The sequence below is a fragment of the Mesorhizobium montanum genome (genome assembly GCF_033977145.1).
Classification (GTDB): domain Bacteria; phylum Pseudomonadota; class Alphaproteobacteria; order Rhizobiales; family Rhizobiaceae; genus Mesorhizobium; species Mesorhizobium montanum.
In genome coordinates this window covers 55,861-171,203 of record NZ_JAVIJF010000002.1, presented here as the reverse complement: position 1 = coordinate 171,203, position 115,343 = coordinate 55,861, and the positions used below count along the sequence as shown (strand labels likewise).

99 protein-coding genes, 1 other RNA gene and 1 pseudogene (1 of these 101 running past the window's edge) are annotated in these 115,343 nt (G+C 63.4%); 63 read left to right on the top strand and 38 right to left on the bottom strand.

The annotated features are described in order from the left end of the window. Positions 1-42 precede the first annotated feature (42 nt). Positions 43-492, bottom strand: a complete 450-nt coding sequence (locus tag RFM68_RS03170) for an RrF2 family transcriptional regulator (RefSeq protein WP_027167615.1) — start codon at positions 490-492, stop codon at positions 43-45. 251 nt (positions 493-743) lie between these two features. Further along, positions 744-1,730: a sulfate ABC transporter substrate-binding protein gene (locus RFM68_RS03165; RefSeq protein WP_320231201.1), complete on the bottom strand. Its 987-nt coding sequence runs from the start codon at positions 1,728-1,730 to the stop codon at positions 744-746. Between the two features lie 230 nt (positions 1,731-1,960). Between RFM68_RS03165 and RFM68_RS03160 the strand changes: the two genes are divergently transcribed. Continuing rightward, positions 1,961-2,233, top strand: a complete 273-nt coding sequence (locus RFM68_RS03160) for an antitoxin (protein WP_320231200.1) — start codon at positions 1,961-1,963, stop codon at positions 2,231-2,233. Beyond that, entirely contained in the window at positions 2,233-2,631 is a 399-nt protein-coding gene (locus tag RFM68_RS03155) for a type II toxin-antitoxin system VapC family toxin (protein ID WP_320231199.1), read from the top strand. Before RFM68_RS03160 ends, RFM68_RS03155 begins: the two co-directional genes overlap by 1 nt. Positions 2,632-2,682: 51 nt before the next feature. Here the strand turns inward: RFM68_RS03155 and RFM68_RS03150 are convergent, their stop codons facing one another. The 7 genes from RFM68_RS03150 to RFM68_RS03120 all read right to left on the bottom strand — a co-directional run bounded on the left by RFM68_RS03150 (position 2,683) and on the right by RFM68_RS03120 (position 15,586). Continuing rightward, complete coding sequence (locus tag RFM68_RS03150) at positions 2,683-3,723, bottom strand: sulfate/molybdate ABC transporter ATP-binding protein (protein ID WP_320231198.1); 1,041 nt, start codon at positions 3,721-3,723, stop codon at positions 2,683-2,685. A gap of 71 nt (positions 3,724-3,794) precedes the next feature. Continuing rightward, a complete protein-coding gene (gene cysW, locus RFM68_RS03145) occupies positions 3,795-4,679 on the bottom strand; it encodes a sulfate ABC transporter permease subunit CysW (protein WP_320231197.1) in 885 nt (294 codons plus the stop codon). Next, positions 4,672-5,523, bottom strand: coding sequence for a sulfate ABC transporter permease subunit CysT (cysT, locus tag RFM68_RS03140; protein ID WP_320231196.1), 852 nt, complete (start codon positions 5,521-5,523; stop codon positions 4,672-4,674). The genes cysW and cysT overlap by 8 nt, the downstream gene beginning before the upstream one ends. A gap of 64 nt (positions 5,524-5,587) precedes the next feature. Next, the gene (locus tag RFM68_RS03135; RefSeq protein ID WP_320231195.1) at positions 5,588-6,616 is read right to left on the bottom strand and encodes a sulfate ABC transporter substrate-binding protein; all 1,029 of its coding nucleotides are present in this window, start codon (positions 6,614-6,616) and stop codon (positions 5,588-5,590) included. Positions 6,617-6,818: 202 nt separating this feature from the next. Then, positions 6,819-7,616, bottom strand: coding sequence for a M15 family metallopeptidase (locus tag RFM68_RS03130; RefSeq protein ID WP_320231194.1), 798 nt, complete (start codon positions 7,614-7,616; stop codon positions 6,819-6,821). Positions 7,617-7,803: 187 nt separating this feature from the next. Then, on the bottom strand, positions 7,804-9,894 hold the full coding sequence (pbpC, locus tag RFM68_RS03125; RefSeq protein ID WP_320231193.1) for a penicillin-binding protein 1C: 2,091 nt from the start codon (positions 9,892-9,894) through the stop codon (positions 7,804-7,806). A 211-nt stretch (positions 9,895-10,105) separates the two neighbouring features. Further along, positions 10,106-15,586 carry an alpha-2-macroglobulin family protein gene (locus RFM68_RS03120; RefSeq protein WP_320231192.1) on the bottom strand — a complete coding sequence of 1,827 codons (5,481 nt, stop codon included), beginning with the start codon at positions 15,584-15,586 and terminating at the stop codon, positions 10,106-10,108. A gap of 277 nt (positions 15,587-15,863) precedes the next feature. Between RFM68_RS03120 and RFM68_RS03115 the strand changes: the two genes are divergently transcribed. The 6 genes from RFM68_RS03115 (at position 15,864) to RFM68_RS03090 (ending at position 30,530) form a co-directional block, all read left to right on the top strand. Continuing rightward, a complete protein-coding gene (locus RFM68_RS03115) occupies positions 15,864-17,792 on the top strand; it encodes an autotransporter assembly complex protein TamA (RefSeq protein WP_320231191.1) in 1,929 nt (642 codons plus the stop codon). A gap of 2 nt (positions 17,793-17,794) precedes the next feature. Then, positions 17,795-23,845 (top strand): translocation/assembly module TamB domain-containing protein, encoded by a 6,051-nt coding sequence (locus RFM68_RS03110; RefSeq protein WP_320231190.1) that lies wholly within the window; start codon positions 17,795-17,797, stop codon positions 23,843-23,845. A gap of 277 nt (positions 23,846-24,122) precedes the next feature. After that, on the top strand, positions 24,123-25,781 hold the full coding sequence (locus RFM68_RS03105) for an ABC transporter substrate-binding protein (protein ID WP_320231189.1): 1,659 nt from the start codon (positions 24,123-24,125) through the stop codon (positions 25,779-25,781). A gap of 149 nt (positions 25,782-25,930) precedes the next feature. After that, positions 25,931-26,965 carry an ABC transporter permease gene (locus RFM68_RS03100; protein WP_320231188.1) on the top strand — a complete coding sequence of 345 codons (1,035 nt, stop codon included), beginning with the start codon at positions 25,931-25,933 and terminating at the stop codon, positions 26,963-26,965. Between the two features lie 10 nt (positions 26,966-26,975). Next, positions 26,976-28,133: an ABC transporter permease gene (locus RFM68_RS03095; protein ID WP_320231187.1), complete on the top strand. Its 1,158-nt coding sequence runs from the start codon at positions 26,976-26,978 to the stop codon at positions 28,131-28,133. Positions 28,134-28,184: 51 nt separating this feature from the next. Continuing rightward, positions 28,185-30,530, top strand: a complete 2,346-nt coding sequence (locus tag RFM68_RS03090; protein WP_320231186.1) for a dipeptide ABC transporter ATP-binding protein — start codon at positions 28,185-28,187, stop codon at positions 30,528-30,530. A 13-nt stretch (positions 30,531-30,543) separates the two neighbouring features. Here the strand turns inward: RFM68_RS03090 and RFM68_RS03085 are convergent, their stop codons facing one another. Beyond that, a complete protein-coding gene (locus RFM68_RS03085) occupies positions 30,544-31,134 on the bottom strand; it encodes a transglycosylase SLT domain-containing protein (protein ID WP_320231185.1) in 591 nt (196 codons plus the stop codon). A 211-nt stretch (positions 31,135-31,345) separates the two neighbouring features. On the opposite strand from RFM68_RS03085, the gene RFM68_RS03080 reads away from it, so the two are divergent. Then, complete coding sequence (locus tag RFM68_RS03080) at positions 31,346-32,884, top strand: trimethylamine methyltransferase family protein (RefSeq protein WP_320231184.1); 1,539 nt, start codon at positions 31,346-31,348, stop codon at positions 32,882-32,884. A gap of 240 nt (positions 32,885-33,124) precedes the next feature. Continuing rightward, positions 33,125-35,551, top strand: coding sequence for a GcvT family protein (locus RFM68_RS03075; RefSeq protein ID WP_320231183.1), 2,427 nt, complete (start codon positions 33,125-33,127; stop codon positions 35,549-35,551). Positions 35,552-35,658: 107 nt separating this feature from the next. On the opposite strand, the gene RFM68_RS03070 is transcribed toward RFM68_RS03075, so the two are convergent. After that, on the bottom strand, positions 35,659-36,048 hold the full coding sequence (locus RFM68_RS03070; RefSeq protein ID WP_320231182.1) for a DoxX family protein: 390 nt from the start codon (positions 36,046-36,048) through the stop codon (positions 35,659-35,661). 194 nt (positions 36,049-36,242) lie between these two features. On the opposite strand from RFM68_RS03070, the gene RFM68_RS03065 reads away from it, so the two are divergent. Continuing rightward, a complete protein-coding gene (locus tag RFM68_RS03065) occupies positions 36,243-36,731 on the top strand; it encodes a hypothetical protein (protein WP_320231181.1) in 489 nt (162 codons plus the stop codon). A gap of 27 nt (positions 36,732-36,758) precedes the next feature. Here the strand turns inward: RFM68_RS03065 and RFM68_RS03060 are convergent, their stop codons facing one another. After that, complete coding sequence (locus RFM68_RS03060; RefSeq protein ID WP_320231180.1) at positions 36,759-37,535, bottom strand: VOC family protein; 777 nt, start codon at positions 37,533-37,535, stop codon at positions 36,759-36,761. 170 nt (positions 37,536-37,705) lie between these two features. Here RFM68_RS03060 and RFM68_RS03055 point away from each other — a divergent pair, with 170 nt between their 5' ends. The 6 genes from RFM68_RS03055 (at position 37,706) to RFM68_RS03030 (ending at position 43,016) form a co-directional block, all read left to right on the top strand. Beyond that, positions 37,706-38,437: a gamma-glutamylcyclotransferase gene (locus tag RFM68_RS03055; RefSeq protein ID WP_320231179.1), complete on the top strand. Its 732-nt coding sequence runs from the start codon at positions 37,706-37,708 to the stop codon at positions 38,435-38,437. Between the two features lie 114 nt (positions 38,438-38,551). Continuing rightward, complete coding sequence (locus RFM68_RS03050; protein WP_320231178.1) at positions 38,552-39,916, top strand: NAD(P)-dependent oxidoreductase; 1,365 nt, start codon at positions 38,552-38,554, stop codon at positions 39,914-39,916. A gap of 2 nt (positions 39,917-39,918) precedes the next feature. After that, positions 39,919-41,232: an NAD-dependent dihydropyrimidine dehydrogenase subunit PreA gene (preA, locus tag RFM68_RS03045; protein ID WP_320231177.1), complete on the top strand. Its 1,314-nt coding sequence runs from the start codon at positions 39,919-39,921 to the stop codon at positions 41,230-41,232. A gap of 114 nt (positions 41,233-41,346) precedes the next feature. Further along, positions 41,347-41,877 (top strand): RrF2 family transcriptional regulator, encoded by a 531-nt coding sequence (locus RFM68_RS03040; protein WP_320231176.1) that lies wholly within the window; start codon positions 41,347-41,349, stop codon positions 41,875-41,877. Positions 41,878-41,888: 11 nt separating this feature from the next. Continuing rightward, positions 41,889-42,347: a carboxymuconolactone decarboxylase family protein gene (locus RFM68_RS03035; RefSeq protein WP_320231175.1), complete on the top strand. Its 459-nt coding sequence runs from the start codon at positions 41,889-41,891 to the stop codon at positions 42,345-42,347. A gap of 174 nt (positions 42,348-42,521) precedes the next feature. Next, the gene (locus tag RFM68_RS03030) at positions 42,522-43,016 is read left to right on the top strand and encodes a DUF3592 domain-containing protein (protein WP_320231174.1); all 495 of its coding nucleotides are present in this window, start codon (positions 42,522-42,524) and stop codon (positions 43,014-43,016) included. A 12-nt stretch (positions 43,017-43,028) separates the two neighbouring features. Here RFM68_RS03030 and RFM68_RS03025 read toward each other — a convergent pair whose 3' ends face one another. After that, on the bottom strand, positions 43,029-43,751 hold the full coding sequence (locus RFM68_RS03025; protein ID WP_320231173.1) for an SDR family oxidoreductase: 723 nt from the start codon (positions 43,749-43,751) through the stop codon (positions 43,029-43,031). Continuing rightward, a complete protein-coding gene (locus tag RFM68_RS03020; RefSeq protein WP_320231172.1) occupies positions 43,748-44,593 on the bottom strand; it encodes an SDR family oxidoreductase in 846 nt (281 codons plus the stop codon). The genes RFM68_RS03025 and RFM68_RS03020 overlap by 4 nt, the downstream gene beginning before the upstream one ends. A 103-nt stretch (positions 44,594-44,696) precedes the next feature. Here RFM68_RS03020 and RFM68_RS03015 point away from each other — a divergent pair, with 103 nt between their 5' ends. Next, positions 44,697-45,569 (top strand): helix-turn-helix transcriptional regulator, encoded by an 873-nt coding sequence (locus RFM68_RS03015; RefSeq protein ID WP_320231171.1) that lies wholly within the window; start codon positions 44,697-44,699, stop codon positions 45,567-45,569. A gap of 97 nt (positions 45,570-45,666) precedes the next feature. Here RFM68_RS03015 and RFM68_RS03010 read toward each other — a convergent pair whose 3' ends face one another. Next, positions 45,667-46,296: a TetR family transcriptional regulator C-terminal domain-containing protein gene (locus RFM68_RS03010; protein WP_320231461.1), complete on the bottom strand. Its 630-nt coding sequence runs from the start codon at positions 46,294-46,296 to the stop codon at positions 45,667-45,669. A 238-nt stretch (positions 46,297-46,534) separates the two neighbouring features. Between RFM68_RS03010 and aptA the strand changes: the two genes are divergently transcribed. Next, entirely contained in the window at positions 46,535-47,863 is a 1,329-nt protein-coding gene (gene aptA, locus RFM68_RS03005; protein WP_320231170.1) for an omega-aminotransferase AptA, read from the top strand. Positions 47,864-47,955: 92 nt separating this feature from the next. Here the strand turns inward: aptA and RFM68_RS03000 are convergent, their stop codons facing one another. Then, on the bottom strand, positions 47,956-48,801 hold the full coding sequence (locus RFM68_RS03000) for a TetR/AcrR family transcriptional regulator (protein ID WP_320231169.1): 846 nt from the start codon (positions 48,799-48,801) through the stop codon (positions 47,956-47,958). On the opposite strand from RFM68_RS03000, the gene RFM68_RS02995 reads away from it, so the two are divergent. The 4 genes from RFM68_RS02995 to RFM68_RS02980 all read left to right on the top strand — a co-directional run bounded on the left by RFM68_RS02995 (position 48,716) and on the right by RFM68_RS02980 (position 52,506). Further along, on the top strand, positions 48,716-49,966 hold the full coding sequence (locus RFM68_RS02995; RefSeq protein ID WP_320231168.1) for a Zn-dependent hydrolase: 1,251 nt from the start codon (positions 48,716-48,718) through the stop codon (positions 49,964-49,966). The two genes, RFM68_RS03000 and RFM68_RS02995, sit on opposite strands and share 86 nt — an antisense overlap. A 260-nt stretch (positions 49,967-50,226) precedes the next feature. Further along, the gene (locus RFM68_RS02990; protein ID WP_320231167.1) at positions 50,227-50,592 is read left to right on the top strand and encodes an endonuclease domain-containing protein; all 366 of its coding nucleotides are present in this window, start codon (positions 50,227-50,229) and stop codon (positions 50,590-50,592) included. 82 nt (positions 50,593-50,674) lie between these two features. Beyond that, positions 50,675-52,126, top strand: a complete 1,452-nt coding sequence (hydA, locus tag RFM68_RS02985; RefSeq protein WP_320231166.1) for a dihydropyrimidinase — start codon at positions 50,675-50,677, stop codon at positions 52,124-52,126. A 2-nt stretch (positions 52,127-52,128) separates the two neighbouring features. Beyond that, positions 52,129-52,506, top strand: coding sequence for a hypothetical protein (locus tag RFM68_RS02980; RefSeq protein WP_320231165.1), 378 nt, complete (start codon positions 52,129-52,131; stop codon positions 52,504-52,506). Positions 52,507-52,574: 68 nt separating this feature from the next. On the opposite strand, the gene RFM68_RS02975 is transcribed toward RFM68_RS02980, so the two are convergent. Then, on the bottom strand, positions 52,575-52,979 hold the full coding sequence (locus tag RFM68_RS02975) for a cupin domain-containing protein (protein WP_430694813.1): 405 nt from the start codon (positions 52,977-52,979) through the stop codon (positions 52,575-52,577). Between the two features lie 119 nt (positions 52,980-53,098). Between RFM68_RS02975 and RFM68_RS02970 the strand changes: the two genes are divergently transcribed. The 5 genes from RFM68_RS02970 (at position 53,099) to RFM68_RS02950 (ending at position 57,806) form a co-directional block, all read left to right on the top strand. Next, positions 53,099-53,890, top strand: a complete 792-nt coding sequence (locus tag RFM68_RS02970) for an ABC transporter ATP-binding protein (RefSeq protein WP_320231163.1) — start codon at positions 53,099-53,101, stop codon at positions 53,888-53,890. 262 nt (positions 53,891-54,152) lie between these two features. After that, a complete protein-coding gene (locus RFM68_RS02965) occupies positions 54,153-55,031 on the top strand; it encodes an ABC transporter permease (protein WP_320231162.1) in 879 nt (292 codons plus the stop codon). Then, positions 55,028-56,182 carry an ABC transporter permease gene (locus RFM68_RS02960; protein WP_320231161.1) on the top strand — a complete coding sequence of 385 codons (1,155 nt, stop codon included), beginning with the start codon at positions 55,028-55,030 and terminating at the stop codon, positions 56,180-56,182. The genes RFM68_RS02965 and RFM68_RS02960 overlap by 4 nt, the downstream gene beginning before the upstream one ends. Before the next feature lie 40 nt (positions 56,183-56,222). Then, entirely contained in the window at positions 56,223-57,194 is a 972-nt protein-coding gene (locus RFM68_RS02955) for an ABC transporter substrate-binding protein (protein WP_320231160.1), read from the top strand. A 165-nt stretch (positions 57,195-57,359) separates the two neighbouring features. Continuing rightward, positions 57,360-57,806 carry a CHRD domain-containing protein gene (locus tag RFM68_RS02950; RefSeq protein WP_320231159.1) on the top strand — a complete coding sequence of 149 codons (447 nt, stop codon included), beginning with the start codon at positions 57,360-57,362 and terminating at the stop codon, positions 57,804-57,806. Positions 57,807-57,982: 176 nt separating this feature from the next. Here the strand turns inward: RFM68_RS02950 and RFM68_RS02945 are convergent, their stop codons facing one another. From RFM68_RS02945 to RFM68_RS02935, 3 genes are all read right to left on the bottom strand, one after another. Next, positions 57,983-59,632: a thiamine pyrophosphate-binding protein gene (locus RFM68_RS02945; RefSeq protein ID WP_320231158.1), complete on the bottom strand. Its 1,650-nt coding sequence runs from the start codon at positions 59,630-59,632 to the stop codon at positions 57,983-57,985. After that, entirely contained in the window at positions 59,629-60,801 is a 1,173-nt protein-coding gene (locus RFM68_RS02940; RefSeq protein WP_320231157.1) for a CaiB/BaiF CoA transferase family protein, read from the bottom strand. Before RFM68_RS02940 ends, RFM68_RS02945 begins: the two co-directional genes overlap by 4 nt. An 81-nt stretch (positions 60,802-60,882) precedes the next feature. Continuing rightward, positions 60,883-61,815: an alpha/beta fold hydrolase gene (locus RFM68_RS02935; RefSeq protein WP_320231156.1), complete on the bottom strand. Its 933-nt coding sequence runs from the start codon at positions 61,813-61,815 to the stop codon at positions 60,883-60,885. A 249-nt stretch (positions 61,816-62,064) separates the two neighbouring features. Between RFM68_RS02935 and RFM68_RS02930 the strand changes: the two genes are divergently transcribed. Together RFM68_RS02930 and ettA are read left to right on the top strand one after the other, a co-directional pair. Beyond that, positions 62,065-63,075, top strand: coding sequence for a ribonuclease T2 family protein (locus RFM68_RS02930; protein WP_320231155.1), 1,011 nt, complete (start codon positions 62,065-62,067; stop codon positions 63,073-63,075). 171 nt (positions 63,076-63,246) lie between these two features. Beyond that, positions 63,247-64,896: an energy-dependent translational throttle protein EttA gene (ettA, locus tag RFM68_RS02925; protein ID WP_320231154.1), complete on the top strand. Its 1,650-nt coding sequence runs from the start codon at positions 63,247-63,249 to the stop codon at positions 64,894-64,896. 5 nt (positions 64,897-64,901) lie between these two features. Here the strand turns inward: ettA and RFM68_RS02920 are convergent, their stop codons facing one another. Together RFM68_RS02920 and RFM68_RS02915 are read right to left on the bottom strand one after the other, a co-directional pair. After that, positions 64,902-65,183, bottom strand: a complete 282-nt coding sequence (locus RFM68_RS02920) for a hypothetical protein (protein WP_320231153.1) — start codon at positions 65,181-65,183, stop codon at positions 64,902-64,904. A 25-nt stretch (positions 65,184-65,208) separates the two neighbouring features. Next, the gene (locus RFM68_RS02915; protein ID WP_320231152.1) at positions 65,209-65,985 is read right to left on the bottom strand and encodes a DpnI domain-containing protein; all 777 of its coding nucleotides are present in this window, start codon (positions 65,983-65,985) and stop codon (positions 65,209-65,211) included. A gap of 170 nt (positions 65,986-66,155) precedes the next feature. On the opposite strand from RFM68_RS02915, the pseudogene tam reads away from it, so the two are divergent. From tam to RFM68_RS02900, 3 genes and pseudogenes are all read left to right on the top strand, one after another. Then, positions 66,156-66,926 (top strand): annotated as a pseudogene (tam, locus tag RFM68_RS02910) (trans-aconitate 2-methyltransferase); the annotation flags it as partial. Positions 66,927-67,057: 131 nt separating this feature from the next. Beyond that, positions 67,058-67,354, top strand: a complete 297-nt coding sequence (locus RFM68_RS02905) for a hypothetical protein (protein ID WP_320231151.1) — start codon at positions 67,058-67,060, stop codon at positions 67,352-67,354. Positions 67,355-67,468: 114 nt separating this feature from the next. After that, a complete protein-coding gene (locus RFM68_RS02900) occupies positions 67,469-68,590 on the top strand; it encodes a beta-ketoacyl-ACP synthase III (RefSeq protein WP_320231150.1) in 1,122 nt (373 codons plus the stop codon). Positions 68,591-68,612: 22 nt separating this feature from the next. Here RFM68_RS02900 and RFM68_RS02895 read toward each other — a convergent pair whose 3' ends face one another. The 3 genes from RFM68_RS02895 to RFM68_RS02885 form a co-directional block, all read right to left on the bottom strand. Continuing rightward, positions 68,613-69,179 (bottom strand): methyltransferase family protein, encoded by a 567-nt coding sequence (locus RFM68_RS02895; RefSeq protein WP_320231149.1) that lies wholly within the window; start codon positions 69,177-69,179, stop codon positions 68,613-68,615. Positions 69,180-69,280: 101 nt separating this feature from the next. Further along, positions 69,281-69,679, bottom strand: a complete 399-nt coding sequence (locus RFM68_RS02890) for a VOC family protein (protein WP_320231460.1) — start codon at positions 69,677-69,679, stop codon at positions 69,281-69,283. A gap of 29 nt (positions 69,680-69,708) precedes the next feature. Continuing rightward, entirely contained in the window at positions 69,709-70,128 is a 420-nt protein-coding gene (locus tag RFM68_RS02885; protein WP_320231148.1) for a tautomerase family protein, read from the bottom strand. Positions 70,129-70,322: 194 nt separating this feature from the next. On the opposite strand from RFM68_RS02885, the gene RFM68_RS02880 reads away from it, so the two are divergent. Both RFM68_RS02880 and RFM68_RS02875 read left to right on the top strand, forming a co-directional pair. After that, positions 70,323-70,880, top strand: coding sequence for a TetR/AcrR family transcriptional regulator (locus RFM68_RS02880; protein ID WP_320231147.1), 558 nt, complete (start codon positions 70,323-70,325; stop codon positions 70,878-70,880). Positions 70,881-70,893: 13 nt separating this feature from the next. Then, positions 70,894-71,508 (top strand): MOSC domain-containing protein, encoded by a 615-nt coding sequence (locus tag RFM68_RS02875; RefSeq protein WP_320231146.1) that lies wholly within the window; start codon positions 70,894-70,896, stop codon positions 71,506-71,508. Positions 71,509-71,551: 43 nt separating this feature from the next. On the opposite strand, the gene RFM68_RS02870 is transcribed toward RFM68_RS02875, so the two are convergent. The 4 genes from RFM68_RS02870 to tsaA form a co-directional block, all read right to left on the bottom strand. Then, positions 71,552-72,391, bottom strand: a complete 840-nt coding sequence (locus tag RFM68_RS02870) for an SDR family oxidoreductase (protein WP_320231145.1) — start codon at positions 72,389-72,391, stop codon at positions 71,552-71,554. A 196-nt stretch (positions 72,392-72,587) separates the two neighbouring features. Further along, entirely contained in the window at positions 72,588-73,547 is a 960-nt protein-coding gene (locus RFM68_RS02865) for a D-amino acid aminotransferase (protein ID WP_320231144.1), read from the bottom strand. Positions 73,548-73,631: 84 nt separating this feature from the next. After that, positions 73,632-73,946, bottom strand: a complete 315-nt coding sequence (locus RFM68_RS02860; protein ID WP_320231143.1) for a DUF2293 domain-containing protein — start codon at positions 73,944-73,946, stop codon at positions 73,632-73,634. Beyond that, entirely contained in the window at positions 73,943-74,449 is a 507-nt protein-coding gene (gene tsaA, locus RFM68_RS02855) for a tRNA (N6-threonylcarbamoyladenosine(37)-N6)-methyltransferase TrmO (protein WP_320231142.1), read from the bottom strand. Before tsaA ends, RFM68_RS02860 begins: the two co-directional genes overlap by 4 nt. Before the next feature lie 140 nt (positions 74,450-74,589). Here tsaA and RFM68_RS02850 point away from each other — a divergent pair, with 140 nt between their 5' ends. Beyond that, a complete protein-coding gene (locus RFM68_RS02850; RefSeq protein ID WP_320231141.1) occupies positions 74,590-75,597 on the top strand; it encodes an ArsR/SmtB family transcription factor in 1,008 nt (335 codons plus the stop codon). Next, positions 75,597-76,514, top strand: coding sequence for a methylenetetrahydrofolate reductase [NAD(P)H] (metF, locus tag RFM68_RS02845; RefSeq protein WP_320231140.1), 918 nt, complete (start codon positions 75,597-75,599; stop codon positions 76,512-76,514). Before RFM68_RS02850 ends, metF begins: the two co-directional genes overlap by 1 nt. A gap of 382 nt (positions 76,515-76,896) precedes the next feature. Here the strand turns inward: metF and RFM68_RS02840 are convergent, their stop codons facing one another. Then, positions 76,897-77,817 carry a DMT family transporter gene (locus RFM68_RS02840; protein ID WP_320231139.1) on the bottom strand — a complete coding sequence of 307 codons (921 nt, stop codon included), beginning with the start codon at positions 77,815-77,817 and terminating at the stop codon, positions 76,897-76,899. A gap of 214 nt (positions 77,818-78,031) precedes the next feature. On the opposite strand from RFM68_RS02840, the gene RFM68_RS02835 reads away from it, so the two are divergent. Continuing rightward, a complete protein-coding gene (locus RFM68_RS02835) occupies positions 78,032-79,252 on the top strand; it encodes an alanine racemase (protein ID WP_320231138.1) in 1,221 nt (406 codons plus the stop codon). A 79-nt stretch (positions 79,253-79,331) separates the two neighbouring features. On the opposite strand, the gene RFM68_RS02830 is transcribed toward RFM68_RS02835, so the two are convergent. Together RFM68_RS02830 and RFM68_RS02825 are read right to left on the bottom strand one after the other, a co-directional pair. Further along, positions 79,332-80,510, bottom strand: a complete 1,179-nt coding sequence (locus RFM68_RS02830; RefSeq protein ID WP_320231137.1) for a lytic murein transglycosylase — start codon at positions 80,508-80,510, stop codon at positions 79,332-79,334. Between the two features lie 184 nt (positions 80,511-80,694). Continuing rightward, a complete protein-coding gene (locus RFM68_RS02825) occupies positions 80,695-81,486 on the bottom strand; it encodes a glycoside hydrolase family 25 protein (protein WP_320231136.1) in 792 nt (263 codons plus the stop codon). 289 nt (positions 81,487-81,775) lie between these two features. On the opposite strand from RFM68_RS02825, the gene RFM68_RS02820 reads away from it, so the two are divergent. Next, positions 81,776-83,155, top strand: coding sequence for a serine hydrolase domain-containing protein (locus RFM68_RS02820; protein ID WP_320231135.1), 1,380 nt, complete (start codon positions 81,776-81,778; stop codon positions 83,153-83,155). A gap of 26 nt (positions 83,156-83,181) precedes the next feature. Here the strand turns inward: RFM68_RS02820 and RFM68_RS02815 are convergent, their stop codons facing one another. The 5 genes from RFM68_RS02815 to RFM68_RS02795 all read right to left on the bottom strand — a co-directional run bounded on the left by RFM68_RS02815 (position 83,182) and on the right by RFM68_RS02795 (position 89,617). Further along, positions 83,182-83,490, bottom strand: a complete 309-nt coding sequence (locus RFM68_RS02815; protein ID WP_320231134.1) for a HigA family addiction module antitoxin — start codon at positions 83,488-83,490, stop codon at positions 83,182-83,184. A gap of 8 nt (positions 83,491-83,498) precedes the next feature. After that, positions 83,499-83,795 (bottom strand): type II toxin-antitoxin system RelE/ParE family toxin, encoded by a 297-nt coding sequence (locus tag RFM68_RS02810; protein WP_320231133.1) that lies wholly within the window; start codon positions 83,793-83,795, stop codon positions 83,499-83,501. A 92-nt stretch (positions 83,796-83,887) separates the two neighbouring features. Further along, positions 83,888-84,565: a class I SAM-dependent methyltransferase gene (locus RFM68_RS02805; protein WP_320231132.1), complete on the bottom strand. Its 678-nt coding sequence runs from the start codon at positions 84,563-84,565 to the stop codon at positions 83,888-83,890. Next, positions 84,562-85,860, bottom strand: a complete 1,299-nt coding sequence (locus RFM68_RS02800) for a BtaA family protein (RefSeq protein ID WP_320231131.1) — start codon at positions 85,858-85,860, stop codon at positions 84,562-84,564. The genes RFM68_RS02805 and RFM68_RS02800 overlap by 4 nt, the downstream gene beginning before the upstream one ends. Positions 85,861-85,984: 124 nt before the next feature. Further along, positions 85,985-89,617: a hydantoinase B/oxoprolinase family protein gene (locus tag RFM68_RS02795; protein ID WP_320231130.1), complete on the bottom strand. Its 3,633-nt coding sequence runs from the start codon at positions 89,615-89,617 to the stop codon at positions 85,985-85,987. A 177-nt stretch (positions 89,618-89,794) separates the two neighbouring features. On the opposite strand from RFM68_RS02795, the gene RFM68_RS02790 reads away from it, so the two are divergent. The 7 genes from RFM68_RS02790 (at position 89,795) to RFM68_RS02760 (ending at position 93,796) form a co-directional block, all read left to right on the top strand. Continuing rightward, positions 89,795-90,001, top strand: coding sequence for a hypothetical protein (locus RFM68_RS02790; protein ID WP_320231129.1), 207 nt, complete (start codon positions 89,795-89,797; stop codon positions 89,999-90,001). Between the two features lie 132 nt (positions 90,002-90,133). Continuing rightward, a complete protein-coding gene (locus tag RFM68_RS02785; protein ID WP_320231128.1) occupies positions 90,134-90,853 on the top strand; it encodes a TerB family tellurite resistance protein in 720 nt (239 codons plus the stop codon). After that, positions 90,850-91,617 carry a peptidoglycan recognition protein family protein gene (locus RFM68_RS02780; RefSeq protein WP_320231127.1) on the top strand — a complete coding sequence of 256 codons (768 nt, stop codon included), beginning with the start codon at positions 90,850-90,852 and terminating at the stop codon, positions 91,615-91,617. The genes RFM68_RS02785 and RFM68_RS02780 overlap by 4 nt, the downstream gene beginning before the upstream one ends. A 186-nt stretch (positions 91,618-91,803) precedes the next feature. Beyond that, positions 91,804-92,508 (top strand): lytic transglycosylase domain-containing protein, encoded by a 705-nt coding sequence (locus tag RFM68_RS02775; protein WP_320231126.1) that lies wholly within the window; start codon positions 91,804-91,806, stop codon positions 92,506-92,508. A 156-nt stretch (positions 92,509-92,664) separates the two neighbouring features. Then, positions 92,665-93,061, top strand: an RNA gene (gene rnpB / locus RFM68_RS02770) — RNase P RNA component class A. A 162-nt stretch (positions 93,062-93,223) separates the two neighbouring features. After that, entirely contained in the window at positions 93,224-93,508 is a 285-nt protein-coding gene (locus tag RFM68_RS02765; protein WP_320231125.1) for a type II toxin-antitoxin system ParD family antitoxin, read from the top strand. Positions 93,509-93,616: 108 nt separating this feature from the next. Then, positions 93,617-93,796, top strand: a complete 180-nt coding sequence (locus RFM68_RS02760; protein ID WP_320231124.1) for a type II toxin-antitoxin system RelE/ParE family toxin — start codon at positions 93,617-93,619, stop codon at positions 93,794-93,796. Positions 93,797-93,800: 4 nt separating this feature from the next. Here the strand turns inward: RFM68_RS02760 and RFM68_RS02755 are convergent, their stop codons facing one another. Then, on the bottom strand, positions 93,801-94,916 hold the full coding sequence (locus RFM68_RS02755; protein ID WP_320231123.1) for a cystathionine gamma-lyase: 1,116 nt from the start codon (positions 94,914-94,916) through the stop codon (positions 93,801-93,803). 396 nt (positions 94,917-95,312) lie between these two features. On the opposite strand from RFM68_RS02755, the gene mraZ reads away from it, so the two are divergent. The 17 genes from mraZ to lpxC form a co-directional block, all read left to right on the top strand. Continuing rightward, positions 95,313-95,771 (top strand): division/cell wall cluster transcriptional repressor MraZ, encoded by a 459-nt coding sequence (gene mraZ / locus RFM68_RS02750; protein WP_320231122.1) that lies wholly within the window; start codon positions 95,313-95,315, stop codon positions 95,769-95,771. Continuing rightward, positions 95,768-96,784 carry a 16S rRNA (cytosine(1402)-N(4))-methyltransferase RsmH gene (gene rsmH, locus RFM68_RS02745; protein WP_320231121.1) on the top strand — a complete coding sequence of 339 codons (1,017 nt, stop codon included), beginning with the start codon at positions 95,768-95,770 and terminating at the stop codon, positions 96,782-96,784. Before mraZ ends, rsmH begins: the two co-directional genes overlap by 4 nt. A 4-nt stretch (positions 96,785-96,788) precedes the next feature. After that, on the top strand, positions 96,789-97,184 hold the full coding sequence (gene ftsL, locus RFM68_RS02740; protein WP_320231120.1) for a cell division protein FtsL: 396 nt from the start codon (positions 96,789-96,791) through the stop codon (positions 97,182-97,184). Next, on the top strand, positions 97,181-98,908 hold the full coding sequence (locus tag RFM68_RS02735) for a peptidoglycan D,D-transpeptidase FtsI family protein (protein ID WP_320231119.1): 1,728 nt from the start codon (positions 97,181-97,183) through the stop codon (positions 98,906-98,908). The genes ftsL and RFM68_RS02735 overlap by 4 nt, the downstream gene beginning before the upstream one ends. A gap of 54 nt (positions 98,909-98,962) precedes the next feature. Further along, a complete protein-coding gene (locus RFM68_RS02730) occupies positions 98,963-100,417 on the top strand; it encodes a UDP-N-acetylmuramoyl-L-alanyl-D-glutamate--2,6-diaminopimelate ligase (protein ID WP_320231118.1) in 1,455 nt (484 codons plus the stop codon). Then, a complete protein-coding gene (locus RFM68_RS02725; RefSeq protein ID WP_320231117.1) occupies positions 100,414-101,847 on the top strand; it encodes a UDP-N-acetylmuramoylalanyl-D-glutamyl-2,6-diaminopimelate--D-alanyl-D-alanine ligase in 1,434 nt (477 codons plus the stop codon). The genes RFM68_RS02730 and RFM68_RS02725 overlap by 4 nt, the downstream gene beginning before the upstream one ends. A 25-nt stretch (positions 101,848-101,872) precedes the next feature. Continuing rightward, positions 101,873-102,955 (top strand): phospho-N-acetylmuramoyl-pentapeptide-transferase, encoded by a 1,083-nt coding sequence (gene mraY / locus RFM68_RS02720; protein WP_320231116.1) that lies wholly within the window; start codon positions 101,873-101,875, stop codon positions 102,953-102,955. Between the two features lie 9 nt (positions 102,956-102,964). Beyond that, positions 102,965-104,368: a UDP-N-acetylmuramoyl-L-alanine--D-glutamate ligase gene (gene murD, locus RFM68_RS02715; protein ID WP_320231115.1), complete on the top strand. Its 1,404-nt coding sequence runs from the start codon at positions 102,965-102,967 to the stop codon at positions 104,366-104,368. Continuing rightward, positions 104,368-105,519 carry a putative lipid II flippase FtsW gene (gene ftsW, locus RFM68_RS02710; protein WP_320231114.1) on the top strand — a complete coding sequence of 384 codons (1,152 nt, stop codon included), beginning with the start codon at positions 104,368-104,370 and terminating at the stop codon, positions 105,517-105,519. The genes murD and ftsW overlap by 1 nt, the downstream gene beginning before the upstream one ends. 6 nt (positions 105,520-105,525) lie before the next feature. Beyond that, on the top strand, positions 105,526-106,650 hold the full coding sequence (gene murG / locus RFM68_RS02705; protein ID WP_320231113.1) for an undecaprenyldiphospho-muramoylpentapeptide beta-N-acetylglucosaminyltransferase: 1,125 nt from the start codon (positions 105,526-105,528) through the stop codon (positions 106,648-106,650). Continuing rightward, positions 106,647-108,053, top strand: coding sequence for a UDP-N-acetylmuramate--L-alanine ligase (gene murC / locus RFM68_RS02700; RefSeq protein WP_320231112.1), 1,407 nt, complete (start codon positions 106,647-106,649; stop codon positions 108,051-108,053). Before murG ends, murC begins: the two co-directional genes overlap by 4 nt. Continuing rightward, positions 108,050-109,015, top strand: a complete 966-nt coding sequence (gene murB, locus RFM68_RS02695; protein ID WP_320231111.1) for a UDP-N-acetylmuramate dehydrogenase — start codon at positions 108,050-108,052, stop codon at positions 109,013-109,015. The genes murC and murB overlap by 4 nt, the downstream gene beginning before the upstream one ends. Positions 109,016-109,327: 312 nt before the next feature. Next, complete coding sequence (locus RFM68_RS02690; protein WP_320231110.1) at positions 109,328-110,254, top strand: D-alanine--D-alanine ligase; 927 nt, start codon at positions 109,328-109,330, stop codon at positions 110,252-110,254. Continuing rightward, on the top strand, positions 110,242-111,186 hold the full coding sequence (locus RFM68_RS02685) for a cell division protein FtsQ/DivIB (protein ID WP_320231109.1): 945 nt from the start codon (positions 110,242-110,244) through the stop codon (positions 111,184-111,186). The genes RFM68_RS02690 and RFM68_RS02685 overlap by 13 nt, the downstream gene beginning before the upstream one ends. Next, on the top strand, positions 111,183-112,490 hold the full coding sequence (gene ftsA, locus RFM68_RS02680; protein WP_320231108.1) for a cell division protein FtsA: 1,308 nt from the start codon (positions 111,183-111,185) through the stop codon (positions 112,488-112,490). Before RFM68_RS02685 ends, ftsA begins: the two co-directional genes overlap by 4 nt. 67 nt (positions 112,491-112,557) lie before the next feature. Continuing rightward, positions 112,558-114,216, top strand: a complete 1,659-nt coding sequence (gene ftsZ / locus RFM68_RS02675) for a cell division protein FtsZ (protein WP_320231107.1) — start codon at positions 112,558-112,560, stop codon at positions 114,214-114,216. Between the two features lie 401 nt (positions 114,217-114,617). Continuing rightward, a protein-coding gene (lpxC, locus tag RFM68_RS02670) for a UDP-3-O-acyl-N-acetylglucosamine deacetylase (RefSeq protein ID WP_320231106.1) crosses the window boundary here: on the top strand, positions 114,618-115,343 show its 5' portion. It continues 222 nt past the right edge of the window; only the first 726 of its 948 coding nucleotides appear in the window; it begins with the start codon at positions 114,618-114,620; the stop codon falls past the right edge of the window.

Below are 115,343 nucleotides of genomic sequence, written 5' to 3'. Positions count from 1 at the left end.
CGAGCCCAAGCACACTTGTCCTGCTTTAGATCTGGTCCTGCTTTAAATCTGGGACGTGAGCTCTGCCGGGAAATCATCGTTGTCGGCGTCGCGCATGGCGGCGAGGCTGCGATTGTCGAGCACCTCGGCGATTGCCTGGCGCACTTCCAGCATCATGTGGCGGACCTGGCAGGTGGCCTCGTCGCAGTCCTCGCAGCGCTGGTACTGCGTGCGGCTGGCGCAAGGGATCGGCGCCAGCGGCCCATCAAGCACCCGCACGACATGGCCGATCTTGATCTCGGAAGCAGGCCGGGCGAGGCGATAACCGCCTTCCTTGCCCTTACGGCTCTGGACGAAACCGGCATTGCGCAGCTCGCCCAGGATCGCATCAAGGAATTTCTTCGGGATGTTGTTGGCGACCGCGATGTCGTTGACGAATGCAAGCTGGCCAGCCGGCAGGCTGGAAAGATGCACGAGGGCCTTGAGGCCGTATTTGCCTTTTTTGGTCAGCATGCCCGATTCAGTTCATCAAACCCCAATGCGCCTGCATCTGGCGGTTGTTTGTGTGCAAATCATGACAGTTCGACCGCCGAACGCCCCCTGGACCAACAATTTGCCGGTGCAACTTAGCCACAAACGCGTTGATTCTTCGTAACGTTTTTCACGTTGGGGCTGTGATTTCCCTTGCGAGCTCATGCAGCCCCGCTTGCATGAAGAAAGCCGGCAAAGCCGGCTTCCTTGCTCTTCCTGATTGTGGAGTCTTTTCAGCGGCTGCCATAGGCCTGATCGAGCAGCCCGCCGGCGGCGAAATGCTCTTCCTGCACCTTGTCCCAACCGCCGAACACCTCTTCTACCGTCAGCAGGCGGACGTCGGGAAAGTCGGCTTTGTGCCTGGCGGCGACCGTCGCGTCGCGAACCCGCAGGCCGTTCTCGGCGGCAATGTCCTGGCCGTCGGGCGTGTAGAGGAAATCGAGATAGGACTTGGCGAGATCGCGGCTGCCATGCTCGTCGGCGACCTTGTCGACGATCGCCACCGGGAACTCGGCCAGCAGGCTGACCGAGGGCGTGACCTGCTCGAATTTGTCGTCGCCATATTCCTTGCGGATGCCGCGCGTCTCGGACTCGAAGGTGATCAGCACGTCGCCGATTTCACGCTGGACGAAAGTGGTGGTGGCGGCGCGGCCGCCGGTGTCGAAGATCGGCACGTTGTTGAAGAGCTTGGTGATGAACTCCCTCACCTTAGCGTCGTCGCCCTTGAAGGCTTCCTCGGCGTAAGCGGTGGCGGCGAGATAGGTGTAGCGCGCATTGCCCGATGTCTTCGGGTTGGGGAAGATCACCTGGACATCGTCGCGCACCAGGTCATTCCAATCCTTGATGTGCTTGGGATTGCCGGCGCGCACCAGGAAGGACGGCAGCGAATAGAAGGGCGAGGCGTTGTTTGGAAAATCCTTCTGCCAGTCGGCTGTGACGAGACCCTTCTTGACCAGGAAGTCGACGTCGGTGACCTGGTTGAAGGTGACGACATCGGCGCCAAGACCTTCGGCGATGGCGCGCGCCTGCGCCGAGGTGCCGGCATGCGACTGATCGATGGTGATGCCGGGATGCCCTGTGGCGAAGGCCTTGTTGATGTCGACGAACAACTCGCGGCCGACGTCATAGGATGCATTCAAAAGCTTGTCGGCCGACCAGGCTTGGGAGGATGCGAGGACGAGACCGGCAAAAGCTGCGAAGCCGAGCAATAGACGCTTCATGAAAACAGGCTCCGACAAAATATGCTAACTAACTGATGATAACCGTGACCCTGATGCGCGGCGAGACATGCGCGCCAGCCCGACGGCGTAGCGGCGAGAAAAGACATCGCCGGGACAGTCAGTTGTTAGGATTTCGTTCCAGGAAGAGTCCCTGTTTGCGCCGATGTCAGAAGCAAAGGTTACATTTCAACGCATTGGCATATACATAAGGCATATACAGGGATGTCGCGATGACCCGGCGCCGCCATGCAACGACACCGCCAAAGGAGGCAAAGCTGTTCCGCAACAACCGCAGCCAGGCGGTGCGGATCCCCGTCGAGTTCGAGTTCCCCGGGGACAAGGTCCTGATTAACCGCGAAGGCGACCGCCTTGTCATCGAGCCGGTTCGTAAATCGGGTCTCACGGCGCTGCTCGCCCAATGGGCGAAGGAACCCCCGCTCGATACTGAAGATGACTTCCCCGAGATCAGCGATAGTCCCGTCAAATCCGAGGACATTTTCTGATGCGGTTCATGCTCGACACCAACATCATAAGCGACATGATCCGAAACCCGGCCGGCAAGGCCGCCGGCGCAGTGGCGCGCGAGGGGGATGCTGCCGTATGCACCAGCATCGTAGTGGCTTCGGAACTCCGGTATGGCAGTGCCAAGAAGGGATCGGCCAAGTTGATCAAGAAGGTCGAGGAACTGCTGGCTGAGATTCCCGTCCTACCGCTTGATGTGCCGGTGGCCGCCGAGTACGGCGCACTCCGTGCCGAACTGGAGGGCAGGGGCGAGTCCATCGGCCACAACGACCTCTTTATCGCTGCTCACGCCTGCGTGTCGGGCATCACGCTGGTTACGGCCAACACGGCCGAGTTCACCCGCATCAGGAAGTTGAAGGTCGAGAACTGGCTGGGGTAGCGCTCGACGCGCGACCACTCTAGCCGCTTCACACTTTCCTGGAACGCTCTATCAAGCCACCGGGAAAAGCTTCCAGCGCCGCGGCCTGAAAGCTACTCGGCTCTTCTGCGCCGCGGGATGGTCGACCGGCAGCTCGATCTCGACGCGCTGGCGCTCGCCGCCGACCTCGAGCTCGACCCTACGGGTGCCGGCAACGCGGCGGCTCGCGGCAACGGTGCCGGCGATACAGCCGCTGCAGCCGTCGAGCAGGTCGACATCGTGCGGGCGGAAGTGGAGAACTGCCTCGCCGGACGGCGCATGCGGAGCCTGCAGGCCGATCGGCCGGTCGGCGATCCAGACCTCGCCATTTTCGACCTTGACCGGCAGCGAGCTCGACTCGCCGATGAAGGAGTAGACGAAGGGCGAGTTCGGCGTGTCGTAGATATCGTCGGCGGTGCCGACCTGTTCGATGCGGCCCTGGCTCATGACCACGACGCGATCGGCGAGCTCCAGCGCCTCTTCCTGGTCATGCGTGACGAACACGGTTGTGTGGCCGGTGCGGTCATGGATCTCGCGCAGCCAGCGGCGCAGTTCGCGGCGAACCTGCGCGTCGAGCGCGCCGAACGGTTCGTCGAGCAAGAGCACCCTGGGCTCGATTGCCATGGCGCGGGCCAAGGCCACGCGCTGGCGCTGACCGCCGGAGAGCTGCGCCGGATAGCGCTTTTCCAGCCCCGACAGCTGGACGAGATCGAGCAGTTCCAGTGCCCGGCGGTGGATTTCGTGGGCCGACGGCCGCGCGGCGCCATGCCGGACCTTCAGGCCGAAGCCGATATTGTCGGCCACCGTCATGTGGCGGAACAGGGCGTAGTGCTGGAAGACAAAGCCGACATTGCGTTCCTGGATCGACTTTTGCGAAGCGTCCTCGTCGCCGAAGAAGATCGCGCCCCTGGTCGGCCGCTCCAGGCCGGCGATCAGGCGAAGCAGCGTCGTCTTGCCGGAGCCCGACGGCCCGAGCAGCGCGATGAGCTCGCCGGACCTGATGTCGAGCGACACGTCGTGGAGCGCCGGAAACCGCTCAAACTCCTTGCGCACGTTGACGACGCGAACTTCCATGCAAATTCCTCAGTTCGTTGATGCCGTCGTTGTCCCAAAACCGCCAGGTACTTTTGGGCGACAGCTGTTCTTCAGTGCCCGCGCGTCGCGGCAAGCTCGGCGCCGTAGCGCATCTCGAGAAGCGTTTTCAAGACCAGCGTCACCAGCGCCAGGCCGGCGAGCAGCGAAGCGACCGCAAAGGCGCCGACGGCGTTGTATTCATTGTAGAGGATCTCGACATGCAGCGGCATGGTGTTGGTGAGGCCGCGTATGTGACCGGACACCACCGAGACCGCACCGAACTCGCCCATGGCGCGCGCATTGCAGAGCAGCACGCCGTAGAGCAGCCCCCATTTGATGTTGGGCAGCGTCACATACCAGAAGGCCTGCCAGCCGCTGGCGCCAAGCGAGAGCGCTGCCTCCTCGTCGCCATTGCCCTGTTCCTGCATCAGCGGAATGAGCTCGCGCGCGACGAAGGGGAAGGTGACGAACACCGTTGCCAGAACGATGCCGGGCACTGCGAACAGGATCTGGATGCCATGCGCCTTCAGCCATGCGCCGAGCAAGCCCTGCGCGCCGAAGAGCAGCACATAGACCAGGCCGGAGATGACAGGCGAGACCGAAAAGGGCAGGTCGATGAGGGTCGTGAGGAACGCCTTGCCCCTGAACTCGAACTTGGCGATGGCCCATGCGGCGGAAAGGCCGAAGACGAGATTGAGCGGCACCGAGATCGCCGCCACCAAGAGCGTCAGGCGGATCGCCGAGCGCGTGTCGGCATCGCTTAGCGACGCCAGGTAAGCGCTGACGCCCTTGGCGAAGGCCTCCTTGAACACGATGATCAGCGGCAACAGCAGGAAGACGCCGAGAAAGACGAGCGTGACGATCGTCAGCGTGATGCGGACGGGACGGCTTTCGGTGACCGCGGCCGACCGGCTCTCGTGCAGCGGCTCATAGGATTTGATCTCGGGGTCAGCCATGGCGCTTGCGGCTCCATGTCTGCACCAGGTTGATGACGAGCAGCATCGCGAAGGACAGCGCCAGCATGATCGCGGCAATCGCGGTTGCGGCGGGATAGTTGTACTCCTCCAGCCGGATGACGATCAAAAGCGGCGCGATCTCGGATTTGTAGGGCAGATTGCCGGCGATGAAGATGACCGAGCCGTATTCGCCGACCCCGCGCGCGAAGGCGAGCGAGAAGCCGGTGATGATGGCGGGCGCCAGGCCGGGCAGGAGAACGCGGCTGATGATCTGGAAGCGGCTGGCGCCGAGCGTGGCGGCGGCTTCCTCGACCTCCTTGTCGATCTCTTCCATGATCGGCTGGACGGTGCGCACGACGAAGGGCAGGCCGATGAAAATCAGCGCCACGACGATGCCGAGCGGCGTGTAGGCGACCTTGAGGCCGAGCGCCATCAGCAATTTACCGATCCAGCCGTTCGGGGCATAAAGGGTGGTGAGCGCGATGCCGGCGACCGCGGTGGGCAGCGCGAAAGGCAGGTCGACCATGGCATCGACGACGCGGCGGCCGGGAAAACGGTAGCGGACCAGCACCCAGGCGACGAGTGAGCCGAACACGACGTTGACCACGGCGGCGATGAAGGCCGTGCCAAAGCTGATCTCGAGAGCCCTGAGCGTGCGCTGGTCGGTGGCTAAAGCCCAGAAATCGGTCCAGCCAAGTGCCGCCGAGCGCCAGATGAGCCCCGAGAGCGGGATGAGGATGATGAGCGTGAGGTAGGCAAGCGAGAAGCCGAGCGTCAATCCGAAACCCGGAATGACGCTCGGCTGTCTGAACCGCCACCCGGCTTTAGCGGGCGCTGTTGTCATGCTGTTCTGGATCGTCCCTTCTTAACTCAACCCGATTGCACTCGGCATTTCGAAGGCGCGGCCTTCACTGGGCCGGTTTGTAGATCTGATCGAATATGCCGCCGTCGCCGAAATGGTAAGGTTGCGCCTTCTTCCAGCCGCCGAATTGCGGGTCGTCGATGGTAACCAGCTTGATCTGCGGCAGCTTGGCGAGATCCTCGGCCGAAACCAGTTCGGGCTTGGCCGGACGATAATGGTTCTTGGCGATGATGGCCTGGCCTTCCTTCGAATAGAGATAGGAAAGATAGGCTTCAGCCACCTTGCGCGTGCCCCTGGCGTCGACATTGGCGTCGACGACGGCGACCGGCGGCTCGGCCAGGATCGAGGTCGGCGGGTAGACGATGTCGAAATTGTCGGCGCCGAATTCGTCGAGCGCCAGATAGGCGTCGTTCTCCCAGCCGATCAGGACGTCGCCCAGGCCCTTCTGCGCGAAGGTGACGGTCGAGCCGCGGGCGCCGCTGTCGAGCACCGGCGCGTTGGCATAGAGCTTGCCGACGAATTCCTTGGTCTTGGCCTCGTCATTACCGTCATGGGCGTTGGCATAGGCCCAAGCCGCGAGATAGTTCCAGCGCGCGCCGCCGGAGGTTTTCGGGTTCGGCGTGATCACCTGCACGCCGTCCTTGACCAGATCGCTCCAGTCGTGAATGCCCTTGGGATTGCCCTTGCGCACCAGGAAGATGATGGTCGAGGTGTAAGGCGCTGAATTGTTTTCGAATTTCTTGCGCCAGTCGGGATTGATCTTCTTCGACTTCGACACAATGGCATTGATGTCGCCTTCGAGCGCCAGCGTCACCACGTCGGCGTCGAGGCCGTCTATGACGGCACGGGCCTGGGCGCCCGATCCGCCATGCGATTGCTGGACGGTGACCGTCTCGCCGGTCTCGGCTTTCCAGTGCGCGGCGAAAGCCTCGTCATAGGCCTTATAGAGCTCACGTGTCGGGTCGTAGGACACGTTCAGGATGGTCGTGTCGGCAAAAGCGAAACCGAGCGTGCCGAACTGGACACATGTGGCGACCAGCGCGCCGAGCAGTTTCGTGAAATGAGGTTTGGTCATTTCCGCCTCCGTTGAACTGCCGCGAACTCTACCGAGTTTATAGAAATTGGATGCATTGAATGTTGCCCTTTTTCGCCTGCTTGAAGCAATTTTTCGCCGGATGGGGTCAATCCAGGAAATGATTTCCCCTGGTGGCGCCGACGGGCTCCGCGTCAGCCGGCCTAATTAGGAGCGGTCGGAGTCAGGACAAGCCCCGGGCGCGTTAATCGGCGGTGACCGGAAAATCGAAACGCTGTTTTGGAAAAGGCTCTTTGACCAGGGTGAAGTGCCACCATTCGCGCGCATAGTTGCGGAAGCCGGCGGCACGCATGGCGGCAAGCAGCAACTTGCGGTTCGCGGCCGCTTCGACCGGAAGAGGACGGTGCGCCGTCTCGCTCATCGGGTCGAAACAGTCGAAACCGGTGCCGAAATCAAGCATGGCGGCATCGGGCGCACCGCAGGTTGGATGCGTCACGCTTTTCCTGTCCACCTCGGCGATCGCAAGGTCGACGGTCGAACCGCGCGAATGGCTGGACAACGCTCCGATATAGCCCTTGGCGATGAGATCGCCGCGCTCGACCTTCGGATACCATTGCGGATCGGACGGGCCACCCTGGCTTGTCCATCTGCCCATGTCGGCAACCGCGCGTGCGGGCCGGTAGCAGTCGAAGACGACAAGCGTCAGGCCTTTGGCTGTCATTGCTTTCTGGACGCTCGACAACGCCTTCGCCGCCTGCGCGGTGAGGATGCAGACCGGCGCGTCGTAGCCATCGGCTCTACGGTGCAGGAAGTTCTCGATGCCGGCGTAGCGGATATCCTGGCGGATGGTCGGGTCGATATCGGCGAGCCTGACGAAGCCGGCGGGGAGGGGATCAGAGTGGGCTGAGGAGGGGATTGCGGGTAGGAGAGCTAGTAGCGTTGCGATGAACGCTACTAACGAAGGTCGGCGCGCGGCGCCCCCCTCTGCCCTGCCCGTCCTCCGCAGCAGCTGCGCTGCAGCTACGGAGGGTGGACCGGGCATCTCCCCCTCAAGGGGGGAGATTGGCGGCTTCGGCGCCGGCTCTCCCTTTCTGAAGTTGAAGATAGGCGGAGGCAGCGAAGCGAATAATCTCCCTCCTTGAGGGGGAGATGGCCGGCAGGCCAGAGGGGGGTGCCTCGCGCCTAACATAAAGGAAAGAAGCGCAATCCCCTGAATCGCTTGCCGCATTCTACTCAACGAAAACCTTCACGCTGGCAGCGCGCCCGGCCGCGTCGATCACCGTCAGCGTCGAATAGCCGGTGCCGTCGGGTTGCCAGGTTGCGGTGCGGCGGCGGTCGATGCCGGCGAGCGGCTTGCCGTTGACGAGCCAGCGGAACGGTGCCCGGCCACCCTGCATTTTCAGCACCAGCGGCGTGGCATCGGCCGAATTGGTGCCGAGATCGACGCGTGCGCCATTGGGCGGGAAGATGATGGTCGGCGCCGGCTCGGTGGCGGTGGCCTGCACCAGCCCGTCCGATCCGGCGCCGAAGCGGGCAAGCGTTACCGGCAATTCTTCGCGCTTGGGATTGAAGACGCCCGGCGGCCGGCTGGGCAGCGGCACGCTGGCAAGGCCGGAACGGACGAAGCCTTCGAACAGGATCGGCGCGGCCGAGACATAGCCCGACAGACCGGGGACAGGGCTGGCATCGGCGCGGCCGACCCATACACCCAGAACGTAGCGGCCATCGAAGCCGACGGACCAGGCATCGCGATAGCCGTAGGAGGTGCCGGTCTTGTAGGCAATGCCGCGCTGCATGGCGCCTTTCGGCGGTTTCACGCCGGACAGGATGTCGTCGATCTGCCAGGCCGCCTGGTCGTCAAGGATGGTGGCGGTGATGCGCTCGGCATCGGCCGGCTCGGTGCCGTCATGCAGCGTATGCATCTTGCCGCCATTGGCGAGCCCCGTATAAAGCTGCACCAGGTCGCGCAAAGTCACGCCGACGCCGCCAAGCCCGATTGCCAGGCCCGGCGCCTCGTTGACCGGCAGGATCGGGTTGACGGCGGCCTGGCGAAACCGCGCCGTCAGCCGTGCCGGACCGACCGCGTCGAGCACCCGGATCGCCGGCACATTGAGCGACAATTGCAGCGCCTGGCGGATGCTGACATCGCCCTGGTAGCCCATGTCGAAATTCTTCGGACGATAGCCGCCAAAATCGGCCGGGCTGTCCTCGATGATCATCTGCTGCGCCACCAGCCCCTGCTCGAAGGCAAGTCCGTAGATGAAGGGTTTCAGCGTCGAGCCGGGAGAGCGCACCACCTTGGTCATGTCGATCCAGCCGGAGCGGCTGGCGTCGAAGAAATTGGCGGAGCCGACTTCGCCGAGAATGTCGCCGGTGCGCGCATCGGCCATCACCATGGCGACGGAAAGCTTTGGGCCGAGCTTCCCGGCGGCATCACTTGCGACCTGCTCCAGTCCTTGCTGCACGCTTTTGCGGATGGTGAGCTGCAGCGGCTTGCCGGGCACAGCCTTGGGCAGCATGGCATAGGAGGCGTGCGCCGCCAGCGCCGGCAGTTTTATGCGCAGGCCGGAAACATCGTCGAGCGCGGCGCGCGCGGCTTCACGGTCGCCGAGCAGGCCGGCCGAGACCATGCGGTTGAGCACCCGGTCGCGCGCGGCATGGGCGATGTCGAGGTTGCGGTCGGGCCGGCGCTTTTCCGGCAATTGCGGCAACGCGACAAGGAGTGCGGCTTCCGAAACGGTGAGCCGTTTCGGCTCCTTGCCGAAATAGGCAAGCGAGGCGGCGCGAACCCCCTCAAGATTGCCGCCATAAGGCGCCAGCGTCAAATAGCGTTCGAGGATTTCGCGCTTGGACAGCCGCCGCTCTATCTGCATGGCGCGCAGCATCTGCTTGATCTTGGAGCCGAGACTGCGGCTGTCGCGCGGCTCGATCAGCCGGGCAAGCTGCATCGACAAGGTCGAGCCGCCCGAGACGATATGGCCGCTGGTGACGAGCTGGCCGGCCGCGCGGCAAAGCGCCAGGACGTCGACACCCCGGTGATCCCAGAAGCGCTTGTCCTCATAGGCGACCAGCATGTCGATGAATTGCCTGTCGACCTGATCGAGGCGGGTTTCGAGCCGCCAGTAACCGTCCGGCGTGGCGAAGGCGCGCAGAAGCTGGCCATCACGGTCCTGGACTTCGGTGGAGACGGTCAGCTTTGCCGGTAGTGGCGGCGGGAAGGCGCGGTCGAGTTCCCAGAGGGTAGCGAGAGAAAGCAACGCCAAGCCGGCCAGAGAAATCCCGGCGATGGCCGTTCGACGCAGGAATTTCCCGGAGAACATGGTGCCGCCCCTCATTGCCCTGCCGGGCATTTCTGCCCGTATAGTGACGGGGAGAAAGGGGTCCGCGCCGAAGATTTCGCTACTCTCCAGCGCTGCGGAACGGGTGCCGGGAATCGCGACAGTCTCCTTCTCCCCGCCACTATGCGGGGAGAAGGAGCCGGCAGGCGGATGAGGGGCAGCGCCATCGTCCTGTCCATATTTCCTCAGCGCCTTATTCCGCCTTCACCTCCATCACGCCGGTGGCGGTGCGGGCCGAGTATTGCGGCCGGTACATGTCCTCGACCGTTGCCGCCGGATGGGCGTAGGTGCCCGGCGTCACGGCGCGCACGACATAGGCCAGCGTGATGTTGCGGTTGCGGTCGCCTTCATTCGGGTTGAAGGCGGCGACGAAGCGGTCGTCGCGGAACTCCAGATGCGCGGCGTCGGTCTGCGCCAGCCAGGAGAAGTTCGACAATTGCGCGCTTGAAACCAGGCTCGGATTGTCGATCTCGAAGCCGGCCGGCAACAGGTCGGTGATCAAGAGCCGCGACGGCCATTTGTTCTGCTCATAGATCTTGAGCACGACCACGTAGCGCTCGTTCTGCTTGGCCTCGGTGACGTTGGCCTCAGTGCCGTCGAGCTTGTAGTAGGTGCGCTGAATGGTGAAGCCGTCGCCGCCGGCCGGCAGCGGCTCGACCGGTACGGCCACCGCGGTCACCACGGCCTGCAGCGGCGTCGTGCCGGTGTTGGCGATGGTAAGCGGGCTGTCGATAAGGTCGCTGCCGGCGACCTGGTCGGAGTAGCCGCCCGAATGCGGCGTGCCGTTGACGGAAAGCCTGATTGAATCATTGCCTTCCCGCAGCGCCCGCGCGGCAAGCAGCATCCAGGATTCATCCTGCGTGCTTGTCCAGCGGACATCGGCGCGTGCCACTCCCACCAGCTTGATCAACTGCGGCATGATGCTGGGCGCCGGCTTCGATTCCGCCGCCAGCGCCAGCATCGCCGCGCCATCACGCAGCCGCGAGCCGTAGTCCGAGCGGTAGTAGTCATAGTCGGATTCCGACTGCGCCAGCCGCAGCGCCGTCTGGAAGGTTGCTTCCGAACGCTGCGTGTCGCCATAGAGCGCGAGGCTTGCAGCCAATTGCGCGACCGCCATCGGGCTGGAGAAGGCTTCGAGTTGCGTGTCGGCATAGTAGCGCAGATCGCCGATCGAGGCTTTCTTGTTGCGGGCGAGCACATAGAGCGCATAGGCGATCTCGCTGCCGCGATCCTGGACGTCCTGGTCGTAGCCAAGCGAGTTCTGCAGGTTGTTCAGCGCCTGGTTCATGGCAAGCGCGGGCACATCGTATTTCTGCTCGCGCGCCCGGGTCAGGAACTCGGTGACATAGGCATCGAGCCACAGATCGCCGGAGCCCGGACCCCAAAGGCCGAAGCTGCCGCTTGCCGCCTGGTAGGACAGGACCTTGTAGATAGCGTCCTGGATGCGGCCATGCAGATCCGGATCGCTTTCCATGCCGATGCTTTTGGCCATGTCGTTGACGTAGAGAAGCGGCATGGCGCGGCTGGTGGTCTGCTCGGCGCAGCCATAGGGGTAGCGGTCGAGCGACATCAGCAGCGACGGCACGTCGAGGGCCGATGACTGCGAAACGCCGACGCTGACGGAAGCGCCGTCGAGCACGCTTGCGGCTAGTAGCTCCTTGTTGACACGCAATGAGCCGCCATTGGGCTTCAGGTCGACAACCATGCGGTTGGTGATTGGAAGCTGTGCCGGACGCACCGGAAGATAGAGCGTCTGCTCGACCTCGGTGCCGTCGGCATGCGCGAGCTTGACGGTGACCGAGGCGTCGCCGGCGGTCTTGGCGACCAGCGGGAAGGTGAGCGACTGCCGCTTGCCCTGGGCGAGCGGCAGCTTCCCGGGCAACGGCTTGTCGCCTGTCGAAAGATCGCCGGTCGTGGTGACCGAGAGCGCATAATCGCCGGCCGGGCCATCGGTGTCGGCGATGTCGAGGCGCATGGTCGCGGCATCGCCCGGCGCCAGGAAGCGCGGCAGGCCGGCGGTGATCACCACCGGATCGCGCACGATGACGTCGGTCTGAGCATGGCCGACCGCATCCTTGGTCCAGGCGACCGCCATGACGCGCACGGTGCCGTTGAACTGCGGGATGTCGAAGTCGACCCGCGCCTTGCCGTTGGCATCGAGTTCGACCGGGCCGGAGAAGAAAGCGACCAGCTTTTCGGTCGGCGGGCTGCCTTGCGCCTGCATGTTGGCGCCGTCGCCGCCGGTCCGCAATTTGCCGGTGGTGCCGAGCGAACCGTCGATCAGGCGGCCGTAGAGATCGCGGATATCCAGCCCCAGCATGCGCTGGCCAAAGAACCAGTCCTCCGGATCGGGCGCCTTGTAGTTGGTGAGGTTGAGGATGCCGACATCGACGGCCGCCACCATCACATAGGCGTTGCTGCCGGCCTGGGCGCCGTCGACGGCGATCGGGATCGACAGCTGCTGGTGCGGCAAGGTTTTTTCCGGTGGCGTCAACGTGACCGCCAGTTTCCTGGAGCCCGGATCGACCGAAAGCCATTTGACGCCGATGGCGCGGGCCGGCATGCGCGATTCCTGCGCGTCGCCGGGGCGGAACAACGTCGCCGTGACATAGGCGCCGGCGCCCCAGTCCTCGCCGACGGGGATATCGACGGTGCTGCCGCCGGCCGGCACCGAGGCGGTGACGGTCTTCAGCAGCTTTTCGGCGCCGATGGTGACCAGAAGTTCGCCGGCAAAATGCGGCGAGACCTTCAGCTTGGCGACTTCGCCGGCGGCATAGCTATCCTTGTCGAGCGCGATTTCCAGGCCATCGGGCGTCTCGGTGGTGGTCGAGGCGACGTACCAGCCGGCGTCGAATTCATAGCTGGACGCCGGACCATCCGGATCGGCGGTCTCGACCTCGAGCCGGTAACGACCCCAGTCGACGGGTAGCGACACCGTCGCCTCGCCGTCGGCCTTCAGGTCGACCGCGCCGTTGGCGACGGCCTTGGTGAGGTTCACCGCCTCGTAGTTCCAGGAATTGTTGGAATGGTACCATTGATAATTGCGCTCGACTTTGACCAGCGACCACTGGGCGCCCTTCAGGTCTTCGCGCTTGCCATTCGGATCGACGGCGATGATGGTGAACTTGGCGGTTCCGCCTTGCGGCACCTCATCGCCCTCGAAATCCGGGCGAACGCCGATGACATCGCGCTGCGGGCGAACGCCGATATCGAGCGAGCGCTCGACGGCGCGGCCGCCGGCTTCGCGCATGCGCACTGTGACCTTGGCATTGACCAGCTTGGTGGTCGACGGCAACTGGTCGATCGTGACCGGGAAGGTCGCCTTGCCGTCGTCGCCGACCACGGGAAGGTTGGTGAAAGGCGTCACGGTCGGCTCGCTCGACTGTTCGTCGGCCAGACCGAAGCTGAAATCCTTGAAGCTGTCCCAGCTGTTTGTGGTCGAGAGCGTCGTCTCGCCTTCGAGAGCGAGGCCCGCGGCCGGCGCGCCGTAGAGGAAGCGGCCGTCGATGGTGGCGTTGGCGGTCTCGCCCTGAGAGACCTCCTTCTTGTCGGCGGTCAGATCGAATTCGATGCGATCCGGCACAAAATCTTCGACCAGGAACATCTGGCCGGCGACAGCCGCCTGCTTGGGATCGGTGTAGATCGACACCGTCCAGGTGCCGCGCATGGCATTGGCCTCGAGCGGCAGGTCGACGGCATGGCCGCCGGCGGACTCACCATTGCTGACGATGCGGCGGTTCTCGACGCCGTCGGGACGCGTGAAGATGAAGGTCAGCGGCAGGTTCTCGACCGCCTTGGCGGCGCCGTCGCGGGCAAGGGCGGCGACATGCACGTCCTCACCGGCGCGGTAGATGCCGCGCTCCGTCCAGGCATAGACGTCGAGCGCGCCCGGCGAGGCACGTCCCTCAACGCCACGATCCGACAGATCGAAGCCGGCCTTGCCCATGTCGAGGAAGACGAAGTCGTTGTCGCCCTGCTTGGCCATCAGCACGGCCGGCACCATGCCGTTTTCGCCGCGCGTCAGGCCCGGATTAAAGACGGCGTGGCCTTCGGCGTCGGTGGTCGCCGTGCCCAGAATTTCGTTGTTCTTGGCAAGCAGCGTCAAATCGGTGCCGGAAATCGGCTTGGCCGAGCCCAGCGAACGGGCAAAGACGTTGAGACCATCCTGGCCGGTGTAGGTGAAAAGGCCGATGTCGGAGACGACGAACCATTGCGTGGCGCGCGAACCATAGTCGTCGCCCTTGTCGTCGACCGGCTGCGCGGTCAGCACGTAAACGCCGGGCTTGCGCTGTGGGATCGCCTCATCGACCGGAAATGAAGTGGTCACTTCCTTGTTGAGATCATTGGCAATTTCGAGCGTGCCGGACCAGACGGGCGAGCCCATCTGGTCCGAGATGGTGGAAATGTCATAGCCGTCGAGCTGATGCAGGAACTGATAGCCGGACAGAAGCTGCGCCAGCGAACGATCGCCGACGCGGTAGAGCGTCATCTTGGCGGCGTTCATGTTGACGGTGACGACCGGAATGCCGCGGCGGGCGCCAGCCGGCAGCACGAAGCTGTCGCCGGTGAAGCGGGTGGACGGGGCGCGATCCTGGACGTAGATCGACAGCACGACGGGCGCGGCGATCGTCTCGCCGATCGCGGCCGGCAGGCCGGTGCGGAAGGTCACGTCATAGTGCTGGCCGTGTTCCAGGCCCTCGACGCAGATCTGCTTGTCCTTGGCCTCGACAGCCTTGGGCGCGGCGTTGTCGACGGTCACGAACCGCGAATAGTCGACGCCGGTCTTGACCAGTTCCTCGGAAAACTGGGCGCAAATGCGTGGCGAAGAGGAATCGGCATCGACGGTATGCTCGATGATGCGGAAACCTTTGCGCGCCTTGAGGTCGGCGTAGTCGGCCTGGACGGCCGGCGAGTTTACCAGCGCCAGGCTCGCTTCATAGGCCTGCAGCGACGGGCGGAACAGGTCGCGCTTGTCGAGACCGGCACCAAGCAGCGCCAGCGCCTCGGCGCGGGTCTTTGCGGTGCGCACCAGCCTATAGGCGTTGAAGGCCGCTGATGTGACGTTTGTGGGGAAAGTCGAGGGCTCGGTGGTGTTTGACGCCGGCTGTACGGCAAGCGTCTCGCGCGCCAGCGCCAGCCACAGCGCGCCGTCGTCGGGCAGCACCGACACCGCGGCCTGGTATTTCTGCATGGCAAGGCGATGGTCGCCGGTCAGTGCCGCCTGCTCGGCGGCGGCCTGCAGGGCGGAAAGCCCTTCCGCCGGCTTGTCATAGGCCGGATCCGTCAGCTTGTTGCGGAACTGCTGGGCCTGGTCGGCCATCCAGTTCGGGAAGAAGGCCAGCGCCGGCGGGGCGCCGATATCGGGGTCGCCATCGACATTGGCGACCTTGCCGGCGACGGCGCCGGTGAAGGATTTCAGCTGGTTATAGTCGGATTTGAGAAAACACCACTTCGCCTTGGTGTTGTAGGTGAAGGCACGGCAGGCAGGGTCGCCGAGACAGGTGGTCTTGCACTGGTCGAGGCTGACATTCTGCTCAGACCGAAGATCGAAACCGAAATAATCGGAATTGTCGATCGTCACGATTCGCCGGGCTTCGGCCGCAAATGCCGTGCCGCTGAAGATGAAAAAGATAAGGAGAAGGAAAGAGAGACCACGAGCCGCGCGCATTGCCACATCACCCTCCAGACATTGCCAGCGTCCAGGCATGATCAAGCTTCGCTCAGGCTTGTCAACGCCGGAACGCTGCAGGTTTATCACCCGCAAACGGTTTCCATGCCGGCCAAAGGCCGGTATTTCGACAGAACCTCTGTGAGAAGGATCACACTTTCTTGCGAAAATGCAAAAGGTGTGAATTCCAAGCCCGGTCTATTTCAGACAATTGGATTGTGGCCCCTTTACGAACGTTTCGGAACTTCATTCCAATTTTAGTTTTGTCGACTAGGTTGTCTTAATGCCGGCGCATGAAACGCAGATGTCAGGAGGGTTCGCGCCAGGGCGTGGGCTTCCGCGCGCCCTGCTTTTGGCGCTCGTTTGCTCGGCCATGCTTTACGGTGCGGTGCGCCCGGCGGGCGCTTTCGAGATTTTCGGCATCAAGCTTTGGGGCTCGTCCAAGGACGAGGATGCTGATATCGTCGACCCGCTGCGCTACTCGGTGAGGATCGATGCGCCGGACGCCGACAAGGATCTTGTCAAGAAGCTCGAAAACGCCTCGGCGCTGAAAAACGACGAGGACCATCCAGTGTCCGGATCGCTAGGGCTGATGGCCAAGGCGCGCGGCGACCGGGAACAACTCGTCGCCGCGCTTTACGCCGATGCCCGCTACGAGGGCGTGGTCACCATTGCGATCGATGGCAAGCCGATCGACGAGTTGCCGCCGGATGCGGAGTTCAAGGGCCCGCAGCCCATACCGGTGGTCGTCACCATTGCTGTCGGACCGAAATTCACGCTGGGCGACATCCGCCTCAAGGGCGATGCTGCCGGATTGGCGAGCGCCGACTTCGGGCTGATCGCCGGCGGCGATGCCGGCTCCGGCGCCGTGCTCAAGGCCGAAGCCCTGATCGTGCGGGCGCTGAAGGACGAGGGCAGGCCACTGGCCAAGGTGACCGACCGCGAGATCGTCGCCGAGCACGCCAGCTCGACGCTGGACGTCACGCTGACGGTGGCGGCCGGGCCGGTCGCCGCCTATGGCGACACGACGGTCGAGGGCACCGAAAAGGTCGATCGCGACTTCACCGAATACATGACCGGGCTAAAGCGGGGCCAGCAATACTCGCCGCAGGAAATCGACGATGCCCGCGACCGGCTGCTCGGGCTCGAAGTGTTCAACAGCGTGACCATCAAGGAAGGCGACAGCCTCGACGCCAACGGCAATATCCCGATCGGCGTCCAGGTCAGCGAGCGCAAGCCGCGCTTTTTCGGCGTCGGCGGCACGTTTTCGAACACGGAAGGCCTGGGGCTCGAAGGTTATTGGGGACACCGAAACCTGTTCGGCCAGGCCGAGAAGCTGCGTATCGACGGCTCCATCAGCGGCATCGGCAGCAACAGCATTTCCGCGCTCAACTACAATGCCGGCGTCATGTTCGAAAAGCCGGGCGTGCTTGGGCCGACGTCAAAATTCTTCACCGGCATCAAGACGGTGTTCGAACATCCTGACGCTTATGATCATTTCTCGGTCAAGGGCGACGTGGGCGTTTCCTACGACCTCGACAAGAAACAACGGGTCTCGGCCGAATTCGACCTCGACTATTCCAGGATCACCGACGCCTTCGGCAAGCATACCTACCTGATCGCCAGCGTGCCGCTGCAATATGTCTATGACAGCCGCGACGACAAGCTCAACCCGACCAGAGGGTTCCGCTTTCTGGCCTATGCCGAGCCGAGCTACGACATACTGAACGGCGCGACCTTCCTGAAGCTGAAGGGCGAGGGCTACACTTACCAGTCGCTCGACACGGCAAGCCGGTTCGTGCTCGCCGAACGCGCAACACTCGGTTCGATCGTCGGCGCCGGGCTGCAGAGCGTGCCAGCCGACCGGCGCTTCTATTCCGGTGGCGGCGGCTCGGTGCGCGGCTATTCCTATCAAGGCATCGGCCCGAAGGACATCGACGGCCAGCCGATAGGCGGTCTCTCCTTCTTCGAAACCTCTGTCGAGATGCGCATCGGCGTTACCGACACGATCGGCATCGTGCCGTTCGTCGATGCCGGCACGGTCTCGACCAAGTCCTTCCCCGACTTCTCGGATGTCAAGGTCGGCGCCGGCGTCGGCCTGCGCTACATCACGCCGTTCGGGCCGCTGCGCATCGATGCTGCCGTGCCGCTCAACCGCGATCCGGGCGATCCGCATTTCGGCATCTATGCCGGCATCGGTCAGGCGTTCTGACGATGAAGATAGTCTGGCGCATCCTTCGCATCTGCCTTTACACCTTGCTTCTGCTGCTGGTCGTGGCGATCGCCGCGCTTGTCGTGCTTACCGGCACCGAAGGCGGGCGCCAGAATCTCGCCGGCCTGATCTCGAAGATGGCTTCGAACGAGGACCGCAAGGTGACGGTCAGCGGCATCGAAGGCATCTGGTCGGGCGCGCTCAGGCTCGACCATGTGGTGCTGGAGGATCGCGCCGGCCCCTGGATGGTGGCGCGCAAGGTGGCGCTCGACTGGTCGCCGACGGCGCTGCTCTCCTGGAATTTCAACGCCGACCGTTTTGCCGCCGAGCGGATCGAACTGGCGCGGCTGCCGCAGCCGAGCAAGCAGCCGGCGCAAGGCGGCTCGACGGGCCTGCCGGTGTCGATCGACGTCAGGGAAATCGATCTGCCGGAGATCGCGCTCGGCCAGGAACTCGCCGGCAGCGGCATTGCCGAACTGGCCGCCAAAGGTTCGCTCAAGGCAGATCCGTCGCCGCTGGCGATCGAGAGCGTGCTCAACGTCAGCCGCCATGACGGCAAGCAAGGCAATGTCGACGCCAAGATCCATTTTGCGCCGGCCGACAACAAGCTCGACCTCGATCTCAAGGCGTCGGAGCCGGCCGGCGGCATCATCGCCAACCTGCTCAAGCTGCCGGATGCGCCGCCGGTCAACATCGTCGTTTCCGGCAGCGGACCTTTAGCCAACTGGAGCGGCGTCGGCACTTTCATGGTCGATGGCCGGATCGTCAGCCAGCTGACCGGCCGGCATCAACTCACCGACAAGGGCCACCGCATCGAGGCCAAGGGCGACGGCCAGTTCGAAGGGTTCCTGCCAGAGAAGATAAAGTCGCTGTTTGCCGGCAAGACGAGCTTCGATGTCGCCGGCACGGCGACCGCATCAGGTGGGATAGATATCGAGCGCGCCACCATAGAGAGCGATGCGGTGCACGGCACCGCAACCGGCAATGTCGATCCGAAGGGTGCCAGCGACCTCGCCGTCGAGCTCTCCGCCAAGGACAAGCCGGTCACCATCGATGTCGGCAACAGCGCTGTCCCTATCCTGGTCGCGGTCGAAAAGGCGACCGCACGCGCCTTCGGCGACGGCAGGGCGCCGATGGTCGATATCGGCACGTCCCTTACCTCGGTGGCCGTCGGCGGCACGCAGCTCAACAATATCACCGGCGAGATCCACTCCGATGGCTTCGACATCGAGAACCGCAGCGGCCCGGTCAGCATCAAGCTCGCCGCCGCCGGCCTGAAGACCGACGTGGCGACGCTGGCGCCGCTGGTGACCGGCAAGCTCGCCGCCGATCTTGCCGGCACGATCAGCCGCGATACCGTGACGATCGAGAAAGGCACCTTGCGCAGCGATGCGCTCAATGCCGCGCTGACGGCGGGCGTGTCGCTCGCCGATCTGTCGATGACGCTGAAGATGAATGCCGACGCCGTGTCGAAGGCATTGCCGCCGCAAATCAGCTCGCTGCTCGGCGAGCGGGTGAAGTTTTCGGCGACCGCGACCCGCGATCCGCAGGGCGCGTTCGCCGCCAATTCACTGGAGCTTACCTCGGGCTCGCTTAGCGCCAGCGGCACGGCCAGCGCGCAAGGCTCGGACATCCATGCCAATGTCAAAGGCACGCTGGGCGATGTCTCGTCGCTGTCGTCGCTCGCGGGCACGCCGCTTGCAGGCGGGGTGAACTTCGCGCTGACGGCGACCGGCCCGCGCTGGGCGCCAGATTTCTCCGTTTCGGCCGACAGCGCCAGCCTGACGGCGGCCGGCCGCACGGTGAAGGACATCAAGCTTTCGGCCAAAGGCAAGGCCGACATCGCCAATCCGTCGGCCGACGTCTCGCTGACCGGCAGCGCCGAGGGGCAGGCGCTCGCCATCGCGGCCTCGCTGGTGACGGCCGACGGCAAGCGCTCGATCAGGGGCCTGACGCTTGCGCTCGGCGACAACAAGGTTTCGGGCGATCTCGCGCTCGACGACAAGTTCCTGCCGCTCGGCACGCTGACGCTCGCCGTGCCTGACATCGGACCGCTTGCGGCGCTGGCTGATCAGAACGCGACCGGCGATATCAACGGCACGATCGCCTTCGCCAAGGAGGGCGAAGCGCCGACCGTTACCATCAATGGGGCCAGCACGTCGATCGCGCGAGGCGAGCTGGCGGCGAAGACGATCGCCGTCAACGCGCTGATCGCCAACTACCTGAAGGGGCCGGCGATCTCGGGCTCGATCAAGGCCGAGAGCGTGACCTCCGGCAGCACGGTCATCAGCGGCATCGGCATCGATTTGAAGCGCGACGGCGACTGGACCGACTTTACCGGCAGCGCCACGGCGTCCGGCATTCCGGCCACCGCCACCGGGCGGGTGAAGATCGCCAACGGCACGACAAGCGTGGAAATCGCTTCCGGCGAGGCGACCGTGCGCGGCATCAAGGTGGCGATCGCGGAGCCTTCCAGCGTCTCCATCGCCAATGGCGTCACCACAATCGAAAAGCTCGCGCTCAATCTCGGCGGCGGTTCGGCGACGGTTTCGGGCAGCGCCGGTCAGACCCTCGACCTGACGGCCAATCTCGCCAACTTGCCGGTGGCGCTCGCGAATGATTTCGTCCCCGGCCTCGACGGGGCCGGGACGCTGGAGGGCACGGCACATGTCACGGGTCCATCCTCCAACCCCGACATTCAGTTCAACGCCAAGGCTGCCGGCGCCGAGACCAGCCAGACCCGGCAGGCAGGGCTCGGGCCGCTCGATCTGGATGCCGCCGGCAGCTATACGCTGGCGGGCGGCGTAGCCCTAGCTCACGCCACGCTTTCGGGTGACAAGATTTCGGGCAAGGCCGCCGGCACGATCAATCCCAACGGCGCCAGCGACTTCTCGCTCGACCTTATATCGTCCGGACCCAGCCTGCCGCTGACGGTCGGCAGCGCCGAGAGCCCGGTCAAGATCGAAGTCCAGTCTTTGTCGGCAAAGATGGCTGGTGAAAGCACGCAAGCGCGGCTCGACGTGTCCGCAATTCTGCCTTCCATTGCCGCCAGCCAGGCCAAGGTGGACGGTCTGGCGCTGGCGCTGCATTCGGATGCCTTCGACCTCAAGGGACGGGCAGGGCCGGTTTCCGGCACGGTGTCGGTGGACAGGATCGCTCTCGACAATCCCATGATCGCGCCGCTGATTGCCGGCAAGGTCACGGCTAAGGTCAATGGTCGCCTGACAACCGATGCCGTCGCCGTCAACAGCGGCTCGCTCAAGAGCGATGCGCTCAACAGCCAGGCCGCCGGCCGGATATCGTTGCGCGACGGCGCCGTCGACCTCAATCTGAAGGCCGATGTCGTTTCTTCCGCCTTGCCGGCGGCGGTGCGCGGCATGCTTGGCGAGAGCGCGCAATTGAGCGCCGCGCTGAAGCGCGACGCCAATGGCAATGTCAATGTCGACGGCCTGAGGCTCAATTCGGGCGCGCTCAGCGCCGACGGACAGGCGAGCCTTGCCGACAGCAAGCTGGCCGCCGACATCAGGGGTGCGCTAAGCGATGTTTCGCTGCTGTCGAAAGATGCCAAGGGCGCCATCGCCTTTGCCCTGAACGCCCAAGGCCCGGTCACCGCGCCCGATCTGTCGATGACGGTCAACAGCGACCGGCTTTCGGTGGCGGCGCGCGAGATCACCGGGCTGAAGCTGACGGCCACCGGTAAGGCCGACGCCGCCAATCCGGCAGCCAATGTGCAGCTCACCGGCAACGTCGCCGGGCAGAATTTGCAAGGCAGCGCGGTGCTCGCCACGACCAATGGCAGCCGCGCAATCAACGGGCTTTTGCTGTCGCTCGGTCCGAACAGGATTTCCGGCGATCTCGCCCTCGACGATGCCTTCGTGCCGGTCGGCACCGTTTCGCTCGACCTGCCCGATATCGGGCCGCTCGCCGCGCTCGCGCTGGAAAAGGCCGAGGGTAATGTGCACGGCACGATCGCCTTCTCCAAAACAGCCAACGGACCCAATGTCACGGTCAAGGCGAACACTTCGGCAATCAAACGCGGCGATCTCTCGGCCAAGAATGTCGCAATCGACGCGCAGGTCGCAAACTACATGGCCGCGCCGGTCATCGCCGGCACGGTGCGCGCGGAGAGCGTCACTTCGGGTGGTACGGCCGTTACCGGCATCGATGTCGATCTCAAGCGGGACGGCGACTGGACCGGCTTCTCAGGCGGCGCCACCGTCAAGAACATCCCGGCGAAGGCTACCGGCCGCGTGAAGGTCGCCAACGGCACGACGACCGTCGAGCTCGCGTCGGGCCAGGCGACCGTGCAGGGCGTCAAGGCGGCGATCGCGCAGGCCTCGACGGTCACTATTGCCAACGGCGTGACGACGCTCGACCGGCTGGTGCTCAACCTTGGCGGCGGCACGGCGACGGTGACGGGCAAGGTCGCGCAGGCGCTCGACATCAACGCCAGTTTGGCTCGGGTGCCGATCTCGCTCGCCAACAGTTTTTCGCAGGGTCTCGACGCGGCCGGTTCGATCTCGGGCACGGTCAAGGTGACAGGCGCGCCGGCGAGCCCGTCGGCGGCCTTCAACATCGATGCTTCCGGCGTGCAGACCTCGCAGACGCGCGGCGCCGGGCTCGGCGGCATGAATGTGTCGTCGTCGGGAACGTTTGCCGGCAACAAACTTGCTTTCGACGCCAACATCAGCGATGGCGCCGGCCTCGGCCTCAAGGGCGGCGGCTCGGTGACGACGGCGGGCACGCCCATCTTGGCGCTCGACTTCAACGGCAAGGTGCCGTTTTCCTTCCTTGCCGCCAAGCTAGCCGCGCAAGGCCTGGCGCTCAACGGCACCGCCAACGTCGATGTGCAGGTGCGCGGTCCTGCATCAGCGCCGGTAATCAGCGGCAAGGTCACCACGTCCGGCGCGCGCCTCATCGACGCGCGTTCCGGCCTAGCGGTCAATGACGTCGCCGCCGACGTTTCGATCGGCGGCGGCGTCGCCAGGATCAACCGTCTGACCGGAACGCTGTCGACGCGCGGCAGCCTGTCGGCGAGCGGCACGGTGGGCATCAATCCGGCGCAGGGCTTCCCGGCCGACCTGTCGATCAAGCTCACCGATGGCCGTTATACCGACGGCCGGGTGGTGACCGCCAATCTCGGCGGCGACCTGACCGTCAAGGGACCGCTGGTTTCGGCGCCGGTGGTTGCCGGCACCATAAACCTGGCGAGGACGGTCATCACCGTGCCCGACAAGCTGCCGGGTTCGCTTTCGGCGTTGGATGTGAAGCACAAGAACGCGCCCAGCTCGGTGCGCGCGCAGGACAAGGCGCTGCGCCCGCCGACATCCGGCGGCGGCAACAGCGGCGGCGGTCTTGCCCTGGATGTGACGGTCAACGCGCCGAACCAGATATTCATCCAGGGCAGGGGCGTCGACGCCGAGCTGGGCGGATCGCTGAAGCTGACCGGTCCGGCCTCGGCACCTCACGCGGTCGGCACTTTCACCCTGCAGCGCGGACGGCTGACCATCCTTGCCAAGCGGCTGACCTTCACCGAGGGCACGATCGGGTTCCAGGGGTCGCTGGTGCCCTACCTCAACATGACGGCGACAACGACGACCAGCAACGCCACGGTCACAATCGTCGTGTCCGGCGAGGCAACCAATCCTAAATTCACTTTCTCCTCCGTGCCGGCGCTGCCTCAGGACGAAGTCCTGGCACAGCTCATCTTCGGTCAATCCATGTCGAAACTGTCACCGCTGCAGATCGCGCAACTTGCGAGCGCCGCCGCGCAGCTGGCCGGCGTCGGCGGTTCGACCTCGCTGCTCGAAAACCTGCAAAGCGCCATTGGCGTCGACAATCTCGACGTGACGACGGACGAGAAGGGCGGCACCGCGGTTTCGGCCGGCAAGTACCTTAACGACCGCACCTATGTGACGATCCAGAAGGGCGACAAGCCAGGCTCCGGCAAGGCGACGATCGACCTCGATGTCGGGCGCGGGGTGAAGCTGCGCGGCGAGGCCAATGATGCCGGCGAAGCAAAGGGCGGCGTCTTTTACGAACGCGAATATTGAGGCTGCGCGATCCTTCCTCGGCCTGCCGAACAGGCTGCTCGCCGCGGGCACGAGCCCCCTTATCCTCATAAAATGTATTGATTTAATCGCCCGCGACGATTTTTTGGGAAATCGCGTCGCGCTAGCAAATTTGCGTCAAGACTGTCGCTATCGCGCGAACCGGGTTGTACTCAAAGATGCACATTCCCTAACATGTTCCTTATTCCACACCGTCTTTTGACAACGCGGTCTGGATGCGGAATGTTAAAAGGCGGAAAGCCAACAATGGGAGTAAGTCATGGCAATCTATAAGAGCAATGGTGACCGTGTTCCGGATCACATCCTGAAAATGGCTGAGGAAGCCAAATCGGGCGGCGTGGACCGCCGCGAATTTCTGGCCTTGGCCAGCGTCTTCGGCGCATCGACGGCAATGGCCTATGGCATGCTCGGCCTCGCCGCTCCGACCCCGGCAAGAGCCGAGGACGTGCAGGGCAAGAAGGGCGGCGTGATCAAGGTCGCGATGTCGGTCAAGGATCCGAAGGATCCGCGCACCGCCGACTGGTCGGAAATCGCGAATGCCGAGCGCCAGGCGCTCGAGCCACTGGTGAAATACACGAAGGAATACACCTTCGCGCCATATCTCCTGGCAAGCTGGGACATCAATGACGACGCCACCGAATACACGCTGCATGTGCGGCCGGGCGTCGAATGGAACAATGGCGACAAGTTCACCGCCGACGACGTGATCTACAATTTCACCCGCTGGGCGGACAAGGGCGCGGAAGGCAACTCGATGCCGGGCCGCCTGGGCAGCCTCGTCGACGACACCACCAAGAAGCTGCGCGACGGCTCCGTCGTCAAGGTCGACGACATGACGGTCAAGCTTAAGCTGACCAAGCCCGACATCGCCATCATCCCGAACCTGTGCGACTATCCGGCGCTGGTCGTGCACAAGACCTTCGACGAGAAGGGCGCCAATTTCAAGAACTGCCCGATCGGCACCGGTCCGTTCGAGCTGGTCTCCTACGACGTCGGCCAGAAGGTGGTCTACAAGCGCCGCGAGACCGGCAAGTGGTGGCAGGGCGAGGCCTTCCTCGACGGCGTCGAGTTCATCGACTACGGCACCGATCCGGCCGCGACCGTCTCGGCCTTCGAGTCGGGCGAAGTCCAGACCAACCACGAAACGACCGCCGACTACGTCAAGATCATCGCGGACGTCGGCGCTCCGGTTTCGGAAGTCGTGACGGCTGCCACCGTGGTGTCGCGCTTCAACGTCACCAACAAGCCCTATGACGACCAGAAGGTTCGTCAGGCGATGCTGCTGGCCGTCGACAACGCCACCGTGCTGCAGCTCGGCTACGGCAATGCCGGCACGCCGGCCGAAAACCACCATGTCGCGCCGATCCATCCGGAATATGTCAAGCTGCCCGAGGTCAAGCGCGACATCGCCAAGGCCAAGCAGATGCTGACGGAAGCCGGCGCGATCGATTTCGAGCACGAGCTGATCAGCAACGACGAGGACTACCACAAGAACACCACGGACGCGATCGCCGCCCAGCTGCGCGAAGCCGGCATCAAGGTGAAGCGCACCGTGCTGCCGAGCTCGACCTTCTGGAACGACTGGACGAAGTATCCGTTCTCGGAAACCAACTGGAACATGCGCCCGCTCGGCATCCAGGTGATCGCCATCGCATACCGTAGCGGCGAAGCATGGAACGAGACGGCCTACGCCAATCCGGACTTCGACAAGAAGGTGAACGAGGCGCTCGGCATCGCCGATGCGGAGAAGCGCAAAGTTGTGATGAAGGATATCGAGCAGACCCTGCAGGATTCCGGCATCATCATCCAGCCTTATTGGCGCAAGCTCTACATCAACATCAAGCCCGAGGTGAAGAACCACTCGATGCACCCCACCTACGAGCACGACTTCGGCAAGGTCTGGCTCGACAAGGCGTGATCCATGGCGCGATAAATACGAGGGGCGGCAGCCCCTCGTATCTGCAGCTTCGTCGCCGTTGCATATCATGCAGCGGTGGCGGGGCGTCATCAGCTTTTCGCAACAGGGTTGAACCTATCTGACCCCAACCCGGCCGGCAGGGGGTGCGCATGTTCTCATTCATCGCCAGACGCATCGGCACGATACTGCTCACGATGCTGTGCCTGACGCTGGTCGTCTTCTTCCTCGTCAATCTCGAGCCCAATCTGAAGAAACTGGCCATCAGCCAGACCGAGATGCACACGCCCGCCGACCAGCTTGAAAGCTGGCTGGTCAATCATGGCTACCGGCAGAACTTCTTCGTCCGTTACGGTCAGTGGCTGGGCGTCCTGCCGAAGCATCCGATCACCGATCCGACGACCGGCAAGACGACGCAACGCTTCTCCTTCTGCAACGACCCGGTCGAGCCGACATTCTCCGGAGTGCTGCAGGGTGATTTCGGCTGCTCGACCAAGTTCAAGACAACGGTCGCGGCCAAGCTTTTCCCGGCTCTAGGCGCTACCGGATTGCTGATGTTCTGGGTGTTGGCGGTGATGGTGCCGATCTCGCTGCTGATCGGCATTCTCGCCGGCATGCGCGAAGGCTCGCGCACGGACCGCACGCTGTCGGTCGCCTCGATCGCCTCGACGGCGACGCCCGAATATGTGTCGGGCGTCATCTTCACCGTCATCTTCGCATCCTGGCTCGGCTGGCTGAACGGCTCGGCGGCATCCGCCAGCCAGGGCATCACCTTCTACAATTTCACGCTGCCGGTGATCACGCTGGCGATCTACGGCATCGGCTATATCGCGCGCATGACGCGCGCCTCGATGGTCGAGGTGATGACGCAGCAATATATCCGCACCGCGCGGCTGAAGGGCCTGTCCTTCAGCAGCGTGGTCATCAAGCATGCATTGCGCAACGCGCTGATCGCGCCATTCACCGTCATCATGCTGCAGTTCCCGTGGCTGCTCACCGGCGTCGTCATCGTCGAGGTGATGTTCCGCTACCAGGGTTTTGGCTACACGCTGGTCGAAGCCGCCGGCAACAACGACATCGATCTTCTGCTCGGATGCTCGCTGGTCTCGGTGTTCATCGTGCTGATCACGCAGCTCATCTCGGATGTCGGCTACGCGTTTCTCAATCCGCGTATCAGGGTTCAGTAGGGGCAAGCCGATGCAAACCGAATATATCAACGCCTTCGACATCGTTATCGGCGTGCTCTGGCGCTTCTGGCCGGTATGGGTCGGGCTCATCCTGGTGATGGGCACCAGCTTCACCTACAAGAAGCGGCTCGGCCTCTACGGCCAGCTCTTCGACAGCGGCGTCGGCATTGCCGGCGTCTTCATCTGCCTGTTCTGGCTGTTCACGGCGATTTTCGCCTCCACCATCTCGCCCTTCGATCCGCTGGCGCAGGTCTCGGTGATGAAGGACACGCTGCCCGGCGCGATCGAGCCGACGTCGAAGCTCGTCTACTATTTCGGCGGCGACAAGCTTGCCAGAGACGTGTTCTCGCGCATGGTCTATGGCAGCCAGATCGTGCTGATCATCGCGCCGGCCGCCACCGGCTTCGCGCTGATGGTCGGCATTACGCTCGGCCTGCCGGCCGGTTACTATGGCGGCAAGATCGATACGCTGCTGTCGTTCCTGGCCAATCTGGTGCTGGCCTTCCCGGTTATCCTGTTGTTCTACCTCCTGGTGACACCGGGCATCATGGACACGCCGATCCCCTACGCGATGGCGGGGTTGTTCTTCCTGTTCCCGATCATCTTCTTCAGCGTCCTGTTCTGGACCCGCTACAAGAACCGGCCGGACCGGCTCTATATCCTGCTCGGCATCACGCTGATCGTCGGCGGCTGGATCTATACGGGCCTGGTCTTCGACAAGGATCCGCTGCACATCGTCCACATCGATCCCAACCAGCTCAACATCTTCGTGGCGGTGGTGTTCGCCTCGAGCCCGGGCGTGTTCCGAATCGTGCGCGGGCTCACCATGGACATCAAGACGCGCGACTATGTTGCGGCGGCGCAGACGCGCGGTGAATCGCCCTGGTACATCATGCTGTGGGAGATACTGCCCAATGCGCGCGGTCCGCTGATCGTCGATGCCTGTCTGCGCATCGGTTACACGACCATCCTGCTCGGAACACTCGGCTATTTCGGCCTTGGTCTGGCGCCGGAAAGCCCCGACTGGGGCACCGCGATCAAGGACGCCAGCCGCCTGCTGCGTTCCTTCATTCACCCGGCGTTACCGCCGACGATCGCCCTGATGTCATTCGTGCTGGGACTGAACCTGCTGGCGGATTCGCTGCGTGAACAGTCAATGAAGGATTGATGGCGGGGTCTGAGACCCCCATCTTTCAAGAACCAAGGATTGGAGCGACCCATGAACGAGGCAGTTCGAGATCCAGGCAAGCCGACCAATGGGCCGACCAACGGGCCGATCATCGAGATCGAGAACCTTTCGATCTCCTTCTTCACCCGCAAGGGCGAAATTCCGGCCGTGATGGATTTTTCCTGCACGGTGATGCCGGGCGAGGCGATGGGCATCGTCGGCGAGTCCGGCTGCGGCAAGTCGACCGTGTCGCTCGGTATCATGCGCGACCTGTCCAACATCGGGAAGATCGTCGGCGGGCGCATCAAATTCCAGGGCAAGGACATGGGCGAGCTCTCCGAGGAGGAGTTGCGCGCCATCCGCGGCAACAAGATCGCCATGATCTACCAGGAGCCGATGGCGAGCCTCAATCCGGCGATGAAGATCGGCCAGCAGTTGATGGAAGTGCCGCTGATCCACGACAAGGTTTCGAAGGAAGAGGCGCATGGCCGCGCGCTGGAGATGGTGCGGGCGGTGAGGCTGCCCGATCCCGAGCGCATGATGCGCTCCTATCCGCATCAGCTTTCCGGCGGCCAGCAACAGCGCATCGTCATCGCCATGGCGCTGCTGTCCAAGCCGGCGCTGCTTTTGCTCGACGAGCCGACCACCGCGCTCGACGTCACCGTCGAGGCGGGCATCGTGGAACTGGTCAAGGGGCTGGGCGAGAAGTTCGGCACCTCGATGATCTTCGTGTCGCACAATCTTGGCCTCATCCTTGAGACCTGCGACCGAATCACGGTGATGTATTCCGGCGAGGCCGTCGAGACCGGCAAGATCGAGGACGTGTTCGACCGGATGCGTCATCCCTATACGCAAGGGCTGTTCCGCTCGATCCCACTGCCCGGCGCCGACAAGAATTCGCGGCCGCTGATCTCCATCCCCGGCCAGTTGCCGCTGCCGCATGAGCGGCCGAAGGGCTGCAATTTCGGGCCGCGCTGCCACCATTTCGTCGAGGGGGTCTGCAACGCCGCCGAAATCCCGATGATTCCGGTCGACGGCCATGAGGGGCATTTCTCGCGCTGCGTGCGCTTCAACGAGATCGACTGGGAGGCGCTGCCGCCCGGCGCCAAGAAGGTCAATGAAAAGGTCGAGCCCGGCGCGCCGGTGCTGAAAATCCAGGACCTCAAGAAATACTACAAGGTCGGCGGCAGCGAAGTGTTCGGCTCCAGCGAAGGCCGTGTCGTCAAGGCCAACGAAACGATCTCGTTCACCGCGCGCGAGTCCGAGACCGTGGCGATCGTCGGCGAGTCCGGCTGCGGAAAGTCGACGCTGGCCAAGGTCCTGCTCGGTCTGGAGACCGCCAGCTCCGGTACGGTGAGCCTAGCCAACAAGGAAATCCAGTCGACAGGCATCGAGAAACGCGGTGTCGATACGGTGTCGTCGATCCAGATGGTGTTCCAGAACCCGTTCGACACGCTGAACCCCAGCCACACCGTCGGATCGCAGATCATCCGCACGCTGGAGAAGTTCAAGGTCGGCAAGAATGTCGCCGAGCGGCGCAAGCGCATGCTGGAACTGCTCGACCTGGTGAAGCTGCCGCGGGCCTTCGAGACCCGCAAGCCGCGCCAGCTGTCCGGCGGCCAGAAGCAGCGCATCGGCGTGGCGCGCGCGTTTGCCGGCGACGCCAAGGTGGTGGTGGCCGACGAGCCGGTCTCGGCGCTCGACGTCTCGGTGCAGGCGGCGGTGACCGAGCTGCTGATGGACATCCAGCGCAAGAACAAGACGACGATGCTGTTCATCAGCCACGATCTGTCGGTGGTGCGCTATATCGCCGACCGCGTCGTCGTCATGTATCTCGGCTACATCGTCGAGCAGGGGACGACAGACCAGATCTTCTCGCCGCCTTACCACCCCTATACCGAGGCGCTGCTGTCGGCGATCCCGATCGCCGACACCAGCGTGGTCAAGAAGCACATCGTGCTGGAAGGCGACATCCCGTCGGCCATGAACCCGCCGACCGGCTGTCCGTTCCAGACGCGCTGCGGCTACAAGAAGCTGGTGCCGGACAATCTGTGCGAGACGAAAGTGCCGCCGGTGAAGAATCTCGGCGACGGCCATATGAGCCTGTGCTGGCTTTCGGACGACGAGCTAGCCAAGATGGAGCCGGTCATCAAGTTCGACAAGGAACATGCCGCGCATGAGGGTGTGCCGGGAGACGCGCCGCACGGCGAAGGGCCGGGATTTGCGGGTTCACCGCCACAGCGTCCGCGGGGCAAGAAGGCCAGCGCGGAAGCCGATGCAGTCGGAGAGGGCGTCGAGGAGAACGACGCGGTGCTCAAAGCCCGTCGCCACGAAGTCCGCGACGAGACATCGGAAACCGGTGTTTCAAAGCCGAAGGACACGACAAGGCGGCACTAAACCCAGAAGGGTGCTAATTTCCACATTGCCGTAGCTGCGCCTCGTAATCGCGGGCCATCTGATCGGTGGCGCGCGCGTAGCCTTGAACGCCGCCATCGCCGCGATTGCCGCGGCCATAGGCGGTCCAGCCGAGATAATAGGCCAGGTAAAGATTGTAGGTGTCGTTGCGCGCGACTCCAAATGTATCGGCGGTCTTGGAGTGGTACCAGCCGACGAAATCGACAGCGTCGGAGAATTTCGTGCGGCGCGCCGTCCAGTTGCCGGTCTTGCTTTGATATTGCGACCAGGTGCCGTCGAGCGCCTGCGAGTAGCCTGTGGCGCTCGAGACATGCGTCCACGGGATGAAGCCGAGCAGCTTGGTGCGCGGCGGGCGGGCATTGCTCTTGAAGCCTGATTCCTTGCGCACCGTCGCCATCAGCACGGGGACGGGAATGCCGTATTTCTGTGAGCTGCGCTCGGCGGCCGCCTGCCAGTTGTCGAACCAGCCGTCATTCTGGTCGAAGACGGCGCAGACGTTGTTGATGTGACTGGGCGCCGTCGCGCAGGCCGAAAGCGCCAGCAGCACGGAGACAGCGACAATTTTACTAAAACTCGACCTATGCATTGGAAGACGAATAGGCCGAAATCATAAAAGGAGTCTTGCTTGGATCCTTAACGTGGACCTGAAAGGTGCGAAAGAACGACTATCGATATTACGACTATCCGTGTCGCTATTCTTTTCATTGGTTTCGAAAAATGCCGCCTTGGCTAAAATCACGCCGGCAAATGGCGAATTCCTGACAGCTCGCGTGTGACGCTGGCGCTCTGATGCGCGCATGAGCGAACCAAGACGCAAGCGCGGCGCCGAGCGCACCAGCAACCGCGGGCCAGCCGCCATTCCGCAACTGCCGCCGCGGCGGGTAGAGAATCCTTATCCGCCGATGGCGCTGCTGTCGGCCGACCAGATCGAAGCCATCCACCAGGCATCGATGCATATTTTGGAGACCTTCGGCATCGAGGTGATGAGCCCACGGGCGCTCTCGCTGTTCGAGCGTGCCGGCGCCAAGATCGACCATGGCGCGATGAATGTGCGCATCGATCGCGGCATGGTCGAGGAGGCGCTAAGGTCGACGCGCTCGGCCTACCGGCTTACGCCACGCAATCCGGCGCATACAATTCATCTTGGCGGCAGCACCATCAACTTCACGCTCGTAGCCGGCCCGCCCAATGTGCATGACATGGAGCGCGGCCGCCGCGCCGGCAACCTCGCAGATTACTCGGACCTCGTCCGGCTGGCGCAGCATTTCAACTGCATCCACATGCTGGGCAACCAGGTCTGCGCGCCGATCGAGCTGCCGGCGAACACAAGGCACATGGACACCTATTTCGCCAATCTGACGCTGACCGACAAATGTTTCCACGTTTCGGCGATCGGGCGGGGCAGGGCGCTCGACGGTATCGAGATGATGGCAATTTCGCGCGGGCTGACGTTGGAGCAGATGGCCGAGGATCCGGGTATCGCCACCATCATTTCGGTCAACTCGCCGCGCCGCTTCGACGAGATGATGGCTGAAGGGCTGATGACCATGGCCGAATACGGCCAGTCGGTGGCGGTGACGCCGTTCACGCTGATGGGCGCGATGAGCCCGGTGACGCTTGCCGGCGCGCTAGCGCAGCAGAATGCCGAAGCGCTGTTCGGTATCGTGCTGACGCAGCTGGTGCGTCCCGGCGCGCCGGTGATGTATGGTGCCTTCACCTCCAATGTCGACATGAAGTCGGGCGCGCCGGCCTTCGGCACGCCGGAAAACACCAAGGCCAACATCGCCTCCGGGCAGCTGGCACGGCGCTACAACCTGCCATACCGCACGACGCCGGGATCGGCCTCGAACGCCGCCGACGCGCAGGGCGCCTACGAGACGTTGATGGCTTTGTGGGGCGCGGTGCTCGGCCACGGCAATCTCGTCTACCACGCCGCCGGCTGGCAGGAAGGCGGGCTGACGGCATCGTTCGAAAAGCTCATCATCGACGTCGAGATGATTCAGCACATGATGGAATTCCTGCGGCCGATCGTCGTCGACGAGGGCGAGTTGGCGGTGGAGGCACTGGGCGCGGTGCCGACAGGCGGCCATTTCTTCGGCGAGCCGCATACGCTGGAGCGCTACGCCACCGCCTTCTATCAACCGATGCTCTCCAACTGGCAGAATTACGAGGCATGGCAGGAGGCCGGCGGGCTCGATACGACGGCACGCGCGACGCGGCTGTGGAAGAAAGCGCTGGAGGAGTATATCCAACCGGCCATGGATCCTGCCGTGCGCGAAGCGCTCGAAGCCTATATGGCGCGCCGCAAGGAAGCGATCGGGCAGGGTGAGCCGTGACTTTAGCGTCGGCGCGAGGCACCCCCCTCTGTCCTGCCGGACATCTCCCCCTCAAGGGGGGAGATTGGCTGTCCTATTTGCCTTCGCCAATCGTCAACCTTGAAAAATGGGCGGCGAGGTTGCCGCTGCTGATCTCCCCACTTGAGGGGGAGATGGCCGGCAGGCCAGAGGGGGTGCCTTGGCACTTCCTTTCCGATTCATCCTATGGTCCCAACTCACTGAACTAACGAGAAAAAACCCATGAAGTCGCATGCAAAGGTCGTGGTCATCGGCGGCGGTGTCGTCGGATGCTCGGTGCTGTTTCATCTTGCCCGCCATGGCTGGACCGACGTCGTGCTGTTGGAGCGTGACGAGCTGACTTCCGGGTCGACCTGGCATGCGGCGGGCGGCATGCACACCATCAATGGCGACCCCAACGTCGCCAAGCTGCAGAAATACACGATCTCGCTCTACAAGGAGATCGAGGAGCTTTCGGGACAGGCGACGGGCGTGCACCTCACGGGCGGCGTGCTTCTGGCCGCGACCGAGGCGCGGCTCGACTGGCTGCGCGGCATGGTGTCGAAGGGCCGCTATCTCGGCATCGACCTCGAGGTGATCTCGGCGAAGGAGGCGGCGGAACTGATGCCGCTCATCGACCCCGGCCAGTTCGTCGGCGCAGTGCGCAACAAGGAGGACGGCCATCTCGATCCGTCGGGCGTGACCCATGCCTATGCCAAGGCGGCGCGGAAGCTGGGCGCCGAGGTCGAGCGCTTCACCAAGGTCGAGGACATCGTGCGTCGTCCCGACGGGCTATGGCGCGTCATCACCAACAAGGGCGACATCATCGCCGAGCATGTCGTGAACGCCGGCGGGCTGTGGGCGCGAGAGGTCGGTCGTATGGTCGGGCTCGAACTGCCGGTTTTGGCCATGGAGCACATGTACCTGATCACCGAGGACATGCCGGAGGTTGCCGACTGGAACGCCAAGACCGGCACCGAGATCATCCACGCTGTCGACTTCGACGGCGAGCTCTATCTGCGCCAGGAGCGCGGCGGCATGCTGATGGGCACTTATGAGAAAGCCAACAAGGTCTGGTCCGAGTTCTCCACGCCGTGGGATTTCGGCCACGAGCTGCTGGAGCCGGACATCGACCGCATCGCGCCGTCGCTGGAAGTCGGCTTCCGTCACTTCCCCGCCTTCCAAAAGACCGGCATCAAGCAGATCATCAACGGCCCCTTCACCTTCGCGCCGGACGGCAATCCGCTGGTCGGTCCGGTGCGCGGCCTGCCGGGCTTCTGGGTTGCCTGCGGCGTGATGGCCGGCTTCTCACAGGGCGGCGGCGTTGGCCTCGCGCTCTCCAACTGGATGATCGAGGGCGATCCCGGCGCGGATATCTGGGCCATGGACGTGGCGCGCTACGGCGACTGGGCGACGATGGCCTACACCAACGCCAAGGTGCGCGAGAATTATTCGCGGCGCTTTTCGATCCGCTTCCCGAACGAGGAACTGCCCGCCGGCCGTCAGCTCAAGACGACGCCAGTCTACGACACGCTGTCGGCCAAGGGTGCGCAATGGGGTGTGTCCTACGGGCTGGAGGTGCCGCTGTGGTACGCGCCGGAAGGCGTCAAGGATGAGTTCTCGTGGCGGCGCTCGACCGATTTCGACCATGTCGGCACGGAAGTCGCGGCCGTGCGTGACGGCGTCGGCCTGTCGGAGATTTCGAATTTCGCCAAATACAAGGTGACGGGCGAAGGGGCGGTTGCCTGGCTCGACCGTATGCTTGCCTGCAAGCTGCCCAGGCGTGGCCGGATGACGCTGACGCCGATGCTCAAGGAAGATGGCAGGCTGATCGGCGATTTCACGCTCGCCAATATCGACGACAGCGAATGGTTCATCGCCGGTTCCGGCATCGCCGAGCAGTACCATATGCGCTGGTTCGAAGCGCATCTGCCAAAGGATAGCTCGGTGCAAATGGAGGCGGTGGGGCAGAAGCTCACCGGCCTCGCCATCGCGGGACCGAAAGCGAGGGAGGTTCTGGCCAAGGTCACCCGCGCTGATATCTCCAACGCGGCATTCCCCTTCATGGCGGTGGCCAGGATGGACATCGGCATGGCGCCGTGTCTCGTCGGTCGCGTCAGCTACACCGGCGATCTCGGCTATGAGATCTGGGTGGCGCCGGAATATCAGCGTGCCGCCTACCAGGCGCTGGCCAAGGCAGGCGAGGAATTCGGCATCGGGCTGTTCGGCTCGCGGGCGCTCAACGCGCTGAGGCTGGAAAAGAATTACGGCTCATGGGCGCGTGAATACCGGCCGATCTACGGACCGCTCGAGGCCGGGCTCGACCGGTTCGTCGCCTACGGCAAGGACGCCGATTTCGTCGGCAAGGAAGCAGCGCTCGCCGAGCGCAGAGAGGGCGGCAAGCTCAGGCTGCGCGCCTTCGTCGTCGACGCCACCGATGCCGATGTGATCGGCGACGAGGCGATCTGGCACGACGGCGTCGTGCGCGGCTGGGTCACGTCCGGCGGCTATGCGCACAATTCGAAGAAGTCGGTCGCCATGGGCTATGTGCCGAAGGAAATCGCCGACAAGCCGGACGGGTTCGAGATCGAGATCCTCGGCAAGCGCCATGCGGCGCGCATTCAGGCGGCGCCGCTGTTCGACGCCAATTTCGAGCGGATGCGTGCCTGAAGCGCCGCGGCTTCGCCGATGCGCCTCAGGCGCTTGGCTTTGTGCATGTCGTTGTCCCAAAACCGCTGAGCACTTTTGGGCGACATGCACTGGCTGCGCATCTTTTTTCAGCTGCGGCGGTTGTCCAGCGCGAAGGCGCCAGATCCGGCGAAGACCAGATAGAGGAAGATGAAGCAGAAGGAGATCGCCGAGTCGCCGCCGTTGTTGACGGGGAAGAAGTCGCGCGGCATGTGCGCCATGAAATAGGCGATCGCCATTTCTCCGGCCAAAAGGAACGCGACCGGGCGGGTGAAGAGGCCAAGCGCCAAAAGGATGCCGCCGGCGAATTCGAGAATGCCGGACGACAGCGCCAGTCCGGTCAGGGCCCCGGCATGGGCGCCGGGAGGAAAATTGAACAGCTTTTGGGTGCCGTGCTCGATGAACTGCAGCGCGGTCATGATGCGCAGCACACCCAGCGCCTGCGGCCGGTACTGGGCAAGGCCTTCGAAAAACTTCATGCAAAGCTCCATTTAACCCCGCGACCGGCCATAAAATATCGCCCGGCAATCGACCACTCACTTCCCATCGCCTGCCATCAACAGTCGGTGAGTGGAAATGGTTTCACCTTCCAATTTTTTCTCGCCATGGTTGCATTAGTATCTCCGTGGTTGTATTGATACGTGGATAACCAACCATGCGAGCTCCCGTTGCCATGAAAAAAGTCGTCATCAGCCTGTTCGCAATCCTTGCAGGCACCAGCTTCGCCTTAGCCGCCGATACCGGCTGCGATGCCTTCAAATGGCCAGTTGAACGCGAGCAGGCCCTGTTTCCGTCGGCACCCGCCGCGCAGTCGGGTGCTGCCCTGACGGTCGGGGAAGCGGTCGATTTCTCACTCGCGGCGGTCGACACGATCAGCTTTGAAGTGCCGCCGGGACATGCGCCGGCAGCCGGCACGTTCGGTGCGACGGCAAGGGTGACCGTACCACCTGAAGGCGAGCTCCAGTTCAGCCTGTCCGACGACGCCTGGATCGATGTGGTGCAGGATGGCAAGACCGTGAAATCCGCGGCTTTCAGCGGCGTGAAGAACTGCCCGGGCATTCGCAAGAGCTTGCGCTTCAAGCTCGCGGGCGGCGCCGCGATCATCCAGCTCAGCGGTGCGAAGAAGGCCGATCTGAAGGTGGCGGTGCTGACGCCGGAGTGATCCGGCGCCAGCCCATGGAGTAGGTTGCTATCGAACCGGGGCGAGCAACGCGAAATGCGCGCCTTGCGGGTCTTGGCACTGGATGATCCACTGGCCGCTCGGCACGTCCATCGGTCCCATCAGCACCTTGCCGCCATTGTCGGTGACGCGCTTGGCGGCGGCGTCGATGGCATCAACGTTGAAATAGAACTGCCAGACGGCGACCGGGATCTGCGGCGGCTTGTTCATGATGCCGCCGCCGGATTCGGGGCCGGCGCCGAAAGTCTTGTAGATGCCCATCTCGCCCATGTCGAACTGGCCAGCGCTGGTCCAACCGAACTGGCTTGAATAGAAGTCGAAAGCGGCCTTCCAGTCAGAGGTGTAGAGCTCATGCCAGCCGACATGGCCCAGCGTGGTCGCCGGCACCGGCGGCTGATCAGGCTGGTTGGGTTGCAGGAACATGAAGGTCGCCCCTTGAGGGTCCGCAACGACCGCGAAGCGGCCGACGCCCGGGATGTCGTCCGGCGCGCGATGGACAGCGCCGCCGGCCTCTTGCAGCGCCTTCGTCGAGGCGTCGACATCCTTGGTGTGGATGTAGCCGAGCCATGCGGGCGGCATGCCCATCTTGGCGGCGTCTTCCGGCATCGTCATCAGCCCGCCGACGCCGCGCCCGGCGGAATTCACGACGATGTAGCGGGGCATGCCGGGCGCCTTGTCGAAGGGCTCGGCCTTCCAGCCGACAACGGCGGTATAAAAGGCCTCGGCGGCGTCGAGGTCGGTGGTCATCAGTTCGTACCAGAAGAAGGGTTTCGGGGCATTCGGCATGGTCGGTCTCCTCACCGGTTCAGGCAGCGATCGCGGTTCGATCCATCCTAGGACGATCCTGGCGACAGAAATCCGACATCTGGACCAGAATTCGAGGACGGCAAGGCGCTGCGCCTTGCGTGGCCCACGGTTTTCGACTTTGCTGCCGCCAAAGAGGGGCTTGCGTTTCCATGCGTCGAATGTCGCTCACGCCTGAGCTTGTCGCCTTGTGCCAACGGGAGGAGGTCGATCCTGGCCCGAGCGGGCAGTGGACGCAATTGAGCGATGAGGATTACCGAACGCTTGCCTTGCGCCTTGCCGGTGAAGCCGACGAGGGACCGCTCTGGGTTTTCGCCTACGGCTCGCTGATCTGGAAGCCGGCCTTCGAATCCGTCGAGCGGCAGCGGGCTTCGGCCCATGGCTGGCATCGCTCCTTCTGCCTGGACATGGTCCGCTGGAGAGGCAGCGCCGCGCAGCCGGGGCTGATGATGGCGCTGGAACGCGGCGGGCGCTGCGACGGTGTCATCTACCGTCTTCCCAATGGCGAAAAACCTGCCCAGATCGAAAGACTGCTGCGGCGTGAAGTCGACGACCATGAGAGCGTCAGTTCGGTGCGATGGATTCCTGTGCGCACGGCCCAAGGGCCGCTTCGGGTGCTGGGTTTCTGGGTCGGGGTGACCGGCAAGGGTACCTCTCTCAGGCAGCCGCTCGAGAAGGTGGCAGGGGTACTGGCGCGCGCCTGCGGCCATGTCGGTTCGGGCGCCGAGTACCTCTACAACACCGTCAGCCACCTCGAGACCTTCGGCATTCATGACCGCAAGCTGTGGCGCCTGCAGGAACTGGTCGCGGACGAGATCCGGTCGATCCATGGCCACAGAATCGCAGGCAGCGAGCCGTCGGTTCCGGAAGTCGCTATAACATGAGTTCTATTGTCATGTTCTTATGTAAACAATACAGTGACTTGACCGAAAATTGACCAATTGATAAAAAAATAAAACGTGCTAGCCTTCCTCAAAACGACAACAAGGGGAACTGGAATGGCGACTGGTCATTTCATCGAAGGCATTGCCGGCGGCCGGCTGTCTTCCGAGCAATATGCCGACAATTTTTCCGACCTGCACCCGCCGCTCGACCATCACGAGGCGCTGGTCGAATCCGACCGCTGCTATTTCTGCTACGACGCGCCGTGCATGAACGCATGTCCGACCTCGATCGATATCCCGCTGTTCATCCGGCAGATCGCGACCGGCAATCCGCTGGGTTCGGCCAAGACGATTTTCGACCAGAACATCCTCGGCGGCATGTGCGCCCGCGTCTGCCCGACCGAGACGCTATGCGAAGAAGTCTGCGTGCGCGAAGTGGCCGAAGGCAAGCCGGTGCAGATCGGCCGGCTGCAGCGCTACGCCACCGATGTCGCCATGAGCGAGGACAAGCAGTTCTACAAGCGCGCCGAGGCGACCGGAAAGACGGTCGCCGTGGTCGGCGCCGGGCCTTCGGGGCTGGCGGCGGCGCATCGACTTGCCCGCCACGGCCATGACGTGACGATCCTGGAAGCGCGGCCGAAGGCCGGCGGCCTCAACGAATATGGCATCGCCGCCTATAAGAGCGTCGACGACTTCGCCCAGGCCGAGGTCGACTATGTGACCGCGATCGGCGGCATCGACATCCAGAACGGCAAGGCGCTCGGCCGCGACTTCCAGCTGTCGGATCTTATGCGCAACTACGATGCGGTGTTCCTCGGACTTGGGCTTGGCGGCATCAACGCGCTGCGCGCCGACGGCGAGGATGCCGACGGCGTTGCCAATGCCGTGGAATTCATCGCCGAGCTGCGCCAGGCGAGCGACCTTTCCAGCCTGCCGGTCGGCCGGCGCGTCGTCGTCATCGGCGGCGGCATGACGGCGATCGATGCCGCGGTGCAGTCGAAGCTGCTCGGCGCCGAAGAGGTGACGGTCTGTTACCGGCGCGGCCAGGAGCATATGAATGCCTCCGGTTTCGAGCAGGATCTGGCAGCCGCCAACGGCGTCAGCATACGTCACTGGCTGCAGCCGAAACGCGTCATTGCCGAAAACGGCAAGGTATCGGCCATCGAGCTCGAATATACCGCGATCAGCGGCGACAAGCTCGCCGGCACCGGTGAAACGCTGCGGCTCAACGCCGATCAGGTGTTCAAGGCGATCGGCCAGAGCTTCGTGCCGGCTCATCTCAACGGCAGCGGTGAGCAGATCGAGCTCGAAGGCGGCCGCATCAAGGTCGATGCCGAAGGCCGCACGTCGCTGGCAAAGGTCTGGGCCGGCGGCGACTGCATCTACGGCGGCGACGATCTGACGGTCTCGGCGGTGGCTCAAGGGCGCGACGCCGCCGAATCCATCCATCGGGCACTGGCCTCTAATGGGAGGGCATGAGCATGGCAGACATCCGTAACAATTTCGTCGGCATCAAGTCGCCCAATCCGTTCTGGCTGGCCTCGGCGCCGCCGACCGACAAGGCCTACAACGTCGAACGCGCCTTCAAGGCCGGCTGGGGCGGCGTGGTGTGGAAGACGCTGGGCGAGGAGGGCCCGCCGGTCGTCAACGTCAACGGGCCGCGCTACGGCGCGATCTGGGGCGCCGATCGCCGCCTGCTTGGCCTCAACAACATCGAGCTCATCACCGACCGCGACCTGCAGGTCAATTTGCGTGAGATCAAGCAGGTCAAGAAGGACTGGCCGGACCGTGCCATCGTCGTCTCGCTGATGGTTCCTTGCGTCGAGGATGCCTGGAAGGCGATCCTGCCGGTGGTCGAGGACACGGAAGCCGACGGCATCGAGCTCAATTTCGGCTGCCCGCACGGCATGTCGGAACGCGGCATGGGTGCGGCCGTCGGCCAGGTGCCCGAATACATCGAAATGGTGGTGCGCTGGTGCAAGCAGAATACCCGCATGCCGGTCATCACCAAGCTGACGCCCAACATCACCGATGTGCGCAAGCCCGCGCGCGCGGCACTGGCCGGCGGCACGGACGCGGTGTCGCTGATCAACACCATCAACTCGATCACCGGCGTCGATCTCGACAGTTTCGCGCCGCAGCCGACCATCGACGGCAAGGGGTCGCATGGCGGCTATTGCGGCCCGGCGGTGAAGCCGATCGCCATGAACATGGTGGCCGAGATCGCGCGCGATCCGGAAACGCACGGCCTGCCGATCTCCGGCATCGGCGGCATCACCACCTGGCGGGATGCCGCCGAATTCATGGCGCTCGGCGCCGGCAACGTGCAGGTCTGCACGGCGGCGATGACCTATGGCTTCAAGATCGTGCAGGAGATGATCGCCGGTCTGGAGAACTGGATGGACGAGAAGGGTCATGCCTCGCTTTCCGACATCATCGGTCGCGCCACGCCCAACGTCACCGACTGGCAGTATCTCAACCTCAACTATGTCGCCAAGGCGCGTATCGACCAGGATGCCTGCATCAAATGCGGCCGCTGCCACATCGCCTGCGAGGACACTTCGCACCAGGCGATCACCGCAATGGTAAACGGCGCCAGGCACTTCGAGGTGATCGAGGCCGAGTGCGTCGGCTGCAATCTTTGCGTCAATGTCTGCCCGGTTGAGGGATGCATCACCATGGAGCCGCTTACAGCGGGCGCGATGGACCAGCGCACCGGCAAGCCGGTGTCGCCGGTCTACGCCAACTGGACGACGCATCCGAACAATCCGATGGCCAAGGTAGCCGCCGAATAGGGGCGCACAATTCGAGCGAAAAAGATGGCGCCTTCGGGCGCCGTTTTTCATTTTTCCTATTACAGATAGAAATTATCCACGATAAAATGTATCCATGAATTGGAGGTCGGCACGATGAAGCTGGGCGAGGGCGTTGAGGCGGCTATTCACTGCGCGGCGACGCTGGCCAGCGTCGCTGGCAACAGCACCATGCCGGGCGCGGCCCTTGCGGAATCGTTCGGGTTGTCGCCGAGCTACCTGCTCAAGCATCTCAACCAGCTCACGGCGGCGCGCATCCTTGAATCGGTGCCAGGGCCGGCTGGCGGCTACCGGCTGGCGCGAGCGGCCGAGCGCATCACGCTGCTCGATATCGTGCTGGCCATCGAAGGCCGGGAGCCTGCATTCCGTTGTGGCGAAATCCGCCGCAACGGTCCTGTCAAGCTGGATGCTTCGGCCTATATCAAACCGTGCGGCGTCAATGCCGCGATGCTCTGGGCCGAGAGCGCCTATCGGGCTGTGCTCGCTGAAACCAGGCTGTCCGATATCGTGGCGGAATATGCCGCGGAAGGCGATCCCCGCGCCTTTGCCGCAAGCTGCGCCTTTGTCGAGCGCCACCAGCGGCCGCAGAAATCCAACCCAACCAAACAAACCCCCGCCAGATCGTGAAAGGAAAGACGATGAAACCGAGACTGCAATTCTTCGCCAAGGCACCCGAGCTTATGAAAGCGGTATCGGCGCTCAACAAGGCGGTCGACGAATGCGGGCTCGAGGTTGGCCTGTTGCACCTGGTCAAACTCAGGGCGTCGCAGATCAATGGCTGCTCCTACTGCGTCGAGATGCACAGCCGCGAGGCCAGGCGCGACGGCGAGACCGAGCAGCGGCTCTATCTGGTCGCGGCCTGGAAGGAATCGCCGCTGTTTTCCGAGCGCGAGCGCGCCGCCTTCGCATGGACCGAAGCGGTGACGAAGATCGCCGACAACGGCGTGTCGGACGACCTTTATGCACGAACGCTCGAGCATTTTTCGGAAGAGGAACTGGTCAAGCTGTCAGTGGCGATCGGCATGATCAACATCTGGAACCGGCTTTCCATCCCGTTCCACGCCATCCATCCGATGCCGACCGCTAAGGCCGCCTGAGACCTTCCACAGGCGCGCGGACCGGCAACGGTCCGCGCGTCTTTTCATTGCGAGATCAACGACATGTCAGTTGATTTCTGGCCGGCGGATTCGGAGCAATTGATGCCATAGTGTTAATCGCTCCGTTGCGATTGTCCTTTATGAAATAATCCGGTTTCGCGCGTGGGAGCGGCTATGGAGCAGAGCTGGACCAGTTTCTGGGCACGCGTTTCGGAGGCCTTCCACCAGGCGCTGTTTCCGTTCCGGGTAGTCGCGGAAGCGCTTGGCGGGCATCCGAGCGATATCCAGATATGGTGCTTCCTGTGCGGCGTCTTCTTCCTGGTGCTCGTCGCCATACAGACCTATGGCGACATCGTGCTCAGGCGACGCGGCGCCTTTGCCACCGGCAAGGTGACAAGCATCGACAAATCGAGCGACGGGCCGGACACGCCGGTCATCGAATTCGCCGACCGACAGGGCAAGACGTGGCGTTTCGAGTCGCATCTGCCGGTCAGCAGAACGACCAGGAATGTCGGCGCGCCAGTCGAAGTGATGTACGATCCCCTTCACCCAAAGCGGGCACGCGAAGTGGGCCGCCCGCTGACGAAGGCGGTCCACCTCGTTATCTGGTATGCGGTCGTTGCCGGGCTGATGGTATTCGCCTTCTTGCCCGGTTTCATCTCCAGTTGATCTATCTGCCGTTCAGGCGGCGTAGCGCAGGCCGCCGTCGCAGGTCAGCACCTGGCCGGTCATGAAGCCGTTGGAGACCAGGAAGGCGATCGCGTCGGCGACATCCTCGGCGCGGCCGATGCGGCCGACCGGCGTCTTGCCGGCATATTCAGCGAACACCGCCTGACGCTGTTCGTGCGGCAGAAAATCCCACCAGGGCGTGTCGATGACACCGGGCGCCACGACGTTGACGCGCAGCGGCTTCAACTCGACCGCCAGGATCGGCGCGACGGTGAGCAGCATGCCGTTGATGGCGCCGATACCGGCGACGCCGGGCGCTGCAATCTGTGCCGAGACGGCCGAGATGAACGTGACCGATCCGGCTTTGTTCAAGGTCGGCAAGGCCGCCTGCAGACAGGACAATTGCGGGCGGATCTTTTCGTCGACGCCGCTGCCGAGGTCGGCAAGGTCGAGGGTCGCGAACGGCCCGAGCCCCTTGCCGCCGCTTGCGGCGAGAACCAGGTGATCGAACGGCCCGAGGCGCTCGAAGAACTGCCGGACCTCGTCCGGCTTCGCCGCGTCGAAAGCGGTCTTGCCAACAGTGCCGCCAAGGCTCGCCCAGGCACTTTTGAGCTTATCCTCATTGCGACCGGTGATCGTCACCTTCATTGTGGGGCTGACCAGCCGTTTGGCTGTAGCAAGGCCGATGCCGGACGAGCCGCCGATGATGACGCAGTGTTCGATGTTGTCGCTCATGAGTGCTGTTCCCTGGATGTCGCAGAAGATTGGCCGGTCAATTCGAGGCTGAGCGCGCGCAACCGCCGGCGGGCCTTTTCGTCATAGGCCTGCGCATCGGCGCGCGATTCCCGTTGGCCGTCGAAATAGCGGCCGCTGCGTCCTTCGAGCGCCGGCGACGTCGCGAGGTTGAGGATGGCGTCGGCGCCGGTCTCGACCGAACTCCACGGTGTTACCCCGGCCTGCCTGACCATGGTGGTGTCCATGTAGCTTGCCGGATGCAGGGCGTTGACGGTGATGCCGGTGCCATCGAGCTGTTCAGCCAGATCGATGGTGAACAGGATCTGCGCCAGCTTGCTCTGGCAGTAGGCGCGCACGCCGCTGTAGCCCTGCGTCAGCATGACGTCGTCGAAGTCGATGGCCTGCTGGCCGGCCGAGGCGACGTTGACGATGCGCGCCGGTGCGCTTGCGTTGAGCAGGGGTAGCAGTTCCGAGATCAGCAGGAAACCGGCGAGATAGTTGACGGCGAAGCGCAGTTCATAGCCGTCGGCGCTGACCTGCCGTTTGGCACCCTGGCCGCCGGTGCCGACGCCGGCATTGTTGATCAAAACATCGAGCCGGTCGGTCCTTGTGCGCACGGCTTCGGCGAGGCGGCGCACTTCGGCAAGCGAAGCGAGGTCCGCGACCAGAAATTCCGCCTTGCCGCCCTTGGCCTCTATGGCGGCGACCGTCGCCCTGCCGCGGCCCTCGTCGCGGCCATGCACCAGCACGTGGGCGCCGGCGGCGCCGAGCCTCTCGGCGACCACGCGGCCGACGCCGTCGGTCGAGCCTGTGACGAGAATGGTTTTATCCTTGAGTTCCATGTCCAGAGCCTCCTTACGCTGCTCTGAACGGAAAGATGGGACACAGCGCGCACGCCAAACAGTTCAAACTTTATCCTGGTATCAATACTGCTATAATGAGGTCATGGATGCTATCGCCCATTCCCCTGAAGATCACCGCCGGCGCGAACTCGGCGCCTTCCTGCGCTCCCGCCGCGAAAGGCTGTCGCCCTCGGATACCGGCATCGCGGCCGGGCATCGGCGGCGCACGCCCGGGCTGAGGCGTGAGGAGGTGGCGATGATCGCCGGCGTCGGCACGACCTGGTACACCTGGCTGGAGCAGGGCAGGGACGTGCGGCCCTCGGTCGAGGTGCTGTCGGCGCTCTGCCAGGCGCTGCGGCTCGACGGCGCCGAGCAGCGGCATTTGTTCACGCTCGCCGGCCGCCAGCAGCCGGAGCGGCGGCGCATCGTTGCGGGAAAGGTCGAGGGACCCTTGCTGCACATGTTGCAGAGCCTGGTCCTGCAGCCCGCCTATGTCGTCGGCCCGCGCTGGGACGTGCTGGCATGGAATGACGCGGCCGTCGCCATTTTTGGCGATTACAGCCTGCTGGAGGGCGATGCCCGTAACATCATCCATGGCGTGTTCACCGATCCGCATCGGCGGCATTTGCTGGTGGACTGGGAGCAACTGGCGCGCGCAACCCTTGCCGCGTTCCGCGCCGAGAGCGCGAAATACACCGGCGATCCGGATTTCGAGCGGCTGATCGAGCTGATGATGCGCTCAAGTCCCGAGTTCCGCGAATGGTGGCCGCAGCGCGATGTGGTGCACCGCCTGTCCGGCCTGAAGCATCTGCGGCATCCGACCGCCGGCGCGATGACATTCGAGCATATGAGCCTGTCGATCGACGACGGCTCGGACATGCGGTTGATTGTCTACACGCCGCTGGCGGAGCAGAATTCGGTAGCCAAGCTGCAGACGCTGCTCGACGACCTTCCGACCGAACGCCGCAGCGCCTGAGGTCCCCCTGAGCTTCGTCATCCTCGGGTCTGCGCTGCGTCGCTACGCTCCTTGCTCCGCCCGTGGATGACGAAATGATGAACCGGTGGGTCGACCGCTAACCCTTCGGCTTCAGCCCATCGAGGAACAGCTGCTCCAGAAACCGCGCCGCGTCCTCGAAGCGGCCGTCGCCGCCGCGGTCGGCGCCGAGCACGGCGCGCACCTGGACATCGAAATCGGCATAATGCTGCGTCGTCGCCCAGATCGAGAAGATCAGGTGCCAGGGATCGGTGCGGGCAATCTTGCCGGCGCGCATCCAGCCTTTGATGACGGCGGCCTTCTCGTCGACCAGCGACTTGAGCTCGCCTTCCAGCATCGGCTTGATGCGCGGCGCGCCCTGCAGGATCTCGTTGGCGAACAGCCGGCTTTCACGCGGAAAATCGCGCGCCATTTCGAGCTTTCTGCGGATGTAGCTTCTGAGCTCCGTCAGCGGATCGCCGATGTCGTCGAGCTCGCGCAACGGCGCCAGCCAGGTTTCGAGCAGGCGCTGCATCAACGTCTCGTGAATGTCTTCCTTGCGGCGGAAGTAATAGAGAAGGTTGGGCTTCGACATGCCGGCGGCTTCGGCGATCTGGTCGATGGTCGAGCCGCGAAAACCTTTGGCGGAAAAGACCTCGAGCGCGGCTTCCAGGATGAGCTCGCGCTTTTCCTGCTGGATGCGGGTGCGGCGGGGAGCTGAGCCTTCCATCGCGGCGGTCACGCTTGCCGGCCGTCTTCGCGCGGGTTGTCTGGACCAATTCTCTGGACCAGTTTTTCGTCAGGCTGTGGAGCGCGCTTTTTATGCCGCATTTCCGCTAGTAATCCCTTGACCGCCGACAGGCGGTGCTAACGTTTGTCCAACCGGTCAAAAATTTGCGTAGCACGAAAACGCAGCAAAGACCAAGTGTTGGCCGCACCGAAACAGGTTACAAGGGGAAGTCTTGGTCATGTCCAACCGGCTGAAAGTCACGCCGAACGATCTCAGCGCATTCTGGATGCCGTTCACGGCAAACAGGCAGTTCAAGCAGGCGCCGCGCATGTTCGTGTCCGCCAAGGACATGCACTACACGACCAGTGACGGCCGCAAGGTGCTCGACGGCACCGCCGGCCTCTGGTGCGTGAACGCCGGCCATTGCCGGCCGAAGATCACCGAGGCGATCCAGAACCAAGCCGCCGAGCTCGACTATGCGCCGGCCTTCCAGATGGGGCACCCGATCGTGTTCGAACTGGCGAACCGCCTGGTCGACATCGCGCCGAAGGGCATGGATCATGTCTTCTTCACCAATTCCGGTTCGGAATCTGTCGAGACAGCGCTGAAAATGGCGATCGCCTATCACCGCGTCAGGGGCGAGGGTTCGCGCACCCGGCTGATCGGCCGCGAGCGCGGCTATCACGGCGTCAATTTCGGCGGCATCTCGGTCGGCGGCATCGTCACCAACCGCAAAATGTTCGGCACGTTGCTCGGCGGGGTCGACCATCTGCCACACACCCATCTGCCGGAAAAGAACGCGTTCTCGAAGGGCGTGCCGGAACATGGCGCGGAGCTCGCCAACGAGCTTGAGCGTCTCGTCACGCTGCATGATGCATCGACCATCGCGGCCGTCATCGTCGAGCCGGTCGCCGGTTCGACCGGCGTCATCCTGCCGCCGAAGGGCTATCTGCAGAAGCTTCGAGAAATCTGCACCAAGCACGGCATATTGTTGATTTTCGATGAAGTGATTACCGGTTTCGGCCGTCTCGGCGCGCCGTTCGCGGCGGACTATTTCGGCGTCACGCCGGATATCATGACCACCGCCAAGGGCGTCTCCAACGGCGTCATCCCGATGGGCGCGGTGTTCGTGAAGAAGGAGATCCACGACGCCTTCATGACCGGGCCGGAGCACATGATCGAGTTCTTCCACGGCTACACCTATTCGGGCAATCCGATCGCCTGCGCGGCGGCGCTCGGCACTTTGGACACCTATAAGGAAGAGGGCCTGCTGACGCGCGGCGAGGAGCTCTCATCCTACTGGGAGGATGCGCTGCACTCGCTGAAGGGCGAGCCGCACGTCATCGACATCCGCAACATCGGCCTGATCGGCGCGATCGAGCTGGCGCCGATTGCCGGCAGCCCGACCAAACGGGCCTTCTCGGCTTTCGTGAAAGCCTTCGAGCGCGGCGCGCTGATCCGCACCACCGGCGACATCATCGCGCTGTCGCCGCCGCTGATCATCACCAAGGGCCAGATCAACGAACTGATCGATCATGTCAGGGACGTGCTGAGGTCGATCGACTGACGAACCAGTGCGGATATCCCCGTTAAGGGGAGGGTATCCGTGAAGCAGCCGGATAAGGTCGGCGCCGGCGCGCCGATCTTGAGGAGGCTGATTCAGGCGGGCAGCGCCCCGATACCTGTCAGGATCACCCGCTTGATATTTTCCTTGGCTTCCCGCCATTGCCGGTCGGACAGGGATTTGCCGCCGTTCAGCGTCTCGATCTGGTGGCCGAAGTCGGCGTAATGCTGGGTTGTGGCCCAGAGCATGTAGAGCAGATGACGCGGGTCCACCGGGTCCATCTTGCCTTCCTCGATCCAGCGCCTGATGATCTCGACGCGGCCGTCGGTCCATTCGCGCAGCGTCGATTCCATATAGTCCTGAAGCACCGGCGCGCCGTGCATTACCTCGGAGGCCCAGACCTTCGAGCCGTCAGGGTGGCGGCGCGAAATTTCCATCTTGGCGTCGATATAGGCACTGATGCCGTCGATCGGTCCGCCCGCCCCGTCGAAGCAATTGGCCGCCTGCAGCCAGATTTCGAAAATGTTCTGGACGACGGACCGGTAGAGCTCTTCCTTGGTGGCGAAATAATAGTGGAGATTTGCCTTTGGCAGCCCCGCCAGATCGGCAATCAACTGCATCGTGGCGCCGCCGAACCCGGCCTCCGCGAACACCTTTTCGGCGGCGAGCAGAATGGCTTTTTCATTCTCCCGCCTTATGTCCTGGCGCCGCATGGGGCGGGTGGGTTCAGCCATGTCTTCCCCAAGATTCTCGTTGACCGCTTGGTCAGGTTGTGTAGTCTGAAAGCTGACCATACGGTCAGGATGCAAACCACTCAAGAGGCGACAAGACCTCTGGTGTAGATGGGAACCGCAAATGGCCGCACCCGGCGAAAATCTGCGAATCAATTCAGACCGCTTGTGGGATTCCATCATGGAGATGGCGAAGATCGGCCCCGGCATTGCCGGCGGCAACAATCGCCAGACCGTGACCGACGAGGACGGCGAGGGCCGCCATTTGTTCAGGCGCTGGTGCGAGGCCGCGGGGCTGGAAATGGGCCTCGACGAGATGGGCACGATGTTTGCTCGCCGCGAAGGCACCGATCCCAGCCTGCCGCCCGTCTATGTCGGGAGCCATCTCGACACGCAGCCGACCGGCGGCAAGTATGACGGCGTGCTCGGCGTACTGGGCGGGCTGGAAGTCGTGCGCTCGCTCAACGATCTCGGCATCAAGACCAGGCACCCGATCGTCGTCACCAACTGGACCAACGAGGAAGGGGCGCGCTTCGCGCCGGCAATGATGGCGTCCGGGGTGTTTGCCGGCGTGCTCGACCAGGCCGACGTCTACCAGCATGTCGACAAGGACGGCAAAAAATTCGGCGAGGAACTCGAACGCGTCGGCTGGAAGGGCACCGAGAAGGTCGGTGAGCGCAAGATCCACGCCTTCTTCGAATTGCATATCGAGCAGGGGCCGATCCTCGAGGACGAGGGCATCGACATCGGCGTCGTCACCCACGGCCAGGGCCTGAAATGGCTGCAGGTGACGCTGACCGGCAAGGAAGCGCATACCGGCTCGACGCCGATGCCCAAGCGCCGCAATGCCGGGCTCGGCATGGCGCGCGTGATCGAGCTGGTGCACGAGATCGCCATGGACTACCAGCCCGACGCCGTCGGCGCGGTCGGCCATATGCAGGCCTATCCGAACTCGCGCAACATCATCGCCGGGCGCACGGTTTTCACCATCGACATCCGCTCGCCGGAGAAGGAAGTGCTCGATGCCATGGACGGCCGCGTCCGCGAAGGCATCGACACCATCTGCGACGCGCTCGCCATCAAATACGAGATCGAGCAGGTCGGCCATTTCGACCCGGTCACCTTCGACGAGAATTGCGTCAAGGCGATCCGCGACGCCGCGGAGAGGTTGGGCTACTCGCATCGCAACATCGTCTCCGGCGCCGGCCACGATGCCTGCTGGATCAACCGGGTTGCGCCGACCGCGATGGTGATGTGTCCCTGCGTCGACGGGCTCAGCCACAATGAGGCGGAAGAAATCACCAGGGAATGGGCGGCGGCGGGCGCCGACGTTTTGTTCCACGCGGTGGTGGAGACTGCGGGGATCGTAGAGTGAGAGGTTTGGGCTGGGCCAGATGGATTCTTGCGAAGAGGGACCCCCACCCTAACCCTCCCCACAAGGGGGAGGGAATGCTGCCCCGCACTGCGACTTGCGACCTTGGCGTTCGAAACGCGGGCAATTTGCCGCAGGTTGGCGCTGACAGGAGTTCCCTCCCCCTTGTGGGGAGGGTTAGGGTGGGGGTCCCTCTTCGCAAAAAATTCGTATGCGATTTCTCTGCATTCGCGGGAAGAGATTGAGGAGTGAGGGTACTCGCCTTGGCACCGACCGCTATTGAACCCGCCGCCATCAAACGTGCCAGGGCGTTGCGGCGGAACATGACGGATGGCGAGCGCAAGCTCTGGTCCGAGTTGAAGGAATTCCGTCGGCTCTACGGTCTGCACGCGAGAAAGCAGGCGCCGATCGGGCCTTACATCGTGGACTTCGTCCTGCATGAGAAAAAACTCATTATCGAGGTCGACGGAGAGCATCATTTCACGCCGGAACAAATGGAGAAGGATCGGAAGCGCGATGCATGGTTTGGCCGACAGGGCTATCGTGTGCTGCGGTTGACGACCGGAGATCTTGCAAATTCTTTCGATGGCTGCATCGAGGAGATATTGAGAGAAGTCGGAGTCATGTAGGGGCCTCATTCGGGCTTGCGATCGATCTAAATTCTGCCGAGACGCTCACAAAGAAGCGCAGCAAGAAAAAGGGAACAAGAAAATGACCAAAGTCATCCGGAACGGTACCATCGTCACCGCCGACCGAACGTGGAAGGCCGACGTGCTGATGCAGCACGGCAAGATCGTCGCCATCGGCTCGAACCTGCATGGCGACCACGAGTTCGACGCCACCGGCTGCTATGTCATGCCGGGCGGCATCGATCCGCATACTCATCTCGAAATGCCCTTCATGGGCACCTATTCGGCCGACGATTTCGAATCCGGCACGCGCGCGGCCCTTGCCGGCGGCACGACGATGGTGGTCGATTTCTGCCTGCCGGCGCCGCAGCAGTCGCTGCTCGAGGCGCTGCAGATGTGGGACAACAAGACCTCGAAGGCGGCCTGCGACTATTCCTTCCACATGGCGATCACCTGGTGGGGCAAGCAGGTTTTCGACGAGATGGCTGATGTCGTCGACAGGGGCATCACCTCGTTCAAGCACTTCATGGCCTATAAGGGCGCGCTGATGGTGGACGACGACGAGATGTATTCCTCGTTCCAGCGTTGCGCCGATCTCGGCGCGCTGCCGCTCGTCCATGCCGAGAACGGCGACGTGGTGGCGGCGCTCTCGCAAAAACTGCTCGCCGCCGGCAACAACGGCCCCGAGGGCCACGCCTATTCGCGGCCGCCGGAAGTGGAGGGCGAGGCGACAAATCGCGCCATCATGATCGCCGACATGGCCGGCGTGCCGCTCTATGTCGTGCATGTCTCGTGCGAGCAGAGCCACGAGGCCATCCGCCGCGCCCGCCAGAAGGGCATGCGGGTGTTTGGCGAGCCGCTGATCCAGCATCTGACGCTCGACGAGACGGAATATTTCAACAAGGACTGGGACCATGCGGCGCGCCGCGTGATGAGCCCGCCCTTCCGCAACAAATTACACCAGGATTCGCTGTGGGCAGGGCTGCAGGCCGGGTCGCTGCAAGTGGTGGCGACCGACCACTGCTCCTTCACCACCCAGCAGAAGCGCAACGGCGTCGGCGATTTCACCAAGATCCCGAACGGGACCGGCGGTCTCGAGGATCGCTTGCCGATGCTGTGGACGACCGGCGTCAATACCGGCCGGCTGACGATGAACGAGTTCGTCGCGGTGACCTCGACCAACATTGCCAAGATCCTCAACATGTACCCGAAGAAGGGCGCGATCGTCGAAGGGGCGGACGCCGACATCATCGTCTGGGATCCGAAGCGCAAGAAGACCATCTCGGCCAAGAAGCAACAGTCGGTAATCGACTACAACGTCTTCGAAGGTTTCGAGGTGACGGGCCTGCCGCGCTTCGTCTTCTCGCGCGGCGAATTGTCGATCGAGGAAGCGGACGTAAAGGCCAAGGTCGGCCATGGCGAGTTCGTCGCTCGCGAGCCGAATGCCGCGGTCAACCGGGCGCTGTCGACCTGGAAGGAGATTTCCGCGCCGCGCAAGGTGGAGCGTACCGGGATTCCGGCGACGGGGGTTTGAACATGCGTGTTCTTGATCTTGCGATCGCGGCAGCCGCGATGCTGGCCGCCGGCGAGGCCCTAGCCGCGGGCATAGACCTGTCCAAGCCTTACGGCGACAAATATGGCTGCATCAACAGGAACGGCCAGAAGGTCTATGCCGATAAGATGCTGCTTTTGACCGATAAGGAATTGATCACTGCGGCCAGCGCCTGCACCTTCAGCGACAGCCAAGCGCAGGCCGACGGATCGATCGTGGTGACGGCAAAATGCGAGGCGGATGGCGAAGAAGGGCAGTCGCCGACCAAGTTCACCATCAAGCGCAGCGCAAAGAACGCGAAGAAGCTGGTGATTGCCGACGAGGACGGTACTGTCTATGGGGAAGTGTCCCGGTGCCGATGACGGCCAGCCACCCTCATTCGACGATCTCAGGCGACCAGTCGACTATTTCAGCCGACCAGTCGACTATCTCAGCCGACCAGTCCATCCAGTTCCGGCAGCAGGACGACGCTTTCCTGCTCGTTGGGATCGGTGCGGGCGATCACCGCCGAGGAGGGGGCGCCGCTCAGATTGGCCGGAAGATGCGGCACGCCGGCCGGAATGTAGAACAGGTCGCCGGCCTTGACGACGATGTGATGCTCGAGCCGGTCGCCATACCAGGTGTGGACTTCGCCCGAGAGCACGTAGATCGCCGTCTCGTGGTTTTCATGCATATGCGCCTTGGCGCGGGCGCCGGGCGGCATGGTGAGAAGATGCATGCAGATGCCGGAGGAGCCGACGGTTTCGGCGGCGATGCCTGCGAAATAACTCAGCCCCTGCTTGCCTTGATAGGTGCTTTCGGGGCGAACAAGACGACATGTGGGTTTAGGCGACATCGGCAAGGCTCCGGGCGGCGTCGATCGGGTGGGACAGGACGAGTGGAAAGCAAGGCTATCATAAAATCAACCGGATTGCGGACATCGCGGCAGCGGCTGCGCAAGGCAGGCTGCAGCCAATGACCGAACAGCCGCCAGCCGTCGTTTCGGCAAGCAAGCTCGGCCTCACCTTCCAGACCAATGACGGTCCGGTGCAGGCGCTCTCCAATGTCGATCTGACCATCGGCAAGGGCGAATTCGTCTCCTTCATCGGCCCGTCCGGCTGCGGCAAGACCACCTTGCTGCGTGTCATCGCCGATCTGGAAAAGCCGACTTCCGGAACGATCTCCGTCAACGGCCTGACGCCCGAGCAGGCGCGCGAGAAGCGCTCCTACGGTTATGTCTTTCAGGCCGCCGCCTTGTTCCCGTGGCGCACGATCGAGCGCAACGTGGCGCTGCCGCTGGAGGTCATGGGCCTCAGCCAGGCGGAGCAGGCGGAGCGCATCAAGCGCACCATGGAACTGGTCAACCTCTCCGGTTTCGAAAAGAAATATCCGTGGCAGCTTTCCGGCGGCATGCAGCAGCGCGCATCGATCGCGCGCGCTTTGGCCTTCGATGCGGACCTGCTTTTGATGGACGAGCCGTTCGGCGCGCTCGACGAGATCGTGCGCGACCATTTGAACGAGCAGCTTCTCGATCTCTGGGACCGGACCAACAAGACGATCTGCTTCGTCACCCATTCGATCCCAGAGGCGGTCTATCTGTCGACGCGCATCATCGTGATGTCGCCGCGGCCCGGCCGCGTCACCGACATCATCGAATCGACGTTGCCGAGGAAGCGGCCGCTCGACATCCGCGAGACGCCGGAGTTTTTGGCGATCGCCGCGCGCGTGCGCGATGGGCTGCGGGCAGGGCACAGCTATGATGATTGAGGCGGCATTTCCTGGAGCACCCCTCATCCGACCTCGCTTTGCGAGGCCACCTTCTCCCACAAGGGGAGAAGGGAAGTCCTGGGCAAGCGTTGCCGCAAATCGCCAACGTCGGGGATCTGCGGGAGCGGCAACGTTGGGCTCTTCCTTCTCCCCTTGTGGGAGAAGGTGGCCTCGCAAAGCGAGGTCGGATGAGGGGTGCTCCAGGAAATGCCTACAGCAAAACAGAGCCCAAGCGTTGGCCTGCCAACGAAGGTCGGTCTAGATGGACTCCTTCCGTTCCAAGGTCATCCCCGTAACCACCATCCTCGCTGGCGTGGTGGTGCTCTGGTACGTTTCCGCCGTCGTCCTCAACGCGCCGTTCCAGCGCGACCTCGACCGGCGCGCCAACGAAACACCCGGCACGGTCGAGTTCATCGGCAAGACGCTCTCGCAGCCGAAGCCGACGCTGCCGGCGCCGCACCAGGTGGCGGTGAATTTCTTTGACAATACGTTCCTGCGCGGTGTCACCTCGAACCGCAGCCTGGTCTACAATGCGTGGGTGACGCTGTCCTCGACGCTGCTCGGCTTTGTCTTCGGCACCGCGCTCGGCATCGTCATTGCGGTCGGTATCGTGCATGTGGCGACGCTCGACCGCAGCCTGATGCCGTGGATCATCGCCTCGCAGACCATTCCGATCCTGGCGGTGGCGCCGATGATCATCGTGGTGCTGGCGGCCGTCGGCATCACCGGCCTGATCCCCAAGGCGCTGATATCGACCTACCTGTCGTTCTTCCCGGTCGCCGTCGGCATGGTGAAAGGCCTGCGCTCGCCCGAGCTTATGCATCTCGACCTGATGCACACCTACAATGCCAGTGCCTCGCAGACGTTCTGGAAGCTCAGGGTGCCGGCCTCGGTGCCGTTCCTGTTCACCTCGATGAAGGTGGCGGTGGCGGCAAGCTTGGTCGGTGCCATTGTCGGCGAGCTGCCGACGGGTGCGGTCGCCGGTATCGGCGCCAAGCTGCTCGCGGGCGCCTATTACAGCCAGACCATCGATATCTGGTCGGCGCTGGTCGCGGGCTCGATCGTTGCGGCGCTGCTGGTGATGGTGGTCGGCATTGCCGGCAGGGTGGTTGATCGCGCCATGGGCGGGAGGCCGGCATGAACCGGCTGAAGCCATCCTGGCAGGCTTTGCTTGCCATCCTTCTTTGCCTGGTCGCCTTCGCGCTCGGCGCGATGTCGAAACCGGAAGTCGCGGCTTTGGCCGAGCCCACGGCGACCATTGCCTACCCCTATGTGGGAGCAAAAGGCCTGATCGTCGGGCTGCTGCTGATCGCGGCCCTGGTCTCGATGGTGAAGCTCACGCCGATCGTTGAAGCCGTCCTGCTGTTCGTCGGCGCCCATGCCGCAGCCTGGCTCTTGATCAAGGGCATTGCCGGTTTCGAGGGCATGGCACTGGCGCCATATTTCCTGCTGCTTGCCGCTGCCTGGCTGCTTGCCTGGCGCTGCGTTGCCTTGTTGTCGTCATTGCGTCCTGGCGAAAGCGTGGCAAAGACAGCGCTGCGCCTCATCATCCCGGCGATCTTCGGGGCCTGGATCCTGATCATCTGGGAAGCGGTCACACGCGGCGCCGGCATACCCTTCATCCTTTTGCCGCCACCCAGCGCCATCGGCGCGCGTATCGCCAATTCACTGCCGGTGCTCGGCGCCGATGTCCGCCAGACGATCCTCAAGGCGGTGATCTTCGGCTATGTCGTCGGCAGCGGAACCGGCTTCCTCGTGGCAATCGCGGCCGACCGCGTGCCGTTCCTGCGGCGCGGGCTGCTGCCGATCGGCAATATGGTCTCGGCGCTGCCGATCATCGGTGTCGCGCCGATCATGGTCATGTGGTTCGGCTTCGACTGGCCGTCCAAGGCAGCAGTGGTCATCATCATGACCTTCTTTCCGATGCTGGTGAATACCGTCGCCGGGCTCGCCGCCTCCGGGCATATGGAGCGCGACCTGATGCGCACCTATGCATCGGGCTATTGGCCGACCTTGCTGAAGCTCAGGCTGCCGGCGGCAATGCCGTTCATCTTCAATGCGCTGAAGATCAACTCGACACTGGCGCTGATCGGCGCCATCGTCGCCGAGTTCTTCGGCACGCCGGTGGTCGGCATGGGATTCCGCATCTCGACGGAAGTCGGGCGGATGAACATCGACATGGTGTGGGCCGAAATCGCAGTTGCAGCCCTTGCGGGTTCGGTCTTTTATGGCGTGGTCGCTCTCATCGAGAGAGCCGTCACGTTTTGGCATCCCTCTGTCCGAGGTGGATAGGGGCGGTGGGTTTGGGTGCTAACTTCAGAGGGTAAAAAACATGAAAAGACTGCTGATTTCTGCTCTGGCCGGCGCGATGTCGCTGGCCGCCTTCCAGGCGATGGCCGCCGACAAGGTGACACTGCAATTGAAATGGGTCACGCAAGCCCAGTTTGCCGGCTATTATGTCGCCAAGGCCAAGGGCTTCTATGATGCCGAGGGCCTCGACGTCGACATCAAGCCGGGCGGCCCGGACATCGCGCCCGAGCAGGTGATCGCCGGCGGCGGCGCCGATGTCATCGTCGACTGGATGGGCGGGGCGCTCGCGGCCCGCGACAAGGGCGTGATGCTCGTCAACATCGCCCAGCCGTTCAAGAAGGCGGGCATGGAACTGGTCTGTCCGAAGGACGGCCCGGTCAAGACGGAAGCCGACTTCAAGGGCCATACGCTCGGCGTCTGGTTCTTCGGCAACGAATATCCGTTCTACGCCTGGATGAACAAGATCGGCCTCAAGACCGATGGCGGCCCGGACGGCGTCACCGTGCTCAAGCAGAGCTTCGACGTGCAGCCGCTGATCCAGAAGCAGGCCGACTGCATCTCGGTGATGACCTACAACGAATACGGCCAGGTGCTGGATGCCGGCTACAAGCCTGAAGACCTCACCGTGTTCAACTACTCGGCGATGGGCAACGACCTCTTGGAGGACGGGCTCTATACGCTTGAGGACAAGCTTAAGGATCCGGCCTTCGAGGACAAGATGGTGCGTTTCGTGCGCGCCTCGATGAAAGGCTGGAAATACGCCACCGAGAACACCGACGAAGCAGCCGGGATCGTCGTGGACGCTGGCGGCCAAGACGAAAACCATCAGAAGTTCATGATGAAGGAAGTGGCCAAGCTGATCGACAATGCGGACGGCAAGCTGATCCCGGCCGCTTACGAGCGCACCGCGAAGGCTCTGCTCGACCAGAAGATCATCAGCAAGGAGGCGAGCGGCGCCTACACGACCGCAATCACCGACAAGGCGATCAAGTAAAATCTGCGCTCGAGGCAGAAGGTGGAAGGGGCGGGCGACCGCCCCTTTTCCGTGGTTGCGGTAAAATAAATGTGCGCAGGGATACATCGGGCCTCCCAACCGTTGCATTGATGCATCCGCGCGCCGGGGAGGCGTGGAGGATGCTGCAATCAACGGAGGTTCTTCATGCGCATCCTATCCGTGCCAATGCTTTCGGCTTTGGCCGTCTCGACCGCCTTCCTCATCGCATCGCCGGTCATGGCCGAGACGATGAAATTCAAGGCGACGCTCGACGGCAGCCAGCAGAACCCGCCCGTGACGACCAAGGGCAAGGGCACCGCCACGCTCACCTTCGACACCACCAAGAAGAAACTCACTTGGAACGTCAAATATTCCGGCCTCAGCGGGCCGGCCGTGGCTGCTCACATCCATGGCCCGGCGGATATGGGCGCAAATGCTGATCCGGTCATCCCGTTCAAGAAACTGAAGAGCCCGATCAAGGGGTCGGCGACGCTGACCGATGCGCAGGCGGCCGACCTGGAAGCCGGGAAGTACTACGTCAACGTCCACACCGCCGCCAACAAGGACGGCGAGATCCGCGGGCAGATCGAGAAGTCCGGCGGAGCGATGTAGCGGCGGGTTCTAAAGCGCGTCGCGATGAAACAGATTCAGGCGACGCGCTTTAAGTCTTTGTTTTGACGCAATTCCGGGCGGAAGGCTACGGCGAAGGCGCCGAGCCTAACCGGTCACACTTTTCCTTGAATTGCTCTAAGCAGGAACGAGGCTGAAAGCGCCTCGTTGCTGCCGAGTCACGACTTGTCACGAATCTGGGTGAGCGTGCGCGTCGGCGTGATCGCTTCGGGATCGAGCCTGATCTCGACGATCGCCGGCTTGCCGCTGGCCCGTGCGCGTTCGAACGCAGGGGCGAAGTCTTCCGTCTTCTCCACCGTCTCGCCATGGCCGCCATAAGCGCGCGCGAGGGCGGCGAAGTCCGGGTTCTTGAGGTCCGTAGCGACGACGCGGCTCGGATATTCCCGCTCCTGATGCATGCGGATCGTGCCGTAGATGCCGTTGTTGACGACGATCACGATGATCGGCAGGTCGTATTGGATAGCCGTCGCGAACTCCTGGCCGTTCATCAGGAAGCAGCCGTCGCCGGCGAAGGCAATGACTTCGCGATCCGGATACAAGGCCTTGGCGGCGACCGCCGCCGGGGTGCCGTAGCCCATCGAGCCGGAAGTGGGTGCCACTTGCGTGGCGAAACGGCGCGAGCGGTGAAAACGATGCACCCAGGTTGCGTAGTTGCCGGCGCCGTTGGCGAGGATGGCGTCTTGCGGCAGCACCTTCTCCAGATAGTTCATGATTGGGCCCATCTGGACGTCGCCGGGGCCGGTCTGCGGCGGCGTCGACCATTCGAGATAGGCGGCATGTGCCTTTTCAGTCTCGGCCGCCCAGGAAGGCTTGGCTGCGGGCTTGCGCCTGGCAAAGGCCTCGACGAAGGCGACGGGCGAAGCATTGATCGCCAGCGTCGGCCGGTAGACGCGGCCGAGCTCGCCGGCATCGGCATGGACATGCACCAGCGCCTGGTCGGGATAGGGGCTTTTCAGCAGCGTGTAGTCCGAAGATGGCATCTCGCCCATGCGGCCGCCGATCAGCAGAACGACGTCGGCCTGCTTGATCGTCGCCGCCAGCTTCGGGTTGATGCCGATGCCGACATCGCCGGCATAGTTCGGATGCAGATGGTCGAACAGCATCTGGCGGCGGAATGAGCAGCCTACGGCCAGCGACCACGTCTCGGCGATCGCGCGCATCCGCGCCACCGCTTCCTCGCTCCAGCGCGTGCCGCCGAGGATGACGAACGGGCGCTTGGCGCCGTTAAGCAGCATTTGCAGCGCATCGAGCTCGGTTTCGCCCGGGCGGGTCTCGACCGGCGTGTGCGGCAGCGCTTCAGGCGCCTCGACCTCGCTGGTCAGCATGTCTTCCGGCAGCGAGATGACCACCGGGCCGGGGCGGCCGGATGTCGCCACCGCGAAGGCGCGGGTGACGAATTCGGGGATGCGCGCTGCATCGTCGATTTCGACCACCCACTTGGCGATGTCGCCGAAGAAGCGCTTGTAGTCGACCTCCTGAAAAGCCTCGCGCTCCTTGGCATGGCTGGCGACCTGGCCGATGAACAGGATCATCGGCACCGAATCCTGCATGGCGATGTGGACGCCGGCGGAGGCATTGGTGGCGCCGGGGCCGCGGGTGACGAAGCAGATGCCGGGCTTGCCGGTCAGTCGGCCCTGGCAGTCGGCCATCATCGCGGCGCCGCCTTCCTGGCGGCAGACGATGGTGCGGATCGACGCGTCGTGCAGCGCGTCGAGCACCGCGAGATAGGATTCGCCCGGCACGCAGAAGATGCGGTCGGTGCCGTTTGCTTCGAGCGCCTCGACGATCAGTTGTCCGCCGGTCTTCATTTTGCTCTCTCCAGTTCGGCAAGGATTTCGTCCGTGTGCTCGCCAAGACGCGGCGAGGGACGTTCATAGACCAGCGGCGTGCCCGACATTACCATCGGCGCGCGTACGGAAGGCAGGCGATTGCCATGGCCGTCGTCGAGGTCGAGGCGCATGCCGCGCGCGATCGTCTGCGGATCGGCGAACATCTGTTCGATCGTGTTGATCGGGCTTGCCGGCACGCCCGCGGCCTCCAGCTGCGTCAGCAACGGATCACGGTCGAATGCCGCCAGCGTCTCGATGATCCGTTCGCGCAGCTTCGCGCGGTTGGCGACGCGAGCCGGATTGGTGGCGAAATCCGGATTGGCGGGCAGATCGGCCAGGCCGACCGCGGCGCAGAATTTGCCGAACTGGCCGTCATTGCCGACGGCGAGAATGATATGGCCGTCCCTGACCGGCAGCACCTCGTAAGGCGCGATGTTCATATGCGCATTGCCCATCTGCACCGGCGACTTGCCGGAGACCAGATAATTGAGGTTCTGGTTGCCGAGCGCGGAGATCTGGCTGTCGTAGAGCGCCATGTCGATGTGCTGGCCCTCGCCGGTCTGTTCGGCATGGCGAAGTGCGGCCTGGATGGCGATCACCGAATAGAGGCCCGTGAACAGGTCGGAAATGGCGACGCCGGCCTTCTGCGGCTCGCGGCCTGCTTCGCCGGTGATCGACATCATGCCGGCCATGGCCTGGATGATGAAATCGTAGCCCGCGCGCGGCGCGTAGGGGCCGTCCTGGCCGAAGCCGGTGATCGAGCAATAGACGAGGCGCGGGTTGGTCGCCCTCAGGCTCTGATGGTCCAGACCGTATTTCTTCAGGCCGCCGAGCTTGAAGTTCTCGATCAGGACGTCCGCGGTGGCGACCAGCTTGCGGAGCGTGCCGGCGCCCTCCGGCTTGGAGAAATCGATAGCGATCGAGCGCTTGCCGCGATTGCAGGAATGATAATAGGCGGCCGAGAGGTTCTCGCCGTCATGGCTCATGAGGAAGGGCGGACCCCATTTGCGGGTGTCGTCGCCGCCGTCCGGGCTCTCGACCTTGATGACGTCGGCGCCCAGATCGGCCAGCAATTGCCCCGCCCAGGGGCCCGCCAGGATGCGGGCAAGTTCGATAACGCGGATGCCTTTCAGCGGTGGAGCGGCCATGGATCACCGTGTTCTAACGAAACGCTGGCTCTAGCAACACGCACCGGCCGTGTCACGACCCATACGATAGGCCACGCCGGATCAGGATTTCAGCACGCTGTCCGCCCAGGCGGCGAATCCATTCATGACGGCGTCGCGGTTGATCTCGTTCAGGCTTTCGTGGCGGGTCTCGGCGTAAACCTTTGAAGCCAGATTCGAAAAACCCATCGCTTGCATGCGTTTGGCGAGGTGGTTGACCGCCTTGCCGTAATCCGATGCAGGATCCTTCTCGCCGCCGACAAGATTGACGAAGAGGTCGCGCCGAACGCCTGCGAAGCTGGAATCCTTGCCGGCGTGCTGTGCCATGTTGACCACGTCGCGCCACATCGAAATCGAGGCGTCCCAGCCACAGAGCGGATCGGCGACATATTTGTCGACCTCGACCGGGTCGCGCGACAACCAGTCGAATAAGGTCCGGTGGTTGGGCACGGCCTTGCCCCAGGCCTGGAAGGTGAGTTTTGGCAGAAGCCGCGACGGCACGTCGGAACCCAGCCGCATCCGCTCCCAGCCCAGGATGAGGAGCGCCAGCTGGCCGAGCAGGCCTTGCGAGAAATTGCCGTTCCAGATCGCGGCGGCATGGACGCGTTCGGAGTGGCGAAGCACGAAGTTCAGCGCGATCGAGGCACCGAGCGAATGTCCAAAAGCGAGGACAGGCAGTCCCGGATGCTCGGTCGCGATCAGGTCGTGAACGGCGCCGACATCGGCAATCACCTTGGCGATGCCGTCATTGTCCGCGAATTTGCCGAGCGGCGCGTCGGCTGCCTTCGTCGCGCCATGGCCGCGATGGTCATGGGCGTAGACGTGGAATCCGCGCCCGCTGAGGAAATCGGCAAAGCGGGCGTAGCGCGCCGCATGCTCGGCCAGGCCGTGGTTGATCTGGACCACGGCGCGCGGGTCCCCCGCGGCTTGTCGCACATAGAGGTTGAGATCGGCCCCGGTCGGTGAGGCCAGTCTGGTCTGCTTGTCGAATGGCATGTCTCGCTCCCTCGGCGACTGTTGGGCGAGGCTTCTGCCTGCGTCAAGTGGATGAGCGCGCTTGGCAATGTGCTACGCTGGCAATTCGCTGCGTCGCGGAGGCACTCAGGGCAGCTCGCGAATTCGCGAGCTGGAAGCATTCAGATTTGGGGATTGTTCTTCGCGCAGTGAAAAAATCGCAATTCTGACACGACGCCTGTTCTAGTGTGCCGAATCCAATACGGTTCAATCCTTGCCGGGAGAGTGGGAATGCGGGTCTGGGCACTGTGGGGTGCGGTTGTTCTGGCTGTGGCAGGCGTCAATGTGGCCAATGCCGATGTGAAGATGAGCGGTACCTTCGTGTCCGATAGCGCCTGTCCGGCGACGCAAGCCATCAAGAGCGGCAAGAACCCCGGCAACATCTCGACCGAAGCCGGGCAGAGCTACGAGCTTCTTGCCGGCAACAAGGACGAGCCCACCCACTATCTCATCCAGGTGCCGGGCGCCGATCCAGAGCGGCGCTGGGTGAAGATCAACTGCGGCCATGTCACCGGCGGCAGCGCCGCGGCCACGCCTGCGCCTTCGGGCCAGACCAAGCCGTCGCCGTCGGCCTCCGGGAAACCCGAATATGTCTTTGCGCTGAGCTGGCAGCCGGCTTTCTGCGAGACCAAGGCCAGCAAGCCCGAATGCAAGGCGCAGAGCCCCAGCGAGTTCGATGCTTCGCATTTTACGCTGCATGGGCTGTGGCCGCAGCCGAACGGCAATTTCTATTGCCAGGTGCCGGCAAGCGACAAAGCCAACGACAATCCGGCGCATTGGGCAGACCTGCCACCGGTCAATCTCGATGCCAATACCCGCGCCGAGCTCGACCAGGTGATGCCAGGCACCGCCTCCAGGCTGGAGCGGCACGAATGGATCAAGCACGGCACCTGCTACGGCAAGAGCCAGCAGGAATACTTCTCCGACGCGCTCAACCTGATGCGGGCGGTGAACGGCTCGGCGGTGCGCGATCTCTTCAACAAGAACATCGGCAAGCAACTGACCTCGGACGAGATCCGCGGCGCCTTCAACGAAGCCTTCGGCTCAGGCGCCGGGGATCGCGTACGCGTTTCCTGCCTGGTCGACCCGTCGAGCGGCCGGCGTATGATCGGCGAGGTCACGCTCGGCCTGTCCGGTCCGATCGGCCCGGACAGCAAGCTTGCGGATCTCTTGATGGCGTCCGCGCCGACAGGCAAGGCCGGTTGCCCGAAGGGCACGGTCGACGCGATCGGCTTCCAATAGACGTAATAGCCGTAGTTGCACAGCTAGGTGGCCGGACTTGGGGCGCAAATCAGCGAAAGCGCCGGGATCGGACGCCATCGCACCGAAAGCGATTGCCGTTCGGCGCTTCATCGCCTACATAGCGCGCAACCCCCATCCACCTTGACACTTCAGTTTCCAGGGAAAGCGCGCGTGGCTCGCCAGTTCATCTATCACATGTCCGGCCTGTCTAAGGCCTATGGCACCAAGAAGGTGCTCGATAACGTTCACCTGTCCTTCTATCCGGACGCCAAGATCGGCATCCTCGGCCCCAACGGGTCAGGCAAGTCGACGATCCTGCGCATCATGGCCGGGCTCGACAAGGAGTTCCAGGGCGAGGCGTGGCTGGCCGAGGGCGCGACCGTCGGCTACCTGGCGCAGGAGCCGCAGCTCGACAACACGAAGACCGTGCGTGAAAACGTCATGGACGGCGTCGCCAGGAAGACCGCCATCATCGAGCGCTACAACGAGCTGATGATGAACTATTCCGACGAGACGGCGGACGAGTCGGCCAAGCTCCAGGACGAGATGGACCGCCTGAACCTTTGGGACCTCGAGCAGCAGGTCGAAATGGCGATGGACGCGCTGCAGTGCCCGCCGCCTGAATCCGAAGTGACGAACCTGTCGGGTGGCGAGCGTCGCCGCGTAGCACTCTGCCGTCTGCTGCTCGAACAGCCCGACCTGCTGCTGCTCGACGAACCGACCAACCATCTCGACGCCGAGACCACGCAATGGCTGGAAAAGCATTTGCGCGATTACCCGGGCTCGGTCTTGATCATCACCCACGACCGCTACTTCCTCGACAACGTCACCGGCTGGATCCTCGAGCTCGACCGCGGCCGCGGTATCCCCTACGAGGGCAACTACACCAGATATCTCGACGCCAAGGCCAAGCGCCTGATCCAGGAAGGCCGTGAGGACGATGCCCGCCAGAAGTCGATCTGGCGCGAACGCGAATGGATCCAGTCGTCGCCGAAGGCCCGCCAGACCAAGTCCAAGGCGCGTATCCAGGCCTACGAGGAACTCGTCGAGCAGTCGCAGAGCCGCAAGCCGACCGACACGCAGATCGTCATCCCGGCGAGCGAGCGCCTCGGCAACGTCGTCATCGAGGTCGAGGGCGTCAACAAGGGCTTCGCGGATGAGGTGTTGATCGAGAACCTGTCGTTCAAGCTGCCGCCGGGCGGCATCGTCGGCGTCATCGGCCCGAACGGCGCCGGCAAGACGACGCTGTTCAAGATGTTCACCGGCCAGGAAAAGCCGGATGCCGGCTCGATCCGTATCGGCGAGACGGTCAAGCTCGGCTATGTCGACCAGAGCCGCGACGCGCTCGATGCGAACAAGACGGTGTGGGAGGAAATCTCCAGCGGCGCCGAAATCATCAAGCTCGGCAAGCACGAAGTCAACAGCCGCGCCTACTGCTCGTCGTTCAACTTCCGTGGCGGCGACCAGCAGCAGAAGGTCGGCAATCTCTCGGGCGGCCAGCGCAACCGCGTGCACCTGGCCAAGATGCTCAAGGGAGGCGGCAACGTGCTTTTGCTCGACGAACCGACCAACGACCTCGACACCGAGACGCTGAGCGCGCTGGAAGACGCCCTGGAAGCCTATGCCGGCTGCGCCGTCATCATCAGCCACGATCGCATGTTCCTCGACCGCATGGCGACCCACATGCTCGCCTTCGAGGGCGACGCGAATGTCGAATGGTTCGAAGGCAATTTCGAGGGATACGAGAAGGACAAGCTGCGCCGGTTGGGCGCGGAAGCAGCAGCGCCGCACCGCATGACGCATAAGCGGCTGACGCGGTAGGAAGCTTACAAACGCTCGAACTGCGCAACAAATTGCTTCGCTAGCGTCTCGCTGGCGAAGCGCCTAATCTCTTCGTAGTCTGGGCGGTGTTCTGCATTGTCCGGCGATTTCAGAACGACAAAAACCCCAGTGTCGGCAACTACCTGAAACGTTAGGTCTTCACTCTCTACAGGCGTTGCGTGACGTGCGCCGCAGCTCGGGCACTCGTCATCACACATGCAGGACCATTCGTCGATCCAATGTTCACTGCACCTGTAGCATTCGTAGTGGTTTGCAAACCAGGCCATGTCGGAGCCTCCCTACGCCGCGAGACTATAGCGGATTGCTTCTAATACGATAGCGCCCACGAGAAACGAAATCGAGATATCCGCTATCCCGAAGAACTTGCAGTTGCTGACGAATCTTTGGCCGGACATTCCTGTTGTGCGGATATAGAGCGCTCAATCTCCCTTCAAACGTGTAGACCTGCTCGATATCAAATTCCACAGTGCCGATCAGATCGACGCATTTCATAACTTCGACTAGCCAGCCACGAGCTTCCGCTTCCTTCTCGCGAAGAAAGAGGGTCTTCTGCCATTGCGCAATAACAGCTTCCTTTGGGATTGGAACGCTGTTTCGAACGATATAGATTCGCCCCGAATTCGGTACGCGATTGAGCAGTATGTTCGAGCCGATCCATCCCGCTCTCCTTGCTGTTGGGGCAAGCGGCGTTCTCTTCTCAATAATGTCTGGAATGAAGAAGTGCTTAGGCACCACACAAACGTTTAATACCGCCATTTTGTTGAGATCGTAGTTTAGCAATATCAGGTTTGGATTAGTTGACGATGCCAGCCTATCGATCTTGGTAAAGTATGCACCGTCGGCAACCTTGGCGCCGAAGGCTTTCTTCTGGCTCTTCAGCTCGAATTGGTCACTACAGTCACCGCAGAAAAAGTCAGCAACGGGCAGGTTTGCGGAAAACTGCGTCAACCGTGAACCGGCGCAATTAGGGCAGTAAATCCACTGGGAAACCCACTGTTCAGTCCAGACCCTCGCGCGCTGAGAGCCACTGACGTATTTGGCTTGCGCTTCTTCGAAACCAAATTTCATTCGCGATTGAAGCCATCTGGATGTAACTGTTCGAACCTATCGTTTTGCCATGGCCGCGATCAAGAGCCTGATAGCACTGCAGAAAGCCCCGTCGCCCTTTTTTGGCTTCGAGCGATGTCAGCATGCGCCGGGGTCAATACAGATATGGATTACGACAGAGATGGATTACGATGACACGCGAGGACTGGTCCGCCGCCCAATATCTGAAGTTCGAGGATGAGCGCACGCGGCCGGCGCGTGATCTCGTGGCGCAGGTCCCGGTCGATTTTCCGCGCCGCGTCGTCGATATCGGCTGCGGTCCGGGCAACTCGACCGAGCTTCTGGTCGAGCGCTGGCCGGATGCCGAAGTCAGCGGCTTCGACACGTCGCCCGACATGATCGAGAAGGCCAGGGCGCGGCTGCCGAACGTCAATTTCGAGCTGGCTGACGCCGCCGGGTGGCAGCCCGAGCATCCTGTCGACGTCATCTTCGCCAACGCCGTCTTCCAGTGGCTGCCGAAACATCCGGCGGTGTTCCAGCGGCTGATGGGACTTCTGGCGCCGGGTGGCGCTCTTGCCGTCCAGATGCCGGACAATCTCGGCGAAGCCTCGCACCAGCTTATGCGCGAGACCGCGGCGGAAGTGCCGTTTGCAACCAGGCTCGAGGGCGCCGCGCGCGGGCCGCTGCCGCCAGTGTCGTTCTATTACGATCTGCTGTCGCCGCTCGCCGACCGGCTCGACATCTGGCACACCATCTACAACCATCCGCTGGCCGATGCCGAGGCGATCGTCGAATGGGTCAGGGCGACGGGCCTGAAGCCGTTCCTCGATCCGCTCGACGCGGATGAGAGGAAGCTGTTCCTCGACACCTACACGGCGAAGATCGCCAAGGCCTATCCGAAGACGGCGAACGGCAAGGTGCTGCTGCGCTTCCCGCGCATCTTCATCGTGGCCAAACGCGCCCTAGGCTCCCTGCTTTCCGGAGCGCTTGACCCGGTTGCGCCGTCATGCGCATTTCACCCGTCTGGACCAGGGTGGACCGTCCACGGGGAGCAATGACATTGGGCAGGATGGTTCCCGGAAGCGGTCAGTGCGTGGCTGCTATTGTTTCTTTTTCGATCACCGCCGAGGCCAAGCCGGCGCGCTGCTTCACCACCGACGACGGTTATTATCCGTGCAACTACAACGCTTTGGACGGCGAGGGCAGTTTCCGTGTCTCGGCGCCGGGCTATCCCACCATCACGCTGGAAATCGACCAGCCCGGCTTTGCCTTCGGCTATGCCAGGCTCGGCGGCCGCAACCGATCGCTGCCCGGCCAATACGTGCGCAGCCGCGATGACGGCGCCTGCTGGAACAACCCGCAGACCAACACAAAACTGTGTGCCTGGTGAACCGGCGCGTGGAGTTTAAGCTGGCTTAAACCGGCCAAATGCGACAAGGGTTGCCCCGGGCCGTTTCCGCGCCCACATCAGAGCCGCAAGGCCCGTGCCTTAGACGGATTGGACATGCATCGCGTCATCATCAGCGGCATTGGCGCCGAAATCCCTGAACCCGTCATCACCAATGAAGAGCTGGTCGCAAGCTTCAACAGCTGGGTCGACACCGAGAATGCGCGCCGCGCCACCACCGGCGAAACGTTGCTGCAGAAATCGGACAGCGACTTCATCGTGCATGCCTCGGGCGTGAAGAGCCGCCATGTCATCGAGCGCGAGGGCATACTCGACCCGACCCGCATGACGCCGCGCATTCCGGCGCGACCGGACGATGCGGTGTCGTTGGAGGCGGAGTTCGGCCTCGCCTCGGCCAGGAAAGCGCTTGCCCATGCCGGGGTTGATGGATCGGACATCGATCTGGTGATCTGCTCGGCCTCGCATCATCAGCGGCCCTATCCGGCGATCGCCATCGAGATGCAGGAGGCGATCGGCGCCAAAGGCGCCGGCTTCGACATGGGCCTCGGCTGCTCTTCCGCTGCTGCCGCGCTGCATGTCGCCGTCAACCTGGTGAGGGCTGGGGTGCACAAGCGCATCCTGGTGTCGACGCCCGAAATCATCACCGGCCATCTCAACTTCCGCGACCGGCAGACGCATTTCATCTTCGGCGACGCTTCGGTCGCCATGGTCGTCGAGGGACTGGCGCAAGGCGAGAAGCGGCCGGGGCGCTTCGAGGTGCTCGACACGCGGATCTGGACGCAGATGTCGAACAACATCCGCACCAATCTCGGTTACCACACCCGCACCGCCCAGGACGATCCCTACATGATCAATCTGGAAGGCAATCTCATCAAGCAAGTCGGCAACAAGGTGTTCAAGGAAGTCACCGTCGCCGGCCAGAAATTCATTGTCGAGTTCCTGGCCGAGCACGGGCTGACACCGGACGGCATCCGCCGCTTCTGGCTGCACCAGGCCAATGCGCGCATGAATGCGATGATCCTGAAATTGTCCTTCGGCCACGATGTCGACCATGACCGCGCGCCGATGGTTCTGGAGCGGCTCGGCAACACGGCCGGCGCCGGCGCCATCGTGGCGCTGTCGGAAAACCATGCCGACATGAAGGCCGGCGATTTCGGCCTGATCTGCGCCTTCGGCGCCGGCTATTCGATAGGCGGCGCGCTGCTGCGCATGCTTTGAATTTCAGCAAATCCTGCCGCGGTCAAGCCGGCGCGAAAGGCACCAGCATCGGCACGCGCCTGGCGTAGTCGTCATAGGCCGGGCCAAGCTCACCGCGCAGGAAGCTCTCTTCCAACTTCGCCTTGACAACGATGCCGACGAGCAGCAGCGCGGCGCCGGCGATGCCCCAGACCGTACCTTTGGCCGCCATGGTAGCCAGGATTGACAGCAGCAGTCCGGTGTAGATCGGATGACGCACAAGTCCGTAGGGACCGGTATCGACCACCCGATGATCGGCCTTTGCGGTGATGGTGCCCGACCATAACCGGCCAAGATGCAGGCGCGCCCACCAGGCGAACGCGATGCCGATGGCAATCAAGGCGACGCAGATCCACGCCACGGTGAGCGTCGGCATCCAGAGCCGCAGCCGGCCGACATAACCGTGCGCCGGCACGAACAGCAGGACGGTGCCGGCGATCCACAGCGCACGATATTGAGCCTCCGCCTTGAAGCCGGCGCGCTTGTGCACCGGATCGGCCCACAAAGCGGCGAGCGCCCACGACACCAGCCAGATCAACCAGAGTGCCGCGATTGCCGGTCCGGGTTGCATACCGACCTCCTGCTTGCGGCGCCATCAAGCGGCGCGGCGCGGCGAAAGGCCAGTAAGAACGTCGTGATCGTTGTGATCGCAAGGCGAGGGTCGAGCAGACACTATTCGCTTGAACAGCCGAACATCCATTGCACGCCGAAGGCATCGACAAGCATGCCGAAGCTCGTCCCCCAATATTGACGTGCCACAGGCACCGTGATCAGGCCTCCCTCGGCCATGTGGCCGAACAGAGCTCGCATCGCGGGAAGATCGTCAAACTCCAACATCAGCGCCGAGCCCTTCATCGGTTCAGCGTCGTCGTTATCGGACGCGTGAAAAAGGATGCCCGGTCCCTCGAACCGGGCATGCAGCACTTTCGCTCGCATGGCTTCGGTTCGGACGGGCATATCGTTTTCGCCCCAGCGCAGAAGGACCGTCCCCCGGCCGAGGCCGCACCGTTCGTAGAAGGCGAGAGCCTCCTCGCAGTTGACCGTGAAGAACAACGAGGGCGAAAACCGCATCCCGTGCCCTTGCTCCTCAACCGTGGTCGTCACGCCGCGGCCATCACGGCTGCAACAAGCGCATCGTCCGAATATTGCCGACCGCCGATGCCCCAGCCGCCGTCGGGCGCATTGAGGATGTTGATCCAGGTGTTTTCGGGCTTGTGGCCCGGCACGCAAAGGTCGGCGACGATCCTGGTGGCGGCCGTGATGAATGCCTCTCGTGCCTCGATGGAGGCGAGGCCGATGTTCGGCAGTTTCAGTTCGACCATGACGACAGGCCGGTTGGCGCCGCCCGCATAGATGCGATGATTGGGCAGCACATGGACCGTTCCGCCGACGATTGCGCTGAAGAATGAATTCCCGGTGGCTCCGGAAGCTTCGATGAGCGCGGCGCTCAGGCGGGGCAGGATGTCGCGTTCTCCAACTGCTGTCAGCACGCCTTCGGGCGCGGTTACGGTGATCGGCATATCGGTTTCCCTTGCTTGCTGCGAATGGTCCTGATCGCTCGGGCGCTTTGCCCTTGTCAGGTTACGTATTGATTGTTACGTTACCAAGAAGACGTGAGTCAATAGGTTTCGTATCGATCATTATGGAAAATTTCGGGAAGTCACGCGGAGGCCGGCCGCGGGCATTTGACCCGGAGGCAGCGCTCGACGCCGCGATGCATCTGTTCTGGGAGCATGGCTATGAGGCGACCTCGCTTGCCATGCTGCGCGAAGCCATGGGCTTGACGCCGCCGCAGATCTACAACGCCTTCACCGACAAGGAGACGCTGTTCCGCCGGGCGCTGGTGCACTACCACGAAACGGAGGTCGGGTTTGCGCTGGACGCGCTCAGCGCGCCGGTGCCGACCGAGGAGGCGATCCGGCTGCTGCTGATGGGGGCGGCACAAGCCTATACCCGGCCAGGCAAGCCCGGCGGCTGTCTTTTCATCAGCGGCGCGCTGGCAGCATCACCGCAGGCACAAGGCATCGCGGACGAGCTCAAGGCATATCGCAGGGCAAGCGAAGCGGCGATCGCGGCGCGGCTGGGCAAGGGGCGTGAGGCCGGCGAATTGCCGGCGGGGCTGTCCGTCGAGCGATTGGCCAAATACCTGGCCGGCGTCATGCAGGGAATGTCGATCCAGGCGCGTGACGGCGCTTCGACGGAAGACCTGAGGGCTCTCGCCGAGACCGCCCTTGCCGCCTGGGCAGCCGAAATGCGAAAAGCGGCCGACTGAAAAGGTGAAGCCGATGCCGGACCTGTTCTCCGCAATTGAAGCGCCCGTCGACATCGTGCCGGGTCGCAAGCTCGCGGCAACGGCCGCGGCGCTCTATGCCGCTCCGCACGATCATTTCGAGACGAGGGCGGTCGAGGAACTGCATCTTGGCTTCGACGGCATCGAGGGCGATTTCCATGCCGGCGCAACACGGCGTTCCGGCGGACGCGAGCCCTGGTATCCGCGCGGCACGGAGATGCGCAACGAGCGGCAATTGTCGCTTGTCGCCGCCGACGAGCTTGCCATCGTCGCCGAGCGGATGGGCATCGCGGAGATCAAGCCGGAGTGGATCGGTGCCAACCTTTTGATCGAAGGGGTGCCGCATCTTTCCATGCTGCCGGCCGGCTCGCTCATGTTCTTCAAGGGCGGCGTGACCATCAAGATCGATGCGCAGAACGGGCCCTGCCGCATCTCCGGGCGTTCGATCGCCGAGAATGCCGGGATGGCCGATCTTGAGGCGGGAGCACTGCTCTTCCCCAAGGCGGCGAAACGGCTGCGCGGCCTTGTCGCATGGGTCGAGAAGCCGGGCGTCGTAAGAGCAGGCGAAGAGATTTCGGTGCGGGTGCCGGAGCAGTGGATTTATCGTTGAGAGGAGGGCCATGCCGCCCGAGGCGGCATGGCGGCGTCTTGGACTAAGCTTTCCTGTTGTTGTTGGCGCCCTGCGCCATTACCGAAACATGATCCCACTTTTCCCAGGTGGCGATTCGGTTGGCATATTCCTGCCTGATCATCGGCAGGCCGCCATCGCCGAAGAAGACACGGAGCGGCGGCTCGGCCGCATCGACGATCGCAAGCATTGCAGGACCGGTCGCTTCCGGATCACCGGCCACGGACCGGCCGCGGCGCTCGGCCATTGCCGTGCGGACCGGTTCATAAACCTCCAACGGGTTGGAGACCTTGGCCGACGGCCCGGCCCAGTCCGTGGAGAAACCGCCCGGCTCGACCAGGGTCACATGAATGCCGAACTCCGCGACCTCGAGGCTGAGCGACTGGCTGAAGGCTTCGAGCGCCCATTTCGAGGCGTGGTAGAGGCCGAGCGAGGCGAAGGCGTTGACCCCGCCGATCGACGATATCTGGATGATGTGGCCGGAATCCTGCGCCCGCATGATGGGCAAAGCCGCCTGGGTGACCCAGAGCACGCCGAACACATTTGTCTCGATCTGGTCGCGCGCTTCCTGCTCGGTGACTTCCTCGATGGCGCCGAAATGGCCGTAGCCGGCGTTGTTGATGACGACGTCGAGCCTGCCGAAGCGCTTGTGCGCCTCGGCGACCGCGGCTTCGACCGCTTGCTTGTCGGTGACGTCGAGCTTCATGGCGGCGATGTTGTCGCCATATTTTTCGACGAGATCGGCGAGCGTGCCGGCATCTCGCGCGGTGGCGGCAACGCGATCGCCGCGGGCGAGGGCAGCTTCGGCCCAGACGCGGCCAAAGCCCTTCGACGATCCGGTGATGAACCAAACCTTGTCAGTCATGATCTGCGATCCTTGCTCTTGGAGCAATTCCGAACGAAAGGCTACGGCGAAACCGCCGAGCCTAACCACTACGCACTTTCCTGGAATTGCTCTGGGTGATGAATTCCGGAGATAAGCGGAGGATGCTCCGCTTCCTGCATGTACGGCGCTTTCGGCGTTTTTCCAGAGGCAGCGCCGAAATTATTTGACGGTGGGCTCAGGGATAGCGCACCGCACTCGACCAAGCCGGGTCGTCATGCCTTTTCCAATAAAGCGCCATCAGACGTTCGGTGATTGGACCGACCTTGCCGTCGGCGATAGGCGCGCCGTCGATCGTCGTGACCGGCATGACGCCGCCGGCGGTCGAGGTGATGAAGACCTCGTCCGCCGTCTTGAGCGCGGCGACGCCGACATCCGCCGCAAAAGCTGAAAGGCCCGCCTCGCCACACAGGTCAAACACGGTGCGGCGCGTGATGCCGGGCAGCACGCCGACGGCGGGCGTCGACAGCTTGTCGTCTTTTACACAGAAGACGTTGAAGCCCGGGCCTTCGGCGACATTGCCGTTGAAGTCGAGGATCAGCGCGGTATCGGCGCCACGGTCATAGGCATCGTAAAGGCCACGTACGAGATCGAGCCAATGGTAGTTCTTGATCGAGGGATCGATGGAGACAGGCGGAATACGCACCTTGTCGCTGATTGCCACCTTGAGGCCGCTCCGCAGCTGTTCGGCATTGGCGACCGAGCCGAAGGGAACGGCGAAAGCCATGAATCGGTTGATCGCCTGGCGCGGATCGCGACTGAAGGTCGGCGAGGCACCGCGCGTGCACAGCATCTCGACGTAAGCCGCGCGGTGGCCGGACAGCGCGACGCAATTGTGGAGGATTTCGGCAACGCCGGCGCGATCGAACGGGATCGTCATGCGCAGCTTTTCCAGCCCGCCGAAGAACCGGTCGAGATGCAGGTCTAAGCGGAAGAAGCGGCCGTCCCAGACATGGACCGTGTCATAGGTGGCGTCGGAATGCAGAAAGCCCCAATCCAGCACCGAGATCTTGGCCTGCGACATGGGCAGATATTGCCCGTCCAGGAAGGCAACGCCGTCGGGATAGGCATGCGGGTCGACATGGCGTTCGGAGAGAAGGGGGAGCAACTTGGCTGGTGCAGCAGCGGCCTGGCTCATTTCGTTCCTCCCTTGGTATTAGGCAAGGCAGGCTAGCGCCCGATTGCGGACGCAGTAGAGCCAGGCAGCCGGTGCTGCTTGGCCTCACTCGTCCTCGTCGTCTTCCTCAAGCAGCCTTGTCGCCCGCCAGCGTGTGAGCACCTCGTTGGTCCGCCCGATGACGAAGAAGCGCGCCGAATCCCGATCATAACCCTCGGCGAGCAGTTTTTCGTAATCGGTGTGGACGTGGCGGACATGGGCGATGGTTGCCAGCCACACCGCGATCGTTGGCGGCAAGGTCTTCATATGCACCGAACCGGCCTCAGTGCGGATCTTTTCCATGTCCGCATAAGGAGCGAGCGGCAAAAGCGCGGTCAGCGCCTTGCCAATGGCGCGTCGGCGGCCAGTGGGGGCGCTCACTTCTCGTCGCGCCCGGCAATGATCGCTTCGGGGAAGGCGTCGGTCGAGGCGTAATAAGGCTTGATGTCGATGACCGGCGTGCCGTCCAGCACATCGATGGCATCGATCTCGATCCGGCCGGCCTCCATGTCGAGAGCGACGAGCTTTGTCACATGAAGGCCGACAGGGTTCGGCCGGGCGGGGGAGCGCAGCGAGAAAACGCCTTTCGGTTCAGCCGCATGGCGCGGTTTCTGGACAATCAGATTCCGCGGCGCGTGATGGAGCCAGGACAGGATGACGATGTGGCTGGCGCGGTCGAGGTTCCGTAGCCCCAGGCGATACGGCTCATCGATCAGAACGGTCGCGGCGCGCCCGGATTGCCGGGCGGCGCGCATGTTCTTGGGGCAATCCTCGCGACTGGCCCAGGGCGAGACAATGCGGCCGATGAAGACGACATGGCCGTCCGGCCGCAGTTGCGCCGGATCGGCTGCAAGAAGCGTTTCACCTTCGCGCGTCTCAAACATCCTATTCATCCTGTGGAAGAACCGCCTGCCAAGCGCGGATCACGGCTGCGCCATTTTCTTGTCCGGAAGCGACATAGCGCTTGCCAGGGTTTCAAAATCGACATAAACATATCTTTATATCTCTCAACGAGAACCCGATCATGCATGTCTCGCTCGACACGATGGTAGATACATTGAAGGCGGCGGCCGAATCCAGTCGGCTGCGCATCCTGGTGCTGTTGTCGCGCGGCGATCTTACCGTCTCCGACCTCACCGAGATCCTCGGGCAGTCGCAGCCGCGCGTTTCGCGCCATCTGAAGCTGCTGCTCGATGCCGGGCTGATCGGCCGCTATCAGGAAGGCTCCTGGGCGTTCTTCAGGCTGACCGATACGGATAATTCGCGCGATTTCGTGCAGCGTCTGGTCTCGGGCATAAGCGAGGCCGATCCGCAGGTCGTGCGCGATCTGGAAAGGTTGGCATCTGTCAAGCGCAAGCGGCAGGACCGGGCAGCCGAATATTTCTCCGAGAATGCCGCGAGCTGGGATCACATCCGCTCGCTGCATGTGCCGGATCGCGCGGTGGAAGCGGCACTGCTGAAGCTCGTCGGCAAGCGACCGTTCCAGTCGATGCTCGACCTTGGCACCGGCACGGGCAGGCTGCTGGAAATCTTCGCGCCGCTCTACCGGCGCGGCGTCGGCATCGACATGTCGCGCGAGATGCTGACGGTTGCGCGCGCCAATCTCGACAAGGCTGGCATAGCCAACGCGCAGGTGCGCCAGGGCGATATCTTCTCGCCGCCGGTCGAACGCAACGCCTTCGATCTCGTCACCATCCATCAGGTGCTGCACTATCTCGACGATCCGGCCCGCGCGATCGCCGAAGCGGCGCGGCTGCTGCGCCCGTCGGGCAGGCTGATCGTCGTCGACTTCGCGCCGCACGCGCTTGAATTCCTGCGTGACCGGCATGCGCATATGCGGCTGGGTTTCTCCGACCGCCAGATTTCGGAATGGTTCGCGGAGGCCGGGCTCGAGCTCGAGGACAGCCAGGAATTCGAGCCGCGAGGCGGCAACGAGGCAAGACTCACCGTCAAGCTCTGGCTCGGCCGCGACCGCCGCCTGCTGATCGCCGATCCATCCAACGATACACTGCCAGTGAGGGAAACAGCCTGATGAACCAGTTCCGCTTTTCCCGCCGCCCCGACATTGGCGAAAAGGTCAGGGTGTCCTTCGAGTTCTTCCCGCCGAAGACAGACGAGATGGAAGCAAGGCTCTGGGACACCGTCACCCGGCTGGAGCCGCTCAAGCCGAAATTCGTCTCGGTGACCTACGGCGCCGGCGGTTCGACCCGCGAGCGCACGGCGCGCACGGTCAGACGCATCCTCAACGAGACGTCGCTGACGCCGGCCGCGCATATGACCTGCGTCGATGCCGCCCGCGATCAGGTCGATACGGTCATCCGTGAATTCGCCGACATGGGCGTCAGGCGCTTCGTCGCGTTGCGTGGCGATCCGGCAGCCGGCGTGGGCACAAGCTACCGTCCGCATCCCGACGGCTACGCCAATGGCGCCGAACTGGTCGGAGCGTTGAAGAGCGCAGGCGATTTCGATATCTCGGTCTCGGCCTATCCGGAAAAGCATCCGGAAAGCCCGGATTTCGCCACCGACATCGACATGCTGAAGCGCAAGGCCGACAATGGCGCGACGCGCGCGATCACGCAGTTCTTCTTCGACAACGATCTTTACGAGCGTTACGTCGAGCGGGCGCGGCGCGCCGGCATCTATATCCCGATCGTGCCGGGCATCCTGCCGGTGCATAATTTCACCCAGGTCGCCAATTTCTCGTCGCGCTGCGGGGCACTGGTGCCGGCCTGGCTGGCCGAGCGTTTCGAAGGACTGGAGAACGATCCGCAGACGCATGCTCTCGTGGCCTCGGCCGTGGCGGCCGAGCAGGTGCTCGACCTTGTCGAGCGCGGCGTCGGCGATTTCCATTTCTACACGATGAACCGTGCCGACCTCGTCTTTGCCATCTGCCACATGATCGGCATCCGCTCGCATGAGGCGGAGGCCGCCGGTTCGGCCGCGGCGTGAGGCTGCAACGGAAGTCGGTTTGCAATGGAAAAGGCCGGGTAGAACCCGGCCTTCTCGAACTGTTGGACTATTCTCGGTGCTGGTCTTCCCGGCTTTGGCGGGTCAGGGAAGAACGCCTATGATAAGGGCACCGATGAATGCGAATGCGGCACAAATCATCAAAGCGTTGATTGGCCTCGTCAGTCCCATGCCATAGCCTCCTCTTCAGAGCTATGGCAGGAGTCTAGGGTCATTTGTGCCACAGGCAAGCGGAAAACGTGCTGCAATGCGACATGATTGTGGAATTTGCGACTCGGTATTTGCCGTTAGCCGTTGAAACTCTTCGGCAAAAGCCGGCTCCGGGGTTGTGAATAAATTGTGGCGGCGGTGTGACATGACACCGCTACCATCGGCCGAACAGCCGCCCGTCGATGGTGATCAGGCCAAGCCCGATCAATGTCATGCCGCCGATCTCGAACAGCGCCAGCCGCTCGCCGAGGAAGAGGAAGCCGAGCAGCACCGCGCTGACCGGCACGACCAGGGTGACCAGCGAGGCATTGGTGGCGCCGGCCGAGGCGACAAGGTTGAAATAGAGGATGTAGGCGAAAGCGGTGGAAAGCAGCGCCAGCGCCAGCACCGCTGCCCAGACCGGCGGCGAGGCGGCAAGAAGCCCGACCGGGCCGTAGGCGATCAGCACGATCGGGATCATGATGATGGTCGAGGCGGTCAGCTGTCCGGTGGCGATAACCGGCGAAGGCACACCCTTGAAGCGACGCGCGATCATCAGGGCGACTGCGTAGGAAAGCGAGGCGCTGATCAGCGCTAACTTTGCCCACACCGGTCCGCCCAGCCCGGCAAGCAGACCCGGGCCGATCATCACCGCCGTTCCGGCGACGCCGAGCGCGATGCCGGCCAGCTTGTTCCAGGACAGCTTTTCGTCGGTGGTGAGCGCGTTGGCCAGGATCAGCGTCCAGAACGGCGTCGTCGCATTGAGCACCGAGGCGACGCCGGCGCCAAGTTGCGTCTGGCCGGCGAAGATCAGCGAGAAGGGGATGACATTGTTGGTGAGCGCCAGCAGGAAGAACAAGCCGATATGCGGGAAGGCGAGGCGAAACGAAGGGCCGCGCACCGCCAGATAAAGCTGGAGCGCGATCGCGGCGATGGCGACGCGAAACAGCACCAGCGCCAGCGGATGGATCTCGGACACGGCAATGCGGGCAAAGAAGAACGAACCGCCCCAGATCGCGCCGAGCAAGAGAAGCTGCGCCCAATCCTTAAGCGTCATCGGTCCGCGTGTCGACGCGGCTGCGGCCGTAATGGACATGTTGTTCCCTCCGGGGGCCGATCGCAAACTCAGCCCGTCAAACACCTCAACAACCGATATCGGGTCCGGCGGCAAGGGCCACCCGAAACCTGACTGACGGTTTAGCGTTCGCAAGAAACGTGCAGCGGGCCGTCTGGAACGCGAGACACAGAACTGTTTTCTTTGGCGGCTAGCTAGGATTAATTGTGCGCGCTCCAGACTTGAGGATTCGTCCATGCAGCGATTCGAAAATGCCCGCGAGGCGGCACTGGCGCTTCGCCCGGACGATCCGGTCTACTGCTTTCGCCCGCAGGTGCTGAAAGCGGATGCCCTCCAATTCATGGGCATGTTTCCCGGCAAAACCGCCTATGCGGTGAAAACCAATGGCGAACAGATCGTGCTGAAGACATTGGTGGACGCCGGCGTCGGCACCTTCGACGTCGCTTCGCCCGGCGAGTTCGCCGCCGTGCGCGCGGTGTCGGCTGATGCCGAAATGCTCTACATGCACCCGGTCAAGGCGCAGTCGGACATCAAGCTGGCGCTGGAGAAATACGGCATCCGGGTGATCTCGCTCGATCATGAGGATGAGATCACCAAGCTGACGCGTGTGGTGCGGGCGCTCGATATCGACCCGGGCGCCATCACCGTCTTCGTGCGCATCCAGACCAAGGGCCATGCGGCTTACGAACTGTCGAAGAAATTCGGCGCCGGGCCCGCTAATGCCGTCGAGCTTGCCGAGCGGCTGAACCGCACCGGTTACAAGGTAGGCCTCTGCTTCCATGTCGGCAGCCAGATCGAGGATCCCGACACCTATGAGCGGGCGCTGGCCTCGGCCGATTGGGTCCGCAACCGGCTGACCTTCGACATTGCCGGGCTCGATGTCGGCGGCGGCTTTCCGGCCGAATACGGCCATGACCCCAATCGCAGGCACATTGAGATGCCGTCGCTTGGGCAGTTGATGTCGCGGCTGGCGGGCGACATCAAGGAATACCAGTTCGACCAGATGCCGCTGGTCGCGGAGCCCGGCCGCGTGATCGTGGCGCGCTGCCTGTCGCTGATCGTGCGCGTGCTCTTGCGCAAGGGCAAGCGGCTCTACATCAATGACGGCATCTGGGCGTCGCTGTCGGATTCATGGACCGGCAAGATCACGCTGCCGGCACGCTTCATCCCCGATCCCGCGATCCGCACGCGCAATGGCGACGAAAACACCATCGTGCCGTTCAAGGTCTGCGGCGCGACCTGCGATTCCGTCGACATCCTGTCGCGGCCGTTCTGGTTGCCGGAAACGGTCGACACCGGCGACTGGATCGAGATCGGCCATATCGGCGCCTACTCGCTGTCGCTCAGGACACGTTTCAACGGCTTTTATCCCGACACCTTCGTCGAGGTGACGACCACCTTCGACGAGGGCGACGCGCCGCAAGGGTTTGCGAGTTTGGAGACGATGGCGGACTAGTGGTTAGTGAGTAGTGAGTAGTGAGTAGTGAGTAGTGAGTAGCTTCACGTCTTTACTACTGACTACTCACTACTCACTATTACAGCTTCGCCAGCAGTTCCGGCGTCGGCCAGCCATCCACGGGGAGGCCGAGCCGCATCTGTTCCTGGCGGACCGCTTCACGGGTGTTGGTGCCCAGGATGCCGTCGACCGTGCCGACATCGTAACCCTTGGCTTCGAGCTTGGTCTGCAGGGCCTTCATCTGGTCGCCGCTGAGGCCTTGCTCGGGCGTGCGCGGATCGAATTGCGGCGCGCCGGCAAGGCGCGTGGCAAGCACGGCCGCGGTCAGCGCATAGGTGAAGGACCGGTTCCACTCCAGATAGACATCGAAATTGTCGTAGGTCAGGAAGGCGGGACCCTTGCGGCCCATCGGCAGCGCCAAGCCGGCTTTCAACCCATTGTCGATGAGCGGGTTGCCGTTGGGTTCGGTAACACCCCATTGCGCCCACTGCGACAGCGGCAGCTTGTTCGTACGACCTGTCTGGTCCCATGGCATCTCATCGGGGACGCGCACTTCCTGGACCCACGGTTGGTCGCGCTTCCAGCCGCGCGACATGATCTTGCCGGCCGTCGTCATGATGACATCCGGCACGCTGTTCCTGAGGTCGACCTTGCCGTCCCCGTCGCCGTCGACGCCGCGGGCCAGATAGTCGGTCGGAAGGATCTGCGTCTGGCCGATCTCGCCAGCCCAGGCGCCCTTGACGTCGGCCGGCAGCACGCCGCGGTCGATGAGCGTCAACAGCGGCACCAATTGCTGCCGGAAGAGCTGAGGGCGGCGGCAATCATGCGACAGCGTCGCCAGCGCATCGAGGGTATGGAAGTCGCCTTGCACGGCGCCGAAGTCGGTTTCCAGTCCCCAGAAAGCGGCGATGATGGCCGGCTGGACGCCGAATTCCTTGTCGGCCCGGTCGAAGATGTCGGCATATTTCTTCAGATTGGCTGCGCCCTGCTTCAGGCGGTAGTCCGAAATCATGCGGTTGGAGAACTCGGTGAAAGTCTGGGTGAAGACGCCCTGGGCGCGGTCGCGCGCCAACGCTCGCTGGTCGATGGTCGCGTCTTCCAGCGCGTCGAGACCGACGGCGCCGACGCCGGCCGCCTTGGCTTCGGCCGCGACGCCCTGTTTCCAGGCTTCGAAATCGCCGCCGCATTCCTGTGCCGCGGCGGGCAGCGCAAACGCACCGGCAAAGAGCGCCGCCAGGATTTCAAGGCCCAATCGCATCGCTTCCCTTTCGAGACCGGCGCACGGCCCCATCGTAACCCCGGACCGGGATCGGACAGGCGCATGCGAGGATTTCAAAGTTCAGGAGCCGCGCCAGGCACTCGGACGAGTGCGCCACTCCCAGATTACCAGCGGTTGCATGTTTCGCCGCCCGCCGTGTCGAAAGCAGGCGGGACGGCCGATGTCAACGGGTGTTCTGCCGCAACCACTTCTTCCAGGCGGCTTCCGAGCCGTTGAAGACGTTGATGTCGGATTTGCCGGTCATGCCGGGCACGATACCGGTTCCGGTGTACTGCCAGAAAGTGAAGGGATGGCCGCCGTATTTCTCGCGCGGGTGGCCGGCGACCGAGCGCAGCCAGTAGGAATAGCCGGGGAATGTCGCCAGCTGGTTGTCGTCGAAGAAGTCGATCGAGGTGTAGATGATCGGCTTCTTGCCGTAATGCCGCTCGACGATTTCGAGGAAGGTCGTCATCTCCGCACGCACCGTCGCCGGGTCCGGCCGCAGCCTGCAGGTCGGCGATTTCGGGTTCCATTCCATGTCGAGCACCGGCGGCATCGCCGACGGGTCTCTCGGAACATTGGCGATGAACCAGCGCGCCTGGGCTTCAGCCGGCGTGCAGAAATAGAAGAAATGATAGGCGGCGCGCGGAACGCCGGCGGCCCTGGTGCGCGCCCAGTGCTCGTTGAAATAGTCGTCGAAGCGATCGCCGCCTTCCGTCGCCTTGATGAAGGCAAAGGAGATGCCGCTTGCCCTGGCCGTCGGCCAGTCGACCGAGGTCTGGTATTTCGAAACATCTGTGCCATGGATGGCGTAATTCCACGGCGCGCCGCTGTCCCATTCATGCGGCTTGGAATCGTCGAATTTAGGCGCTCGCACGGCAACCGTCTGCGAAGACGGCGACAGCGGCGAAATATCGTCCACGGTCGAGCAGGCGCCGAGCAGCGTCAGCATCAGAATGGCCGCAAGACGGCGCATGGCATTCCCCGGACCGGTTCCAGCCGGCCGCTGATGGGTCTTTGCAGATGGCCGTCGCTGGCGCTGGCCCCCTCCGGACGGTCGCCCCACAAGACCGTCCCAGTCTCTTTGTCGGTCCATGTCGTTGTCCCAAAAAACCGCTGCGCACTTTTGGGCGACATGGACAAGTAGATCGCCGAACATGGTTGATAATCCATTGACGGCGCTCGACAACGCCAATGATTTTGCGGAAGCAATGGCGGCAAATCGATGACATAAATCGAGCCGGAGAATCCGAAGGGCGGGAAAGATGCGGGCTGTCGTGAAATTCATCAAATGGCTGCTTGGCCTTGTGATCCTGGCGGTGGTGGCGCTGTTTGCCTGGCTCTATTTCGCACCGCCGGAGCTCATCCGTGTCGGCTCCGGCTATTCGGCCAAGATCGTGTGCTCGAACGTCTTCGTCGCCGGCCGCGATGCCAACGAGGTTCTGGCCGTCGACGTCCAGGCGCCGGGCCATCCGCTGCTCAGGCTGATGAAGGTGTCCGTCGACAAGGAGAGGGGACTTGTCTCGGCCGGCCTGCTTTGGATTCTCGGCAAGAGTGTCGCAGTTGAGCGCGACGGCGTCGGCTGCGCGTCGGTTCCCGATGGCGATACCGGTAAGGCAAGGCAGACGTCGTTGCGCACGGCGCCGCCGACACCGCAGCCCGACGCGCTCTGGCCTGATGGCGAGCGGGTGGATGCTTCGCAGAATCCCGGGGTAGCGAAAATCGTCGACGACGCCGCGATGGCCGGCACAGGCATGCGCGCCATCGTGGTGGTCAAGAATGGCCGCGTTGTCGCTGAACGTTATGGCGAGGGCTTTTCGGCCAAGACGCCGCTGCTTGGCTGGTCGATGACCAAGACGGTTAACGCCGCGATTGTCGGCACGCTGGTCAAGGACGGCAAGATGGCTGTCGACAATAAAGGCCTGTTTACGCCGTGGAAGGCCGACGGCCGCGCCGCCATCAGCCTTGCCGACATGATGGCGATGTCTAGCGGGCTGGAGTTCAACGAGGATTATGGCGACGTCGCCGACGTGACGCGAATGCTCTATCTCGAACCGGATATGGCGGGCTTCGCCGAGGCCAAGCCGCCGACCGGTGAGATCGGCAAGGTATTTTCCTATTCGAGCGGCACGGCTGTGATGCTGTCGCGGCTTTGGCAGGACGCGATCGGCGACAAGGCGAAGGCACTGGCCTGGCCGCGCGCGGCGCTGTTCGGGCCGCTCGGCATGCACAGCGCGGTGCTCGAAACCGACGAGCAGGGCACGTTCGTCGGCTCGTCCTATCTCTATGCTACCGCGCATGACTGGGCGCGCTTCGGCCAGTTCCTGCTGCAGGGAGGCGTCTGGAACGGCGCGCAGGTCCTGCCCGCCGGTTTTGTCGACTGGATGCGCCAGCCGGCGCCGACCTCGAAGGTCTATGGCAAGGGTCAGGTCTGGATCGAAGGCCCGGGCGACGAGGAAAATCCCGGCGCGGGCACCGCCGCCGGCCTGCCCAAGGACACCTATTGGATGGAAGGCCATGACGGCCAGACCGTCGCCATCGTTCCGTCGGAGCAATTGGTCGTGGTGCGGCTTGGGCTGACGCCGGCCAAGTTCGGCTATCGGCCGCAGACGATGGTGGCGGCGCTGGTGAAGGCGCTGCATTAGCGGCTTGGTCGGCCGCCGCGGCTATCCTATGCGGCTGTCGGCAAAGGTTTGGCGCGTTCAACGCGCGCTCGCTCGTCAGGCGAGTTCATAACATGCCAAAGATCGCTGCGCCGTTGGACGTTCAGCCAGAAATCCGGGCTGTTGCCGAAAACCCGCGCCAAAATGAGTGCGGTTGCCGCCGTTACGCTGCGGCGGTCGTTGCATAATTCGTTCACATGCTTGCGCTGGACGCCCATTGCCTCGGCCAAAGCCGCCTGTGTCAAACCGAGCGGCTGCATGAATTCTTCGGTAAGGATTTCGCCAACCGTTGCCGGCTTGCGTGCGGTCATCAACATGTCTCGCCTCACCTATAACTGTGGTCATCTAGATAGATGTCCGACGCTTCGCCGCGGCTGCCGTCCCAGCGGAAAACCAGCCGCCATTGTTTGTTGACCCGGATGGAATTGTAGCCTTCGAGATTGCCTCGCAATTTCTCGAAATGGTTGCTGGGCGGCACCCGCAAATCCTGGTCAGTCACCGCGTCGTCAATCATCTGGAGCTTGCGGAACAAGCGATTTTCGAGGTCGGGCGGAATGTTACGGGAGCGGGTATCGTCAACGAAGAAGGCCCGCAGCCATCCATCTCGAAATCCGACGATCATCGCATGCTTCCAGAGTGGAGATAACGTACCACTCCTTGGGTCATGTTGCAATGGCGCGGTTTGTTACCTTCGTTCGCTGCCGGCGATAGGCTTCAAGTTGCGAAATCAGGTAGGATCTTGATGACCGCCAACCAGGCATAGCCGCGATAAAGCGTTCTGAAATGGAAGGTTGCGCCGGTGCGCTGCGATTCCGATTCAAGCACGTCACGCAGCGAGGCGCGCGGCGCGACATGGAATTTCCGCAGCCAGCCGCGCAGCAAGGTTCTGAACCAGCGCGGCAGGCCTTCCTGCTGGCCGAAGTCGACGACATGCAGCGAGCCGCCGGGGGCGAGGGCGGCTAGAGCGGCCGAGACGGTCTTTTCCCAGCCGGGGATCATCGATAGCGAATAGGACACGAAGACGCGGTCGAACCGCTCGATACCGAAGAGAGCCTTGGCGTCGAAATCGGTGGCGTCGCCACGCGACAGGTTGACCTTTTTGGAGAGACCTTCGCGAGCGATGGCCGCGTTCGCCGTCTCCAGCATCTCGGCCGAGATATCGAGACCGAAGAAGCGGGCGTTCGAGTAGCGGCGGGCCGCGAGCACGATGTTGCGGCCGGTGCCGCAGCCGAGTTCCAGCACGGTACCACCTTGCGGCACGTCCAACCCGTCGACCAGCCGGTCACGGCCGAGCAGGTAGTATTTGCGGGTCAGGTCATAGATGTGGCGCTGCCAGCGATAGACGCCGTCCATAAGTTCGGCATGGCCGGCCGGCAGCTCCGTCGCGCTCATGCGGCGCGCTTCACATAGAGGTGGAAGCCGCCATAGATGGCCGAGCGGTCCTTAGCGGAGAATTCGCGCGAAGCCTCGTCCTGATAGTCCCACTGGTCGAGCAGCGAGTTGGAGAGGCGGCCGGGCAGCAGGCTGGGCTCGGCCGCGGTGCGGAAGATGACGCGCGCGCCGACCGAAGCCGTGCGGGTGATCTCGGTCCACAAATCGTTGAGCAGATCGTCGGTCATCCAGTCCTGCGCGTCGAGCAGGACGAAGCGGTCGACAGTACCCGCGTCCTTGGCGGCCAGGAACTTGATCAGATTGGCGTGGTGGATGGCGACGCGATCGATGTTGTCGCGGATCGTCTTGTAATAGCGCTGTTCCAGATAGGCAGGCAGTGCCGCCTCGCCGGGCTGCGGGTAGCGGCGGGCAAAGGCCTGCCAGGCGAAGTAGTTGTTCTTCAGCGGGAAGTCGCAGGCGAGCTTTTCCAACCGCGCCTTGAGCACGCTCGCCATCGAGCCATCGCCGGAGGTGATCAGCGAGTCATACTGGGCCGGCGGGATGCCGAGGCCAAACAGCGAGGCCTTGCGCGATGTGGCCCAGCGCAACAGCTTCTTGTCGAAGACCGGCGCCAGTTCCTCATTGAAGAAGCGGCGCTGCTCGCCGATGTTCTGCGCCTTCATGATGCCGGCCGGGTCGACACCGAACAGCTTGCCGACGCGATGGCCCATGGCGATGAAGAGGCCGAGCAGGCCGGTCTGGTAGAAGTTGCGGTCGAAGACCGAGATGCGGCGGCGGCCGCGCCAGTTGCGACGCTCCCAGTAATGGCGGCTGACCGGATCGAGATGCGGCGCAATGAAGCGATCGTAGGCATCCGAATTGTGGCTGGTGTCGGCGGCGCCGAAGAAGCGGAACAGGTCGCCCTGCGACGGCAGGTGCCGCATCGCCTCCAGCTTCATGCGGTTCAGCGCGATGTGCGCGGCATTGAGATCGACGGCGTCGATCCTGGCCGGCGAGTGGGTCAGATAAGCCAGAATGTTACAGCCGCCTGATGCGATCGTGACGACGCGATGGCCCGCGCCGAGCTGCATGGCCTCGATGTCGACATCGGGATCTTCCCAGATCTGCGGATAGACAAGCCCGGAGAACAGGAAAGCAAAGAGCCGCTCGGAAATGCCGTCCTTCGACAGGGCGCGGTTCTGGTAGACGGCCTTTCCGACTTCCTTGCCTCGGCGATAAACGAGTTCTCCGGATACGTCCGACATCGCCAGGTGATTCCCCATTTGCGTTGGCGCAAGCGGGTAGCGCAGCGTCATGACAGGCAGGTGACAGCCTGTTGACGGCAAGTTGACGCCAAGGCGCGTCGTGATAGACGCGCCTTGGCCTCGTTTCCATGCATGTCGTCGCCCAAAACCGCTGCGCGCTTTTGGGCGACAGGCGTCAGGCTTTGCCGAACGCTCCGGGTGTCGGGGTGGTGACGATGACGGCTTCGCCGGCGTCGAGCGTGGTCTGGTCGCAGGCTTTCAAGACGTCGACCGAGCCGTCATTGCGCCTGACCTTGGTCGAGCCCGCCTCGCCATCACCGCCGCCATCAAGGCCCCGGGGCGGCCGATTGCGGTGCGAGGACAGGATCGCGCATTCCATCTTTTCGAGGAAGCGGATGCTGCGCCTGGTGCCGTCGCCGGCATCCCACTTGCCTTTGCCGCCGGAGCCCTCGCGGATATGGAAGTCTTCCAGAACGACGGGGAAGCGAAGTTCCAGCACCTCGGGATCGGTGAGGCGCGAGTTGGTCATGTGGGTGTGCACGCCGGAAGTGCCGGCAAAGCCGCGCCCCGAATTCACCCGACCTGCCGGCGAGCCGGAGCAGATCGTCTCGTAATACTGGTATTTCTTGTTGCCGAAGGTGAGGTTGTTCATCGTGCCCTGGGCGTTGGCCATGGCGCCCATCGCGCCGAACAGCGCGTTGGTGACATGCTGCGAGGTCTCGACATTGCCAGCGACGACGGCGGCAGGGTAGGCGGGCTTCAGCATCGAACCGTCGGGGATGACGATGTTGATCGGCCTCAGACATCCGGCGTTCATGGGGATCATGTCCTCGACCATGACGCGGAACGCATAAAGCACGGCGGCGCGGGCGACAGGCTCCGGCGCGTTGAAATTGTTCTTCATCACCGGCGACGTACCGGTGAAATCGACGGTCGCCTCGCGCTTTTGCCGGTCGACGGTGATCTTCACCTTGATCACCTGGCCGGTGTCGGTTTGGTATTCGTAAGCCGCGCTGTCGGGAAGCCGCTCGATTACCCGCCGCACGCTCTCGGCGGCATTGTCCTGGACATGGCCCATATAGGCCTCGACGACATCGAGGCCGAAATGCACGACCATCTTGCGCAATTCCGCCACGCCCTTTTCGTTGGCGGCGATCTGCGCCTTGAGGTCCGCGATGTTCTGGGCGGCATTGCGCGCGGGGTAGGGGTGGTCGGTCAGGAGGGTTTCCAGTTCCTTCTCGCGGAAGTGGCCGCGATCGACGATACGGAAATTGTCGAACAGCACGCCTTCCTCATCGACCGTGGTGGCCAAAGGCGTCATCGAGCCGGGCGCTGTGCCGCCGACATCGGCATGATGGCCGCGTGAGGCCGCCCAGAACAGGATATCCTTGCGCGCATCGTCGAAGACAGGCGTCACCACGGTGATGTCGGGCAGATGCGTTCCGCCATTATAGGGCGCATTGAGCGCGAAGACGTCGCCGGGGTGGATGTCGCCTGAATTCAGGCGGATGATGGTTTCGACGGAACGGTCCATGGAGCCGAGATGTACTGGCATGTGCGGCGCGTTGGCGACCAGCGCGCCATGGCGGTCGAACACGGCGCAGGAAAAGTCGAGCCGCTCCTTGATGTTCACCGAATAGGCGGTGTTCTGCAGTGTCACGCCCATCTGCTCGGCGATCGACATGAAGAGGTTGTTGAAGACTTCCAGCATCACCGGGTCGGCTTCGGTGCCGAGCGCGGCGGCACGCGCTTTTCTTTCCGTGCGGCGGATCACGACGTGGTTGAGACTGGTAATTTCGGCGCGCCAGCCCGGCTCGACGACGATGGTCTGGTTCGGCTCGATGATCAGCGCGGGGCCAGCGACCGTGTGGGACGGCCGCAGGTTTTCGCGGCGGTAGACGCCAGCCTCATGCCAGCGGCCTTCGGTGTGGAAGCGCCGGCTCTCCAAAGGCTTGGCCTCGATCTGCGCCGGTCCGGCAGGGGCGTAGGCTTCCGCCTTGTCCTGTCGGGCCGCGTCCATGCCTTCAACGGCGACGGTCTCGACGACGATCGGCTTATCGTCATAGACGAACCCGAACTGTGCCTTGTGCGCGGCCTCGAAATCGCTTCTGGCTCGGAAGATCGAGCCATGCTCGAAATTCACCGGCAGCGCCGTATCGGTGCCGTCATAGCGGATATGCACGACAGGCTTCGTTGAAATCGCGTCCTCGGCAATGCCTTGCTCGCCGAGATCGGCGAGAACGTCGCTGCGCAAGGCCGAGATGAGTGTCTCGATTGCCGAGCGGGATTCTTCGGCAAGCGGCTGCAGCAGAGCCTGTTGGCGCGAGGCGAAGATCGAAGACAGGCCGATACCATAGGCGGACAGCAAGCCTGAGAAGGGATGGATGAGCACGGCTTCCATGCCGAGCGCGTCGGCGACCAGGCAGGCGTGCTGACCGCCGGCGCCGCCGAAGCAGTTCAAGAGATATTCGGTGACGTCGTAGCCGCGCTGCACCGAGATCTTCTTGATGGCGTTGGCCATGTTCTCGACGGCGATGGTGATGAAACCCTCAGCGACCGCCTCCGGAGCCCGGCCGTCGCCGATATCGGCGGCAAGTGCCGTAAATTTTTTGCGAACCGTGCCGACGTCGAGCGGCTGGTCCTGGCCTGCGCCGAAAATCGCCGGGAAGAAATCGGGCTGCAATTTGCCGAGCATGACATTGGCATCTGTGACGGCGAGCGGGCCGCCGCGCCGGTAAGCGGCCGGGCCGGGATTGGCGCCGGCGGAATCGGGACCGACGCGGAAGCGGCCCGCTTCATAGTGCAGGATCGAGCCTCCACCGGCTGCGACCGTGTGGATGCGCATCATCGGGGCGCGGATGCGCACGCCGGCGACCTCGGTGTCGAAGGCGCGCTCGTATTCGCCGTCATAGTGGGCGACATCGGTCGAGGTGCCGCCCATATCGAAGCCGATGACTTTGTCGAAGCCGGCGAGCTTCGCCGTCTCGACCATGCCGACGACCCCGCCCGCCGGTCCCGAAAGCAGCGCGTCCTTGCCCTGGAACATGTCGGCGGCGGTGAGACCGCCCGACGACATCATGAACATCAGGCGCGGGCCGGCGCCCAACTCTCCCGCCACCCGCTGCACATAGCGCGACAGGATCGGCGACAGATAGGCGTCGACCACGGTGGTGTCGCCACGGCCGACCAGCTTGATCAGCGGCGAGACCTCGTGAGAGACCGAGATCTGGCTGAAGCCGATCTTGCGGCAGACTTTTGCCACGGCTTTTTCGTGGTCCGGGTATTTCCAGGCATGCATGAAGACGATGGCGACCGCGTCGATGCCGTCGGCCTTGGCCTTTTCGATCGCCGGGCGGCAAGCGGCGATGTCGAGCAATCGCTCGACGCAGCCATCTGCGCGCACGCGTTCATTGACCTCGATCACCCGCTCGTAGAGCTGCTCGGGCAGGATGATCTCCTTGGCGAAGATATCCGGCCGCGCCTGGTAAGCGATACGCAAAGCGTCGCGAAAACCCTTGCTGATGAGCAGGAGCACGCGGTCGCCCTTGCGCTCGAGCAGCGCATTGGTGGCAACGGTCGTGCCCATTTTGACGTCGCCGATCGCGTCGGCGGAAATGGCGGCGCCGGCTTTCAAACCCAACAGATCGCGGATGCCCTGGATAGCGGCGTCCGCATAGGCCTCGGGATTTTCGGACAGGAGTTTTCGTGGGTGCAGCCGGCCTTGCGGATCACGGCCGATGATATCGGTGAAAGTGCCGCCGCGATCGATCCAGAAGTCCCATTTGTCTGTTCCTTCGGCTGCCGGCATCCTGCTTATCCATCATCTCTTCAAGTGTATGTTTCTGTTAGTTCGGGATCTCAGCGCCAGCAATCGCAAGTTTGATGTTACATATGGAAATGCAACGTTACGAAACCGACGACCTATTGATGCATTTCCTTTGCGACCGCTCACCGAAATGTGAGCGTCTGTGGAAGGAGAGATACCATGAAGAAGATCATTCTGGCGTCTGTTTCGGCGCTCGCCCTGCTGGGGGTCGCGGCGTGTAGCAACAGTGGCACCGACAATACCACCACCCAGAGCACCAATCCGCCGGCCAACGAGCAGCCGATGAAGCCGGCCTCGCCCGACGCTTCGAAGCCCGCTGAACCGGCTCCGGCAACAAATCCGGCTCCTGCCGCGCCTGCGAAGTAAGAGCTGACCAATATCTCGAAGGGGGCCGGCACCGCCGGCCCTCTTTTTGCGCCATCGATTCCGCACATCGCCGGTCACCTGCGGCATCGTCCAGGCTTGATAGAACCGCCCGGTTCGCACTATGAAGCCGGCATGTCGATTTGGGACCGCCTTGGCGACTTCATCGCTCGTGTTTCGTCGTCGGCGTCCTCGGGCGTCGCGGACGTCGTCGAAGCCGTGCGTACCGTGTTTTCCGGCGATCCGGACCTGCGCCGGCGCGTTGCCTTCTCGGTGGCGATGATCGCGCTCTCGGCCAAGATGGCCAAGGCCGACGGTATCGTCACCCAGGACGAAGTGCGCGCCTTCCAGGAAATCTTCGAAGTGCCGCCGAGCGAGACACGTAACGTGGCGCGGCTTTACGACATCGCCCAGCAGGACGTTGCCGGGTTCGAGATCTATGCGCAGCGCATGGCGCAGCTCTGCGGTTCCGGCCATGCGAACTGCATGATGCTGGAAGACATCCTCGACGGCTTGTTCCATATCGCTAAGGCGGACGGCCTCATCCATGAGCGGGAAGGGCAGTTCCTGCATCGGATCGCAGAGATTTTCCGCATCGACGAGGCGCATTACGAGGTGATCCTGTCGCGGCACGTCAATCTTGGCGCCGCCGATCCCTACGTCGTTCTGGGCATCGAGCGCGGCAAGCCGTTCGAGGAAATCAGGAAACGCTATCGCAAGCTGATTTCGGACAATCATCCTGACAGGTTGATCGCTCGCGGCCTGCCGCAGGAATTCATCAAGATCGCCACGACCAGGGTGGCGGCGATCAATGCCGCCTATGAGATGATCGAACGGGGCCTCAGGCACGTATGAGAGGCTTTCTGCCCGACCAGCCAGGTGCCGAGGTCCGGGTGTCGCCGAATTTTGGTCCGCGCCGCGAGACGTTGCGGCCCGACATGATCGTGCTGCACTATACCGGCATGGCGAGCGGGGGCGGTGCCGAGGCGTGGCTTTGCGATCCAGCAAGCGAAGTATCCTCGCATTATCTGGTTCACGAGGACGGCCGCATCGTCCAGATGGTGCGCGAGAGCGATCGTGCCTGGCATGCCGGCAAGAGTTCCTGGCATGGACGCACCGACATCAACTCCTGTTCGGTCGGCATCGAGATCGTCAACCCCGGGCATTCACTGGGTTACAAAGCCTTCCCGAAGCGGCAGATCGATGCCGTGATCGGCTTATGTGCCGGGATCGCGGGCCGTCATTCCATTCCTGCGGCAAGGGTGCTTGCGCACTCGGACGTGGCTCCGGGCCGCAAGGTCGACCCGGGCGAAAAATTTCCCTGGAAGGCGCTGTCTGCGGCCGGTGTCGGTCACCTCGTACCCGCGGCGCCGATAAAGCCGGGCGCTGCGCTGAAGGCCGGCGACACAGGCTCCGATGTCGAGGCGCTGCAGTCGATGCTGGCGCTCTATGGCTATGGTGTCGAGATATCGGGTATTTACGACCGGCAGACGGAAATCGTGGTGGCGGCGTTCCAGCGGCATTTCCGGCGTCGGCTGGTGGATGGCGTGGCGGACACTTCGACGATCCGCACGCTGCAGAGGCTCCTGGCTTCCGTAAAGGTAGTTCCCGCCAAATAGTCGCGCCAAGTTCCTTAAATTACAATCTGTCATTTAAAGTGAATTGCGCCGCCTTCATTGCCGCCAATTCCGCCGCCAAATGCCTCTCCCGCAAGTCGTCGGACGTCTATCCTCCCGGATGCTCCGATGTTGAATTGACATTACCTGCGTGAATTTCTTCGCGCGGTTCCAACAGAACAGGATTACATGCAGAAATTGACCGTTGTAGCGGCAGCTATTGCTGCCGGAGTGATAAGTTTTGCCTTCAATCCGGCAAACAGTGCCCCTCTAAGCCTTCGAGCCGACAATGGCCTTGCCGTTGCCCCCACGACGACCAAGGCTGCCCCAGCCAGAAAAGCGCCAAAGATCAAGAGAGCTCCGGCCAAGGTGCAGAAGGTCACCGCGACCAGGGCGTCGAAATCGACGGCCAAACGCCCCAAGCGCGGCAGAAAGGCCATCGATCTTACGACGACAGCCTCGATCCATGCCGACAAGATCGCCCTGGCGACCTCCACTGCGCCCGGCGACGGCCAGTACTCGACGATCATTGCCCGCTATGCCGCGAGCTATGGGGTGCCGGTGTCGTTGGCCAAGGCCGTCATCAAGATCGAAAGCAACTATCGGCCGAACCTGGTCGGCGGCGCCGGCGAGATCGGCCTGATGCAGATCAAACCGGCCACAGCGCGCATGATGGGTTATACCGGCTCGGCCAAGGGATTGTTCGATCCCGACACCAACATCAAATACGGCATGAAGTACCTCGCCATGGCGCAGGGCCTCGGCGGCGGGACGACCTGTGGCACGATCCTCAAATACAATGCGGGTCATGGCGCAACGCGGATGAACCCGGTTTCGGCCGCCTATTGCAGCAAGGTGAAGGTGCAGCTGGTGGCGCTGGGCTCACCGGCCTAGCGACCCATCAAGGTGGATTTGGGCGACGCGTGGTTCTTCATGCATGTCGTTGTCCCGAACCGCCGCGCACCCCGCGGCTGAGCCCGAGAGCTTTTGGGGACACGGATCAGCTTTTTCGTTTGCCTTTTCAGGCGGGAATCCCTTTATACGCGCTTGTCAGCTGGCCGGGCGGCCGCACCCGCGAGAGCCGAAAGGCTGCGGGTGAGGAAAGTCCGGGCTCCATGGAGACACGGTGCCGGCTAACGGCCGGCGGGGGCGACCCCAGGGAAAGTGCCACAGAAAGCAAACCGCCGCGGTTTCGGCCACGGCAAGGGTGAAAGGGTGGGGTAAGAGCCCACCGCGCGACTGGCAACAGGAGCGGCAGGGCAAACCCCACCGGGAGCAAAACCGAATAGGGGCGGTGCGAGGGGAAACCTTCGAGGGCTGTTTCCGGCCCACCGTCCGGGTAGGTTGCGTGAGGCGCATGGCAACATGCGCCCAAGATGAATGGCCGCCACGTTCTCGCCGTAAGGCGAGGGCCATACAGAACCCGGCTTACAGGCCAGCTGGCATTTTTTCCAAAAGCCGCGATAGATCCGCGAAATCAGAAGGTTACGCCGATGGGCGTGACTTTCGATTCAGTGTTTGGGATTCAATCGCCCCCGAACGCGGCCGCCCCGTTCCTTGAAGTCGGTGCGATTAAATCGTACCTTGGTGGAAAGACGAGGAGCGCATCATGGGTCAGGTCGATAAACGCAGTATCACGCTTTCGCCGGAACTGGCAGCGGCCGTCGACGATGTCGTCGCGGCGGGCGAATATGCCTCGGCGAGCGAAGTGATCCGGGACGCGCTCAGGCAGTGGAAGGAGCGGCGCGACTTGCTCGGCTACACAATCGAGGAATTGCGAGAGCTGGTGCAGGAGGGCATCGACAGCGGGCCGGCGCTGGATGGGCCTCCTTTAATGGAACGATTGCGCGCAAAATATGCGAAGATAGTGGAAGCCAAAGGCGCTAACGAGTGAAGTATCGCCTGCTTCCACAGGCTTTAGTCGATCTTGAGGCTATCGGCGACTATATCGCCGCCGACAATCCAAATGCCGCAGTCCGCTTTGGAGACTCTCGAGCAGCGCTTGGATTTACTCACCTTGCATCCCCGATCAGGCGCACCGCGCGACGACATCTTGCCGGGCATCCGTCACCTCGTTGTCGGTGAGTACCTCACGTTTTATCGTATTGGCGACAACGCAATCGATATCCTGCGCGTATTGCATGGCCGGCGCAGGATCAAGGCGGAGGATCTGGGGCTGTAGCTGTTCAGCTGCCGATCTTGTCCAACGACGCTTCGATCGCCTGCCAGAGCTCCTCGACCGGCTCGCAGCCGATGGCCAGCCGCACGAAGCCGGGAGGCACGGCGTCGCCACGCTTCGAGCGCCGTTCAGCCGAGGTATGCACGCCGCCGAATGACGTGGCCGATTCAATCAGCGCGCAATTGTTGATGAACGCCTCAGCCTGTTCTTCGGAGGCCAGTTCGAAGGAAATCAAAAAGCCGAAGCGCTCCATCTGGGCGCGCGCCAGATTGTGCGAGGCATCGCCCTCGAGCCCGGGAAAGCGCAGGCCGCTGACGGCGCGATGGTTTTTCAGCCGCCGCGCGATCGTTTCGGCCGACGAGCACATGCGGTCGAACCGCACCTCCAGCGTTTCGAGGCCGCGATGCACCAGCCACGCCTCGAACGGTCCGGGAATGCCGCCGGCCGTCTCGCGCCAATCCCTCACTCTGGTGACGATGTCGGGATTGCGGCTGGCGACATGGCCGAAGAGCACGTCCGAATGACCATTGATCGCCTTGGTATCGGCCGAAACCACGATGTCGGCGCCAAGGTCGAGCGGGCGCTGGCCGAAGGGCGTCATCGTCGTGTTGTCGACGATCAATGTCCCCTCTTGCGCATGGACGGCCTTGGCGACGGCGGTGATATCGCAGATGTCCAGCCGGGGGTTCGAGGGACTTTCGACAAAAATCGCCCGGTAGCCGGCGAAACCGCCGTCGAGCATGCTCGCGGTTGGCCTCGCGTCATAAGCGACGCCGAGCGGTTTCAGGAAACGCTCGGCCAGCGCGCGCGTCGTGTGGTAACCGTCCGACGGCAAGAGGATGCGGTCGCCCGATTTGAGAAGCGCAAAAAAAGCCGCTGAAATCGCGGCCATTCCCGACGGAAAGGCAACGCATTGCGCATCTTCCAGATGGCCGAGCACGTGCTCGACCGCGTGCCAGGTCGGGTTGCTGAAACGGCCATATTGATCGAAGCCCGTCGCATCACCGGGCGCATGGAAGATCGAGGCCATGGTCAACGGCAAGGGAATTGGGTCGCCTTTGGCGAAACCGGCGCTGCGCAGATGGGCAAGTGTCGCGGCGCGTGATTTCGCGGTTTCGGACATAAGCTCGATCCTCGTTGCGGCCAGAAAAGCGTTAGCCGACGCTATGCGCGCGGAATGTTCGCAGCAAGTCGCGTCTTTTTGGGCCAGAGGGCCTAAACGCTTCGTTAGGCTTAATAGACGATAAAGACGAGACGTGCCTTCAGCCCGCTCTTTCTGGTTGTGGCGCGCGTGTTTGTGATGCCTGTTCCCGTTGACGCCCATAGTGCCCCATGATATCCCATTCGCATCGTCAAGCTTTCGTTCCGCGTCAGGGTGAAGCGTACGCCAATCGGGCAGTCGCGGCGGCTGTGCGTTTGTCGGTTTTCGCCTCGGTGGATGAAGCGATTTATCGCGAGCGCGGGGGCGCGGAGAACAACATGGGAAGGGGTGCGGCGGCGGAAGCGGCTGCAGCGTTCATTGGACCGATTTCTGTCAAATGCGGTGAACAGGATCGACGCGAAGGGGCGGGCTTCCGTTCCGGCGCATTTTCGCGCTGTGGTGCAGAAGCGCGGCTATTCGGAGCTTTACGCGCTGCGCTGCCTGGACCTGCCGGCCATGGATGTCGGCGGGCTCGACCTGCTCGATCGCTACGAGCAGCGGATCGCGCTGGAAGACCCGTTCCTGCAGACGGCGGACGATATGTCGTTCTTCTGCCATGGCGACGGGACATTTCTGAAGCTGGACCAGGACGGCCGAATCACCATGACCGATTTCATCCGCGAGCATACGGGCATCTCAAACGAAGTGGCTTTTGTCGGCCGTGGCAATTTCTTTCAGGTCTGGGAGCCGGGACGGCTTGCCGCCTATGGGGCGCAGGCGCGGGCCAGGCTTTTGCAGCTTCGGCAGGGGACGAAGCCCGAGGAGCGATCGGAATGATGGCTGGCCACGGCGATGAACCTCGCGCCGTTGGCGGACCGGCCCGTCACATTCCGGTCCTCCTTGCCGAGGTGCTCGACGCGCTCGCGCCGAAGGCCGGCGACACGATCGTCGACGGGACATTCGGCGCCGGCGGCTACACCATCGCCATCCTCGATCGCGACGCTTCGGTCGTTGCCATTGATCGCGATCCGGATGCAATCGCGGCGGGCAGGGCGCTCGAGCGGCAGGCTGGCGGCCGATTGAGGCTTGTCCAGGCGCCGTTCTCGACGCTGGACGACCATGTCGAGAGCGCCGATGGCGTCGTGCTCGACATCGGCGTTTCGTCCATGCAGCTCGACCAGGCGGTGCGCGGCTTTTCCTTTCGCACCGACGGGCCGCTCGACATGCGGATGGCGCAGGCAGGCCTGAGCGCCGCCGACGTCGTCAACACCTTCAAGGCCGGCGATCTCGCCCGGATATTCGGTTTCCTCGGCGAGGAACGCCATGCCGGCCGCATCGCGCGCATGATCGAGAGCCGCCGCGAGAAGAAGCCTTTCGAGCGCACGCTCGACCTCGCCGACGCCATCGAAACCCATATCGGCAGAGGGCCGAAGGACAAGATCCATCCGGCCACGCGGGTCTTCCAGGCGCTGCGCATCTTCGTCAATGACGAGCTTGGCGAGCTTGCAAGAGCGCTGCTGGCCGCCGAGCGTGTGTTGAAACCCGATGGCCGGCTTGCCGTGGTGACGTTCCATTCGCTGGAAGACCGTATCGTCAAGCGCTTCATCGCCGACCGTTCCGAAGCCGCCAGCGGCTCGCGGCATATGCCCGACGCGCCCATGCGCGTCGCGACCTTCCGCAAGGCCGGTGGCGGCGTGACGCCGGGAGAGGCCGAGATAGAGGCCAATCCGCGGGCGCGTTCGGCCAGGCTGCGCGCGGCAATCCGTACCGAGGCGCCGGCACGCGCCGGCGATTTTTCGATTTTCGGCCTTCCAAAACTTCCCGCCGTCGAACGGCCGGGAGAGAGGTGAGCACGTGTTTCGTACCAGCGACATAGTCCTGATCGCCGTTATGGTCTCGGCCGCGGCCCTGACTTACAAAACGAAGCGCGAAGCCGAAGAGCAACTGTCGGCGGTGCAGAAGATTCAGGCTCAGATCCACTATGAGGAAGAAACGATCGATCTCCTCAAGGCGGACTGGAGCCTGCTCACCCAGCCGTCGCGGCTGCAGAAGCTCGCCGATGTCTACAAGAGCCAGCTCGGGCTCGAACCGGTCAACGCGCACCAGATCGGCGGCCTCGACGACATTCCTGTGAAACCAGTGACCATCGAGGACCTCTCCTCGCAGCGGCTCGGCGGCATGGCCGACAACTCCGGCAAAGAGCCCGCCGGCGGCAAGGATCCGGTTGTCACCGGGAGCACCGTGCAATGATCGGCAGCTTCCCGAAGATCCGCGATCTGCTGAAGCGTCGGAAGAAGCCGGCCGGGGACGGGTCGATCGTCGTCGACGCGGCACGCAAGGCAACCGGCGGCAAGGCCAGAACCCGCATCATCATGACGATGGCGGTGTTCTTCACCATCTATTCGACGATCGCCGGCCGGCTTGTCTATCTCGGGCTGCAGAACCCGGACATGTCGGACGGCCCGCAGAGCCGGGTCACCGCGTCGCGTCCCGATATCGTCGACCGCAATGGCGAAGTGCTGGCGACCGATATCAAGACGGCGTCGCTGTTTGCCGAGCCGCGCCGCATCGTCGATGCCGACGAGGCGATCGAGAAATTGTCGACGGTGCTGCCTGAGATCGATTACGAGCAGACCTATCGCAAACTCAAGAGCGGCGCCGGCTTCGTCTGGCTGCAGCGGCAGCTCACTCCGAAGCAGCAGGCCGACATCATGTCGCTCGGCGTTCCGGGCCTCGGCTTTCGCACGGAGAAGCGCCGTTTCTATCCGAGCGGCGAAACCTCATCCTACATTGTCGGCCTGACCAACATCGACAACCAGGGCATCTCCGGCATGGAGAAGTATATCGACGAGCAGGGGTTGAGCGACCTGCAGGCGTCGGGCCTGGCGGTGGCCAAGGATCTCAGGCCGGTGAAGCTCTCGATCGATCTGCGCGTACAGCACGTGGTGCGCGACGAGATCGCCGCCGGCCTGGAGCGCTATCGCGCCATCGGCGCCGGCGCCGTTGTGCTCAACGTCAAGACCGGCGAAGTGATAGCCATGGCCTCGGTGCCGGATTTCGATCCGAACAATCCTTACAATGCACAGGAAAAGGACCGGCTTAACCGCATGTCGGCGGGCCTTTATGAGATGGGTTCGACCTTCAAGAGCTTCACGTCGGCGATGGCGCTCGATTCCGGCAAGGCGACGATGGCGAGCCGCTTCGACGCCTCGCATCCTATCCGGGTCGGCCATCAGGCCATTCACGATTTCCACGGCAAGAACCGTGTGCTGTCGTTGCCGGAGGTATTCCTCTATTCGTCCAACATCGGATCGGCCAGGGAGGCCGAGCTGGTCGGCATCGAGGGACACCGCGAATTCCTGCATCGCCTTGGCATTCTGGACAAGATGCAGACCGAACTGCCGGAAGTCGCCCGCCCGACGGAACCGAAGGTCTGGAAACAGGTCAATTCCTTCACCATCGCCTTCGGCCATGGCGTGTCGACAACGCCGCTGCAAGCGGCCGTCGGCTGCGCGGCGCTGATGAATGGCGGCTATCTGATTGAACCGACATTCCTGGTCCGCAGCGAGCAGGATGCAATGGCCGTGGCCAAGAAAGTGGTCAGCGACAAGACGGTCGAGGGTATGCGCTACCTCTATACGCTCAACGCCGAGAAGGGCTCTGCCAGAAACGCCAGAGTCCCCGGCTACCGCGTTGGCGGCAAGACCGGAACAGCCGAGAAGGTCATCAACGGCCGCTACTCGAAGGACTTGAATTTCAATACCTTCGTGGCCGCCTTCCCGATGGACGATCCGCAATACCTCGTCTTTACGATTGCCGACGCGCCGCACCCGGAAAAGCCGGGGATGACAGACGTCGCCGCCGCCAATGCGGGGGTTATCGCCGGCAATATCATCCGGCGTTCGGCGGCCATGCTTGGCGTGAAGCCAGATTTCAGCCATGAAAATGGTGCAACGCTGGTTTCCTATCAGTGATTCTTGGGGCGCGCCGGCAACTGCGCGCTATTTTGTTGCGGTGAACGGGACTCAATGCATCTAAAAGATCTAGCCGGTGTCCTGCCTGTCGAGGGAACAGCTTTCCCCGATCTGGAGGTGACCGGACTTTCCTCCGATTCCCGCCAGGTAAGACCGGGTGTGGTCTTCTTCGCGCTCGCCGGCAGCAAGGCCGATGGCTCGACCTATGCGGCCGATGCGGCGGCCCGCGGTGCCGCTGCGATCGTCACCGGCAAGGGCACGGCCATTTCCGGTCAGTCGATCCCGATTCTGGCCGTCGATGACCCGCGCCAGGCGCTGGCGCTCAGCGCCGCGCGTTTCTCCGGCCGCCAGCCGGAGACCATGGTCGCCGTCACCGGCACCGCCGGCAAGACATCCGTCGCCGCTTTCACCCGCCAGATATGGGAGCAGGCGGGGTTTGCCGCCGCCTCGATAGGCACGACCGGCGTGGTGGCGCCTGGCCGCAACGAATATGGCTCATTGACCACGCCCGATCCGGTGGCGCTGCACCAACTGCTCAAGGAGCTGGCGGATGCGGGCGTCACGCACGCCTCGATGGAAGCCTCGAGCCACGGCCTCGACCAGCGCCGTCTCGACGGGGTAAAACTCGCGGCCGGCGCCTTCACCAATCTCGGCCGCGACCACATGGATTACCATCCGACGGTCGAGGACTACCACCGCGCCAAGCTGCGCCTGTTCGACACGCTGCTGCCGAAGGGCGCGCCCGCGATCGTCTTTGCCGACGACCCCTGGTCGGAGCCGACGATCAAGGCCGCAAAGGCGGCGGGCCTGAAGGTGCTGACGGTCGGCCGCCATGGCGATTTGCTGACGCTGAAGCGGGTCGAGCATGAGCGCCATCGCCAGCGCGCCGAGGTCGAAGCCGCCGGCGTGCTGCACGAGGTCGACCTGCCTTTGGCCGGCGATTTCCAGATCGCCAACGCGCTAGTTGCAGCTGGCCTTGCCATCGCGACTGGAACGCCGGTCGATAAGGCTTTGGCCGCGCTTGAAAAACTGAAAGGCGCGCCGGGCCGGCTCGATCTTGTCGGCACCACTGCCGCCGGCGCTCCGGTCTATGTCGACTACGCGCACAAGCCCGATGCGTTGGAAAACGTGCTGGCCTCGGTCCGGCCCTTCACCACGGGCCGCGTCGTCGTGGTGTTCGGCTGCGGCGGCGATCGCGATCGGGGAAAAAGGCCGATCATGGGCGAGATCGCGACGCGGCTCGCCGATGTCGTCATCGTCACCGACGACAATCCGCGCACGGAAGTGCCCGAGACCATCCGCGCGGCGATCCTCGCCGCGGCGCCGGGCGCGATCGAAATCGGCGACCGCCGTCAGGCAATCCACGAGGCGGTGGCGATGCTTCGCGCGGGCGATACGCTGATCGTCGCCGGCAAGGGCCACGAGGTAGGCCAGACCATCGGGACCGAAACCTTCCACTTCTCCGACCACGAGGAAGTGCGCGGGGCGCTTACGGAGCGCGCCGCATGAGCTTGCTGTGGACGTCCGAAGCGCTGGTCGAAGCCATGGGCGGCAGGCCCATCGGCTCGCTGCCCGAAGGCATCACCGGGATTTCCATCGACAGCCGCAGCCTGGAGCCGGGAAACGCTTTCTTCGCCATCAAGGGCGAGGCGATGGACGGCCACGATTTCGCGACTGCCGCGGTGAAGGCGGGTGCTGCCGTGCTGGTCGTCGCCGAAGGCAAGCTGCCCTCGCTCGGACGGCTGACGGCGCCGATGATCGTCGTGCAGGACGTGCTTGCCGCCCTCGAGAAACTCGGTGTGACGGCGCGCGCACGCGCGAAGGCCAGGATTGTCGCGGTCACCGGCTCGGCCGGCAAGACGACGACCAAGGAAGCGCTGCGCCATGCGCTGTCTGCGGTCGGCAAGGTGCACGCCTCGGCGCAGTCGTTCAACAATCACTGGGGGGTGCCGCTGACGCTGGCGCGCATGCCGCCGGACTGCGACTACGCAGTCTTCGAAATCGGCATGAACCATCCCGACGAGATCAGGCCGCTGGTCAAGATGGTCAGGCCGCATGTGGCAATCGTGACGATGATTGCTGCCGCCCACCTCGGCTTCTTCAAGAGTCTGGATGAGATTGCCAAGGCCAAAGCAGAAATCTTTGAGGGCCTGGAGCCAGGCGGCGCCGCAGTGCTCAACCGCGACGATCAGCGCTGGAAGCTGCTTGAGAAAATGGCAAAAGAGGCCGGCGTCGAGCACGTTTTCGGCTTCGGCGAGAATGTCCGTTCGACTTTCCGGCTCACCGGCTGTGAGCTTCACGCCGATCATTCCGATATCACCGCCAAGATCGGGAAGCAGGATGTTGCGGCGCGCGTTGGCGCACCTGGCCGCCACATGGTGCAGAACATATTGGCCCTGCTGGGCGCTGCCAAGCTTGTCGGCGCCGACCTCGACAAGGTGGCCGCAGCGCTTGCCGATCTTTCAGCCGAGCGCGGCCGCGGCCGGCGCCATGTCCTGCACCATCCAAACGGGCCGATCACGCTGATCGACGAGAGTTACAACGCCAATCCGGCGTCGATGGCGGCGGCCATGGCACTGCTCAACGCCACACCCGTCTCGGGCGACGGCAGGCGCATCGCGGTGCTGGGCGATATGCTGGAGCTCGGCAGCCATTCGGCGAAGCTGCACGCGGCGCTTGCCGAACTGATCGTCGGCACGGGCACGCGCAAGGTCTTTCTCGGCGGGCCGGAAATGCAGGCGCTGGCCGAGGTTTTGCCAGCCGATGTCGAGACCGAGTATCGGGCAGGCGCCGAGGAGTTGAAGCCGATCGTGATCTCTGCGCTCAGGCCCGGCGACGTGGTGATGGTCAAGTCGTCGAAAGGCATCGGGTTTTCAAAGCTGGTCGAGGCGTTGCTCGGGACATTTCCGGCGGAAGCCACAAACATTGAACCGACCTAGGTCGGGCTCCGGGGACGGAAAAACCATGTTCACACTGCTCGTCGATTTCGCGGATAAGATCTCGTTCTTCAACGTCTTCCGCTACATCACCTTTCGCACCGGCGGTGCGCTGATCACGTCGGCGCTGATCGTCTTCATCTTCGGGCCGACGATCATCAATTCGTTGCGCCTGCGGCAAGGCAAAGGCCAGCCGATCCGCGCCGACGGGCCGCAGACGCATTTCAAGAAAGCGGGAACGCCGACCATGGGCGGGCTGATGATCCTGTCCGGCATCATCGGTTCGTCGCTGCTGTGGGCGAACCTTTCCAGCATCTATGTCTGGGTGGTGTTGCTGGTGACGGTCGGCTTCGGCTCCATCGGCTTTTACGATGACTATCTCAAGGTCACCAAGCAGTCGCATCTGGGCTTTTCCGGCAAGGCGAGGCTGGCGGTCGAGTTCGTCATCGCCGCCATCGCCGCCTGGGTGATCATGCACAATGGCCAGGTGCCGTTCTCCTCGTCGCTGACCTTTCCCTTCGCCAAGGAATTCCTCGTCAATCTCGGCTGGTTCTTCATCCCGTTCTCCTGCTTCGTCATCGTCGGCGCCGGCAATGCGGTCAACCTGACCGACGGCCTCGACGGCCTGGCGATCGTGCCGATCATGATCGCGGCTGCGTCCTTCGGCGTCATCGCCTACCTTTCGGGCAACGCGGTCTTCGCCGAGTATCTGCAGATACATTTCGTTCCCGGCACCGGCGAACTCGCCGTCGTGCTCGGCGCGGTGATCGGCGCGGGCCTCGGTTTCCTCTGGTTCAACGCGCCGCCGGCCGCTATCTTCATGGGCGATACCGGCTCGCTGGCGATGGGCGGCCTGATCGGCACCATCGCGGTCGCCACCAAGCACGAGATCGTGCTGGTGATCGTCGGCGGCCTGTTCGTGGTCGAGATCCTGTCGGTCATCATCCAGGTCGGCTATTTCAAGATGACCGGCAAGCGCGTGTTCCTGATGGCGCCGATCCATCACCATTTCGAAAAGCTCGGCTGGACCGAAAGCCAGGTGGTGATCCGGTTCTGGATCATTGCCGTCATCCTGGCGCTGGTCGGTCTCTCCACCCTCAAGCTCAGATAGGATGCCCGTTTGATCCCCGCCGCTTCCTTTTCAGGCAAACGCGTTTCGCTCTTCGGGCTTGGCGGCTCGGGGATTGCCACCGCGCATGCACTGATCGCCGGCGGCGCCGAGGTGCTGGCCTGGGACGACAATCCCGACAGCGTCGCCAAGGCAGCGGCCGCGGGCATTGCGACCGGCGATCTGCGCGCCGCCGACTGGCCGCACTTCGCGGCCTTCGTGCTGTCGCCGGGAGTGCCGCTGACACATCCCAAGCCGCATTGGACGGTGGAGCTGGCACGCGGCGCCGGCGTCGAGGTGATCGGCGACATCGAGCTGTTCTGCCGCGAGCGCATCAGCCAGGCGCCGGCAGCACCGTTCATTGCGATTACCGGCACCAACGGCAAGTCGACGACGACGGCGCTGACGGCGCATATCCTGATGTCGGCGGGCCGTGACACGCAGATGGGCGGCAATATCGGCCGCGCCATCATGACGCTCGATCCGCTTGAGCCTCGACGGCACTATGTTGTCGAATGCTCGTCCTACCAGATCGATCTTGCGCCCTCGATCAATCCGACCGCTGGCGTCCTGCTCAACCTGACGCCCGACCATCTCGACCGGCACGGCACGATGGCGCATTACGCCTCGATCAAGGAGCGGCTGGTCGCCGGCAGCGACACCGCGATCGTCGGCGTCGACGATTCCTGGTGCGCCCAGATCGCCGACCGGCTGGAGCGCGCCGGCCGGCAGGTCATCCGCATCTCCAAGCGCCTGCCGCTGACCGACGGCTATTTCGCCGACGGCACCAATCTGATGGAAGCCAACCATGGCCGCTACAGCCGCGTCGCCTTCCTCGAAGGCATCGGCTCGCTGCGCGGCCAGCACAATGCGCAGAACGCGCTGGCCGCCGTTGTTTCTTGCCTGAAGGTCGGGCTCGAGCTTGGCGAGATCCAGGCCGGGCTCGAAAGCTTCCCGGGGCTCGCGCACCGCATGGAGCAGGTCGGCCGCAAGGATCACGTGCTGTTCATCAACGATTCCAAGGCGACCAATGCCGATGCGGCGGCACCGGCGCTGTCGAGCTTCACCAACCGCGTCTACTGGATCGCCGGCGGCCTGCCCAAGGAAGGCGGCATCGAGCCGTTGCGCGGTTTTTTCCCGCGCATCGCCAAGGCCTATCTGATCGGCGAGGCGGCGCCTGCCTTTTCCGCTACGCTCGGCGAGGCTGTGCCCTACGAAATATCCGGAACGCTGGCGGCGGCGGTCGAGCATGCCGCCAACGACGCGGCAAACGACACCGGCGGCGAGGCCGTGGTGCTGCTTTCGCCGGCTTGCGCCAGTTTCGACCAGTTCAAGAATTTCGAAGTTCGTGGCGAAGCCTTCAGGCAAGCTGCGACTGCTATTGATGGGGTGAAACCCATTGGAGGGCCACGTTGATGCAAAGCCGTCTCGACAAAAGTCCTGTTGCAACCTGGTGGTGGACGATCGATCGCTGGTTCCTGGCAGCATTCCTGTCGCTGATGGGCCTGGGCATCGTTTTGTCCTTCGCCGCAAGTCCGGCAGTGGCCGAACGCATTGGCCTCAGCAGCTTTCATTTTGCCACCAGGCAGATCATCTTCACCATCCCGGCTCTCATCGTGATGCTTGCCGTTTCCTTCCTGGAAGCGCGACAGATAAGGCGCATGTCGCTGGTGATGATCTGCATCATGCTGGTGCTGATGGTGGCGGTGCTCTACATCGGCGTCGAGGTGAAGGGCGCGCGGCGCTGGGTGTCGCTTGCCGGCCTCTCCATCCAGCCGTCGGAGTTCCTGAAACCGGCCTTCGTCATCATATGCGCCTGGCTGTTTGCCGAGCACAGGCGCCAGCCCGACATTCCCGGCAATCTGTTCGCCATGCTTTTGCTTGCGCTGGTCATCTCGCTTCTGGTGGCGCAGCCCGACCTCGGCCAGACCATGCTGGTGCTCGGCACCTGGGGTGTCATGTTCTTCATGGCCGGCTTGCCCTGGTTCTGGATCGTAGCGCTTGGCGCCGCCGGTATCGGCGGCGTGTTCGCGGCCTATACGGTGTTTCCGCACGTCGCCGCGCGCATCGATAAATTCATGACCGGCGAAGGCGACACCTTCCAGGTCGACATGGGCCGCGAGGCGCTGATCAATGGCCATTGGTTCGGCGTCGGTCCGGGCGAGGGTACGGTCAAGCGCGTCATCCCCGATGCGCATGCCGACTTCGTCTTCTCGGTCGCCGGCGAGGAGTTCGGCCTCATCATGTGCTTCTTTATCATGTCGATCTTCGCCTTCATTGTGCTGCGGGGATTAAGCATCGCGCTCAAGGAGCAGGACGATTTCACCCGCTACGCAGTCGGCGGCCTCGTCACCGTCTTCGGCCTGCAATCGGCCATCAATATGTGCGTGAACCTGCAACTGATGCCGGCCAAGGGCATGACGCTGCCCTTCATCTCCTATGGCGGCTCCTCGCAGATCGCCATCGCCGTCTCGATGGGCATGGTGCTCGCGTTAACGCGCAGGCGTCCGGAAAAGCGCAAGCAGATGGGCTTCGTCCTTTCGCAACGCGCAATGCCGGCGGAATGAGGCGGGATGGCGAAGGGTGTCATCCTGCTTGCAGCTGGCGGAACGGGCGGACATCTGTTCCCAGCCGAGGCGCTTGCGCATGAGCTGATCGAGCGCGGCTGGAAAGTTCATCTCGCCACCGATCATCGCGCCGAGCGTTATTCCCGCCATTTCCCGGCCGCAGACATCCACTCCATCCCCTCGGCCACCTTGGGCTCGAAAAATCCGGTCGCCGTGATCTCGGCCTTCTGGAAAATCTGGCAGGGCGTGCGCGAAGCGGGGCGGATCATAGCCCGGATCAAGCCCGAGGCGGTCGTCGGCTTCGGCGGCTATCCGACACTGCCGCCGCTCTACGCGGCGACAAGGCGCAAGGTGCCGACGCTGATCCATGAGCAGAACGCCGTCATGGGCCGCGCCAACAAGGCGCTTGCCAGCCGCGTCGATGCAATTGCCGGCGGCTTCCTGGCGGAGGGCGCGGGCGCTGCCGGCGCAAAGACTGTGACCACAGGCAATCCGGTCAGGCCGCAGGTCCTCGAAGCCGCGAAGACGCCGTATCTGGCATCGAACGAGGACGAGCCGTTCCGCTTCCTGGTGTTCGGCGGCAGCCAGGGCGCGCAATTCTTTTCCGATGCCGTGCCGGCGGCGATCGCGCTGTTGCCGGCAGACCTGCGCAAGCGGCTGGCGATCACTCAGCAGGCGCGCGCCGAGGATGTGGCGCGGGTGAAGGCCGCCTATGCCGATCTTAGCGTCGACGTCCAGGTCTCGCCCTTCTTCACCGACATGGCGGCGCGCATGGCGGCGGCGCATCTGGTGATGTCGCGCTCCGGCGCCTCGACCGTTTCGGAGATCGCGGTCATCGGCCGGCCGGCGCTGCTGGTGCCTTATCCGCACGCGCTCGACCACGACCAGGCGGCGAATGCGGCGGCACTTGCCGCTGGCGGCGGCGCCGAGCTCCATGCTCAGTCGACGCTGTCGGCGGAACGGGTCGCCGAGTTGGTCGGCGGTTTGATCAAGGATCCGAACCGGCTGGCGACCATGGCCGCCGCCGCCCGCTCGGCCGGGAAACCGAACGCGGCGCGGTTGCTCGCCGATCTGACAGAGGCTATTGCGTCCGGCAAAACGGTTTCGGACTACAGGAGGACGCGCTCATGAAGATGCCGCAGACGATCGGCCTCGTGCATTTCATCGGTATCGGCGGCATCGGCATGAGCGGCATCGCCGAGGTGCTGCACAATCTCGGCTACAAGGTGCAGGGTTCCGACCAGGCCGACGGCGCCAATGTGCAGCGGCTGCGCGCCAAGGGCATCGAATGCTTCGTCGGCCACAAGGCCGAAAACCTCGGCGACGCCGAAGTCGTGGTCGTTTCGACCGCGATCAAGAAGTCCAACCCGGAACTGAAAGCCGCCCGCGAAAAGCTGCTGCCGGTCGTGCGCCGCGCCGAGATGCTGGCCGAGCTGATGCGATTCCGCCAGGCCGTCGCTATCGGCGGCACGCATGGCAAGACGACGACCACCTCGATGGTGGCGACGCTGCTCGAAGCCGGCGGGCTCGACCCGACCGTCATCAATGGCGGCATCATCAACGCCTATGGCACCAATGCGCGAATGGGTGACGGCGAGTGGATGGTGGTCGAAGCGGACGAGAGCGACGGCACCTTCCTCAAGCTGCCGGCCGACATTGCCGTCGTGACCAACATCGATCCCGAGCATCTCGACCACTATGGCAGTTTCGACAAGGTGCGCGAGGCGTTCCGGCAGTTCGTCGAGAACGTGCCGTTCTACGGCTTTGGCGTGATGTGCACCGATCATCCGGAAGTGCAGGCGCTGGTCGGCCGCATCGAGGACCGGCGCGTCATCACCTATGGCGAAAACGCGCAGGCCGATGTCCGCTTTTCCAACCACCGCATGCAAGGGGCCATATCGGAGTTCGATGTGGTGATCCGTGATCGCAAAGGACGTGGCCAGACCTCGATCAAGGACCTGCGCCTGCCAATGCCCGGCCGGCACAATGTTTCCAATGCCACGGCGGCGATCGCGGTCGCGCATGAGCTTGGCCTCTCGGCCGAGGCGATCAAGAAGGGATTGTCCTCCTTCGCCGGCGTCAAGCGGCGCTTTACCCATACCGGCTCGTGGAACGGCGTCGAGATTTTCGATGACTACGGTCACCATCCGGTCGAGATCGCGGCGGTGCTGAAGGCCGCGCGCGGTGCGACTGACGGGCGCGTCATCGCCATCGCGCAGCCGCATCGCTTTACCCGGCTGCATGATCTCTTCGACGAATTCTCCGTCTGCTTCAACGACGCGGACACGGTCATGGTGGCGCCGGTCTATGCGGCCGGCGAAGAGCCGATCGAAGGTGTCTCGTCGGATGCGCTGGTTGCGCGCATACGCTCCGGCGGCCATCGCGATGCGCGCCATATCGAAGGCGCGGCGGCGATCGCGCCGGCCATTCGCGAGCTGGCCAAGCCTGGCGATTTCGTCGTCTTCCTGGGCGCCGGCAACATCACGCAATGGGCCTATGCTCTGCCCAAGGAACTTGGTGGGATGCCCTCATGATGCGCGGCCAGGATCTTATCGACAAGCTTGGCGACCGGCTTTCCGGCCTGCGCGGTCGCATCACGCCCAATGCCGAGATGGACAAGATCACCTGGTTCCGGGCCGGCGGCCTGGCGGAGGCGCTGTTCCAGCCAGCCGACGAGGAGGACCTGGCGGCCTTCCTGCGGGCAGTGCCGGAAGAGGTGGCGGTCATGGTGGTCGGCGTCGGCTCGAACCTTCTGGTGCGGGACGGCGGCGTTCCAGGTTTCGTCGTTAGGCTATCAGCCAAAGGTTTTGGCGAGGCCGAGGTTACCGGCCCGACCACGATCAAAGCCGGCGCGGCAACACCGGACAAGCGTGTCGCTGCGGTGGCGTATGAAGCCGGCATCGGCGGCTTCCACTTCTACCACGGCATTCCCGGCGCCATAGGCGGCGCGCTGTTGATGAATGCCGGCGCCAACGGCGTCGAGACCCGGGAGCGGGTCGTCGAGGTGCGGGCGCTGGACCGCAAGGGCAATCTCCACACGCTCAGCAACGCCGATATGGGTTATGCCTATCGCCATTCGTCCGCACCCGCCGGACTGATCTTCACCTCGGCGATCTTCGAAGGCGTTTCCGAAGACAAGGCGGCGATCAAGGCGGCGATGGATGGCGTGCAGAACCATCGCGAGACCGTGCAGCCGATCCGCGAGAAGACCGGCGGCTCGACCTTCAAGAATCCGGAAGGCACCTCGGCCTGGAAGGAGATCGACAAGGCCGGCTGCCGCGGGCTGATGATCGGTGGCGCGCAGATGTCGCCGATGCATTGCAACTTCATGATCAACACCGGCACCGCCACCGGCTACGATCTCGAATATCTTGGCGAGACGGTGCGGGCACGGGTGCTCGAGAATTCCGGTATCCGGCTGCACTGGGAGATCATGCGCCTCGGCAATTTCCGCTCCGGCCATGCGGTGCAGGAGTTTCTCGGTCAGCTTCTCTAAGCGCCTCGCGACGTTCAAGTAGTACTTGAACTTCAGCGCTTTGCAACGGCGTCAACCGTTGCTGCAAGGACTCAACAACACACTTTTCTCGCCCGTTTTCGCGGAAAGTGAATCTCTCGGAATCATAGGCACTTGCCAGCGAATCAACTCTCTGATTCTCTGCCCTGAAGCGTTTCCTGATTTGAGTCGTTCGACGCGTTAAGCCGCGTTTTCCGTCTGGGGGGGCAACCTGCCGGAAGACTCGGACTCAATGCTCGGGAATGCGGTGCGGGAATATCGGTTGCAGGCCCGGCGTGAGAGGGGTGACGGGAAATGAAGAAGAAGCATGTGGCTGTTCTCCTGGGTGGATTCTCCTCCGAGCGGCCCGTGTCTCTGTCCTCGGGGAAGGCATGTGCGGATGCGCTCGAGAATGAAGGCTATCAGGTCACCCGCGTCGATGTTTCGCGTGATGTTGGGTCCGTGCTTGCCGAGCTCAAGCCCGACGTCGCCTTCAACGCGCTGCACGGTCCGTTCGGCGAGGACGGCACCATCCAGGGAATTCTCGAATATCTCGCAATTCCCTACACCCATTCGGGCGTGCTCGCTTCGGCGCTGGCCATGAACAAGGAGCAGGCCAAGAAAATTGCCAAGGCGTCCGGCATTCCGGTAGCGGAATCCAAGGTGGTCAACCGCTTCGCCGTCCAGAACAAGCATCCGATGAAGCCGCCTTACGTGGTCAAGCCGGTCAATGAGGGGTCGAGCTTCGGCGTCGTCATCGTGCATGAGGGGCAGTCGCACCCGCCGCAGGTGATCGGCTCGACCGAGTGGCAATATGGCGAGACCGTCATGGTCGAGCGCTACATCCATGGGCGCGAATTGACCTGCGCGGTGATGGGCGATGTGGCGCTCGGCGTCTGCGAGATCATCCCGACGGGGCATTCCTTCTACGATTACGATTCAAAATACGTTCCCGGCGGATCAAAACACGAAATCCCTGCAAAAATTTCACCGAATATTTACCAAAAAATACAGACACTGGCCCTCAAGGCTCATCTTGCCATCGGTTGCCGGGGCGTCTCCCGGTCGGACTTCCGTTACGACGACCGTTACTCCGAAAACGGCGAGGTTGTCTGGCTCGAGGTCAACACTCAGCCGGGCATGACGCCGACGTCTCTGGTGCCTGAAATCGCCGCGCAAGCGGGGCACTCGTTCGGCGATTTGTTGAGTTGGATGGTGGAGGACGCTTCGTGTCTGCGTTGAGGTGGGGACAGGGTAACGGCGGCGGCGCGGCTGGTTTCGCGCTGTTCGGCAAGTCGCTGTCATTCGACCGTTTCGTATTGCCGCGTCAGCTTCGCCGGCCGACGCGTGTGCTGGCGCGCCTGTGCGGCGGCGAGTATGAGGCGCCGCGCTTTTCGGCGGCGATCCTTTCCGCTGCGCTGGTTGCGTCGAGCAGCGCCTATGGCGCTTATCTTGGCGGTTACACCGACAGCATCGTGCAGGGCGTGACGGCCCGCACCGGCTTTGCCGTCGACCAGATCAAGGTGGTCGGCAACCGTCAGACTTCCGAAATCGATGTGCTCGACCGGCTCGGCCTCGACGGCTGGACCTCGCTGATCGGCTTCGACGCCGAGGCTGCGCGGCAACGTATTGCCACGCTGCCCTGGGTCGAGGGTGTGGCGGTGCGCAAGATCTACCCGCATACGCTGGAGGTGCGCATCGAGGAGCGCGTGCCCTTCGCGCTCTGGCAGCAGGGTACCTCGGTGTCGGTCATCGAGCGGTCTGGCGAGGTGATCGTGCCGTTCTCGGGCGGCAAGCAGGCATTGCTTCCCTTGATCATCGGTGCAGGCGCGCCGGCCATGGCGCCGGCCTTTGTCGACAAGATCAAGCGCTATCCCGGGCTCGCGGCACGGGTAAAAGGGTACATCCGGGTCGGCGAGCGGCGCTGGGACCTGAGGCTTGAGAACGGCATCACGGTCAAGCTGCCGGAAGACGACGAGGACCAGGCGATCGCCGCGCTCGTCAAGCTCGACCATGACAACGGGTTGCTGACGCGCGACATCGCCGCAGTCGACATGCGGCTCTCCGACCGGCTGGTCGTGGAGCTTTCGCCGGAAGCGGCGACGCAGCGCGAAGCCGCACTCAGCGAAAAGCCGAAGAGTCTGGCGAAGCGCAAGGCGGGGACGAAGATATGAGCTGGCTTGGCGGCAGCGGTGATGCTTCTTCGCGCCGGTCGGGCACGCTCACGGTGCTCGATGTCGGTTCGAGCAAGGTTTGCTGCGTGGTGGCGAAGCTGAAGCCGAACGAGGACGGCAAGCTGCTGCGCGGGCGTTCGCATCGCATCCAGGTGATCGGCATCGGCCATCAGAAGTCGCAAGGCGTGAAGTCCGGGGTCGTGGTCGATCTCGATCGCGCCGAGCATGCCATTCGGCTGGCCGTCGATGCGGCCGAGCGGATGGCCGGGCTCACGGTCGATTCCCTCATCGTCAACATGACGGCTGGCCGGCTGAAGAGCGAAGCCTTCTCGGCGACCATCAATCTCGGCGGGCATCAGGTCGAGGAAGCCGACATCAAGCGCGTGCTCTCCGCCGGCGCCAAGCAGGCGCTCAGGGCCGAGCGCGAGGTGATCCATTCGCTGCCCGTCGGTTTCTCGCTCGACGCCGAGCGTGGCATGCGGGACCCGCGCGGCATGGTGGGCGATGCGCTTGGCGTCGACATGCATGTGCTGACGGGCGATGCGGCGCCGATGCGCAATCTCGAGCTTTGCATCAACCGTTCGCATCTGTCGGTCGAACGCATGGTGGCGACGCCCTACGCCAGCGGGCTTGCCTCGCTGGTCGACGACGAACTCGAAATGGGCGCCGCCTGCATCGACATGGGCGGCGGCACGACGACCATTTCGGTCTTCTCGGAAGGCAAGTTCGTCCATGGCGACGCCATCGCCATCGGCGGCAACCATGTGACGCTCGACATGGCCAAGGGCCTGTCGACCTCGCTCGATGCCGCGGAGCGGTTGAAGGTGATGCATGGCTCGGCGCTGCCTGGAAGTGCCGACGACCGTGACCTCGTCTCGATCCAGCCGATCGGCGAGGACGGCGATGTGCCGCTGCAGATTCCGCGTTCGGTGATGACGCGCATCATCCGTGCGCGCATCGACGAGACGCTGGAGCTTCTGCGCGACCGGCTGAACAAGTCCGGCTACGGCAATGCCGTCGGCAAGCGCGTCGTGCTCACCGGCGGCGCCAGCCAGCTTGCCGGCCTGCCGGAAGCGGCGCGCCGCATTCTCGGGCGCAATGTGCGCATCGGCCGGCCGCTCGGCGTAGCGGGCCTGCCGGAAGCGGCCAAGGGACCGGCGTTCTCAACCCCGGTCGGACTGATGATCTACCCGCAGATGGCGAGCTTCGAGAGCCATTCGGCGAAAGGACTTTCCGGTTTCAGGATGACCGGAACGGGCGGAAAACTGCATCGCATGAGTCAGTGGTTGAGAGACAGTTTTTAATTTGACGGGGACAGCCCCATAGGCGGCCGCAGCGGCGAAGCGGCGGGAAAGGCAAAGGACGGAGACAATGACCATCAATCTGCAAAAGCCGGACATCACCGAGCTTAAGCCTCGCATCACCGTCTTCGGCGTCGGCGGCGGCGGCGGCAATGCGGTCAACAACATGATCACAGCCGGCCTGCGCGGCGTCGAGTTCGTGGTGGCCAACACCGACGCGCAGGCGCTGACCATGTCGAAAGCCGAGCGGCTGATCCAGCTCGGCGCGCATGTCACCGAAGGCCTCGGCGCCGGCTCGCAGCCGGAAGTCGGCCGCGCGGCGGCGGAAGAGTGCATCGATGAGATCATCGATCACCTTTCCAACACGCATATGTGCTTCGTCACCGCCGGCATGGGCGGCGGCACCGGCACGGGCGCTGCTCCGGTCGTTGCCCGCGCGGCCCGCGAGAAGGGCATCCTCACCGTCGGCGTCGTCACCAAGCCGTTCCATTTCGAAGGCCAGCGCCGCATGAAGACGGCCGACATGGGTATCGAGGAACTGCAGAAATGCGTCGATACCCTGATCGTCATCCCCAACCAGAACCTGTTCCGGCTGGCCAATGACAAGACCACCTTCGCCGATGCCTTCGCCATGGCCGACCAGGTGCTCTACTCAGGCGTTGCCTGCATCACCGACCTGATGGTCAAGGAAGGCCTGATCAATCTCGACTTCGCCGACGTGCGCTCGGTGATGCGCGAGATGGGCAAGGCGATGATGGGCACCGGCGAAGCTTCGGGCGAGGGTCGCGCGATGGCCGCCGCCGAGGCCGCGATCGCCAACCCGCTGCTCGACGAGACCTCGATGAAGGGCGCCAAGGGTCTGCTGATCTCGATCACCGGCGGCCGCGACCTCACTTTGTTCGAGGTCGACGAAGCCGCGACCCGCATCCGCGAGGAGGTCGACCAGGACGCCAACATCATCCTGGGCGCCACCTTCGACGAGGAGCTGGAAGGCGTGATCCGCGTGTCGGTCGTCGCCACCGGCATCGACAAGTCGGCCGCAGAAATCGCCGCGGCACCGATCTCGATCCGCGCCCCGCAGAAGCCGGCCGCCCGCCCGGCGGCTCCGGTTGCCGAGATCCGCCCCGCACCGGTTCAGCAGCAGGCCTACGAGCCGCGCGCGGTCGACCCGGTCGCCGAAGCGATCCAGCTTGCCGAGGCAAACGCCGCCGCCATGGCGCAGCCGCGCCCCGTGCCGGTCGACGACTTCCGGCCGCAGAGCAAGATCTTCCAGGCTCCGCCGGCCCAGCCGCAGCCACAGCCCGTGGTGCCGCAGCAGGTGATGCAGCAGCCCGCGCCGCAGCGCGAGATGCCGCAGCCGGTGGCCGCGGCCCCGCAGCGCATGCCGCGTGTGGAAGACTTTCCGCCGGTGGTAAGGGCTGAGGTCGAAGCCAAGACCCGCCCGGCGGACCATGAGAACAGCGGTCCGATGGGGCTGATCAAGCGGTTGACCAATGGTCTTACCCGCCGCGAGGAAGAGCCGGCCCGGCTCCAGCCGGCGCAGCCGCGCGAACCGAAGCTGCGTCAGGCCGCGCCGGAAATGCGCCGCCTCGCCAGCCAGGACCCGCAGCTCTATGCGCCGCGACGCGGCCAGCTCGACGACCAGGGCCGGCTGACGCCGCAGAGCCGTACGGTCCAGGAAGACGACCAGCTGGAGATACCGGCCTTCCTGCGCCGCCAGGCCAACTGATCGGTATAGCAAGCCGCTGATCGTCGATACGGCGTGCCGCTGATCGTCGATACAGCGTGCAGCTGATCGTTAACGATACATAACGGTTGTTAACAGGCGGACGAGAAATCGTTTGCCTGTTCCTTTTTAAAGCTCATTGAAAACAATGCGTTACGAGCCATTCCTGATGTTTTCCCGTGGTTACACGGGGTAAGAAACCGTGATTTGGAGTCTCCAGGGCGGGCCATTATCTTCGCCACGGACTAAAGTCGGTTTGCCGGGATTCGGGGAGTAGCCCTGCCTGCCGATTATACAGAGCCGCATGCTCTTGCTTATTTTGCCGCATTTTTGCGAGCGCCAGGTCGTTGAGCTGGCTGCAAGATACCCAAGGTCGATCGAGCGGACGCAGGCACTTAGGGCGTATGGGGTTACTCTTGCACGATCATCAGACGACAGTGAAATCGCGCGCGACGCTGACTGGCATCGGCGTCCATAGCGGCAAACCCGTCACCGTTGATTTCCTGCCGGCCGACGCCGATACGGGCATTGTTTTCCATCTCTCGAATGGCGGCGAAAGCCGCGAGTTCCGCGCTCTGGTCGCGGAAGTCGGCGCGACCGATCTTTGCACCATGCTCGGCGATCCGGCCGGGGAGCACATCGGCACCGTCGAGCACCTGATGGCCACGGTGTTCGGTCTTGGCATCGACAACCTCGTCATCGAGATCGACGGCTCGGAAGTCCCCATTCTCGACGGCAGCGCCATGGCCTTCGTCGAAGCCATCGACCAGGCAGGCATCGAGACGCTGGCGATGAAGCGTCGTTATATACGCGTGGCCAAGCCGGTGCGCGTGGAAGCCGGCGCATCCTGGGCGGAGTTCCGCCCTTATGACGGCACGCGCTTCGAAGTCGAGATCGACTTTGAAAGCCCGGCGATCGGCCGCCAGCAATTCGCCTCCGACATCAATCCCGATATCTTCCGCCGCGATATCGCGCGCGCCCGAACCTTCGGCTTCATGAAGGATGTCGAGCGGCTTTGGGCTGCCGGTTACGCGCTCGGCTCGTCCCTGGAGAACTCGCTGGTCATCGGCGACGACAACCGCGTCATCAATGTCGGCGGGCTGCGCTACCCCAATGAATTCGCCCGCCAC

Coding starts and splice junctions, on each gene's coding strand:
- RFM68_RS03170 (WP_027167615.1), bottom strand. CDS start 492: ATGCTGACCAAAAAAGGCAAATACGGCCTCAAGGCCCTCGTGCATCTT.
- RFM68_RS03165 (WP_320231201.1), bottom strand. CDS start 1,730: ATGAAGCGTCTATTGCTCGGCTTCGCAGCTTTTGCCGGTCTCGTCCTC.
- RFM68_RS03160 (WP_320231200.1), top strand. CDS start 1,961: ATGACCCGGCGCCGCCATGCAACGACACCGCCAAAGGAGGCAAAGCTG.
- RFM68_RS03155 (WP_320231199.1), top strand. CDS start 2,233: ATGCGGTTCATGCTCGACACCAACATCATAAGCGACATGATCCGAAAC.
- RFM68_RS03150 (WP_320231198.1), bottom strand. CDS start 3,723: ATGGAAGTTCGCGTCGTCAACGTGCGCAAGGAGTTTGAGCGGTTTCCG.
- cysW (WP_320231197.1), bottom strand. CDS start 4,679: ATGGCTGACCCCGAGATCAAATCCTATGAGCCGCTGCACGAGAGCCGG.
- cysT (WP_320231196.1), bottom strand. CDS start 5,523: ATGACAACAGCGCCCGCTAAAGCCGGGTGGCGGTTCAGACAGCCGAGC.
- RFM68_RS03135 (WP_320231195.1), bottom strand. CDS start 6,616: ATGACCAAACCTCATTTCACGAAACTGCTCGGCGCGCTGGTCGCCACA.
- RFM68_RS03130 (WP_320231194.1), bottom strand. CDS start 7,616: ATGCCCGGTCCACCCTCCGTAGCTGCAGCGCAGCTGCTGCGGAGGACG.
- pbpC (WP_320231193.1), bottom strand. CDS start 9,894: ATGTTCTCCGGGAAATTCCTGCGTCGAACGGCCATCGCCGGGATTTCT.
- RFM68_RS03115 (WP_320231191.1), top strand. CDS start 15,864: ATGCCGGCGCATGAAACGCAGATGTCAGGAGGGTTCGCGCCAGGGCGT.
- RFM68_RS03110 (WP_320231190.1), top strand. CDS start 17,795: ATGAAGATAGTCTGGCGCATCCTTCGCATCTGCCTTTACACCTTGCTT.
- RFM68_RS03105 (WP_320231189.1), top strand. CDS start 24,123: ATGGCAATCTATAAGAGCAATGGTGACCGTGTTCCGGATCACATCCTG.
- RFM68_RS03100 (WP_320231188.1), top strand. CDS start 25,931: ATGTTCTCATTCATCGCCAGACGCATCGGCACGATACTGCTCACGATG.
- RFM68_RS03095 (WP_320231187.1), top strand. CDS start 26,976: ATGCAAACCGAATATATCAACGCCTTCGACATCGTTATCGGCGTGCTC.
- RFM68_RS03090 (WP_320231186.1), top strand. CDS start 28,185: ATGAACGAGGCAGTTCGAGATCCAGGCAAGCCGACCAATGGGCCGACC.
- RFM68_RS03085 (WP_320231185.1), bottom strand. CDS start 31,134: ATGCATAGGTCGAGTTTTAGTAAAATTGTCGCTGTCTCCGTGCTGCTG.
- RFM68_RS03080 (WP_320231184.1), top strand. CDS start 31,346: ATGAGCGAACCAAGACGCAAGCGCGGCGCCGAGCGCACCAGCAACCGC.
- RFM68_RS03075 (WP_320231183.1), top strand. CDS start 33,125: ATGAAGTCGCATGCAAAGGTCGTGGTCATCGGCGGCGGTGTCGTCGGA.
- RFM68_RS03070 (WP_320231182.1), bottom strand. CDS start 36,048: ATGAAGTTTTTCGAAGGCCTTGCCCAGTACCGGCCGCAGGCGCTGGGT.
- RFM68_RS03065 (WP_320231181.1), top strand. CDS start 36,243: ATGAAAAAAGTCGTCATCAGCCTGTTCGCAATCCTTGCAGGCACCAGC.
- RFM68_RS03060 (WP_320231180.1), bottom strand. CDS start 37,535: ATGCCGAATGCCCCGAAACCCTTCTTCTGGTACGAACTGATGACCACC.
- RFM68_RS03055 (WP_320231179.1), top strand. CDS start 37,706: ATGCGTCGAATGTCGCTCACGCCTGAGCTTGTCGCCTTGTGCCAACGG.
- RFM68_RS03050 (WP_320231178.1), top strand. CDS start 38,552: ATGGCGACTGGTCATTTCATCGAAGGCATTGCCGGCGGCCGGCTGTCT.
- preA (WP_320231177.1), top strand. CDS start 39,919: ATGGCAGACATCCGTAACAATTTCGTCGGCATCAAGTCGCCCAATCCG.
- RFM68_RS03040 (WP_320231176.1), top strand. CDS start 41,347: ATGAAGCTGGGCGAGGGCGTTGAGGCGGCTATTCACTGCGCGGCGACG.
- RFM68_RS03035 (WP_320231175.1), top strand. CDS start 41,889: ATGAAACCGAGACTGCAATTCTTCGCCAAGGCACCCGAGCTTATGAAA.
- RFM68_RS03030 (WP_320231174.1), top strand. CDS start 42,522: ATGGAGCAGAGCTGGACCAGTTTCTGGGCACGCGTTTCGGAGGCCTTC.
- RFM68_RS03025 (WP_320231173.1), bottom strand. CDS start 43,751: ATGAGCGACAACATCGAACACTGCGTCATCATCGGCGGCTCGTCCGGC.
- RFM68_RS03020 (WP_320231172.1), bottom strand. CDS start 44,593: ATGGAACTCAAGGATAAAACCATTCTCGTCACAGGCTCGACCGACGGC.
- RFM68_RS03015 (WP_320231171.1), top strand. CDS start 44,697: ATGGATGCTATCGCCCATTCCCCTGAAGATCACCGCCGGCGCGAACTC.
- RFM68_RS03010 (WP_320231461.1), bottom strand. CDS start 46,296: ATGGAAGGCTCAGCTCCCCGCCGCACCCGCATCCAGCAGGAAAAGCGC.
- aptA (WP_320231170.1), top strand. CDS start 46,535: ATGTCCAACCGGCTGAAAGTCACGCCGAACGATCTCAGCGCATTCTGG.
- RFM68_RS02995 (WP_320231168.1), top strand. CDS start 48,716: ATGGCCGCACCCGGCGAAAATCTGCGAATCAATTCAGACCGCTTGTGG.
- RFM68_RS03000 (WP_320231169.1), bottom strand. CDS start 48,801: ATGCCGGGGCCGATCTTCGCCATCTCCATGATGGAATCCCACAAGCGG.
- hydA (WP_320231166.1), top strand. CDS start 50,675: ATGACCAAAGTCATCCGGAACGGTACCATCGTCACCGCCGACCGAACG.
- RFM68_RS02980 (WP_320231165.1), top strand. CDS start 52,129: ATGCGTGTTCTTGATCTTGCGATCGCGGCAGCCGCGATGCTGGCCGCC.
- RFM68_RS02975 (WP_430694813.1), bottom strand. CDS start 52,979: ATGTCGCCTAAACCCACATGTCGTCTTGTTCGCCCCGAAAGCACCTAT.
- RFM68_RS02970 (WP_320231163.1), top strand. CDS start 53,099: ATGACCGAACAGCCGCCAGCCGTCGTTTCGGCAAGCAAGCTCGGCCTC.
- RFM68_RS02965 (WP_320231162.1), top strand. CDS start 54,153: ATGGACTCCTTCCGTTCCAAGGTCATCCCCGTAACCACCATCCTCGCT.
- RFM68_RS02960 (WP_320231161.1), top strand. CDS start 55,028: ATGAACCGGCTGAAGCCATCCTGGCAGGCTTTGCTTGCCATCCTTCTT.
- RFM68_RS02955 (WP_320231160.1), top strand. CDS start 56,223: ATGAAAAGACTGCTGATTTCTGCTCTGGCCGGCGCGATGTCGCTGGCC.
- RFM68_RS02950 (WP_320231159.1), top strand. CDS start 57,360: ATGCGCATCCTATCCGTGCCAATGCTTTCGGCTTTGGCCGTCTCGACC.
- RFM68_RS02945 (WP_320231158.1), bottom strand. CDS start 59,632: ATGAAGACCGGCGGACAACTGATCGTCGAGGCGCTCGAAGCAAACGGC.
- RFM68_RS02940 (WP_320231157.1), bottom strand. CDS start 60,801: ATGGCCGCTCCACCGCTGAAAGGCATCCGCGTTATCGAACTTGCCCGC.
- RFM68_RS02935 (WP_320231156.1), bottom strand. CDS start 61,815: ATGCCATTCGACAAGCAGACCAGACTGGCCTCACCGACCGGGGCCGAT.
- RFM68_RS02930 (WP_320231155.1), top strand. CDS start 62,065: ATGCGGGTCTGGGCACTGTGGGGTGCGGTTGTTCTGGCTGTGGCAGGC.
- RFM68_RS02920 (WP_320231153.1), bottom strand. CDS start 65,183: ATGGCCTGGTTTGCAAACCACTACGAATGCTACAGGTGCAGTGAACAT.
- RFM68_RS02915 (WP_320231152.1), bottom strand. CDS start 65,985: ATGAAATTTGGTTTCGAAGAAGCGCAAGCCAAATACGTCAGTGGCTCT.
- RFM68_RS02900 (WP_320231150.1), top strand. CDS start 67,469: ATGCATCGCGTCATCATCAGCGGCATTGGCGCCGAAATCCCTGAACCC.
- RFM68_RS02895 (WP_320231149.1), bottom strand. CDS start 69,179: ATGCAACCCGGACCGGCAATCGCGGCACTCTGGTTGATCTGGCTGGTG.
- RFM68_RS02890 (WP_320231460.1), bottom strand. CDS start 69,679: ATGCGGTTTTCGCCCTCGTTGTTCTTCACGGTCAACTGCGAGGAGGCT.
- RFM68_RS02885 (WP_320231148.1), bottom strand. CDS start 70,128: ATGCCGATCACCGTAACCGCGCCCGAAGGCGTGCTGACAGCAGTTGGA.
- RFM68_RS02880 (WP_320231147.1), top strand. CDS start 70,323: ATGCATCTGTTCTGGGAGCATGGCTATGAGGCGACCTCGCTTGCCATG.
- RFM68_RS02875 (WP_320231146.1), top strand. CDS start 70,894: ATGCCGGACCTGTTCTCCGCAATTGAAGCGCCCGTCGACATCGTGCCG.
- RFM68_RS02870 (WP_320231145.1), bottom strand. CDS start 72,391: ATGACTGACAAGGTTTGGTTCATCACCGGATCGTCGAAGGGCTTTGGC.
- RFM68_RS02865 (WP_320231144.1), bottom strand. CDS start 73,547: ATGAGCCAGGCCGCTGCTGCACCAGCCAAGTTGCTCCCCCTTCTCTCC.
- tsaA (WP_320231142.1), bottom strand. CDS start 74,449: ATGTTTGAGACGCGCGAAGGTGAAACGCTTCTTGCAGCCGATCCGGCG.
- RFM68_RS02850 (WP_320231141.1), top strand. CDS start 74,590: ATGCATGTCTCGCTCGACACGATGGTAGATACATTGAAGGCGGCGGCC.
- metF (WP_320231140.1), top strand. CDS start 75,597: ATGAACCAGTTCCGCTTTTCCCGCCGCCCCGACATTGGCGAAAAGGTC.
- RFM68_RS02840 (WP_320231139.1), bottom strand. CDS start 77,817: ATGTCCATTACGGCCGCAGCCGCGTCGACACGCGGACCGATGACGCTT.
- RFM68_RS02835 (WP_320231138.1), top strand. CDS start 78,032: ATGCAGCGATTCGAAAATGCCCGCGAGGCGGCACTGGCGCTTCGCCCG.
- RFM68_RS02830 (WP_320231137.1), bottom strand. CDS start 80,510: ATGCGATTGGGCCTTGAAATCCTGGCGGCGCTCTTTGCCGGTGCGTTT.
- RFM68_RS02825 (WP_320231136.1), bottom strand. CDS start 81,486: ATGCGCCGTCTTGCGGCCATTCTGATGCTGACGCTGCTCGGCGCCTGC.
- RFM68_RS02820 (WP_320231135.1), top strand. CDS start 81,776: ATGCGGGCTGTCGTGAAATTCATCAAATGGCTGCTTGGCCTTGTGATC.
- RFM68_RS02815 (WP_320231134.1), bottom strand. CDS start 83,490: ATGTTGATGACCGCACGCAAGCCGGCAACGGTTGGCGAAATCCTTACC.
- RFM68_RS02810 (WP_320231133.1), bottom strand. CDS start 83,795: ATGATCGTCGGATTTCGAGATGGATGGCTGCGGGCCTTCTTCGTTGAC.
- RFM68_RS02805 (WP_320231132.1), bottom strand. CDS start 84,565: ATGAGCGCGACGGAGCTGCCGGCCGGCCATGCCGAACTTATGGACGGC.
- RFM68_RS02800 (WP_320231131.1), bottom strand. CDS start 85,860: ATGACGCTGCGCTACCCGCTTGCGCCAACGCAAATGGGGAATCACCTG.
- RFM68_RS02795 (WP_320231130.1), bottom strand. CDS start 89,617: ATGCCGGCAGCCGAAGGAACAGACAAATGGGACTTCTGGATCGATCGC.
- RFM68_RS02790 (WP_320231129.1), top strand. CDS start 89,795: ATGAAGAAGATCATTCTGGCGTCTGTTTCGGCGCTCGCCCTGCTGGGG.
- RFM68_RS02785 (WP_320231128.1), top strand. CDS start 90,134: ATGTCGATTTGGGACCGCCTTGGCGACTTCATCGCTCGTGTTTCGTCG.
- RFM68_RS02780 (WP_320231127.1), top strand. CDS start 90,850: ATGAGAGGCTTTCTGCCCGACCAGCCAGGTGCCGAGGTCCGGGTGTCG.
- RFM68_RS02775 (WP_320231126.1), top strand. CDS start 91,804: ATGCAGAAATTGACCGTTGTAGCGGCAGCTATTGCTGCCGGAGTGATA.
- RFM68_RS02765 (WP_320231125.1), top strand. CDS start 93,224: ATGGGTCAGGTCGATAAACGCAGTATCACGCTTTCGCCGGAACTGGCA.
- RFM68_RS02755 (WP_320231123.1), bottom strand. CDS start 94,916: ATGTCCGAAACCGCGAAATCACGCGCCGCGACACTTGCCCATCTGCGC.
- rsmH (WP_320231121.1), top strand. CDS start 95,768: ATGATGGCTGGCCACGGCGATGAACCTCGCGCCGTTGGCGGACCGGCC.
- RFM68_RS02735 (WP_320231119.1), top strand. CDS start 97,181: ATGATCGGCAGCTTCCCGAAGATCCGCGATCTGCTGAAGCGTCGGAAG.
- RFM68_RS02730 (WP_320231118.1), top strand. CDS start 98,963: ATGCATCTAAAAGATCTAGCCGGTGTCCTGCCTGTCGAGGGAACAGCT.
- RFM68_RS02725 (WP_320231117.1), top strand. CDS start 100,414: ATGAGCTTGCTGTGGACGTCCGAAGCGCTGGTCGAAGCCATGGGCGGC.
- mraY (WP_320231116.1), top strand. CDS start 101,873: ATGTTCACACTGCTCGTCGATTTCGCGGATAAGATCTCGTTCTTCAAC.
- ftsW (WP_320231114.1), top strand. CDS start 104,368: ATGCAAAGCCGTCTCGACAAAAGTCCTGTTGCAACCTGGTGGTGGACG.
- murG (WP_320231113.1), top strand. CDS start 105,526: ATGGCGAAGGGTGTCATCCTGCTTGCAGCTGGCGGAACGGGCGGACAT.
- murC (WP_320231112.1), top strand. CDS start 106,647: ATGAAGATGCCGCAGACGATCGGCCTCGTGCATTTCATCGGTATCGGC.
- murB (WP_320231111.1), top strand. CDS start 108,050: ATGATGCGCGGCCAGGATCTTATCGACAAGCTTGGCGACCGGCTTTCC.
- RFM68_RS02690 (WP_320231110.1), top strand. CDS start 109,328: ATGAAGAAGAAGCATGTGGCTGTTCTCCTGGGTGGATTCTCCTCCGAG.
- ftsA (WP_320231108.1), top strand. CDS start 111,183: ATGAGCTGGCTTGGCGGCAGCGGTGATGCTTCTTCGCGCCGGTCGGGC.
- ftsZ (WP_320231107.1), top strand. CDS start 112,558: ATGACCATCAATCTGCAAAAGCCGGACATCACCGAGCTTAAGCCTCGC.